The organism is Streptococcus australis, from assembly GCF_015553625.1.
Lineage (GTDB): Bacteria > Bacillota > Bacilli > Lactobacillales > Streptococcaceae > Streptococcus > Streptococcus australis_B.
In genome coordinates, this window is the sequence record NZ_JADNGY010000001.1 from 57672 (window position 1) to 173014 (window position 115343).

The window sequence follows — 115343 nt, forward strand, 5'->3', positions numbered from 1 at the left end:
TGACTATCGTTGTCGGATAGCCTTGCAGAAAAACGGAAACTTCCAACTGACGATTACGGAGCTAACAGACTTGCCAGCTAGCTATCTACAGGCTCAATTACGAGAACAAACTGCACCATTAAACCGACCTTTTACCTATTTTAAAACGAGCCAGAGAGACCATCTCATCCAGTCAGATCGGGAGCAGATCTACTATTTAGAAGACGGAACCTTACTAGAGACGACCATCGGCAACCTCATTCTAGAGATCGACGGCCAACTCTACACTCCTCCAGCTCATCTCCCTCTCCTCGAAGGGATCTACCGCCGCCATCTATTGGAAACTGGACAAGTAGAGGAAAAACGATTGACACTGAAGGATTTAGAAGTTGCTGACAGAGTCTATGCCTGCAATGCCCTTCGTGGACTTTATCCACTCGATTTTACAAGAAAGAACCCATAATGAAACTTGTTTTTTTACATGGCCTAGGCCAGGATGCTCATTCTTGGCAAAGTGTTCAAGATGCACTTTCCCCCTTGCCTTCTGACTCTTTCGCTATTTTCTCTTATCCAAGCGAAAGCTACCAGGAGGCCAAAGAAAGACTGACGGAGTGTCTCCAACAAGAAAGCGAGCCCTTTATTCTGGTTGGACTCTCACTGGGTGGCGTTCTCGCTCTTGAACTCTCCAGCCAAGACTTACCACACCTCAAGGGCTTGGTGCTCTCAGGGACACAATACAAACTCAAGACCAATCTCCTCTATCGGCTCCAGATCCTCCTCTTTCGTCTGCTTCCCAAACAGGTCTTTGAAAAGCAGGGGGCCAACAAACAGCACATGTTGCAAATCTTGACCGAGTTAAAAAGTCTTAATCTAACCAATACTGCTAAAACTTGTCAGCTCCCTAGCTTAGTGATTTGTGGCAGCAAAGATTGGGCCAATCAAGCTTCTTCGAAAAAGTTGGCAAATCTCCTGCCCAAAGGGCACTATCAAGAAATCGCAGATGGAGGCCATCTACTCAATACTCAGAAACCCAATGAACTGGCACAAGTCATCAAGGAGTTTGTTGGTGAATTTAAAAATGAAGAGGCTAGCTTAAAAAACAGTTCCTCTTAATGTAGATAAAGTATTTTTTCATGTTACATAACTTAAAAAATCAAGATATTTAAAGAAATGTTTATTTTCTAAAGTTACTCATGAATACCTTGAGGCTTTCCACCGTGAGAAAAGTCCTTGAAATAGTGATATTTCAAGGACTCGGGAGTTTTGAAACTTTAGGTTCAAAACTAAGTCATGGAACTTCTTCGAAGTTCGCTGACGTCCGTACTCACTTAAGAAAAGCCTCTAGAAAACTTAAACTACAAGTAACGACTAACTTTTAAAAGGTTAGTCGTTTTTTTAGAAATATTTTAGAATTACTTGATAGTTATTTGAAAAGCAAGCTGTATACTAAGAGTGTAAAGAAAATAACCAAGAAGGAGTTCTCTTATGAAAAAGAAACTAATGGTTGTCGCTATCGCCTCTATCATTGCTCTTAGCGTCTGGAGCCTCGTACATAACGATTTTAACTTTGAGGTCACATTCAACGATAGTCAAACAAATTTTATAGAGCATAGCTACGAGCATGAAGCCTACGGAATCGTTTTCGATTTGCTAGAAAATAAGCTGTACTAAGGAGAAGAAACCATGGAAAAAGTATTAGAAATTTCCCATTTGAGTAAAAAATTTGGTCAACAATACGCCTTAAACGATGTGAATCTGAGCATTCGCAAAGGTGATGTCTACGGCCTGATCGGTAAGAACGGAGCTGGGAAAACCACCCTCATCAAGGTCATCACCCAGCTGATTCAGGAAACCGACGGAAGCGTCTCCCTCTTTGCTTCTACAAATCGCTCCCAGTGGACCCAAGCCCTGAAACGTGTCGGATCCGTCATTGAGAGTCCCGTGGCACACAAACATATGACTGCCTATCAAAACTTAGTCTACTATTGCAAGGCTCGCCATATCCCAAACCCCGACCAGGTCATCAAAGAAACCCTGAACTATGTCGGCCTGAACAATACTGGTAAGAAGAAATTCCGTGATTTTTCACTGGGAATGAAACAACGGTTGGGAATTGCCATTGCGCTCATTGCCAAACCCGACTTCCTCATTCTGGACGAACCCATCAATGGTCTTGATCCGGTCGGAATCAAGGAATTTCGTCAGATGATCAAGCGCCTCAATGATGAACTCGGCATGACCATCCTCATTTCCAGTCATATCCTCTCTGAACTCTATCTGGTTGCTAATCGCTTTGGCATTGTCGACCAAGGACGCCTGATCAAAGAAATTAGCAAGGCCGAATTCGAGGAGCAAGGCGAAGACTATATCATCCTCAAGACCAATCAACTAGCCCTCGCGAGTCAACTGATCCAGGATCAACTCCATCATCGCATCAAGGTCATCGATAAGGATGGAGAAATCCATATCTTTGGCCAGACTCACGATATTAAAGTCATCGTCAAAGCCCTCGTTCAAGCGGATATTGACGTGGACGAAATCTACTATGCCCGCCAAGATCTAGAAAAATTCTTTACAGAATTGGTAGACTAGTCCAAATACCATCTTCCTGTATAACCTATCCACACATTTCATTTAGGAGATTTATCATGTTGCATACCATTCAAGCAGATTTTTATAGACTTTTTCGCTCCAAAGGTTTTTGGATTACAGAAGCCATTCTCGTTCTCAATATCCTGTCTGGAGTCATCTTCGGAGCTACCGGCCACGTCGGTGTCAATACGGAATCCAAATTACCCCAAGCGACAGAAATTTGGACAGGATTTAAAGCCTTGACCAACTACTCCTCCAGCATCAGTGTGACCATCCTCTTTACCATTATTGTCATCACCCTGGTCCTGGGAACAGATTTAACACAAAACTTATACAAGAATAGCCTGGCCTATGGCGTTTCTCGCACCAGCTACTACTTTGCCAAAAGTGCCGTTGTCTTGACCATTGCTCTTTTCCAATTCCTCGTTTCTTATGGTCTCGTCTTCTTGATTGCGACCCTCTACAATGGACTTGGCACCATGCCAGAGCACTTCTTCTCTCATTTTGGCTTGACCCTTCTGATTCAGTTCCTCTCCACCTTGGCTTGGGTCAGCATCATTTCCTTCCTCCTTTACGCCAGCCAATCCATCACCTTGGCTTTCGTTGGCTACTTCGTTGGAAATATCTTCTTAAGCCTTCCTGCGCTCTTCTTTAAAGACATCGACATTTTACACTATCTAAACTTGGAATTCCAATATTCCATGGTCCAAAGTACGACAGCAACCAACAATACCCTCTCTATCGCCCTTGGATTCATCCTTGTTTTCGGATTCCTAGGACTAGCTACCTTTAAACACAAAGATTTATAAAAACAAAGAGGCTGGGACAAAAGTCCTAGCCTCTCAATTGTCTTTGGATTGTCGAGCAAGACGCAGTGGTTGAGTGGGATCTACTACGCTGATTTCATCAGCTTTTACAGCCCTACTCAACTGTAAGGAGGTGGGACGACGAAATCGAATTCTAACGAATGACCGATTTCTGCCCCACTCTCATTTTTTTAATGTAATGGTTAAGATAAACCAGTCTGCCTCAGTTGCCAGTTGTAAGTCTCCTCCTAAGATCTCTACAAAATTTTGAATGATGTAGAGGCCCAAACCAGAAGACTCTTCTGTGTCCGATAGATTTTCCGAATAGAATCGACTAGCCAGTTGGTCTAAGTGTTGAATCGGCTGTTGCACAATATTTCGCAGTTCGACCTGAATCGTCTCCTCATCAGAAATCAAGGTCAAACGGGCCTGCTCCTTTCCATGCTTGAGGACATTGCTGAGCATATTTTGCAAGAGGCGCTCCCAAAGCTCAGGATCGGTGGCATAATGGAGATGCTCTTCTAGCTCCACCTCTAGTGCAATACCCGCCTCGGACAAGCTATCATAATACTGGAACAACTGCTGGGTTAGGACTTGGCTGAGATTAACGTCTGAAAGCCGAGGCTGAATGGCACCCTCCATCAAGCGTCTGTATTCCAAGAGTGATTCCAAGCGTTTTGAGACGACTTGAAGATTGGAAGCAATTTTTTTCAGTTTTTCCTCTTCTTGCGTCCCACCCTTGATGATTTGTTGGGTATAACCAGACGCAATGGTCAAAGGCGTCCGAATATCGTGAGCAATATTACTGATGGCCATATCCAAGGTTTTCTTCTCTTGAAAGGCAATCCGATTGGTCCGCTCGATCTGGTCAAAGAGCTCACTGACCTGTTTGGTCAAGGCGACCAATTCTTTATTTGAAACACGTGACGTCAACCGTACCCCACTCCCATTTTGGAGCTTCTTTTGAATCTGCTCCTGCAAATCTCTTAAGGCAGAAAGCAGGCGAACGTAGCCCAGTCCCAAGAGAAGGACAAGGAAGACTAGAACTAGAACGACTCCCCACATTACTTGTCTCCTTTCAAGCGAACACCCAAGCCCCAGACGGTTTCAATGTAATCCTCATTAGGATCGAGTTGGGCAATTTTCTTTCGGAGATTGCTCAATTGGGCATTGAGCGTATTGTCTCCAGGCAGATAGACTTCTTCCCAGACTGCCTCATACAATTCTTCTTTGGTGAAAATCTTCTTTGGATGCGCCAATAAAGTTTCAAAAATTTGAAATTCCTTTTTACCTAAGCGAAGCGTTTTTTCTCCAGACTCCAGTTCAAAGGTTTCTGGGTTCAGAACCAGATTTTTAAAAGTCAGCTTTTTCGATGATGGAGCTTCCTGTGCCGGAGTGAGGTTATTTCTCAGTTGCACCGTCACCCGAGCCGCCACCTCATCCAGATTAAAGGGCTTGACGATATAATCATTGGCACCTGCAAGGAGATACTGGCTAATGAGGTGTTTATCACCAAGAGCTGTCATCATGATGACCGGTACCTGACTCTGCAAACGGATTTCCTCAAGGACCTGATCCCCATTTTTCCCAGGGAGCATGATATCGAGAAGGACCAAATCAATGCTTTCTTGCTGGAAGAGTCGTAGCCCTTCTGTACCTGAAAAAGCCTGAAGCACCTCATGGTCTTCGCTTAAGAGACTATACAAAATTTCTTGGATATCATTATTATCTTCAATTAATAAGATGCGTGCCACTTGCCTCACTCCTCTTTTCTATGCTTACGAAATCATTTCTATTCCCCTAGCCTATCAAATAAAGGGACCTTCGTCAATGAAAATCTGATAAAATCCTATAGTCCCCAGGTAGAGCTGCATGGTAGGTCATCACAAGATGAACTTGACTATCCTTTCTTTCAAAGGGTATAATAGGACCAATGACACAATAGGGAGAATCATCTATGAAAAAAAATGCCAAAACTCAAATCAGCCTTGTATCCATTCTCGTCATCCTGGGCGTTGGTGCAAGAATGATGCGAATCATCCACCGCCAGCAAATCAGGGAGCAAAACAGACAAACCGTCCAAACGACTAAAAAGGTTGCAGAGTTTCAGAAAACACTAGACGAGGAAGAAACCAAGAAACGGAACGAAACCTTCAACAAGATTTTTAATGAATCCCTAGTTCAGAAAAATTTTGAAAATTGGCAAAAAGTCGATGAACTTCATGGTTTGGGACAAAGAACTGGGCAATTTTATATCTATAACTTTGAAAAAAAAGAAGAGATTCTCTTAGAGAATACAGATCAAGCATTTGTTCTGCCGATTCGAGACAAGAGTAATAACGTCACATTTCAGGCTATCTTTGCCCACAAGGACGGTCAGTGGCACATCATGAAACCAGACGGAAGTTCTCAGTTGCAACTAGGAGAAGCCAGCATTTCCGCTGAATCTAAGTTTGTCATCGAAAACAATGTCTTAGACTACGACCAGTAAATCAATAAGGACTTGCCTTAACGACATACAAAAAGCTTAGGACCCCAGCTTTGGTTGGGATTCTAAGCTTTTTAGTTTGCTGTCAGAGAGTCATCCAGAAGATGGTTTAGCTCTAGAGGAGACTTTTACTCAACAGAAGCCCCATTGGTCGCAATGACCTCTTTGTACCAATAGAAGGATTTCTTACGCGAACGGGCTAAGGTTCCCTTGCCTTCGTTGTCCCGGTCAACATAAATAAAGCCGTAGCGCTTCTTCATTTCTCCTGTCCCAGCAGAGACCAGGTCAATACAACCCCAAGTCGTATAGCCCCAGAGGACGACGCCGTCTTCATGGATGGCATCTCGCATAGCCTTGATGTGGGCAGCCAGGTAGGCAATCCGATAATCATCCTCGATTTCCCCCGCTTCATTAGGTGTATCAACTGCCCCTAATCCATTTTCCACGATAAACATAGGCTTTTGATAACGATCCCAGATGGTATTGAGGGTAATGCGGAGACCCAGAGGGTCAATCTGCCAACCCCATTCTGAACTTTCTAGGTAGGGATTCTTCAGAGAGGCAAAAATATTGCCCGCTGTTTTCTCCCTTTCAGCTGGATCGCCTGAAGCGACCCGACTGGCATAGTAGGAGAAGGAAATAAAGTCCACTGTATAGTCTTTTAATAATTGAAGGTCCTGCTCGGTCATCTCAACCGTGATTCCCTGACGTTCCCACTCTTTCTTAGCATAGTTAGGGTATTCCCCACGCGCCTGCACATCGATGAAGAAGTAGTTCTTGCGGTCTTCTTCTAGACCAGCCCAGACATCTCGCGGAGCACAGGTATGGGGATAGTTTTGCCCAGCTGCCAGCATACAGCCGACCTTGTTGTTCGGGTCAATTTCATGGGCAAGCTTGGTGGCAATGGCTGAAGCGACCAACTCATGGTGAGCCGCCTGGTATTTGACTTGATCCTCATTCTCCCCTTCTTCAAAGCAAAGGCCCGCTCCCATAAAAGGCGCATGAAGGATCATATTGATTTCATTGAAGGTCAGCCAGTAGTTGACCAAGCCCTTATAGCGAGTGAAGAGGGTTCGGCAGAGACGTTCATAACATTCCAACATCTTGCGACTACGCCAGCCTCCATACTCGGTAATCAAATGCATGGGACAGTCAAAGTGGGTAATGGTCACCAAGGGCTCAATGCCATACTTGTGGCACTCCTTAAAGAGGTCTTCATAAAATTGGAGACCTGCTTCGTTTGGCTCCAGTTCATCCCCTTGTGTGAAGATCCGTGACCAAGCAATAGAAAGTCGATAAGTTTTAAAGCCCATTTCCCCAAAAAGGGCAATGTCTTCCTTGTAGCGGTGGTACATATCAATGCCATCTTTAGCCGGATAAAAATAGCCCTCTTCAAAGTCGAACATCTTTTTCTGACCCGTAATAATCGCGTGACGATCAGGCCCAATCGGTACCACATCCACATTGGCCAAGCCACGGCCATCTTCATTATAAGCTCCTTCACACTGGTTGGCAGCCGTTGCCCCACCCCAAAGGAAACCATCTGGAAATTGTAGTTTGTCAGTCATATTCCTACCTCGCTTTCATCCTAATATCTATTATATCCCTGTCTAATCCGAAAGTCTTACAGCATCCTAGGAAAAAATGATACTATCCTAAGATTATTTCTATTCAAGCGCGACATAAAAAGACCGGATGACTCCGATCTTTCAATAGTTCATATTTTCACATTCTGTTTTAAGAATAATTAAGGTTGACTTCAAATGACTAAGCGTCCTATTTCATACGATAAAAATCAATGACTAGACCAGCAGGGCCTTTAACTAGCAAAGATTCTGTTCCCCAATCAGTTGCAGCTGGGCCATGTAATATTTCAGCGCCAAGCTCTTTCAACCGTTTGTAGTTCTGGTCTACATCCTCAACCTCAATGTGAAGAATGATTCCTGACTGAAAATCTTCCAAAGGAATCAGGTGATTTTGTGATAACATGAGACAATGACTGCCAATTGTAAACTGAGCAAAACCGTCATCAACATAATCAGCCTTTTTATCCAAAAGACGCTCCAAGTCAGAACAGACTTGGGGAACATTTGAAACGATAATATCTAATTGATTTAAATTCATTTGTTATCCTCCAGAAAAAGACCGGATAACTCCGATCTTTTCAATTTTCTCTCTAAGAAAATCAAAGAATAAACAAGGCACCGAACCGCAGGCAGTACTGAAGTACGGCAAGGTGAAGATAAGGCAGTTTACATTTGATTTTCGACGAGAGGAATTATTTGATTGCGCGTGATTGCAACCCTTCTTCTTCCAAGAAGAGGCGGAATGGTACGAGTTCTTCTGCTTCGTATTTTTCCTTGAAGGCTTTGATCGCTTCTTCTGAGTGAAGTTTTGGATCCAACTCAAGTACCTCTACTGGAAGTGGACGGTGTTGTGTGATGCGGGCATCAATGACAACAGTTTTACCTTCTTTGTTGAGTTTAACAGCTTCAGCAACCACAGCATCGATATCTTCAATACGGTTAACGGTAAATCCAACTGCACCTTGTGCTTCAGCAATTTTCGCGTAGTCAGCATTTGTAAAGTCTACACCAAACAAGTGTTTGTTTGTATCTTCGTATTTGTTCTTGATGAAGGCATACTCATCGTTTGTGAAGACAACGTTGATAACTGGAAGGTTGTATTGAACGTTCGTGATCACGTCTGGGTAAACCATGTTGAAGGCTCCGTCACCCATGATATTCCATACTTGGCGGTCTGGATTGTCTTTCTTAGCAGCGATACCACCAGGGATAGCGATACCCATTGTTGCAAAGAGTGGAGATGTACGCCACATATTCTTAGGTGTCATGTGAAGGTGACGAGTAGATGTTTGAGTTGAGTTACCGACATCGATTGAGTAGATCGCATCTTCATCAGCGTATTTGTTGATGGCATTGTAGACTTGGTACAATTGCAATTCACCCTCAGTTTTACCTTCGAGTTTGTTCATGTAATCACGCCAGTTTTGGTTGTTCTTCACATTTGCACGCCACCATGGAGTAGACTCAACTGGGTTTACTTTGTCAAGGATAGCTTTAGCTGCTTGACCTGCATCACCAAGGATAGAAGCGTCAAGGGCATGGCGTTTACCAAGTTTGTAAGGGTCGATATCCACTTGGATGAATTTTTCAGTGTTTTTGAATGCTTCGTATACTTCAGCAAATGGGAAGTTTGAACCAAGGAAAAGAACTGTGTCTGCTTCAAAGACCACTTCGTTGGCTGGTTTCCAACCAACACGGTAAGCAGAACCAGTTAAACCTTCGTAGTTCCATTCGAAAGCTTCAAAGTTTTTACCAGTTGTGATGATTGGTGCTTTGATTTTACGTGACAATTCAGTGATTACTTCACCAGCTTTCACACCACCGTAACCAGCGTAGATGACTGGGCGTTCAGCATTGTTCAAGATTTCAACAGCTTTGTCGATTTCAACTTCGTTCAAAGCAGGAGCGATGAATGAACGCTCGTAAGAACCTGAACCGTAGTATGAGTTTTCGTCGATTTCTTGGAAACCAAAGTTTACTGGAATTTCAACAACGGCTGGACCTTTTTTAGAAACGGCAGCACGGCAAGCTTCGTCAATAACTTTTGGCAATTGCTCTGCGTAAGCTACACGTTTGTTGTAAACAGCGATACCGTTGTACATTGGGTTTTGGTTAAGCTCTTGGAAGGCATCCATGTTGAGCTCGTTGTTTGGACGTGATCCAAGAATCGCGAGGAATGGAGTGTTATCCATAGCTGCATCGTAAACACCGTTGATCAAGTGAGTGGCACCAGGTCCACCTGAACCAACTGCAACACCGATTGAGCCGCCGAATTTAGCTTGCATAACCGCTGCAAGAGCTCCTGTTTCTTCGTGGCGAACTTGCAAGAAACGGATATCTTTGTCTTCAGCCAAAGCGTCCATAAGTGAGCTAAGTGTTCCTGATGGGATACCGTAGATAGTGTCTACGCCCCATGTTTTCAATACGTTGAGCATTGCTGCAGATGCAGTAATTTTCCCTTGAGTCATAATGATAACTCTCCTTCAATAAAAATAATTGTCAGTCTTTGAACTGAATTCGACAAAGAGTGAAAACGTTTCAAACAACTTTACTATATCAATTTATCACGTTTTATTGTCCTTGTATAAGAATATGCTCACTGAATACCTGGAACTATTACATAACACAACAGCGAAATCTGTTCTGTTTCTGCAAACTATTTTATAACAGAAGGGATAAACCGCACAACAACAAGGTTTCTAACTGTTATGAAATTAGTACAAAATGGAGCACTTTACCAAACTGTTCCATAAAAGATACTAAAAAAACCTAGCGGAAAATAGATTTTCCCTGCTAGGATGGGTTATAGTTCGTTTTGAAGAGCCTTACTAAAGACCCTGTATCCTTCAATTGTTAAATGAAGACCATCTGTTGTATAAGCTGGTTTTAGCTGACTATCTTCACCGAGCAAGCTCTCAAAAACATTGATAAATTCGACATTCATCATTTCTTGAGCCAGCTCACGATAAGCCTGATTCAAGGTCTGAATCTTTTGATTGGTCCGGATATAGACTGTCCCCTTGTAGGTCTCTCCCTCATTCACAGGGAGCACCGAAACAAGTTTGATTTGCGCCAAGGGCAAGAGTCGCACCATCTCCTGGAGGATTATGGACATGTTATCAATGGTTTCTGACAGGGGCATTTCCTTGCCAATGTCATTGGTTCCGATTAGTAAGAAAATCTTATCCACTGCTTGACCAAAAATATGGGCATCTAGATTCTCTCTTAAGAGGTCTGTCTTGTAGCCTCTGATTCCCCGATTCACCATATACTGATCCGTCAAAAGCAACTCTTGCAGAGGATAGTATTCGATGATAGAGTCTCCTATAAAAAGAATATCGGGTTCCTTCAAAGGATTTTGATTCAGCTCTCGGTAGTTCTGTTGTATTTTTGCCTGTTCTTTTAAGAGCCAGGTCTCCAATAATTGTACAGCCATAAAGACTCCTTTCGATTCGTATGGCAGAAACTATGTACGGTAGAATACTCGCCTAGTCGAAACTTAATCTTCCGTCCAAATAGGCTTCAATCATTTCATAAACCCCACCTTCTTGGTGAGATGGTGCTGTGTAGCGGGCTGCTTGTCGCGCATGGACGTCCGCATTTTCCATCGCATAGGAATAGGTCGCTAACTCCAGCATTTCCACATCGTTTTGGCTATCGCCAAATGCCATTAAATGCCCACCATCAACGCCCCAGTGTTCTTCCAAGAATTGAATGGCTGTAGCCTTATTGACCTCCGGTTGCAGAATATCGATGGCTCCATAGCCACTAGCTGCTGGAAGCAGTCGCTCCCCAAACTCTTCTCGCAACTCTTGCACAAAGACTTCGACTTTTTCAGTGTCAGTGACGACACTTATCTTCAGAACCTGCTCACCATGCTCTTGGACCAAATCATCCACAAAGCGCATCCGTCTGTAAAAAGCTGCAGCTAACTCAGGCGTCATCAATTGCTCTAAAAGAGGAAACTCTGTTCCTTTCTTGGCATAGGCTCCAGATAGGCTACTGACGACCAGATGAAGTTCTTCTTCTCGACCTTCTAGATAACGCAAGACCTCCTGCACCAGCTCTTCAGGCCAGCTACACTCTCGGATGAGCTTTCCCTTCTCTAATATCCGTGCACCATTGGCTAGAACCAAGGTGGCACGATCTTTCAGCTCTCCCAAGACATGAGCCATACGGCTATAGCCATTCCCCGTCGCAATAACAAAGGGAATCCCTCTTTGGTCTAGCTGATCCAAGATGCGGCTCAGACGCTCACGGTCAACCTCTCCTTGCGCATCCATCAGAGTACCGTCCATGTCTGTCGCAATCATTTGTATCATACCAGCCACCTCTTTCTATCTTGTCCCTATTATACACCATTTCCTAGTCATTTTGGGCCTTCTTTGCCACAAACGCTCCCTTCTCCCCATCCTTAAAATTTTAGAAATTCCACCGAATCCTCTTTAATTTTCGGTCCAATTTTATTATAATATAGATAATAGATTTTCCCTGTATGAAGTAACTAGCAGACCCTCTCTCACACCTAGCCAAAGCGTCTGCTACTCCCGAAAAAGATCTAAGAGGTAGGCATGAACACAAAGACCTTATACCGCCAAACATCCTTTACCAATAGCGATTTCCCTTTTTCAATCAAACAGATTCGCACCCAAAATGGCCAACCGGATATTTTATTTCATTGGCACACTGATATTGAGATTATTTATGTCAACGAAGGGACTGCTCAATTCCATATCGACTATGAATATTTTCATAGTCAACCAGGCGATATTATTTTGATCCGCCCGAATGCCCTTCACTCCATTCATCCCATCCAGAGTTCTTCCCATACCATGGATGTCCTCCATTTTAATCTGGACCTGATCGGAATCACGCATAAAAACATTGCCACTCTAAAATATTTACAACCCCTCTACAATGGCGATTTTGAATTTGTCCGACGTATCCAAGTCCAATCTCCGGGTTATGAAGAAATCAAACAGAGCCTTTTAAACTGTATGGCAAACGGAAGAGAACAAGGTCCTTTCTATGAACTTCGACTCAAATCCCAGCTCAATGAACTCCTCTATCTCCTCTTTTCTCACAACTATATTGTCGAGAAGAAGTTTTCAACGGATGCTTATCGAAGAGAAGAAAAAATTCGTTTGGTCCTCGACCATATTTCGAACCATTACCAAGAGGAGCTCATGATTGAGCAATTAGCAGAATTGTGTCATTTTAGCCCGACCCACTTTATGAATTTCTTTAAGAAACAATTAGGGATCTCTTGTATGGAGTACATCATCCAATATCGGCTAAAAAAAGCCGCCCATTTCCTCCAGCATTCTGATCTGGCAATTATTGATATCGCTAGCCAATCTGGCTTCAACAACCTCTCAAACTTTAATCGCCAATTCAAGAAATACTATCAGATCACTCCAAGTCAATACCGAAAAGCTTGTCTTTAATCAATGGATCAAATAATAAAAGCCCCCTGAACACAATTGAAACTTATGTTCCAGGGGCTTTTAGTTTTTTAACAGTAGAAATATCAGATAAAACGAAGCAACTTACATCTTTAGCTCTCAATCATTGTATTTAAAGACCATTTTCCTGTTTCTTCATATTGCCTTATTAATTCTTGAGAAGTTTGGGTGATTTCTGAAGGAAAATGGAGGCTTTTTAATGTATTGACCGCATTCTTCGTTACTGCCGCCCCCTGCTTTATCTGATAATCAAAGACAATTTCCCCGTCAACATAACGACTATCAAAATGATAATTATCATTGACTGCACCAGACGCCGCGACTAACTCAATATCATGACTCGAAATCATATACAAGCAATCGTGTCTAGATAGCCAGCGGACAATCCCCAAGCCAGATCCAATTCGCTCAATGGTATTGGTTCCCTTAAAGAGTTCATCAATAAAGAAATAATGAAAACCAGACTTTTCCAGACTCTCAATCATTCGGAGAATCGTTTTGCTCTCTGTAATAAAATAACTATCTCCAACCTCGATATCATCACTGACATCCATAGAGGTCATGACATGTCCATAAGAAAGCTCCAAACTTTCACCATAGGCGAAGCCCAAGCCCTGAGCTAGAATACAGTTAATAGCTACCATTTTCAGATAAGTAGATTTCCCTGAGGCATTATCTCCACTAATCACCATATTTTTTTCAAAACGAACATCGTTAGCAACCGGATCCGTTAGTAAAGGATGGTAGATTCCCTTGCCCTTAATTCCGCCTTCTTTTTTAAAATAAGGATGACAGACCAATTCAACATCACGCTTATGGCGTAGAAGGCTGATGGCTACTTCCAATTCTCCCAAAAGATTGATCGCTTCCTGAGCTTCTTTCTGATGAGTCCTCACTTGCTGATAGATATAAACTTGAGCAATCTGCGGAATTAAGAAAAGAAAATTAAGGTAAATCAGAATAATTTCCATATCTGAGCTTCCTGTTGGACTTTGTAAGATTCCGGAAATAACTTTCGTCTTCTTAAATGGTTTGACAGCCTGTTTGAGGGCTTCTTGTTTTGGAATCGCTAAATGGCTAAGCTTTTCCGTTGAGGCAAAGATACGAACCAAGTAACTAACTCGATCCAAGCGCATTTTATTCGACCAATTCCGAATGCTCGAAAAAATGATATTGAAGGTCGCACTCGCCACCAAGACCATCATCGCTTGAATTTTAAAAAATGGAAGGAAGAAAAGCGAGAAGACCGGCAAACAGGCTAAGAAAATATAGAGAGAAAGATAGATCTTCGAATCCTGTTTTCCTGGATTAGCCACAATACTTCTAGCCATATTGTGGTTCTTTTTTCCTAATTGGTTCATGACAACTTGAACCTTGAGACGAAGATCAGGGTGATGGTCAAAAAAATCCTCTAACTCCTGCAAGGATGCTTCTGGTTGAAATTTAATCAAACGCATCTTCTGATACAAGGCCTCAGCCCCTATACTAGACTGTGTATAATTCAACTGATCAAAGACTCTATAGAGGTCCAAATCATGCCAAGTCTGACCGTCTACTTGGCTATCTGTCGGTTGGAGTGCAGAAGCCAAGAGCATTGTTTCCGCTAAACTTTCTTCACTATCTTTTTTTATGAAAAAAGGTTTACCCTCCCAAGCCTTGGCTAATTTTTTTCTCAGAAGAATCGTTGATAGCTGATTTGTTAGAGTCATAACGATGATCAGTCCAACAAATCCAATTGGTAACCATCCAAGTTTGTCCATTCCTTCATTCGCCCCTTCCTATTGCCAATTCAAATTCACACGTTCTTTCACTTCCTGGTAGGCTGTATCGACACGCGCCTTTGTTTCGTCATCCAATTGATCCCGATACTTGCCTCCCTCAATCCAGTCCTCCAAGATATAGGTCTGGAAATGATAGAGTTCATAGCCTTCAGGAGAATAACTGTCCTTCGGCGTCCGGCTGACCCAAGTAGGATGAGCTGTTGCTGTTTTGATACGGGTCTTACGCCCTACTTTCTCAATTGTGATATCCATCAGAACACCCCGTTCGGTCCATTGAGCATTTTCTATCCCTTCCATGGTTTCCAGTCGCTGATTCGAAAGAAAATTCCCCATAGAATAAATGATCAATTTCTGTTGTCCATCCTTATCCACAATCTCGGCAGGTTGGACGACATGAGGATGGCCACCCAAGACAATATCAGCTCCCCAAGAAATCATCTTATGATATAGCTCCTTTTGTTCCTCTGTTGGCTCTAATTCATATTCAATCCCCATCTGAGGCATGACAATGGTAATGTCCGCTTCCATCTCAGCTTTTTGGATTTCTTGACGCATCCGCTCCTCATTGAGATCCGATAGACGATTGTCATAGTCCTCTTGTTCCAGATTATACTCCATCCCATTAAAGCCGTAGGAATAAGCCAAAATCGCGATCTTGATTCCATTTACTTCCTTGATCAGGATAGGGGCTTGACCTCGCGTCTCATGCGGATAGACACCAACCGTTTGGATCCCCGCATCTTCGAAGGCTTTCGCAGTCGAAAACAGCCCTTCCAAGCCAGAATCGAGGATATGGTTATGTCCCAGGTCCATCACCTGATAGCCCGCATCCTTGATCGAAGCAACTACCTCCCCAGGGGCATTGAAAATCGGATATCCAGAAAGGCCATAATCCGAATTGATAGTACCTTCAAAATCCCCCAAAACCAGATCCCCTTGCTTCAACCATTCCTGAGCATAGTGATAATTCTCAGAAAAATCATAGCTTCCATCTTCCTTGGCTGCACTCATATAAATCAAGTCATGGTAGAGTTGATCCCCATTTGCCATGATCCGAGCGGTATGCGGTAACTGATCCGGATGGATTTCCTCTTGCTTTTCAACAACTTCTGGCATCTCTAGTGCTGTAATGGGAAAGCCATTCCATTTTTGAACCCATAAGACCAAATTCGCGGCCGCAAATACTGTAATCAGCAAGCCATAGACAAACTGTTCGTTGGTCAAGCGAAATGCTGTCGCCTTTCCCAATCCAATATCAAGCCAGTCATTAAGCATCGTGAGGATATCTTTCCCGAGCTCACTCCATCTCTTTAGGAGATCCTTCCAATTCTTCATCTTCTTCTCTTTCTATCCAATTCTCTTGCACTTGTCAAAGACCTCTCCGTCATCTTTCAGGCCTTTTTTTCATTGTAACACAATTTTGACAAAAGAAAACAGACTGACCTAAACTTCCATGAATAGATAAACGGAGGGACTAAAGAAATTAAAAAAAGAGGGCTCAGAGCCCCCTTTCTCAATCATTCTTTTAGTGCATTTGCCTGAGTAGGTCCCCGTATCCCTCTGCCTCCATTTCCTCTTTAGGAATAAAGCGTAGAGAGGCCGAATTGATACAATAGCGAAGACCTCCTTGGTCTCTTGGCCCATCAGTAAAGACATGGCCGAGGTGGGCATTGCCTGAGCGGGAACGAACTTCAATTCGCTCCATTCCGTGACTATGATCCTGGTAATAGTGAACGACATCTTTCGCAATAGGACGAGAGAAGCTCGGCCATCCACAGCCAGACGCAAACTTATCCTTGGCAAAGAAGAGAGGTTCCCCGGTCGTAATATCCACATAAATGCCCTCTTCAAAGGTCTGGTCATAGGCATTGTGGAAAGGACGCTCCGTCGCACTTTCTTGGGTGACTTGGTACTGCTCCTCTGTCAATCGTACCTTTAATTCCTCCTGACTGGGCTTTGGATAGGCTGCCGGATCAATCAAGGGTTGGTCAGCATCTGTCACATCAATATGGCAATAGCCTCCAGGATTCTTCTTGAGGTAGTCTTGATGGTAGTCCTCAGCCAAGATATAGTGGCGTAAAGGTTCCAACTCAACTACGATCTTAGTTCCCAGTTGTTCTTCTTGCTCCGCAAACACTTGGGCGATCACCTCACGATCTACCTCGTCTAGGTAATAGACACCCGTCCGGTACTGGCGCCCTCGATCATTTCCCTGTTTGTTAATGGAGAAGGGATCAATTACACGGAAATAGTAGAGCAGAATCGCTCGGAGGGTGATCTTGTCTGGATCATAGACGACCTGAACGGTCTCTGCGTGATCCGTTTCCTTGATCAATTGGTAATTGGTCGTTTCCACCTGACCATTGGCATAACCCACTGTTGTCTTTTCTACACCAGGGATCCGTGAGAAATACTCCTCTAAGCCCCAAAAACAGCCACCTGCTAGATAAATCTCTGCCATCTTTTTTCCTCGCTTCCCGCATTCCCTACAAAGAACGCTTGACATCTATTAGCTCCATCATAATCCAATAGCCTCAGATTTTCAAGGATTCTGCATCAAAAATCCCTTCTACTGTACTAGTAAAAGGGATTCGGAGATGCTTATTTTTCAAATAAGAAAAAGAGCGAGTAACCAAGATTCCGTATAGATACTAAAAACTGATGAAAAAAATCATGCACGAGCGACATATCACACACCTCCTCAATATTTCTTAAGCAAACACTCATTTGCTTACAAGATCATGCTTGGTCCATATACCTGTAACTGAGATTTCACAGCTTCGTAATGCCAGTGATCATAAGACCGCCAGGCTTGAAAGGACTCTTTATTCAAACGCAGTCCACTTAAACCAATCAATAAACTCGCATTCTGATAAAACTTCTCCAACTCGATCAATAGGCGATTGTCTACCTGTCTTGCCCTCAATAAAACTTCCAAAATATGATTTAGATTTTCCTCAAATCGAAGGGCATCTGGACTGGGGATGAAGTCCCTAGAAAAGGCTGTTCGAAGAGTTTTGATCATCGTTCTTGCTTCTTGAATCACATCCCTTTCTCCCATATAAACCACCTTCCTTTTCACCTCCATTGTACACCTTTTTCTCTCTATAAAAATGAAAATTCTCTAAAACTAGGAACAGAATTTTTTCTTACTCGACCAGGAAACAGAAAAGAACTCCCCCAAGCATCCACTTGAGGAAGTTCTTTTCGAAAGATTAGTCAATGTAGTGTAATTTCCCACGGAAATCTTCTAGGCTTTGGTAGCCTTTTTCTTCCATGATGGCTTTAAGCTCAGCTGTAATGCGGTCAAAAGCCCCAACTCCTTCTTTATGAAGCGTGGTTCCGACTTGCACCATACTAGCGCCACAAAGGATATGCTCAAAGGCATCACGACCAGTCAAGACCCCACCGGTTCCCACAATCTGAATCTCTGGATTCAAACGTTGGTAAAAGGCATGAACATTAGCCAGAGCAGTCGGTTTGATGTATTCGCCACCAATTCCACCAAAACCGTTCTTAGGACGGATCACAACGGATTCATCCTCGATATAGAGGCCATTTCCGATCGAGTTGACGCAGTTGACAAACTTGAGCGGGTATTTGTTAAAAATCGCTGCTGCTTGATCGAAGTGGACAATATCAAAGTAAGGTGGTAACTTGATGCCAAGAGGTTTGGTGAAATAGCCAAATACCTCTGACAAGATTCGATCGGTCGTCTCAAAGTCATAGGCAATCTGAGGTTTACCAGGAACATTGGGACAAGAAAGGTTCAATTCCGTCAAGCCTTTAAAGTCACTGTCTTGCACTTTTTTCAGGATGGTATGGGTCTCTTCGGGAGACATGCCGACAAGAGATAGAAAGAAGGTCCGATCTGGATCGCTTTCTTGCAATTCTAACAAGTAATTCAAATAATAGTCCAAGCCTTGGTTGGGAAGGCCCATCGAGTTAATAGATCCTAGCGGCACATCTTGGTAGCGTGGCTCTGGGTTCCCTTGACGATACTCCAAGGTCGCAGTTTTCGTCACAAATGTTCCCGCAGTAGAATTCTTTACTTCTTCAAGTTCTGCAATTGTCATACAGGCTACACCCGCGGCATTCATCAGGCAGTTGTCAAACTCAAAACCTGCAATAGTTGTTTTTGTCGATACCATCTTCTACTCCTTGAAATAAATTCTTACAGTCATTATAGCATGAAAAAGAGGATGGATGGCTAAAAAAATAAAAAAGAGGAAGGATCGTCCGGAAATAACAAGACATTACTCGAAAAGGAGTAGATTTTCGCTCAAAAAAAGGCTAAAAATCGTATCATTATTTCAACCGGAGTAAGTCCAAGGTAGGTAGCTTTTTACCAGTCTTTATTAGCTGTGAAAATTTTCTGAAAATTCAACTTTTTCCTTTACAAGTCAAAAAAAGTCTGCTATAATTGTCCACGTAATAAAACATGACATTGCTTCTAGCAGTGCCTCCATATGCCAGTAATTTAGCCAATTTGCTGGAAGTCGTTTCAATCAAAAAGGAGAAACAAGATGACAACTGCAAAAGAATATATCCAAAGCACTTTCGAAACCGTAAAAGCTCGCAACGGCCATGAAGCAGAATTCCTTCAAGCTGTTGAAGAGTTCCTTAGCACTTTGGAACCTGTATTTGAAAAACATCCAGAATACATTGAAGAAAACATCTTGGCCCGTATCACTGAGCCAGAACGAGTGATTTCTTTCCGTGTTCCTTGGGTTGACCGTGATGGAAAGGTTCAAGTGAACCGTGGTTACCGTGTCCAATTTAACTCAGCTGTAGGCCCATACAAAGGCGGACTTCGTTTCCACCCAACTGTAAATCAAGGGATCTTGAAATTCCTCGGCTTCGAACAAATCTTTAAAAACGTCTTGACTGGACTTCCAATCGGTGGAGGTAAAGGTGGATCTGACTTCGATCCGAAAGGCAAAACTGATGCTGAAGTGATGCGTTTCTGCCAAAGCTTCATGACAGAATTGCAAAAATACATCGGACCATCTCTTGATGTCCCAGCTGGTGATATCGGGGTTGGTGGACGTGAGATCGGTTACCTTTACGGCCAATACAAACGCCTTAACCAATTCGATGCCGGTGTCTTGACAGGTAAACCTCTTGGTTTCGGTGGTAGCTTGATCCGTCCAGAAGCAACTGGTTACGGTTTGGTCTACTACACTGAAGAAATGCTGAAGGCTAACGGGGACAGCTTTGCTGGTAAGAAAGTCGTGATCTCAGGTTCTGGTAACGTAGCCCAATACGCTCTTCAAAAAGCAACTGAACTTGGTGCAAATGTCATCTCAGTATCTGACTCAAACGGCTATGTCATCGACGAAAACGGTATTGATTTTGACCTTCTTACAGACGTCAAAGAAAAACGCCGTGCTCGCTTGACAGAATACGCTGCAGAAAAGTCAACTGCTACCTACTACGAAGGTTCTGTATGGACTTATGCTGGCAACTATGACATCGCTCTTCCATGTGCGACTCAAAATGAGATTAACGGTGAAGCAGCTAAACGCCTAGTTGCTCAAGGTGTTAAAGTTGTTTCTGAAGGAGCTAATATGCCAAGCGACCTTGAAGCCATCAAAGTCTACAAAGAAAATGGCATCCTTTACGGACCTGCCAAAGCCGCCAATGCTGGTGGGGTTGCTGTATCTGCTCTTGAAATGAGCCAAAACAGCCTCCGTCTTTCATGGACACGAGAAGAAGTGGATGGTCGTTTGAAAGATATCATGACCAACATCTTCAACACTGCTAAAACAACTGCTGAAACCTACGGTCTTGGTAAAGATTATCTTGCTGGTGCCAATATCGCAGCCTTTGAAAATGTTGCAAATGCGATGATTGCCCAAGGTATTGTTTAATTTGATTCTTTTGCCACACCTCTGAAACTCCTAGTTTCGGAGGTGTTTTTCTTGATAAAAAAAGAGGCTGGGACAAAAGTCCTAGCCTCTCAATTGTCTTTGGATTGTCGAGCAAGACGCAGTGGTTGAGTGAGCTCTACTACGCTGATTTCATCAGCTTTTATAGCCCTACTCAACTGTGCGGAGGTGGGACGACGAAATCGAATTCTAACGAATTACCGATTTCTGTCCCACTCTCTTATTTTTATAAATCATCCAAGGCATCTTTCACCTTATCAAAGAAGCCTTTTTTCTTTGGACTTACCTTGATATCACCAGCTTCCGCAAATGCACGAAGGGCTTCTTTTTGCTTGTCATTTAGACCTGTTGGTGTCACCACATTAACAGTTACATATTGATCTCCCACAGATCCACCACGCAAGCTTGGTGCTCCTTTGCCACGGAGGCGGAATTTCTTACCAGTCTGGGTTCCTTCAGGGATGACTAAGTCGACATCGCCGTGAACCGTTGGTACATGAACCGTATCTCCAAGAGCAGCTTGAACAACGTTCAAGTTCAATTTATAGTAGATGGTTGATCCATCCCGTTCGAATTTGTCGCTTGGCTCAACATTGACGACTACATAAAGGTCTCCGTACGGCCCCCCATTAAAGCCAGCTTCTCCTTGTCCAGAGAGGCGGATTTGTTGACCTGTTTCGACCCCAGCAGGGATTTTCACGCTAACACTGTGGGCTTGTTTCTCATGCCCAGTCCCATGACAGGTAGTACAAGGATCCTTAACTTCCTTTCCTCGACCATGGCAGACATCACAGGTGACTTGGCGACGCATCATCCCAAGTGGGGTTTGCGTATCCACATTGATGACACCCGAACCATGACAGCGTCCACAAGTTACTGGACTTGTTCCTGGCTTAGCACCAGTTCCATCACATGTCCGACAGCTAGCTTCCCGATGGTACTTCACTTCCTTCTCAGTTCCAAAGATGGCTTCTTCAAACTTGAGATTTACGCGGTACTGAAGATCATCTCCCTGACGTGGAGCATTGGGATTGCGACTTCCACCTCCACCAAAGAAGCTTGAGAAAATGTCCTCAAAGCCACCAAAGCCAGCGCCATCAAAACCACCGAAACCACCAGCTCCGCCACCGAAACCGCCAAAACCACCGTTGGCTCCTGCAGCACCGTATTGGTCATAAGCCGCCCGCTTTTGTTCGTCACTTAAAGTCTCATAAGCTTCTTGAACTTCCTTGTACTTTTCCTCAGCGCCAGGCTCCTTGTTGATATCTGGGTGATATTTCTTAGATAATTTCCGATAGGCTTTCTTGATCTCATCTTGAGATGCATTTTTCGAAACGCCCAAACGGTCGTAAAATTCAGTATTGTTCATGCAAGATACTAAGAGCGAACAGAAAGCGACTGAAATTTAGGAAACCGACAAGAAATCCTGATTTCTTAGGAGGTTTATCTAATTTCCAAGCTTTCCGCTCGAGTTCAATTTCTCGAACACTCTTTATCCTTTCTATTGATATTGTGAATCAAACCACGATTTAGGTCGGGTTCAATTCTTTTCTTTTACATTGAGTAAGAAACTTCAGAGCTCAGCTACAATTTACCAAACACTCCTTGTTCCTTTCTATAATTTTCATGTAAATCTTTAGAGAGTGTTTTCTATACTCTGCTTCACTTGATCAAACTCTTCATCCGATAGAGTAAACATCAAATCCTCTTCAGCATACTCGTTCTGTTCTTTAAAATAGTTGTCCGTATTCTCTGCCAACCCTAGACTTAGAATCACTTTCCTTGCAAACTCTTGATGTGCAAAACCGATAGCCGTAATGATTTGTTTATCTTGGACAATAACTTTCGGTTGGAAATTCTCACGTGGAAGAAATTTAAAATAGTCAAAGAAGTTTTGCCAAATTCCACCTGTAAATTTCGTTTCGTTCAACAAGCCTGCTTTCGCCAATAAAAGGGGCGCTGAAGAAATGGCTGCAATTAGGATATCTTGCCCATCAAGACTTCTCAAAAACGAGATCAATTTCTCATCTTGTAGAGCAGGACCTATATTTACCATTCCTGGCAAAATCACACAAGAATAATCTTCTATACGGATTTGATCCAATGTTTTCGTCGGTTGACAGGGCAAACCATCCTCAGAGACAACTATTGAATTCTCAAAAGCTACATAATCAATCGTGATATCAAAAGACAGAGCTAAAGTACTCGTTAAAGTGGTTATCTCATAAAGAGAAAAATTAGGATAAATAATACAAAGTACTTTTTTCATACGCAACATCCTCTATTTTACCGAAAAACAGAGGCTGGGTTGCAACCTCTGGATTTCTTCTTATCATTACGACGTTCTAAACGAGTTAGGCCGAATTGAGCACGCCCTAACCTCTTGGTGAAAAAGATAAATCTTTCTAGAAACTAAAGTTTCTGCGTCAGATTTCCTATTTTCACTGTGAGGTTTTAACGGGCTTTGCATCTTACTTTTCAGTAAACTCTCCGTCTACGACGTCATCGCCTGCATTTCCTGTTGCTTGTGCGCCTTCTGCTCCTGCTTGAGCTTGTTGGGCTGCCGCAGCTTGTTCGTAGAGTTTCACAGCAAGTCCTTGAGCTTTTTCGTTCAATGCTTCAAGTTTTGCTTTCATTTCGTCCAAGTTGTTGTCTTCTTGGGCTTTCTTAAGCTCATCAAGGGCAGCTTGGGCAGCATCACGTTCTGCATCGAAGCCTTTACCTTCAGTTTCCTTGATTGTCTTCTCAGTCGCAAAGATAGCTTGGTCTACTTCGTTACGAAGGTCTACTTCTTCTTTACGTTTCTTATCTGCTTCAGCGTTTGCTTCTGCATCTTTCATCATGCGGTCGATTTCTTCGTCTGTCAAACCTGAGTTCGATTGGATAACAATGGTTTGTTCTTTTTGAGTTCCAAGATCTTTCGCCTTAACAGATACGATACCGTTCTTATCGATGTCAAATGTTACTTCGATTTGAGGGATACCACGAGGTGCAGCTGGGATATCAGTCAATTGGAAACGTCCAAGAGTCTTGTTATCTGCTGCCATTGGGCGTTCACCTTGAAGCACGTGGATATCAACGGCTGGTTGGTTATCTGCTGCAGTTGAGAAGACTTGTGATTTAGATGTAGGAATTGTTGTGTTGCGCTCGATGAGTTTTGTGAAGACACCACCCATTGTTTCGATACCAAGTGACAATGGTGTTACGTCAAGAAGAACAACGTCTTTGACATCACCAGTGATGACACCACCTTGGATAGCTGCACCCATAGCAACCACTTCATCAGGGTTTACTGATTTGTTTGGTTCTTTACCAGTTTCAGCCTTAACAGCTTCTACAACGGCTGGAATACGAGTTGAACCACCAACAAGGATTACTTCGTCGATTTCTGACAAGCTCAAACCTGCATCTGAAAGGGCTTGGCGAACTGGAACTTTTGTACGTTCTACAAGGTCACGAGTCAAATCATCGAATTTCGCACGAGTCAAGGTCATTTCCAAGTGAAGAGGTCCAGCTTCACCAGCAGTGATGAATGGCAAGCTGATTTGAGTTGAAGTGACACCAGAAAGGTCTTTCTTAGCTTTTTCAGCTGCGTCTTTCAAACGTTGAAGAGCCATCTTGTCTGTTGACAAGTCGATGCCGTTTTCTTTCTTGAATTCTGCAACCATGTGGTCGATGATTTTTTGGTCAAAGTCGTCACCACCGAGTTTGTTGTCTCCTGCAGTTGCCAATACATCGAAGACACCATCACCGAGTTCAAGGATAGATACGTCAAATGTACCACCACCAAGGTCAAATACCAAGATTTTTTCTTCTTTGTCAGTCTTATCCAAACCGTAAGCAAGAGCTGCTGCAGTTGGTTCGTTGACGATACGTTCTACTTCAAGACCAGCAATTTTACCAGCGTCTTTAGTTGCTTGACGTTGAGCATCGTTAAAGTAAGCTGGAACTGTGATAACAGCCTTGGTTACTTTTTCACCAAGATATTCTTCAGCGTAGCCTTTCAAGTATTGAAGGATCATAGCTGAGATTTCTTGTGGAGTATATTCTTTTCCGTTAGCAGAAACTTTTTCAGAAGTACCCATCTTAGATTTGATAGAGATAACTGTATCTGGGTTTGTTACTGCTTGACGTTTTGCAGCGTCACCAACGATGATTTCACCGTTTTTGAATGAAACTACAGATGGAGTTGTGCGGTTTCCTTCTGGGTTTGCGATGATTTTGCTTTCAGTTCCTTCAAGAACTGCAACTGCTGAGTTTGTTGTACCTAAGTCAATACCGATAATTTTAGACATGTGTTTTTCTCCTTAAATTTTATCTTCTTTTTTTCTTTTTGATACTCTTCTTAAGTGGCGACGCCGTCAGAGCTTGACTTCGTCAATCTCTTTGACTAAACTTTGAGCCTAAGGTCTCAAAGTTTGCGAAAATAGCGCCACGGCGAAGAGTATCGCCTTTGGTTCGCTTCGCTCACTATTGGCAAAGCTAAACCATTGTTTATCTTTCTTTCATAGTTTATTGTCGTTTCGGACAAGGTTTTTAAGTTCTCTAGCCTAGTTGTAGACAACGACCATGGCTGGGCGTAGGATGCGGTCATGGAGTTTGTAGCCTTTTTGGAAGACTTGTGCGATGGTATCAGCCGGATGCTCGTCATCCGCTGGGACTGTTTGGATGGCCATGTGGTAGTTATGGTCAAATTCTCCGTCCGCTACGATCTCCTCGATTCCTTCTTCTTTCAGAGCATGAATCAAGCTTTCTTGCACCATTTCCAAGCCCTTCTTCACATCATCTGTCAACCCTTCTACGGCAAGGGCACGTTCAAGGTTATCAAGTGATGGCAAGATTGCTTTGGCCAAATCTTGGCTGCGATAGCGTTGCAAGAGTTGGCGTTCTTCATTGGCACGACGTTGAATATTTTGCATTTCTGCGTGGGCACGAAGGTATTTGTTTTCAAATTCTTCAGCACGCGCTTGTGCTTCTTCTAATTCAGAAGGTTGGTTGGTTTCCTCTACAACTTCTTCAGTTGTCTCGACAACTTCCTCTTCTTTCACGTCTTCTTTTTTGATTTCTTCTGTCAAGGCATACACCCCTTTCATTTGGTCTTAATTTACTTCATAATGGTTGCTGTTGAGGTAACGGTAGTAGTCCGTTAACTTCATGACCAGCACTCGGCCGATAACATTGACGAGACTAATCACACGCCTGTAATCCATCTCTACGGGACCAATCACATGCATGAGGGCCATCCCACGATAAGGAACCAGGAATTTGTGACTAATCACGGTCACATTTTTCAAGGCCTTCTCTTGGGATTCAGCAACCAGGATCTGGGTCATTTGGTCCTCCGACATCCCCCCTCGCAACTCAAGAGCTACGTGTTGGGGGTTATCTAAGAACTGATAAGTCTGAAGATTGGCGTAGGTTAATGATGAAACCTTTCCTTCTACAAAGACCAGTTCTTGAAACAATTGCGAGAAGACGTAATCAAACAGATCCAATACATTGTCTGTCGTCTTAAAATAGCGCTGTACAATCTGTGGAATCTCCGTCCGCAAGCGGTAGTGGATATCCAAAACTGTATTTCCAATGAAACGTTCTTGAACCAACTGATGGAAAATTTCCAAGTCACTGGTTAAAAAATTCTTTGGAATCGCAAACTGGACGGTAACAGGCTTTGATTCATCCAAGGTCAGAACCGCTAAGGCATCGTGGTTGGACAATGGAACAATCTCAAAACCAGTCAAGCGCTGTCGTGTCGGTTCAACATCCTGAATGACTGCGGTGTAGCCCGTCATCTGGGCCAGCAACTTAGCCGTAGCATCCAAAATATCATCTAACTTAAAGGCCTCAAAATCAAAGGCTTTCACCACCTGGTAGACATCTTGTTCATCAATCAGCTCTAGATCAAGTGAGTTCTGAACAAAATATTGAAAACCAGCCCGGCTAGGCATTCGGCCACTCGAAGTATGGGCTTTTTCTAATAAGCCTTGCTTTTCGAGGGCAGCCATGTCGTTTCTGATAGTGGCACTACTAGATTGAATGACATCTTGCAGTGTTTTTGAACCGACTGGTTCGTGGGTCTTGGTAAAGATATCGACGACAAGATTTAGAATCTCATTTTGACGTTCTGTAACCATGACCTCACCTCTCTTTCGTATTTAGCACTCTAAGCGTTTAAGTGCTAAACCATGATTCTATTATACACCCTCTCAAGAGAAAGTCAAGAGAAAAATCCAAAAAATTAGCACTCTTTTTCAAAGAGTGCTAAAAATCATTCTTAAGACCGATACTTGTCTAAAAAAGCCTATAAACCTGCTTCTTTCAATTTTTGAATGTATTCTTCTAAAACCAGCTGATGCTTGACCATATACTGGGCATTTTCTACACCAACGTAGCGGAAATGCCAGTTTTCATAGTCCACACCTGTAATCGCATTTTTCCCTTCTGGATAGCGGAGAACAAAACCATACTGGGGAGCCAAAGCAATAATCTGCTGGGCTACCTCTTCAGACTGTCCATTTGGAGCACTCATATCAATCGCAAGACCCGTTTGGTGTTCACTAGCACCTGGAACCTGTACTTGAGCTTGTGCTTGAGCTTCTGCCTCCTCATGAGAAAGACCCGTAGCTTCTAACTGCGCTACCCGCTCATTATAGAGTTCTGTTTGCTCCTCCACACTTCGATAACCCGAAATCAAGGATTCTTCAGGCGCGACAGCTCTCGCCGCTGCTAGAAACTGTTTCGTTTGTTCTGCAATCCGACTATCCACCTTGATTTCTTCAACATCAACTAACTGAGGGTTCAGCTCGGCTAACTTGTTGTCCCGATTGACCAGGACTAGGTTCCAATCCTTGCTAGAAGCTTGAGGAAGGTCTGTTTTAGGTTTTTCTTCCTTTTTTTCAACTTTTTTTGGAGTGGTTGTTTCTACTTTTTTATCTTCAACAGCGCTCATATGAAGCCATTGAGGTTTCAAATAGAAAATACCCACTCCTGCTCCGATCAGACAGAGACCTAAACAGCAGAGCACGATCCAGCTAACTTTCTTTTCTCTTTTCTTGGCAAGTTTGTATTTAGTCATGATCTTCCTCTAACAATTTTGCTCCAACCTGTCGGTATGACATATCTCCAACTGCTTCTAGTTTAAATTGGCCATCCTCATACTCAATAACAGTCACACTACCATTGTCCAAGACCAATTCTTTAAAAGCCTTTGGATCAATCAGGTAAATCAAGGTGCTGATGGTCATCCCATGACTGACCACGATGGCATTGCCACCACCTTGAGACTCAACATCCTTGGCAATTGCCGTAAAGCCTTCCAAAATTCGATCGCGAAGAGTTTCCCAAGACTCTGCCCAGCCTGCTGTATCCACTTCGACAATTCCTTCAGCCAACTCCATCAAGCTCAAATGATGGAAATCATCGACCCGAAAGACACGTGGCAGAACCCCCATAAAGAGTTCTCCATCGTAGGCGCCATCAAAGCTTCCAAAACACCATTCGCGAATACGCTTATCATAGCGATAAGGAATTTTACCTGTTAACCCTAATTCTTCTAGCACAATCCCCATGGTTTGAATGGTTCGACCAGAGTCACTGGACACAGCTTGTTGGAACTGGATTCCTGCTTGACGCAGACCAATCCCTAATTCATGAATCCCTCGTTCGCCAGCTTCCGTCAAGGGACTATCGGACCACCCTTGGGCGCGACCGATCGTATTAAACATGGTTTTTCCGTGACGGGCAATATACAATTTTGTCTTTGCCATTTCTATCCTCCTGCAATTGTTTTCTTCTTATATAAGATATCTTATTTTTTCACATCAATTTCTTCTGAATGGGCCTCTAACCAGTTAGCACCTAGCTTGCGATAAGATTCATCTCCGATGGTCTGGATCGAGAAGTGTCCATTTTCATATTCTACCAGGGTAACACTGCCATTTTCAACCCTTGGATCTAGCACAATCTCTGGATTTAAAATACACACAAAGGAACCGATAGTCATGCTATGACTGACAACAAGAACATTTCCACCACCCTTAGCTTCAACTTCTTTAGCAATCTCTTCAAAACCATCTACAATCCGTTTTTTCAACACATCCCATGGTTCAGCCCAACCGGCTGTATCCACTTGGTAGATCCCATTCGCTAACTCTTCTAGTGTTAACTTCTTGTAGTCTTCTATATCCAGAACACGGGGAACGACTCCACGGAACAGCTCTCCTCCATAGGCACCATCAAAACTTCCAAAACACCATTCCCGGATCTTTTTGTTGAAAGTATAAGGAATCTGATCTGTGAGCCCAAGCTCGTCTAAAACAATCCCCATAGTTTGAATGGCGCGACCTGAATCACTGGAAACAGCACGGACAAAGTCCAAACCAGATTCTCTCAACCCAACTCCCAATTCACGGATACCTTCTTCTCCTTGAGCAGTTAAAGGCGTATCCGACCAACCTTGAGCACGACCTATCGTATTAAACATGGTTTTTCCATGCCGAATAATAAATAATCTTGTTTTCGCCATGTGATCTCCTTTTACGTTCTTCTATTATATCATTTTTTATAAGGAAACTGGCAGCGATGACCTCTAGATTCACTTTCACTAGCTTGGTCAACAGTAAAAGCCCTTAGCAAACATTATGCTCCAGGGCCATTTTTTAATTTTTAAAACTATGAACTGGGGCTGGAATTTGACCGCCACGGGCAATAAAGTCAGCTGACGAAGCTTTGTTGACCTTCATCACTGGGGCAGATCCAAGAAGTCCTCCAAGTTCTAACATATCGCCTTCTTTTCCATAAGGAATAATCCGAACTGCTGTGGTCTTTTGGTTGATCACTCCGATAGCTGCTTCATCGGCAATCATAGCCGCAATGGTCGTATCCGGAGTATCAGATGGGATAGCAATCATATCCAGACCAACTGAACAGATGGCAGTCATGGCTTCCAATTTTTCCAGGTTGATATGACCTGATTGGACCGCCGCAATCATCCCCTCATCTTCTGAGACCGGAATGAAGGCACCTGACAATCCACCGACTTGGTTACAAGCCATGATGCCGCCTTTTTTCACTTGGTCATTGAGCAGTGCCAGCGCTGCGGTTGTCCCGTGGGTTCCTACTACTTCAAGCCCCATCGCTTCGAGGACACGGGCAACCGAATCCCCAACAGCCGGCGTTGGCGCGAGAGACAAATCGACAATACCAAACTCAACACCGAGACGTTCACTAGCCATTTGACCAACCAGTTGCCCGACACGAGTAATCTTGAAGGCTGTCTTCTTGACGGTTTCAGCCAATACATCAAAGCTTGCACCAGGAACTTTTTCAATCGCCCGTTGGACAACACCAGGTCCTGAAACCCCAACGTTGATGACAACATCCGCTTCACCAACACCGTGGAAAGCCCCTGCCATAAAAGGATTATCTTCTACTGCATTAGCAAAGACCACCAGTTTCCCTGGCCCCATCGGATCTGCTTGGGAAGCTTCTTTAATGATACGGCCCATGTCTCGGACAGCAGTCATATTGATCCCTGTCTTAGTGGAACCAATGTTAACCGAAGAGCAGACAAAATCGGTCTCTGCTAGAGCGCGAGGAATGGAATTGATGAGGATTTCATCCCCTTTTTGGTAGCCTTTTTGAACCAGGGCTGAGAAGCCGCCGATAAAGTTGACCCCAACTTCTTTAGCAGCACGATCCAGCGCCTTGGCAAAGGGCACATAGTCTGTCGCATTGGTTGCTGCACCGATAATGGAAATCGGAGTGACCGAAACCCGCTTGTTCACAATCGGAATGCCGAGTTCTGCTGCAATCTCATCCCCGACAGCTACTAAGTCCTTGGCCTTTGTTACAATCTTCTGGTAGACTTTTTCAGCCGCCTTATCGATATCTGGATCAATACAATCTAGCAGTGAGATTCCCATGGTGATGGTCCGAACATCAAAGTTCTGCTCCTCAATCATGGCAATGGTTTCTGTTACCTGTTTAATGTCCATATTTCTACCACCTCACTCTTACAAATTGTGCATGGCATCAAAAATCGCAGCGCTCTGGATATTGATTTTTACATGAAGAGACTGACCGAATTCTTCTAATTCTGAACGAAGCTGTGTGAAATCTTTTTTCTCATCCGATGTCACGACCGCCATCATAGTGAAGTACTCATCCAATACGGTCTGGGAAATATCATCGATATTGAGTCCCAACTCTGCCACTTTAGTCGCAACACCTGCTACGATTCCTTTTTGGTCTTTTCCGACAACTGTAATAATTGCTTTCATTTCACTGCTCCATTCTATTTATTTGCTTCCATTGTAGCATATTCCCCTTAAAATCGCTTAAATGTTTTAGAAAAGGTTCGGTTTTACAAATAAAAATAAGACATTCAAGAGAATCTCTTGAATGTCTGTAAATCTTAATATCATGATCAATCAACGGATGGCTCAAGCGATGTTTCTTAAGGTAGCAGCTGAGGAAACACAGATGTTAAACAAGAAAATGCCAGTAGATATAATTAAAGATGAAAATCCAGATTGGTTTCCAAAATGTAAGAAAGTTGCTAAAGCCATGCAAGAAGATGGGCAATCGGATATCTTTATATTTCTTATAGACAGCAGCAAAGAAGAGCCCCGAACAGAAATAAAGAGCAAAGGTTATAGGATCCCGATATTGATGGATCAGATGAAAGGCTGCAAAGAGAAAGCCCGAAAGCAAAACATCTAAATGAAACTTGCTTTCTTTAAAGAAGGCATTCATCAGATATCCTCTGAAAATAAATTCCTCTATCATAGGAGATGTAATGGTTGCTAGGACAAAAAACAGAGTAGACGAAATACCGGGACCATTTAGATAAATAGAGGTTGGCAATTTGGTTTGACGAACAACAGGAACAAGCAAATCTTGAAAAGTTTGCAGCACCCATCTCTCAAAAAAGAACCACAGGATCACCAGAGCAAAATACCTCAGATAGGACCTCTTCCATTTCTGTTTGTTTGAACGGAAGTCTATTTTCTGCTTTTTTAACCAAAATAGAATGGCAATGAGAAGCAAAGAGTAGAGAATCAAATACATGAAATAAAGAAAACTTAAATCACCATTGAAAACTCCGGTTAAGTAGATACCAAGACCTTCGATCCCAAACATAAATAGAACTAACAGGAATAGGATAGCGACTCCACGTTTAGCATATTTCATATCATCTATTCTCCAATATCATTCTTTCGTACAATTATGTACAAATATAACACATGGAAAAACTTGTAGGCAAGGTGGCCCTCAATTGTCCCTTTTTGAACAGAAAGTGTCATCTTCTTTTGTTTTTTACTCCACTTTGCTAAGAAAAAACAGCCGTTTAGATTTTCTAGCCTGACGATTCTACAATCTATTATCCCTTCATCATCTGGACGATTTTGTTTTGAAATAGCTGAAGACTGATCTTTCTTCAATTAGAAAACAAGGCCGCTACTTATTCATCCCTCTTTTTCACGATATCGTAAGGACTCATTCCAACTTTCAGATTAGCGTAGCGAAAATTTGACTTTCCATTCCAGAAGGCATATACTTATATTAATCTGAGATAAATAGTTTTATTTTTTTAATTAAACTGTCTTGAATTCAGATTAAAAAAACTATTTACTTAACGGAGGTGGCGCTATGTCATTAGAAGATAAATTAAACCAAGTTAAAGGTTCTGTTAAAGAAGGTCTCGGTAAAGTAACCGGCGACACAAAAACAGAAGCTGAAGGCGTTGCTGAAAAAGTTGCATCAAAAGCAAAAGAAGTTGCTGAAGACGCAAAAGAAGCTGTCGAAGGAGCTATCAAGGGTGTGAAAAACATCCTTCACAAAGACGATAACTAATCGTTATCATTCTAAAACCACCCTATTTTCTGCAGTCACGTTTGACTGTGGAAGATAGGGTGGTTTTTTGTTTATCTTTGATTTAGTTTGGGTGTAGAAAAAAGCACCTCGAATAATACGAAATGCTTTGAATTAATAAGAATAAATTGTTAGATTTTGAAGCAACTCCATAATTTAGCACAAAAGTCAACATCACTCCTTCTTAAAGCTTCCATCACTATAGTTTATTTTATAACCATTTGCGGTATTATATACAACAACTACTTCATCTATTTCTCCATCGGACGATTTCATTGAAACTATTACATATTGAGGAATTAGTTCCTTTTTATGATAATAAGGAGTTGCTTGGTAATATAAGACTCCTCCTTCCTTATGAGCCTCTAACCATTGCTGGGCTTTTTTCTCTGGATAACGCATACCACCATCATTCTCGCCAACATTTTGAGTACGAGTTCCTGTGATTAAATTCTCTTTTTTGGCATTTCCACCAAGACTATTCGCAATTAAGTGACTACGATTCCAAAAGAAACCGTTATATATAGATCCATTTGAACTAATGATTTCGGCCTTTTCCTCATTCTTTTTCCAACCGCTTGGATCAGACGAACCATCAGTCGCAAAAGGTAGTCTATTCCCTCTAGAATTCTCAACATTTTGATAAATCAGACTACCTTTTACTTCAGTTGTCCTTCCAAGATCATCTAATCCTCCATATTCAATTTCACCATTTTTGGGAAACTTTTTTGGTTTGATTGAACTTTTGCCAACTGATACATAGTAATTAGAATACTCGTCTATTGACCATTTAGGAATCTTTATCTTTTCACCATTGATTTTTACTTTAGCCTCTGTATTTCCCCATGCAGCTACATTATTAACACCTACAAAAGAACCACTAATTAATAATATAAGAATGACATATATTACTTTTCTTAATTTTTTCATATTTTTCTCCCAAATTTTTCTACTCCAATTATATCAAAAAGAAAGCGTTTTTATTACTTTTTAAAAAATATTAATTCCATTTTTAGGGTTCGAACTGTTAAAGCAATTCTATTGCCGGCCATTATAAAAATAGTTTTCGATCCAATAATGTTTCACAACTTTACTACAAGGAAATTAAATTTTTTGCATTTACACAACTTATTTCAGCAGTGTTATCTTTTGTGTTTTCATTTTTTAAAGAATTCTTTCCCAAAAACGTCCCTAAGCCATGAACTAGTATAATCATACCTATCACCAAACCTTATAATAGTCAAATCTTGAACCTCAGTGGCAGCAACCGATATTTTTATTTCTCTTGGAAAATGTAACCGGCGCAGATTTAGTTTTGTTTTAAGATAAATATCCCCAAACATTTCATCACTGCCTCTCACTTCTCCATATTTTCTTGCAATTTTGAGACATTTAGAAAACACTTCTTTTTTTGTGCCGGTAACAGACAATAAATTTCTATTTATAAAAATGTACGGTATTAGTTTCATTCTTAAACTTCCTTATGTGATTTTTTTAAGACTGTTATAAACATCTAACAAGAATACGGGCAAAGAGGCAATAGGAGTTTTTCTAAGGTGTTTACAATCCTAATCGTTCCGAATCCCAGTTTCCATATTCGTCATACCCAAATCCATCAGGATCTATTGCATCAATTCCACATTGCTCTAGAAACCTAGAACAGTCATGACAATAATAAGACTCATAGCTTTCATCGCTACCTTCCCAATCAATTTCATGCTTGGTAAACAACTCACTACACTCACTACATTCGTATAATTTTGACATAATATAAACTCCTATTTCAAATTAGATATCTATATGTTCAACAAAGTCAATAATTTTTAATTTCATTGCTTTTGTAATTGGTTGTTTTCTAATATTTTTAATCATTTCAGACTTAGACGTAGTCTTTAATTGTTCTTTAACTACGCGCTTTGCTACTTCTTCATAACCGTATCCAGCAATTGAATCTGCAGCTAAACCTAAAAATCCTAATAAAGCAATTCCACCCAACATGCCAAATGGTCCAAGAGCAGCCAATGCTGCAGTTAATGCTGCAGCACCTGCTAGACCTGTTGTACTCATTGCTATTAACAAGACTACAGCCGGCAAACCAAAACCTGCTAATTTCCTAACAATTGCGTCCATAATAATTCTCTCCTTTATTAGTGTAGCTTACATTTCTCTTATACAATTCACGACAGAAAATGAATTAACTAACCCAATTTTATATTTTTTGTTAATCAATTTCACGCATTCAGAGAAACTCAATTTATTTTCCTTTATAAATTCAATTTCTTCCCCGCCATTCTTAATCATATAGTCTGCAAATTTTGAGGCAATAATATATCTTCTAACAACGAAATAAATCATTCCAAAAACCAACACAATATTAAGTATTACTTGTAAATCCATTCTGACTTTCCTCCTATAATGGCACGGCACGGTGTATACTACACCAAAAAACTTCTGGTCATGTTTCTGACATAGAATCTAGAACAAACATATGACTCACTTTATTTTTAATAAGCTAATCATAACTTTATTCCTCACTTTCTTAAGAATACCAATATTATAGTCCATTGTTTTTCTTTTGTCAAATATTTTTTACTCAAATTATATTTTTGACCAAAACAATGCTTTTTTATGTCCCAAATTTCTGTTATAATGTAAATACAGAATTGTAGGTGTCGTGAAATGAAAAAAGAAAAATATCCCTCAAATGAGAAAACAAGACAAATACTGCAAGACAATTTAAAGTCTATCAGAGAAATCTTAAATTGGACTAGTGAAGATTTAGGTAATCTTATTGGTGTCACTAAACAAACTATTAGTAATCTAGAAACAAAAAATAGCAAACTAACCAAACTACATTATATTGCAATACGAACAGTAGTTGATTTTGAAATTGAAAAACTAAAGTCAGCCGACTCTGATAGAGCTGAGCGTGCTGAAATGCTATTAGAAGTATTGTCTAAAGCCGAGGAAGAGAATCTAGATTTTGATGAAATCTCTCAGGCTTCGAAACTAATTGTCTCCTCAAAGTCTGCTGCTATTGCAGGTAAAATTATTGGTGCGTTAGTACCAATCCTTTTAATTGGTCTCAATAAAAAAAAATAGAAATTAGTAAATTGGAACACTGAACAAACTCTCTGAATAAAAGCTCCTCTTCTTGCTGTAAAAAATAGTTAATAGAGGAGCTTTTTTTCCTAGATTGTCAAATTAAGCTAGACAGAAAAAGCATCCCGTATTTTTGATACGAAATGCTTTCAATAAGTGTAAATAAGTTTTAACGTTTACTAAATTGTGATGCTTTACGAGCTTTTTTCAAGCCTGGTTTGGAAAGTATGAATTTCAGTTGGACTAAAAACAGCGTAATATCAAGACTTTTCTCCGCTTTTATAAAAGCGTTTTTCCAATCAAATTCAACTAATTTTATCTAAATGGTGTGGATTTTACCCCCAAAATTACAGAGAATGGAGCTGATAAACACTAAACGTTCACACCATTAGTTAAATGATTTTTTTCATCATTTTTCTTAGATGATAGAACTTCTAATTTATTTCTTATTCAAGCAAAAACAACCTGCTATAAGTAAGAAAGAGGAAGATACAAGAAAAACACGGCGTAAAAACCGATTCAGTTCATTGTCCTCAATCCTTGTCTGCTTCATTTTCTTTTACGAGATCGTTTTGTGAATCTTTTTCAGAGAGTTTTTGATCAATATACTTGTCAATGTTTTCATAAAATTCCTTGGTCGCTTCACTATCTAATGTTGGCGAGTTCTGAACTTGATTCACTTTCAATTGAACAGATTGAATACCGTAAGAGGCTTGTTTTTGGTGGAGTGTTTCTAATTCTTCTTCTGAAATCGGATCTCCAACAACCGTCAAGACCAATTCATTGTTACTTGACTTGTAGACTTGATTAATAACCGTATAATTGGCGAACTCTTTTCCTACAAACTGTTTGATCCCTTCTTTGCGCGCTTGTTCTATTGTCAGAGTAACTGCCGAATAGCTAGCTGGAAGAATCAACAATACAATCAAAGAAATCAAGCCAATTCTCATTTTAATGCTCAGCTCTTTAAATGAAGTTAAAGGAGATTTTCTCATCAAAATTCTTGTTCCAACAATGTTGGCTAGCATGATAAAGACACAGTTGATCAAGAAAAGATAGAGAGCCCCCAATAAAAATCGTACATTCCCATTAGCTAAACCATAGCCAGCAGTACAGATAGGCGGCATCAAAGCTGTAGCAATGGCTACTCCTGGCACGATATTGTTTGCTTCTTTTTTCCTTGAACCGATCACACCAGCAATCCCACCAGCAATAGCAATGAGAACATCCCAAATGGTTGGAGAGGTTCGTGCGATCAACTCGCTACTTGCATAAGACAAGGGAGAAATCCAGAAATACAGAGTCGAGACAAGCAAACTGACCAACACTTGAGTCAATAAAACCTCTAGAGATTGCTTGATTAAACGCGTATCAAAAATAGCTAAACCGAATCCCAGTCCAACAATCGGTGTCATGAGAGGTGAAATTAACATGGCTCCAATAATAACAGCTGTTGAATTCATATTTAGACCGATAGAGGCAATAAAAATTGCACACATCAAAATCGCTGTATCTCTCAATCGAACATGAAGGTCATCGTATAATTTCTCACGGTATTCCCGTGTTGAATAATTGGCAGTCATTTGTCCTCTCCTCTTTCCTTATTTAAATCGGTATAATAATTAATAATAACAGCTGATAAACAGCCAAAAAATATGAGCCCATAAATCGTCAAGAAGACACTGGTAATCCTTCCAATCAAGGTCACAGCTAGGAGATCCCCGTAGCCGACAGTCGTCGAAGTCACAAAAGCATACCAAAGACCGTCTCCGTAATTTGTGATAGCAGGTTCAACTAGGAAAAGCACGCCTCCTGACCCAAAAACAAAGGTCACAAAACTCAGAGCAAACCGAGTAAAACCCGTAACCTGTATAATATGCCATAACATTTTTAAACGTCTCATTTGTTCTCCTTATTCATACTAGCTCCTGACCGAGCCGTTTTTTCCAATAATCAAAGTGAAGATAGGACATGATCTCCATCAGAGAAAGATAGACAAACTGATAGATCTGATTTAAGCTGATTATCAACTGATATTGTTTGAAAAATGACTGGAAGAAAGACCAGATATGACTGTCTTGAATCAGTCCCTTCTTAATATCAGACAGGATATTAGCTAAAGCTCCCAAGGACTGAAACGGTAAATCCTTGACATTTATATAGATCCGGTCCACCACATCATTCAGACTGGTATCTTGGATGGCATGAAATTCTCCAAAGAGAACTCCTGCCGCTCCAAGAGTAGAAACAAATTCCACCAAATAATTTCTGAGGAAATTTTCTCAACCTTTTCCCATAATGTGTTTAGTGCCATCCATAACGATCCCAACCAGAAAAAGGAAAGAAAACAAGCAAAGAAATTTTGCCGTAAATCCCAAAAAGCTTCAAGACTTGGTGTTGTTGGTTTTTCTAACTCTAAAACCAAGATGGTCATAATAATTGCTAGAACAGCATCTGTCAATACAATTAATCTGTCTTTCTTCATCGGATTGCATCCCCTTTCTTTTTTGTAACATTCTATCTTATCGCATAATATTGGATATTCTTTCATAATCCGACTACAAACAAAAATAAACCAAAAAGTATGTCCCTATTATACTATATTTAACTCTAGAAGTATTCATCCATCTAATTAATAAATATATCATATTTCACAATAAGTGAATACTATCAAAGATTCATCCCCTTTCACTTCATCATGTAGTGTTGCTTAGATTTATCAAAAACAACCAAATTTGTATTAATTTCAAGTATCACCTAGTTACAAAAATTTGGGGTGAACAGAAAAAGCATCCCGTATTTTTGATACGAAATGCTTTCAATAAGTTTAAATAAGTTTTAACGTTTACTAAATTGTGATGCTTTACGAGCTTTTTTCAAGCCTGGTTTGGAAAGTATGGGTTTCAGATGGACTAAAAATAGCGTAATATCAGGGCTTTTCAGAACGATATCTACTAATTGATTTCATAAAATTTGAATCAATATTTTTTAAACGGGGAAATAGTTTAGGTCTCTAAGCATTAAAATAATACACCTAACTTTGGTCACCGTTTTTTAGTTATTCACTCTTTTTTCGGATAGTGTTTTTAAAGTTATGATGTAAAATGCCGCAATTAAAACACTATACATCATAATCAGAGGATAGACAATTAAGGATAGAATCAATCCCACTCCTTTAATTATTAGGTCAGGTATCAATAACTTCCTATATTGTGCGGTAGCTTCAAGTAATTCTTTCTGATCTATATTGGGTTTATCAATTACTTTATGTAAAAAACAGTTTGCTACCGTTGAAACAACAACGATTATAATCTCCCTATAATCATGGAAAAGTAGTAAAAATAGTTGTTATCCTAGTTGATTAAAAAAATCTCTGATTTCCTCATCTTTTATAAAATAATATATAATTTTCCCCTCTCTTCTAGTGTCCAAGATGTTTTGATTGGCTAGTTTACGAAGATGGTGGGAGGCAGATGCCATACTGAGATTTAATAAACAGGCTATATCGCAGACACAGAGTTCTTCGACGGCAAGGAGATAAAAGATGATATTTATCTGTTTATTATCGGTAAATTTTGATAAAATGCGAAGTGATTTTTGGACTTTTTCCTTTTCAAGGTAGTTCGTTGCGGTTGTAACATTTTGTTGATTTATAACATCCACTTGACAGATACTATCTTTTTTCATAATTTTTTCTCCTAGCCTAACACAGCCCATAGCATGTCAAAGCTGTTGTTTTCAATCAGGATATACATCCCCAATCCTAAATAGACAACGGCAATAAACCATCTGCTATATTTTTCCAAAGTTTCTCCAACAGAAGGGACTTGTGCTAATTTTTGGGCAGAAAAAACCAAGAGATAAATCATGACTAGAAAAGTAAGTAAAGTCACTATCAAATTCGCTAAATTTAAGGTGGTAAAATATGGGACAAAGACACCAATATTGTCAGCGCCACAACTTGCAAAAGTAATCATAGCGACTAGAAAAATCAGGTTTTTATTGTCTTTTCGCAAACCATCTTTTGCAATAGCTTCTCCATCAGAATCTCCTAAAAGCAAAACTTTGAGGCCTAGGAAAATTGGAATCAAACCGAGTAAACCTAAAATCTCTTTACTAGGAATATAATTTAAGACAAATGCAAAAAGCAAACTTAGGAATATTAGACTAACAGAGCCTAGAAATTGTCCTAAATAGATGTTAATGATGTCCTTTCTGCTTTTTCTTTTGGCAAAAAATAACATTAGGATAATAAGTAAGTCTACGGCTGTCCCAGAATACAGGATTATTGAAGTAACAATATTTTGAATCATAAAACACCTCATTCAAATATATTTTTGAATGTATTCTAACATTAACCTTTGTAGATGTCAACTTAAAATCCACCAATTAATAATTGCATGTCAATATTTGTATTGTGAAACTAGTTTCAGAAATATATAGTCTTAAAGTATGTCCACTGCCAATGGTTTTTTCAATATTTAAAAGGAGAGAACCAATTTGGTCCTCTCCAGGGTATAATTTTCCACCAACCCACTACAGTTGACAAAGAACCGTTATTCTCAAATGAGACAACTCCTTTTAGTTTTTATAACCTCAGCTTCTCGGTCTCTTACCTACTTTTAATAGAAAGACTACGAAGGACGATTCTTAAAGTAGTCAGATTGTGCAATATCGAAAGATTAGATGGGCTTAACCAATTTAACAACCCAAATCCAATTAAACTTCCATTTATTACAACTGTTTCTTGAATATTTCTTTGAATTAATTTCTGCAACGATTCAGATAAAGAATTCAATTCCTCGAAGAAATCTAAACGATTATCTAATAATAAAATATCACTCATCTGCTTAGAAATATCAGCACTTTCATTCATCACAACCCCAATATCTGCAAGCGTCAAGGCAGCAGAGTCGTTTAACCCGTCTCCAACCATCAAAATAGTTCGGCCAGCTTTCTGTAATTCCTGAACCAACTGAAACTTACCATCTGGTTTTAAATCAGTATAAACGTTGTCAAATGGCAGATCTTTAACCAACTCTTCTGTTCTAGCCAACGTATCACCAGTTGCCAGAATCAGTTTTTTCCCTTGGCGCTTTAGCTTTTTCAATGCAACTTTCGCCTCGCTTCTCAAGGGAGTGTGGATACAAAACATCCCAATTAATTCTTTCTTATAAGCCAAAAACAATAAATTGTAATGAGTCTTATATTGCTCAATCAAGGCCAGCTGCTCAGAACTAATTCTTACCTGTTCGTCTTGCATTAGTACATAATTTCCAATGACAACCGATTGACCATCAATTTGCGATTTAATCCCTTTGCTTGCAACATACTGAAGCTTGCCATGCATTTCTTCGTGTTCAATGCCTTCAATTTCAGCTTGTTTAACAATTGCATTGGCAATAGGATGATAGATATGTTCCTCCAAACATGCACTTATTCTTAAAATATCTTTCTCAGTATAATCTCCGAAAGGAAGAACCTTTTCAACCAAAGGATAACTCGTCGTGATGGTACCCGTTTTATCAAACAAGAAAGTATCCACTTCCAGATATTTTTCTAATACATCACCATCTTTAATAACCATTTCTCGATTTAGACCTTCCTTTATGGCCGTAAGGTAGGCTACAGGTGTGGATATTTTTAGAGCACATGAAAAATCCACCAATAAAAAGGAAATGGCTTTTGAAAACGAACCTGTTAACAGATAAGTCAAACCAGCACCTAAGAAGTTATATTTTACAACCTTGTCTGCCATCCTAATAAAATGACGTTGTTTTGTCTTCTTACTCTCTTCAGATTTTTTCATCAGATTGATGAGTTGCAAAATACGACTGTTTATCTGATTATCAGTCACACGAATTCTTAACTCTCCTGTTTCCAAAACAGTATTCGCACATACAGAATCTCCCTCTTTCTTTTCAACAGGGAAGCTCTCTCCAGTCAAGGAACTCTCATTGACCATGCCTAATCCTGAAACCACTTGGCCGTCAAACAAGATTTCATTACCTTGGGAGACAACTAATACATCACCTACTTGAACATCAGAACTCTTGATGCTGATGACCATGTCTCCCCGCACTAAGAAAACATCACTTTCTTTAGCAAGAAGGCTTTGTTCCAAATCTGTTGCTGTTTTTTTTAAAGACCACTGATCCAGATGATTACCCAAATCAAGCATAAACATGATGTTGCTAGCTGTCTTGGATTGGTTCATAAACAAGGACAACAAAATGGCCGAACAGTCCAAGACCTCCATGGTTAGTTCCTTGCGCGCTAAGGTTTGATAGGCTTCTTTGACATAACCCAAAGCCTGATAACAAGTCCAAATATAACGAATAGGGTAGGGTACAAAACTTCGAAACAGCAAACGCTTAATCGCTGCACCCGATACAATTGAATAAGCACTCTCTTCTCTACGAATGGGAAGAGTCATCAAGTCCGAAACTTTCCCCTTGTCAATTTTTTTTAAAAAGGCCTCTGCATTTTCTAATACAGAGAAGCCTTCTTTCATACGTAGAGTAAAGTGCTGCTGATCCATATAAAACTGAATAGAGTCGATCCCTTTTTCATCTTTAGCCAAGGAACGAAGATAATCTTGAATATCCAAGGTCAGTGAAAACGAGGACGATAATCGGATATGTTGATATCCTCTGTGTAGCACTTTAAAAGACATATTATTCACCTGTCAGGCTATCTAATTGTTCTTCTTTCTTTTCCTGTTCGTATAAATATTTAGCGTCTTGTAAAACATCATCACCGTGTTGTTTTACAACAGAAACAGATGCATCCAGTCCATCTTTCAATTTGTAAGCTTTAGCCAAGGCCTTAGAATAGCCTTTCTTAGCTTCTTTACTTGCTAAGACTTTCAAGCCAAGCGTCCCAAATGCTACCCCTCCTAAGAAGAGAGATGATTTTTTCGCAACTTTTGCGACGTTTAATACTTCTTTTAACATGTTTATTTCCTCCTTGTAACTATTGTAGCGAAAAATGACAGCAAAAGCAATTGCTGATATCTGATATATAGATAAAATTCTCTATACTGATATTTAATTATATTATGATGAAAACAATATACTTTATTTTTTGATACTGTCAATAATTATGTGTAAACACTTAAGTAGAGTTACGGAGTGTTAATTAAATAAGCTTTCAAGTGTATCAGAACATTGACCAAACCCTTTATGGATTCGTTGACTTTGCTTGAAATTATAATCTTCAAACAACGTAACTAAGTAACGTTCCAGAGCCTCCTCATTAGGAAAAAGAACCTTCTTTTTCGTTTGATGTTTGATTTCTTTGTTAAGAGACTCAATGAGGTTTGTCGAATACATGCTGTGCCAAATCTGGTAGGGAAACTGATAAAAAGTTAAAAGATTATCCGTCTTCTCCAGACTTTCCATGACTTTCCTATACTTTGGTTTCCATTCGGCGAGAAAGTCCTCTAAAGCTTGTCCTGCCATTTCTAAATTTTCAGCACGATAAATCATTATAAATTGCCCCAGAATAACCGCTCTATCTGCTCGTTTCACTTTACTAGCTAGATTTCGACTAATATGAATTAAGCAACATTGTTGTTTAGCTAATGGGTGAGCCTGACTGATAATCTGCTCAAGCCCCTTAAAGCCATCTGTAACTACAAGAGAAATCTGTTGGATTCCTTGGTTTTGAAGCTTGTCTAACAGGGTGGACCAAGAAGCATTGTTTTCTTGGGGCAACTGTGCATAGCATATCTCTATGCGACTAAAGTCGCTAGAGCTATCCTAATTGCGCACCGCCAGTTCTCATAGAAAAAAACACCTTGCAAGATGCAAAGTGTTTTCGTTTGTATTCTGCTGTCCAGCAACGAATTAACGTTTAGAGAACTGGCTAGCTTTACGAGCCTTTTTCAAGCCTGTTTTCTAGTATTTTTATATCTATTGGCAGATTATCCGACTTATCCCCATCAACATCTGACTCTAACTCAACCTCTGAAGAAATCCTAATATTGCGTACTTTGATATATTCGATATTATTGTTACCTACTAGATCCCCTTTTTAATAAATCTGGGATAGCCGATAATTTAGAAATGATGGATGAATCCTTTAAAATCAAGATATTTCCATATTCATCTGTATTTTCATCAAATAGTTTTTTGTCTGCATAGTAATTGGATAGAAGAACTAAGACCTGAGTAGCTTCACCTTCATAATTGCCATTTTTGCTTTCAAAAGGTAATAATTGCTTGTTCATAGCTTGGCGAATCAGTTGCACCAGCCAAATTAATTGTCTTGACCGACGAATAAAGCGACTTCTTTCAAGGATTCGACCATAAGGAAACAGTTGGCAGATTCTATAAAAGTGTCGATGTGATTCGGCACGCTCATCAGACTCGCTACACAGAGCTGGTACATAATATCTGCTATAATTTTCTGGAAGATTTGGTCAAGCGGTCTTTTAGCCGTGTGACAGGCATACAGGAAAAACACTATTTATTTACTTTTTGCACGGGAGGCTTTAAGATGTTGCTGGACGCCTTTCTTGATAATCACTCAGAGTCGCCAGAGTGTCTGGGCTGGGATATGGCAAAGATATACCGCTGCCTGAAACTGTTCTTTGACGCTGATAAACGCGACATATCAATTAAAATGTCGCACTAAAATGATTGAAAAGTGATTGAAACTGTGTTATAATGTATGTGTAATTTTTAGAAAAGAGGTACTAACTATGGAAAACCTAGTAGTTTCAATCTTTAACACTGAAAGCGAAGCTTATCAGTCCTTTGCGGATTTGAAGGCTTTCCGCCAAACTCAGACGACCAAGGTTGCTCAAATCGCCTTGGTCAAAAATGAAAACGGTCATATCGTTGAAAAAGAACGCTATGACTTTGAAGATTCAACGACGGATGCAGCCCTAAAAGGTGGCTTGCTCGGTGCAGTTATCGGGCTTTTGGGTGGTCCTATCGGCGTCTTGTTTGGTTATGGTATGGGTAGCCTCTATGGTTTGGCTGCTGGTGATACCATTGATACGGCAGAAAATGGCCTGATTGACGTTGTTTCTCAGAAATTGACTAACGGTGAAACAGCCGTTGTCGCCTTGGTGCAAGAAGACAACGAAGCAGTCATCGATGCTTACTTCACCAAGTACGACACCCAAATCGTGCGTTGGGATGTAGCAACCGTCGTAGCCGAAATCGAAGCAGCTCTGCAAGTCCAAGAAGACCTCTACAACCAGGCACGTGCACAAATGAAGGCTGAACGTAAAGCCGAACGCAAGGATAAACTTGAAGAATTCAAGGCAAATGTCAAAGCAAAATTTGACAAATTGAAAGCGTAACGTCTAAGCGTCTCATAAATTTAAATGTGACTGAGACGCCATTTAAAATTTATGTGCGTCGGATTCTCACAGTTAAATAATTGCGTTGACAAAGCCGTTACAGCCGTTCTTCCATTCTTTGAAAAGAATGTTTAATAGACAAGAAATCTGGACTAGTATTGGTCTGGATTTTTTTGTGAATATAGAGGTCATAGCTTTTTGACTATGCTTCGTTATAATTAGAAAAATTTTAAGTTTTATCAAGATGAAATCAGTCAGACGAAGACATCCCGAATTAGCACCAGCATCACCACACAAACTAAGACATACTGGTGCTACTCTTGCTAAACAAGCAGGTGTTTCTCTTGAAGCCTTCTCAGAAGCTCTTACTCATAGTGATAAAGAGATTACAAAAACTTACGTTAATATCAAAGATAAAGTCAATCAGACTGTAGGTGATATTGCTTTTCGTAGTTTAAAAAATTGATGGGGTGAATATGGGGTGAATTTTGGGGTGAACTTTGATTTTTTGAAACAAAAAAGACATCCAAGAAATAATTCTTGAATGTCTGTAAACGTTGATATAATCGTATTGATTAACGTTTTGAGAATTGTGATGCTTTACGAGCTTTCTTAAGACCTGGTTTCTTACGTTCAACTTTACGTGAGTCACGAGTAAGAAGTCCTGCGCGTTTCAATGAATCGCGGAAGTCTGGGTCTACTTGAAGAAGGGCACGAGCGATACCGTGACGGATAGCTCCTGATTGACCAGCGTATCCACCACCTACAACGTTAACGAAAACGTCGTATGAACCTACAGTTGAAGTAACTGCGAATGGTTGGTTGATAACAAGACGAAGGTCAGCGTGTGGGATGTACTCTTCAACATCTTTTTTGTTAACAGTGATTTTACCAGTTCCTGGAACAAGGCGAACGCGTGCAACAGCGTTTTTACGACGTCCAGTACCTGCATATTGTGCTTGTGACATACTTTATTGTTCCTTTCCTTAGATAAGTCCTGAAATATCAAGAACTTCTGGTTGTTGTGCAGCGTGAGTGTGCTCAGCTCCAACGAATACTTTCAATTTCATACCTTGAGCGCGGCCAAGAGTATTGTGTGGAAGCATACCTTTAACTGATTTCTCGATCAAACGTACTGCATTTTTAGAACGAAGTTCACCAGCAGAGATTGATTTCAATCCACCTGGGTGGTTTGAGTGAGTGTAGTAGATCTTATCAGATGCTTTTTTACCAGTCAATTTAACTTTTTCAGCATTGATAACGATTACGAAGTCACCTGTATCAGTGTGTGGTGTGAATGTTGGTTTGTTTTTTCCGCGAAGCACGCTAGCAACAACTGCTGAAAGGCGTCCAAGAGGTACATCAGTTGCGTCAACAACGTACCATTTGCGTTCTACTTGGCCTGGTTTAGCCATGAATGTAGTTTTGTTCATGATTTCTCCTATTATGAATATCGTTTTTGTTTACAGGGCGGATGTTCCGGTCCGCGAGTTATTTGAAAGGTTCCGGGGCCTTACAAATGGGGTAAACAATACCGCCTACTATTGTATCAAATTTTTCAAATAAAAGTCAACCGATTTTAAAAATTATTTGCGATTTTCTTTTCCTATGACAAAGCCGATGAGAGAATTAGGACCGACGTGGGCTGCAATGACTGGACCTAAAGGCATAATCAAAACTTGAGAGATGGCCGGATTCTCCAACAATTGAGCCTTGAGCTCTTCCGCTCCAGCAAGATCGTCCGTGTAAGAAACCAAAGCTGTGCTGTGGCCGATATCATCCTGGATGAGTGAAAGCATTTCTCGCATGGCTTTTTTACGCCCCCGAACTTTGGCTATAGGGGCTAACTTGCCTTCTGCATCAATCCAAAGAAGGGGTTTGATGTTGACCAAACTTCCCACGATGGCTGAACTCTTAGAGAGACGTCCTCCGCGCATCAGATGGTAGAGATCATCCACCAAGAAATAGGTCCGTAACTTAGGGGCAACTTCCATCAGCTCTTCCTTAACTTGATCCAAACTCTTTCCTGCATCACGCGCCTCAACTGCTAGCATAGACAAGTAGCCCTCTCCAATCCCTGCAGCTTTTGGATCGATGATTTCAATCACAGCTTCTGGGTAGTCTTCAAGGATTAAGTCTCTTGCCATGACCGCACTCTGGTAGGTCCCTGACAAGACTGAAGAGAAGGCGATATAAAGGAGGTCTTCCTTGCGCTGAGCATAACCCTTGAAAATCTCTTGGAATTGCCCAACATTGACCTGGCTGGTCGTTGGTTTAGCACCCTTTTGCATTTCTGCTAATAATTGGGGGCTAGTAAGTTTGTCTGGACCTACTGTCTCATAATGAGTCCCATCGACTTGGATCGACAAACCGACGATTTCTACATCATGCTCCTGTGCCCATCTTTCATCTAAATCTGCAGTTGAATCTGTTAAAATTTTAAAGGTCATTTACTTGCTCCCATCTCTTTTTGTAGTTGACGTAGGCCCTCTTGGTCAAAAGGCCGTATCGGTGGTTTTTGATCGTTGACGGCTCCTCGCGCCTGGTTCAAATCAGCTTTGACAACGGCGACTCTCTTCTCCAGCTCACGCGCCGAAACACGGAGCGCTCCTTGAGCAAAGACCGTCCATTGCTCATTCAAGTCACTCGTCGCGACTGATACTTGGTGAAGGGGGGTATTGAGCTCTGCTGCCAAGCGTTCAATGTAGTCATCGGCGGTTTCATCCTCCGCTGTGAAGACCACTTGGACTTGAAATTCCTCATAGGTCTGACGAATCCCTGGCATATATTGGGCATCAAACACACAAATCACGCGAATGCCTTCAAAGCTGGCATAGTGACTAAGCTTTTCTAGGAGGATCGTTCGTGCGGCATCTAGCTCACTCTTCTTAAAGAGCTGACGGGTTTCCTGCCAGAAGGCAATCATATTGTAGCCGTCCACTAACAAAATCTTTTCCTTCATCGACTCCCCCTTCCTACGATTTTCTTCTATTATAGTTTATTGCGAAAGACCTCATACATGAGGATTGCTGCTGCGACACTAGCATTCAGACTTTGGACATGCCCCTGCATCGGAATCGTAATCATTTCATCCACTTGCTTTTTAATATTGGACGAAATGCCCTTGCCTTCGTTTCCAATGATAAGGGCTAGCTTCCCACTGGTATTCCATTTGTGAGAAGGCGTTCCATTCATATCGGTTCCAAAAATCCAAAAACCTGCTTCTTTTAATTTATCCAAGGTTTGGCTAAGGTTGGTCACCCGAGCAATAGGGACATGCTCTACTGCTCCAGTTGAGGTCTTGGCAACAACAGGTGTCACCCCAACAGCACGGTGCTTGGGAATGATGACTCCAGCCACCTGGGTAGCGTCGGCTGTTCGGAGAATGGATCCTAAGTTATGGGGATCGGTCAAGCCATCCAAAATCAAGAGCAAGGGATTGTCTTGATCAGCTACCTGGGCCAAGATATCATTCAAGTCCGTATAGGCAAATTCTGAAACTCGCAAGACAAAACCTTGGTGGACAGCCCCTTCTGTCATTTCTTGTAAGGTCTTCTTAGGAGTCCAAGAAATGGACACCTTCTTATCTGCAGCCAGATCCTTGATTTTTTCTACATTCTTTCCTCGCAAATCGTCCTGGATATACAATTTATTTCCTGTATTTGCGATCAGTGCTTCTGTGACGGCATGAACGCCGTAAACAATATCGTTTTTTTCCATGAAACTAGTATAACACAATTGCCATATCAGGTGAAACATTTGAAGTAGCCCACTTTGCTTGTGGTATAATAAAACTAGTTTAGAAAAAGGAAAGAATCAGCATTATGCCACTTATTCACCGAACCATCAAGATGGTCCTCGCCACCTGTTTGGCTATCTTGCTTGCAGAGTTTTTAGGTCTGGCCTACGCCACCTCTGCGGGGATTATTGCCATCCTCAGCATTACCGATACCCGTCGCAGTACAGCTAGATTGGCCTACAACCGCTTTATGTCCATGCTTCTAGCCCTGTTCCTTGGAAGCTTAGCCTTTCAGATTCTCGGCTACAATCTCTGGGCTCTTGGTTTTTATCTGGCTACCTATGTCCCACTTGCTTTTCTACAAGGCTGGGAAATTGGCATCACACCAAGTTCTGTCCTGGTTACCCATCTCCTGCTAGAAAAATCCACTTCTCTAGCCCTATTAGGAAATGAAGTGGCTATTTTCCTAATTGGAACCAGCTTTGCTCTCCTTGCCAATCTCTATATGCCTTCTCGACAAGAAGAAATTGATCGCTATCACGAGATTGTTGAGGAACAACTCAAGAAGATTCTCTATCGGTTTGCAGAATTTTTAGGAAAAGGAGATGGAAGCAACGATGCCAGCTTGATTCGTGAGCTAGATTCTATCTTAAAAGAGGCTCTCGATTTGGTATATCTAGACCATTCCAACCACCTCTTCCATCAGACCAACTACCATATCCACTATTTTGAAATGCGCAAGCGCCAAAATAATATCCTGCGAGACATGGCCAACAACGTAAACAACTGCCAATTAGCCGCGAGCGAGAGTCTTATTTTGGCTCAACTCTTTGCTAAAACAGCCAGCCAACTCAGTCAGGAAAATCCAGCTCAATTCCTGCTTGATGAAATCAATCGCTATCTAGCAGTCTTTCGTGAACGACCTCTTCCTCGATCTCGTCAAGAATTTGAAACCCGAGCGACCCTTTTGCAACTCCTGCGAGATCTTGAAACCTTCATCTCCATCAAGGTCGAATTTTATCAAAATTATCAGAAGGAACTTCAAGCTTAGCTCTATCTTCAGACCTGTAAAAAGAGACTGGGAAGATTTTTCCAGCTCTTTTTTCTTTGTCATCAATTTATAACGAATTTTAAGAGAAAAACCTTCATATATATTGAAAGCGCTGTCATAAAGTGTTATGATAGGGGTGCATACATGTAAAGAACAAAGGAGGTCTCTTTATGCATTCTTCTTATAAGAAGCGTTTGTACACAAACGCACTCAGTCTCTCTACCGCTGTCCTCTTAGCCTTCCTCGCACAAGGCCAAGTTGCTGCGGACACTGTTGAACCAGCAAGTCCTGCTACACCTGTCGAAAGTGTTCTCAAACCAGAGGAAACCAGTACTAGTCCGGCAAGCAGCACAGAGGCAACAAATCCTGCCCCTGCAACAGAAGCGACTGCTAGTCCAGCTAGCACAGGAGAAAGCTCTCCTACCGCTTCAGACACAGCGAGTCCTACAGCCAAAGTAGAAGCCCCTGTAACAGAGCGGGTTGCAAACACAGAGCCTACTATCAGTCTTACTGATAGCCCTGTTTACATGTCTGAAAAAGGAACGCTGACGGATACTGTCAAGGATCAAGCTCAGGCTGCTGGAAAGATCAACTGGACCTTGGACGACAAACCACTGGAAGAATGGAAAACTTGGGATATGGAGACAGGAACTCTGTCCAAAGATCCCTTCATCACAGTTGAAGAGAACAAAAACGGAAATGATTTGGATCTAACCTTTACTGTCAAGGAACTCTTTGGTGAAGATTTAAGTCTTCGGAGCCCCAATAATATCCGTCGGACCTATCGAAACTATATCGGTGAACACACTTTGGTTGGAACCAGCGCAGATCTTGGACTAACTATTCGCAAGAATCTAACCTTCCGTCCATATAAAGATTTCCATACCCACGAGGAGATGCTAGCTTCCATTGAACAGACAAAGGCAGAAGCCAAAACAGACCGTCTGGTTCAGCTCGAAACTCTTGGCAAGAGCGCCCAAGGACGGGATATGAAGATGGGAATTGTGAGTAAGGACCAAGCAAGTATTGACCACTATCTCTCATCTACCAATCCAAAAACTTTGACCAAACCAAGTGAAATGCTGGCAGCTCTGAAGGACAAAACCTTAGATTACAAACTGCCTGTCCTAGTTCATAATACGCATGCGGATGAACAACCTGGTATTGATATCATCACCGGTCTCTTCCGTACCTTCGCCACAGAAGATCAAGTCACTTTTAAAACGACAGATGAAGCTGGTAATGTCAAGAATGTAACTCTGGACATCCCAACTCTCTTAAACAAATTTATCTTCTTGTTTGACTTTACCGAAAACCCAGATGGGGATGCTCTCAACCTGCGTGCTTTGGCCAATGGACTGGATCCAAACCGGGATGCTAGCTACCAAACCAACCCAGAAGTGCGTACCGTCATCCAAATGATCAACAAGTGGAATCCAATCGCTCTCTATGATATCCATGGATTTGTCAAAGAATTCTTGATCGAGCCTGCAACACCTCCACATGATCCGAACTTTGAATACGACCTCATGTCCAAGCTCATGTTGGAAAATGCCCGCCATATGGGACGGGCTGGAGTTGCCAATTCCAAATACGATAGCTACATCATTCCAAAACTAGACTGGGGAGATGGCTGGGATGATTCCTTCTCTGGATATACAGGTGTCTATGCTGTCTATCACGGTATCTTAGGCCATACGATTGAAATTCCAGAATCCAACCAGGAATCTTATTATGCTGGTCGTAATGCTGTCCTCGGAGGCATTGACTTCCTCAACCAAGATCCAGACAAACTCCTTGAGATGCGTCTCAACTTCTACTTACGTGGTCTCAACAAGATTGAAGATCCAAAAGCAGAAAACGAACTGGTCGGTCCAAATGGGGAAATCGTTGGACGTGTGAAAAATGGTCGTCCGAAATTCTTCCCAGACTACTATGTCATCCCAATGAGCCTCGACAAGGACAATGACGCCCAAGAAGCCTTCAATATGATCGACTACTTCAAACGAAACGGTGTCCTCGTTAAAGAACTCAAAGAAGATACAGGTAGCTACAAAAAAGGGGACTTAGTCATTGATATGGCCCAAGCCAAACGGGGCTATGCCAACCATATCCTCTATAAAGGTTCGAATGAATCCGCCTGGGCAGCCATGTATGCAGAACTTCTCGTTAACTTCCCTGATATGAAAGGCTTCAAGGCAGAACCTGTATTCAAGGACGGTCTCTTTGCTGGAAAACTTGGAGAAGTCACAACCACTCGCGCGACTAGAACCTCTGAGATTGATCCAAAAGCGCCTTACTACGTCATCGCCAATACATCAGCTAGCGCTGTTCAAGCGGTAAACAAGGTGATTTCCCAAGGCAAATCTGTTTACCTAACAGATGATGGTTACATCGTTGACCGCGATACCTTCGCATCGCTCCTTCCAAATTATGCTATTTACGGTGAAGCCCTCTACAAGGTTCCAAACGGTCCAACCTTAAAACCACTGAAAATCTACTCACCTAATTATCACTACGATTGGACTGGAGTAGATGCGCCTGCTCATACTAGTCTGGTTCTTGAAAAATTAGGTTTCCAAATCGTCGACACTCCTGATGAAGCAGATGTTATTGTTCTTGAAAACAATCGCTTCGATGCCTCCATCTTCGGCAAGAAACCAACTCTCGTCATCGGCGGGGAAGCCATGCAGAAACTAGAAAAATTGGGAGTTCTTGCAGGCTTTGATGCTGAAAAACTAAAAGGTGGCAGTGACTACGAAGGCTTGATGAAGGCCATCATCGATGACCAAGATCCACTGACCAGCGGTTACAAGAAGAACGCCCTCTTCTACTCCAACTCAGGAAACTGGATTGAAAAAGTTCCAAGCAACTTCAAAACCTTGATGAGCATCGCTTCAAGCGACTACTACATTGCTGGCTGGTGGCCAAAAAATGAAGTCCTAGCCAATAAGGTCATGGCCATTTCTGGAGAACTTCTCGGCCAACCACTCTTTGTCTATGCTGGAAATCCAACCAATCGCCAACACCCTGTCCACTTCTTCCGCTGGGTAACCAATGCGATCTTTGGTAGTAAGTTGGCTACCTTGACAGACTACGTTCCAGCTAAAGACCCAGATCAAGTGGTAGTTCCAATTCATAATCAAACAACCACTCAACAGCCAATCTTGGCCAAGAAGGACACTCCTACAGTTCTCCTTCCACAAAAAGAAACTGTAGCTGAAACTGGAGAAAGCGTGCAAGCCTTGACCTACCAGGTTGGACAAAGCTTCCAAGAAAATCCAGCCAAGGCACAATTGCCACAAACTGGAGATCACTCAAGTGGACACTTTATCCTTTCAAGCTTCTTGCTAGCCGTTAGCGGTGGATTCCTCCTCTTGAAAAAGAAAGAAGTTGAATAAGTTCCAGGTTTAGACTTGGACGACATGAAAAGAACCTTCGCAGACGCGAAGGTTCTTTTCTATTCTACTAATTCCAACACGATGGTTTGGTAAGGGGCCAATTCTAACACTTGGTCTCCTTCTTGGAATAGTCCCGTGACATTAGTTAAAATGACAGTTTCAATCGGAGCTGGCAAGTCCAAACTAGCTTGATGATTTTGAAAATTGCTGACAATTAAGAGACGCTTCTCCCCACGACGTTCGAAGGCGATGATGTTTTCACGATCCCGATAAGCTGGGATCATATCTCCAAACCGGATGGTATTTCCATAGAGAGGATGGCGATACAAGGCCGTCAGCTGACGATAATAATTCAAGATGGAGTCTGGGTCCTTTTCCTGGTCTTCCACATTGATGGAATAATCCGGTTTGGGACTGATCAACCAAGCTGGTCCATCGCTAAAGCCCAGACCTGGCTCTGCTGTCCACTGCATCGGCGTCCGCGCATTGTCTCGGCTGTAGTTGGCAATCGCCGCCAAGGCTTCTTCCTCGCTCAGACCGGCCTCTTTAGCCACATGGTAGCCATTGATCGTCGCGATATCATCAAAATCCTCCACTGATTCAAAGACTTGGTTTTCCATCCCAATTTCTTGACCTTGATAGATAAAAGGAATTCCCTTGCGCAACACTTGAATGGTTCCTAGGGCTTTTTTACTGGTATCGTTTACAGGACCTTCTGCGATATAGTGGGACACACCACGAGGCTCATCATGATTTTCAATGATGGTTGAGAGGACCCCAATGCTATCCGCGCGCTCATGCGCTTGAAAAATACTTTCCTTAAGTTCATCTGCTGTTGGAAGAGTATGGTCAAACCAGCCCTTTCCTTCCTGACCTAGCATGGTTTGCTTGAAGTCAAAAATCGAAGAAAAGACACCATCTTTTCCGATAAAGAAATGCAATTCTTCGTCGGTTTCATTGAAAACTTCCCCTACAGTGAAGGCATTGTACTTAGCAAAGGTTCGCTCCTTTAACTCTTGCAAGAAGGGTTCAATCGGTTGGGCATTCACCAATGATTCCGGTACTGGGACCAAGCCATTGGCACGATCTGATGGAAGCGAACGCCATTCCAGATCCTTTTTGATATTGATAATGGCATCGATCCGAAAGCCCGCAATCCCCTTGTCCAACCACCAATTGATCATGGTGTAAATTTCTTCGCGCAGGACAGGATTTTGCCAATTGAGGTCTGGCTGATCCTTATGGAAAGAATGGAGATAGTATTTGTTAGTGCCAGGTACCGGTTCCCAGACACTGCCTCCAAAATAACTTTCCCAGTTGTTGGGTTCCTTGTCACTTTCGATAAAATAAAAGTAATCCGCATAAGGGCCATCAGGATCCGCTAAAGCTTTTTGGAACCACTCGTGATGGCTGGAGCAGTGGTTGACCACCAAGTCCATAATAATGGAAATGCCACGCTTCTTGCCTTCCGCAATCAACTCTTCCATGTCTTCCATAGTCCCAAAGATGGGATCAATGGCATAGTAGTCTGAAATATCATAGCCCTGATCAATAAAAGGACTCTTGTAAATAGGGGATAGCCAGAGAATATCGATTCCAAGTTTTTCAAGATAATCTAGCTTTTGAGTAATTCCTTTCAGGTCCCCAATCCCGTCGCCATTGCTGTCCTTAAAGCTTTTCGGGTAGATCTGGTAAGCGACTTTTCCCTTCCACCAATCTTTTTCCATTTCTTGTCTCCTTTAATAAATAGAAGGCCAAGACATGCGTCTCAGCCTCTATATTATTCAAATTTTAGTATACTGTTTTTTCAGTTTCTTTATCGAAGAAGTGAGCTTTGTTCAAGTCAAATCCAAGTTCGATAGTTGCACCTGTTTCATGGTAGTCACGCGCATCCACTTTAGCGATGAATTCGTTGTCACCAACTTGGCAGTACAAGTGAGATTCAGAACCAAGCAACTCAGATACAGAGATGGTTGCTTTTACTACTGATTCTGGGAATGTTTCAAGGAAAGCAGCCTCTGTATTCACATCTTCTGGACGGATACCAAAGATCAATTCTTTGCCTTCATAGCCTTTTTCACGAAGAACTTTCAAAGCACCTTCTGGAACTTTCAAATTCAAACCGTTAGCAACGATGTAGCCATTTTCCAATTTCACGTTAATGAAGTTCATCGCTGGGCTTCCGATGAATCCAGCTACGAATTTGTTCACTGGGTTTTTGTACACTTCTTGCGGAGAACCAATTTGTTCAACACGTCCAATTGTACCAGTACCAGCAGGGTTCTTAGTTGCTGACATGATAACGATACGGTCTGCCAATGTCATCGCTTCTGTTTGGTCGTGAGTTACGTAGATAGTTGTAGCTCCGATACGACGGTGGATTTTAGCGATTTCAGCACGCATGGATACACGCAATTTGGCATCTAAGTTTGACAAAGGTTCGTCCATCAAGAACACTTTTGCATCACGGACAATGGCACGACCCATAGCCACACGTTGACGTTGACCACCAGAAAGGTCAGCTGGTTTACGATCCAAGAATTCTTTCAAGCCAAGGATTTCTGCTGCTTCTTGTACACGTTTGTCGATATCTTCCTTGCTGTATTTACGCAATTTCAAACCAAAGGCCATGTTGTCATAAACAGTCATGTGTGGGTAAAGAGCGTAGTTTTGGAATACCATGGCGATATCACGGTCTTTCGGTGCCACGTTGTTTACAACAGTACCATCGATCGAACATTCACCTTCTGTGATGTCTTCAAGACCAGCGATCATACGAAGAGTTGTTGATTTACCACATCCTGAAGGACCTACGAAAACGATAAACTCTTTGTCTTTGATGTCCAAGTTGAAGTCTTCAACTGAATAGTGTTCGCTGTTTGGATATTTTTTGTAAATATTTTTGAGATTTAATTCTACCATGATGGTACTCCTTTGATTTTTATAATTCTATTGTAAATGAAAACGTTTTACAAAGCTATGGCAAGTCTCACAAAAAAGAAAAAGAGTTTTGTGCAAGTTGCACAAAACCCACTATTTATTCCGTTACATCACATCCTGTAGAACCAAATGGTAACAAAGAGCTAGATCTGTCAGGTTTTTCAGTTGGAGACCTGTTAGCTCTTCCCATTTGTCCATCTTGTATTGAAGGGAATTCCGATGGAGATAGAGTTGCTGAGCCGCCTTGGTCACAACTGCCCCGTTGTCCCACAGTGCAACAATGATATCCTGCAACTGGTCTTGACTCCCGATCAACTGATGCAAGCGTTCTTTGATAGGATGGAGATCCAAATCTGCCTGCTCGATTCCCCACAGGTAGAGTTGAGAAAAGCGGTAGACGCCTTGGTGCCCTTCTCGGATCCAGGCTCTAAAGGCTGCCCATTCTGCTCGGATGACAGAAGACACTTTTCCATCTTTTGACTCTGTCCATACCTGCCCGACCATAATGGATAAGCGAATATTAAAGTCATACTCCATGGCAAAGACAGTATCTTTTAAGATATCAGCCACAGTTAGCGACTGCTCTTGATCCAGAATGAGTACATAATCTTGTCCACTCAGTTGCAAGGTTGCTCGAAAATTGGGCAAGAGCGTCTGCATCATCTCTAGCCAGGAAGAAATACCTTCTGCTGTCGAATGTGAGAGGTGACAATAGACGAGTTGCATCTTTTTGATGACTTGAGGGGCTTCCCCTTTCCCATCAATCAGGTATTGGTACCAAGGATTGGGAGTAAGATCTTCCTCACTAGCCAACCAGGCAATCAAATGTTTTTCTCTCTCGGTTAGCTCTTCTTCCTTCAATTGCAACCATTGCTGGGCCTGTAGGGGAATGGCCACAAAACCCTCTGGTGGATTGGGGTGATCCGTCACCTCTGCCTGAGGGAACCACTCTCTGATATCTTTCACTACTTTGTTCCTTCTTCCACTTTTTGAATACACCAAGCCACCAATTCCTCTAAGCGGTTGATTTCATCTGTCAAGTGCAAGTAACCCATGACCGCTTCAAAACCTGTCGACATACGATAGGTTACGACGTCGGCATTTTTTGCCTTGGTGTGACTATTGGTATTACGGCCTCGCTTATAGATTTCAACTTCTTTCTCTGTCAAAACATCTTCCTCAAGCATGGTCGCAATCAGATTAGCTTGCGCCTTGGCAGAGACATACCTAGTCGCAGTCTGGTGGAGTTTGTTAGGCTTGGTCATCCCTTGCAAAATCAAATGCTTACGGATATACATAGAATAAACCGCATCTCCCTCAAAGGCTAGGGCAATCCCATTAATCAGATTGACATCAATCACGTGTCCACCTTACACCTTCTTTTGTATCCAAAAGCTTGATCCCTTGCGCAGCCAATTCATCGCGAATTTCATCTGCTCGCGCAAAATCTTTCTTAGCCCGCGCTTCTTGGCGTTCAGCAATCAAGGCTTCAATATCCGCATCCAAGACTTCTTCGACAAAGACCACTCCAAAGACTTCTAACATCTTTGCCAAGGCCTCCTTGACATCTTGGTTGTAATGTCCTGAGTTGATCCATTTGGCCAATTCAAAGACGACGGTGATTCCGTTTGCCGCATTGATATCTTCATCCATAGCCGCTACAAACTTGTCCACAAAGCTTTGCAAGTCTGCTGGATCCACTTCTCCTGTGAAAGGTTGCTCGTAGGTATTTTTCAAATACTTGAGGTTGGTTTCCGCATCGCGCACAGCTTTTTCTGTGAAGTTGATGGGCTTGCGGTAGTGCTGGGTCGCAAAGAAGAAACGAAGCACTTGGCCATCGATGGTCTTGAGAGCATCATGCACAGTGATAAAGTTGCCCAAGGACTTGGACATCTTGACATTGTCAATATTGACAAAGCCATTGTGCATCCAGTAATTGGCAAAGGTCTTGCCTGTTTTAGCCTCTGACTGAGCGATTTCATTGGTATGGTGCGGGAATTCGAGATCGGCTCCACCCCCATGAATATCAATGGTATCGCCTAAAATCCCCGTTGACATGACCGAACATTCGATGTGCCATCCCGGACGACCAGGCCCCCAAGGGCTTTCCCAAGAAACTTCACCTGGCTTGGCAGCTTTCCAAAGGGCAAAGTCGACAGGATTTTCCTTGCGAGCCGTCTCTTCGTCTGTCCGACCTGAAGCACCTAGCTCCAAGTCTTCTAGAGTTTTATTAGCCAATTTGGCGTAGTTGTGGGATTTTTCCACACGGAAATAAACATCCCCTTGACTCTCGTAGGCATAGCCTTTTTCGATCAAGTCGGTGACAAAACGAATAATATCATCCATAAACTCAACCACACGAGGGTGACGGGTAGCAGGCTTGACCCCCAGAGCCGTCACATCCTCACGAAAAGCCGCTATGTACTTGTCTGCCACTTCCTGAGGCGTAATGCCTTCTTCCTTGGCACGGTTGATGATCTTATCATCCACATCTGTAAAGTTGGAAATGTAGGTAACTTCGTAGCCACGATACTCAAAGTAGCGACGAATGGTGTCAAAGGCTACCGTTGAACGGGCATTCCCCACGTGGATATAGTTGTAAACCGTTGGCCCACAAACATACATGCGGACCTTTCCTTCCTCGATGGGGACAAATTCTCGCAAGCTGCGGGTCATGGTGTCGTAAATTTTAATCATGCGGTCCACTCCCTTCTCTATTTCTGACTTTTTCGGCTGAAAACCAGCTCTGCAAAAGGACCAAATTGTCTGAGGCTATCCAGTTGGTAAAAGCGCTGCCCTTCCTCTTGGGTAAAGAGGGGAACCCCCTTTCCTAGGATAAGGGGCGCTATCTGAATAATGAGGTGGTCGAAAAGATCCGCATCCAAGAGCGGTCCTACCAAGGAATTACCACCAATCACAAAGACATTTTTGCCTTTGTCAATCTGGTGAACAAAGTCCACCACATCCCCAGCTACTGGCTGGTAATTGCTGACAGGCAGATGCCTATCATGCGTAAAGACATAGTTTTCCGTAGCTTGATAAAAACTTTCTACATCTTGCAAATCTTGGATTTCCTCAAAGGTCCGCTTGCCCATGATGGTGATATCCATTTGCCTGTAAAAGTCATCATAGCCTGTATCCTCTACAGAACCAAGCTGATGCAGCCAGTCTATCCTGTGCTGGCTGTCTGCCAAGTAGCCATCCATGGTGATACAGCCGTAAAAATATACTGCCATTCTTGTAGTTTCCTTTCCAGTTCTACACTTTTGGTTTCAGATAAACCACCTGGGTCTGTTTGACAAAGCCAATCTTTTCATACAAGCGTTTAGCACCTAGGTTGCTGTCTTCTACGGCAATCTGAAATGCCTTGTCATTTTGCTCAATCAGTTGGTTGATAAGGGATTTTGCTAGATAAGTTCCATAGCCTTTTCCACGTTCAAGCTCAGCTATTGCTAAACAATAGAGGTAATTCGTATTACTCGATAAATCAACTGTACAAGTCCCAATAACCTGACCGTTTTTTAACAAAATATACAGGCGACTTTCTGGATCCTTCAGAGCTTTAGCGACATATCTATCCACAACTTCTTTAGATTCATGTTCCTCTGAAAATGCCTGAAATTTTAACTGACTAATTTGATCCTGATGGGAACGATCTGCTAACAAAACGTCCAGATTGGAAACAGTTGCTAACGGATAAGATCTTCTATCCTTACCTAACCAGGTTTCTGTCTCTTCATCCTCGACCAGTCCCCAGTTGCTGGCAAACTCAGGATGCTTCTCTAGAAAAACACGCTCTGTCTGAAAAGTCACAGATTCAATTGGATAAGATGCCGTTTCTTTCTCAAAACTTCTATACAAAGCCCGCGCAATGCCTTGACGACGATGATTGGGGTGGACCAGGATCGCTACTTCCACATCTTGGTCATCTGCATAGACGGTTAAGAGGCCAACAAGTTCACCTTTTTCATAATAAAGGAAAAAGGCAGGCATATCGGGGTCAAAATTGAGCATATTGGAGAGATAGGGATCACGATAAGTTCCGTCATACTTCTGACAGACTGCAATAAGGGCCTTGACTTCCAATAGTTGGTGGTCAGTCAATGTATGGGTTGCTTGAATCACGTAGCTATCTCCTTACAAGCTCGAAGAACGATGACTGGCTTCCTTGGCGTGTTCCATCTTATTCACGTAGTATTCGCGCTTTTCTTCTTCTTGGTGAATGATTGGCTCATCCTTCTTACCGTGAACACGAACAATCTTGGCAGGGACTCCGACAACGGTCACATCGCTCGGTACATCCGATACAACGACGGCTCCAGCCCCTACTTTGGCCTTGGCCCCAATCTCAATCGGGCCGATGACCTGAGCATGAGCGGAGACCAAAGCTCCCTCACGAACCGTTGGATGGCGCTTCCCTGTATCCTTTCCAGTTCCACCGAGCGTCACCCCATGGTAGAGCATGACGCCTTTTTCAACAACGGCTGTCTCACCAATAACGAGACCTGCCCCGTGGTCGATAAAAACTCCCGAAGCAATGGTCGCACCTGGATGGATTTCAATCTGAGTCCAAAAACGCCAGAACTGGCTATGCATGCGAGCTAGGAGTTTAAAGCCATGGTTCCACAAAAAGTGAGAAACACGGTGAGCAGCCAATGCTTTAACCCCTGGATAGGTCAAGAGGACCTCCAACGAGGTACGTGCTGCTGGGTCATTTTCTTTTACAATATCAATGGTTTCACGCCACCATCCCATACCGTGCTCCTTTCTTTTGATTGCTTATTCTTTTGTTTCTTGACCTTCATCTTTGGCAAAGTCTTTTCTCGGTTTGTGGTGACGAGGACGATCGCCATGACGATGACCCTTATCCCCTTTTTCTTCTGCATGTTCCGGTTTTGGTGGACGAGGAAGAAGAGCTTTCATCGAAGCGTCTACACGACCTTTTTCATCAATCTTGATGACCTTGACATCGACTTCGTCTCCAATTTCCACTAAATCTTCGACGCGGTTGGTACGTGTCCAAGCCATTTCAGAGATGTGTACGAGGGCATCTGTCTTATCAAAGAGGTTAACAAAGGCACCAAATTTCTCGATACGCACCACTTTGGCATGGTAGACTTCGTCCACTTTGGCTTCACGAACCAAACCAGCAATGATTTCTTTAGCACGGTTGATGGCATCTTGGTCGCTAGAGTAGATAGATACATTTCCTTCTTCATCGATATCAATCTTAACGCCTGTTTCAGCGATGATCTTATCGATGGTTTCTCCACCTTTACCGATGACAATCTTAATCTTGTCCACATCAATCTTAATGGTATCAATTTTCGGAGCAGTTGGAGCCAATTCTGGACGAACTTCTGGAATGGTTGCTTCGATCACATCAAGGATTTCAAAACGCGCTTTTTTAGCTTGAGCAAGAGCTTCAGTCAAGATTTCTGCAGTAATCCCTTGAATCTTGATATCCATTTGAAGGGCTGTAATACCGTCACGCGTACCTGCAACCTTGAAGTCCATGTCTCCAAAGTGGTCTTCCAAACCTTGGATATCTGTCAATACGGTATAGTTATTTCCATCAGAAATGAGACCCATGGCAATTCCTGCTACTGGTGCCTTGATTGGCACACCACCCGCCATAAGGGCAAGCGTTCCCGCACAGATAGAGGCTTGAGATGAAGAGCCGTTTGATTCCAAAACTTCTGCCACCAAACGAATCGCATATGGGAATTCTTCCAAGCTTGGCAAGACTTGAGCAAGAGCACGCTCGCCAAGAGCACCGTGACCAATTTCACGACGACCAGGTGCACCGTAACGACCTGTTTCCCCTACAGAGTATTGTGGGAAGTTATAGTGGTGCATAAAGCGTTTCTTGTACTCTGGATCCAAACCATCGATGATTTGAGTTTCACCCATTGGCGCCAAAGTCAAGGTAGAAAGAGCCTGAGTTTGTCCACGAGTAAAGAGACCTGAACCGTGCACACGGGGAACGAAGTCAACAACCGCATCCAAAGGACGGATTTCATCGACCTTACGACCATCAGGACGAACCTTGTCTTCTGTGATCAAACGGCGCACTTCTGCGTGTTCCATTTGTTCCAAGATTTCAGCTACATCCCGCATGATCCGGTCGAATTCTTCGTGGTCTGCATATTTTTCTTCGTAAACAGCTGTTACTTGGTCTTTTACTGCTTGAGTTGCAGCTTCACGAGCTAATTTTTCTTCTACTTGAACCGCTTTTTGAAGGTCGCTGTTGTAGGCTGCGACGATTTCAGCTTGCAAGTCAGCATCTACATGAAGCAATTCTACTTCTGCTTTTTCTTTACCAACTGCTGCTACGATTTCTTCTTGGAAGGCAATCAATTCTTTAACAGCTTCGTGTCCTTTGAGAAGGGCTTCCAACATGATTTCTTCTGACAATTCTTTGGCACCAGACTCTACCATGTTGATAGCGTGCTTCGTACCAGCTACTGTCAATTCAAGAAGCGAGCGCTCTGCTTGTTCTTGCGTTGGGTTGATGATGATTTCCCCATCCACATAACCTACTTGTACCCCAGCGATCGGTCCGTCAAACGGAATATCTGAGATAGAAAGGGCCAAGGATGAACCAAACATTGCTGCCATTGGTGCAGATGCATTTTCATCGTACGAAAGGACTGTGTTAATCACCTGCACTTCGTTACGGAAACCTTCCGCAAACATTGGACGAATTGGACGGTCAATCAAACGCGCTGTCAAAGTCGCATCTGTTGAAGGACGTCCTTCCCGTTTCATAAAGCCACCAGGAAACTTCCCAGCTGCATACATTTTTTCTTCGTAGTTGATTTGAAGTGGGAAGAAATCCCCAGTTGCCATTTTCTTAGACATAACGGCAGCCGTCAAGACAGTTGACTCACCGTAACGTACGACAACAGAGCCATTTGCTTGCTTAGCAACCTGGCCAGTCTCTACGATTAACTCACGACCCGCAAAAGTCTTTTGAAACACTTGTTTTGTCATTGTAATCCCCTTTGGATTGATAAAATTATACGACTTGCCTACAAAAATCAGGATACAAAGGGCGTGAAGAATCCCGTATGAAAATAGGAGATTGACGCGGTGTGCCACGCACACTAGGAAATCTATCTTTTTCACTAGGGATTTAGCCCCTGTTCAACTATCAAGATACTAAGGCCGTCAAAAGCAAAGTAAAAATAGGAAACTGAAGAAGTCTTCAATGAAGACAAGACAGTTTATCTTTTTTACACGGCTTTTCGGCCGGGTTCAATTACACAAGATATTTTGGACGGTTCGGCTTGCCGAACATTTCTGTAGAAAAATAGGAAGGTGACGCCGCACTCGATGAGTGCTAGGAAGCTTATCTTTTTTCCTAAGAAATGAGGCCCAAATTCAATTAATCAAGATACTAAGGCCTTAAACCGCTTAACGAAATATGGATTTCAACAGCCTTTCTGTATGTTATATCCTCATCTTTGTATCCAAGCACGTATAACCTTTATTTTACCATATTCAAGCCCAAAAGAAAAAGGCTTTAAAAGCCTTTTTCGAGGAATATTTGATTTCCGCTTATTTTAAAATTCTAGAGCTAGATATAGGTACCGTCTATTTTCCATTCCACACATTTTCTTTACTAACGACATAGAATCGCGTTTTATGTTCTCCACCTGAATATTCTTTCTTACTCCGCTTCAACACATAGCGCTCAAAAGGTTGAGAAGATGTCTTAACTCTAGTTGTTACTGTAACAGTATCATTCTCAACGACCCACTCATCTGCTGAAGGAATAACAACCTCTGGGCCAGCACCTCCACGTCCACCTGGAATGAATTCAAAAAACTTCTTATCTTTCGAAGAGTATATCCAGCCTTGTTTTCTTTCTTTCGCAAGTTGAATTAATTGATCTGTCGTCATAGATTGAATGGATTCTGATGTTTCTTGAGCTTCCAATTTTTTAATGACATCTGCAAGTTGATAGGTACCTGGAGTATAAGTATTGAAATAATCTAAGAACATCCCCTCTGTATAAGAATAGATACCACTATGATCATTTGATAAGTCTAATATAAAGGTTGGTTTGACCAATCTAGAATACATTAGAGCATACCCGTTCTCTACTACCGAGTGGATATCCTCTTGATCTTCCGCACTCAATCCTTTAACAGTGGATACATTTTCCCCTTCCACTTTCGTCGTAAATTCAAGCGCGATCCAACCTTAGCCAGATTGGAGCTTGCCCCAGGTATAACCGTCAGCTGAAACTGTCTCTGTGATCGTATAAACACCTTGTGGGATCATTCCTACTTCCTCTCCCTTGATCGATGCTTCTTTACGAATCCGAAGATCTGAGACTCCTACACGGACTTGAAAACTACTTGTTTGCTGCTCTGAGTTACTTGCTTGACTCGTCGCCTTCTTACCGGTCTCTAGTTCTTTCCATTCAAATTTTGCTTGATCCAATTCTTTTGCTGTAATCCCTAAGGCTTGTTCTGGCTTCTGGCCGTCCCCATTTTTTATTTGGATCTGATTGACAGTCTCAACCTTTCCTTTTTGGAATTTGTAATGGATCAAATCTACCTCTGGTCGAAGAGACGAAAAGCTAGCATAAATGACCGAGCCATCCTCAAAAATTTGGAAACCTGAACGTGAGCCACCAGAGGAAGCCACAAAAGCTGTATGTAATAATTCTGGTTTCTGACCTTTTAGATAATAAATCGCTGAGACTGTTTGGCCGTTTCCAATCAAGAGCTCATCCCGTCCATCCTTATCCAAATCCATATAAAAATAGGAAAGGTTAGGTTTACTCCCCAGAGTTTGAAGATACATGGCATAGACATACTCATCAGATTGAGAATCTATTTCTTTTAGTTTAGTCGCTAGACCTGCACTATCACCTGCCTCGATAGCCCTAGAGTAAGCCTGATAACGTTCAAGAACTGTTTGATAGTACTCATGCCCAGACGATGTCTTCTTGGAACTTTTTCCATCTGCTACTTCACTCTGAACTGTAGAAGGTTGCGTCCTAGGACGTCGCTTAGGCCCACATGCCACAAGAGTTAACAAGGTCATCGCTGTCAAGCTAACTTTATAGATTTTTTTCATCATATACTCCCTAAAACTTTCTCCATTTTATTATACCAAAAGAAGGTAAAAATGCTAGAAAATCCTTGTTTTCTTATTGAATCAGTCAGGCTTTGATAAGATCCCCCATTCGCCTATCATTCTGCCCTCTTTTCTGCTATACTAAGTATAGCCAATTGATCAAAAGGAGAACACTATGGAATTAAAAAAACGTTCTGAATTTCCTGAGAACGAACTCTGGGACCTCACAGCCCTCTATCAAGACCAGGAAGACTTCTTGCGTGCCATCGAAAAGACTCGCGAGGAAATTAATGAATTCGTCCGTAACTACAAGGGCAAGCTCCACACTTTTGAAGACTTTGAAGCTGCCTTTGCCATCTTTGAACAAATTCAGATCCAACTCAGCCACATTGGTAACTACAGCTTTATGCCCCAAACGACGGACTTTGGCGATGAAGCTTTTGCAGAAATTGCCCAAGCGGGGATGGATTTCGAAACTTGGGCCAGCGTCGAACTCTCTTTTTTTGATGATGCCTTAGTCGAAGCGGATGAAGAAGTCCTTGAACGTCTCGGACAATTGCCTCACCTCACTTCTGCTATTCGCCAAGCCAAGATCAAAAAAGCTCACTACTTGGGAGCTGACGTGGAAAAGACTTTGACCAATCTCGGTGAAGTCTTCTACGGACCGCAAGACATCTATACCAAGATGCGGGCAGGTGACTTTGAAATGGCTGATTTTGAAGTAGATGGAAAAGTTTACAAGAATAGCTTTGTCACCTATGAAAACTTCTACCAAAACCATGAGAATGCAGAAGTCCGTGAAAAAGCCTTTCGTTCCTTCTCAGAAGGTCTCCGCAAGCACCAAAACACGGCTGCTGCTACCTATCTAGCCCAAGTCAAATCTGAAAAACTAATCGCAGATATGCGAGGCTACGACTCTGTCTTTGACTATCTCTTGGCTGAGCAGGAAGTGGATCGTGCCATGTTTGACCGTCAGATTGACCTGATCATGAAGGACTTCGCTCCAGTCGCTCAAAAATTCCTCAAACACGTGACCAAGGTCAACGGCCTTGAAAAAATGACCTTTGCTGATTGGAAGTTGGACTTGGACAGTGCGCTCAACCCTGATGTGACCATTGATGACGCTTATGACTTGGTCATGAAATCTGTGACACCTCTTGGCGAAGAATATTCTCGCGAAATTGCCCGCTACCAAACCGAACGTTGGGTCGACTTTGCGGCCAATGAAGGCAAGGATTCAGGTGGATATGCAGCTGACCCTTATCGCGTCCATCCTTATGTCCTGATGAGTTGGACAGGACGAATGAGCGATGTTTATACCCTGATCCACGAGATTGGACACTCTGGTCAATTCATCTTCTCAGATAACAACCAAAGCTACTTCAACGCCCACATGTCGACCTACTATGTAGAAGCTCCTTCTACCTTTAACGAGCTCCTCCTCAGCGACTATTTGGAACACCAGTTTGACGACCCTCGTCAAAAACGCTTTGCCCTAGCTCACCGCTTGACAGATACCTACTTCCACAACTTCATCACCCACTTGCTGGAAGCGGCTTTCCAACGCAAGGTCTACACCCTGATTGAAGAAGGTGGAACCTTCGGCGCTAGCAAGCTCAACAGCATCATGAAGGAAGTCTTGACCGAATTCTGGGGAGACGCTGTTGAAATCGATGACAATGCAGCTCTAACATGGATGCGCCAAAGCCACTACTACATGGGACTATACAGCTACACCTACTCAGCTGGCCTAGTTATCTCAACCGCTGGTTACCTGCATCTGAAGAACTCCGAAAACGGAGCCAAAGATTGGCTAGACCTTCTCAAATCAGGTGGTAGCAAGACACCACTGGAGTCAGCCATGATTATCGGAGCAGATATTTCAACAGACAAACCACTTCGGGATACGATTCAGTTCTTGTCTGATACGGTTGATCAGATTATCGCCTACAGTGCTGAGTTATGAGTATAAGCAAAAACAGATTGGAGTTTTCCAATCTGTTTTGCTTATCCCCAAAAGCTATCTTCTTCAGCTTGATCTGAAGAGAACAGCCAAACTTCTTTGATTTTCCCGTCTTCAATACGGAAGAGATCAATCCCGTTCATATTGAGTTCAGTACCATCAGCCCGTGTTCCAAGAAAAGTAACATTAGCTGCGACAAAATCCTTATTATCAGAAACCCAATTTGTTATCACCTTAAAGGTTCCATTAGTTTTCTCAGCAAATGTAGCTAGGTGAGATCCTAGTTGGTCCTTACCAACAACTGTACCAGATATACTATGAGTACCAGGTTGATGCCAGACAATATCGTCTGCCATCGTTTCAAAGACACCAGGAAAATCACCAGCAATTAAAGCTTGGTTATAAGTATTGAAAATTTCTAAGTTTGTTGACATATCTATTCTCCATTTCTTTTTTATGATATAATTTTAACAGTTACAATCGAAAAAACAAGTAGACACTTTTTCGATAGCTGGTATCAAAAGTAGTACTATTGTTGATACTAAAAGATAAATTTTTTTAAAAATAGAAAGAAGATATTTTATGCCAAATAAAGTGAGTGAGTATGGTATTTGTCCATTTGCGACAACGCAGAGGGTTTTAACAGGGAAATGGGCACTGGTAATCATTTATCAGTTGAGTACGGGTACTAAACGATTTAAAGAATTGCAAAGATTATTGCCTGGGATTACTCAAACTATTTTGACACGTCATCTCCGTCAATTAGAAAAGGATAAGATTATTCAACGAAAGGTCTATGCGGAAGTTCCCCCACGAGTTGAGTACAGCTTAACCGAAATAGGGCAGGAATTCAAAGTTGTCTTAGATGCTGTGGAGAACTGGGGTCTGGATTATATCAAGTTGCTAAAAATGTAGAGGTTTTGACCATGTATCAAGAATTACTTAGAAAAATAACAGAAGAAAAACCAAGCTATCGTCAAGAAGAAATCCAGTGGTTGCTAGAACATTTGGGAGATCCCTCGCCCGAAATTCGCGATGATCTCGTTTTTACCAGCTTGGCTAGAGGGATTCAAGAAGAACTGTTTACACAGGAACAATTTCATTTCATTGCTGAGACGATTTTGTCCGATAAAGGAGTAGAAAAAGAGATTGATAAGATTGGGTTATCAACACTTGAGCGTTCTTTTAGAGCACTTATCTATGCCAATCTCTTGACTGCAGATGCCAACCAACATTCGATTTTTCATAAGGGATTAAAAGCTGAAATTCGCAATGTCATTTTAAATCAAGGTTTACATTATCTTTTAAAAGAAAAGGATACAACAGGTTTTTCCAGCCAGTATGGCTGGGTTCACGCTGTTGCGCATGGAGCTGATCTTTTGACAGAAGTAGTTTGTCATCCAGACTTTCCTAATGACAAAGTTCATGAAGGATTGAACATACTTGGCCAAGTCTTTAGAAGAATTTCAATTCGTTTTACCGATGATGAGGATTGGCGTTTAGCTAGAGTGCTCTATGAACCTATTTTGCAAGGAAAAATCGAGCAAGAACAAGTAGCTTCTTGGATAAAGACGCTTGACTTTCCAATAGAAGAAAGGGAAGATTTTTATAAATTTTCCAACCTTAGATCCTGTCTGTTAGAAGTCTATATTCAACTTGACCAAAGAAACTTTTTACAAGATGAGTTAAAAGTGGCCATTCAATCTTTTCAATACTAACTGTTGATAGTGAAAGTTAAACTCTCCAAAATATTCTAAGTCACTTTTCGTGAAAAGATTATTGAAGATAAAAGAGCCTTGCTCCTCATATAAAAGGACAGGGCTCTTTCTTTGGATATAAAAAAGCACTCCTATTTTACCAATGGAAGTGCTTAGGATATTAACTCAATTCAGCCATAATAGCCTTGATTTGTTCTGCAGTGTGAACACCAGCAACCTGTTTAACCACTTGTCCATCTTTTTTGAAAAGAAGAGTAGGGATAGACATAATGCCGAAAGCACGCGCTGTATTTGGATTTTCGTCAACGTCCATTTTAACAATTTTCAAGACATCTTCTGAAAGTTCTTCAGACAATTTGTCCAAGATTGGACCTTGCATACGACATGGACCACACCAGGTCGCCCAGAAGTCTACCAAGACCAATCCTTCTTTCGTTTCTGCTTCAAATGTTGCGTCTGTAATTGCTTTTGCCATTGTTTTTCTCCTTTAGTTTTTGTATTGTTCCAGGTCTTGCTTCATCAAATAGAAGAAGACATCTCCGTAAGTTCCATGGTAATCGAGTTCGTGCCCATTATAGGTCAATTTTTGTACGGGATAGTAATCCGCTACACCTATCAAGCAGGTCTGTTGGGAGCGTTCAAATTCTTCATAGGAATCAAAATGCATGACTCTTTCTTGTTTTGCACCATCTAGATATGTAATATCAATCATATCGATAACCTCTATTTCTTAAGATGTATCCATTGTAACTCTGTTCGTTACATCTGTCAAACAAAACGACTTACTCAGAATAATGAATCTTGTCCGAAAAAAAGCAATAAAAAAGCCCTCTGAATTCAGAAGGCTCCATTCTTGCTGGATAAAACGTTTCTAGACAAGGCGCCGAGCCGAAGATTGTACTGATGGTACATCGAGGCGAAGTCAACGAAGTATAGAAACGTTTTAGACGCAAGATTAACGACGAAGTCCAAGAGAGTTGATCAACTCACGGTAACGGTTAACGTCGTTCTTACGAAGGTAAGCCAACAAGTTACGACGGCGACCGATTTTCTTCATCAAACCACGGTAAGTAGCGTGGTCTTTTTTGTGTTGTTTGATATGGTCGTTCAAGTGGTTGATTTCCCAAGTAAGGACAGCAACTTGAACCTCTACTGAACCAGTGTCACCTTCGTGACGTGCGTATTGTGCAATGATTTCATTTTTTTTCTCTTTTGAGATTGCCATGATAAGCTCCTTTTCTTTATGCTCTATCCGAGTGGCAGGTTTGGCATAGCCTGCTACCAAGAAAGAGTTAGTTGTCTATTCGACCTATTCATTCTACCAAGATTTCATCTTTCTGTCAAACACTTATGCTCCCTTAAAAAGACATTAATATGAATCTTTTGAATCATGTATTCTAGAAGTCCTTTAACAGAAAAAAGAAGCTGGGACAAAAGCCCTAGCCTCTCAATTGTCTCTGGATTATCGAGCAAGACGCAGTGGTTGAGTGGGCTCTACTACGCTGATTTCATCAGCTTTTACAGCCCTACTCAACTGTGCGGAGGTGGGACGACGAAATCGAATTCTAACGAATTACCGATTTCTGTCCCACTCTCAATTTATTTCCATTGTAGTTGTTAGTCAGCTTTCCGTTTACCACTTAAGAGCATCGCTGCACCAACAAGAGCTAACAGAGCACTTGCTCCGAACAAGCCATAAGAAGTAGCTTCACCAGTTGATGGAAGAATTTTTCTCTTTCCTTCTGTTGGTGTGGTTGGAGTTTCTGGTTTCTCTGATGTGCTTGGTGTGGTTGTCGATGGAGTCGTAGATGGTGTTGTTGATGGTGGTGGCGGTGTAGTCGTAGACGGTGGAGTTGGAGGCGTACCTGGTGGGGTTGTCGGTGGTGTATGACGGTTGGTTACCGTGAAACCATCGATAGTAGCGGTATACCCCGCTACTGGATCCTCTGTAATCGTGTAGGCAATCTTCTTGCCTTCCTTGTATACTGGTAGTTCCGTAAAGCTTGTCTGCCAATTGTCAGTAGCAGTGATTTCTTTTACGGCCACTTCTTGACCATCTGCAAGCAGACGGACTGTTACCTTCTCTGGTCGAAGGCCATCTTTATTTTCCTTATCATCCCAGACTTTCTTGACAACTACTTCTGTCACTTCTGGTGTACGGCTATTAATAATATTCGTTCCTTCAACAGCTGCTTCATATCCTGCAACTGGTTCTTCTGAAACTGTGTAGGCAATGAGATTACCAGCATCGTCAACAACATCAAGATTGTCAAACTGATAGAGCCAATTTCCTTCTGCATCTGGCTTCACTTCTTTAGAAGCTACTTTGACACCATTTGCTAAGAGATTAACGGTGATGGCTGATGGGCGTTTTCCATCTTTGTTGTCCTCGTCATTCCAGGTTTTTTGACCAGAAACGCTAGTTTTTTCTTTTTGGTTAATGACATCACGGGAAATTGCAATCTCATTTCCAAAATCTTCCAGACTGAGTTTGATAGGCTCTTGAGAAATCACATACCCTTTTGGAGCTTGAGTCTCTTGAATAGTATAAGCACGCTTGGTCAAACCAGTAATGGTTCCTGTGCCGTTCTCATCTGTGGTGAACGATCCGACTTGCTCACCAGTTTCATCTGCTGTCACAGTAAAGACAGCACCTGCAAGAGCTTGACCATTTTCTCCTTTTTTATGAATGGTGAATGAATATTTCTCACCATTGAAGTCTCCTTCAAGGAATTGATATAGAATATCTGCTTCTTTATGTTGCTCTTTGACTTCTGTGGCAGTCATCGTTGCATTGTTTTTATATTCTGTGTTGATGGCTGGAACCTTATCCAAATACACATCATAACGAATGGTCATCCCTTGCTCAGGAGCTAGATCCCCGATATGAACGGTTAGTGAACGACCGTCCTCACTGACAACCGGAGAATAATTCTTGGTCACATTTGTGGTATCCCGTAAATGATAGGCACCATCTTCGTCACTGATTTTCCAAGTTCCTGTATGAATGTTAACAGAATCTACCTTGATTTTTCCATCTGTAAAGGCCAATTGGTCCTTAATATCAATATTATGGAGGGCAGTGTGACCTTGGTTGATGTTCAAGGTATAAGTCAATTTCAATTTATCGCCTGAGTTGGTCCAGCCCCATTTGCTAAAGACCTCTGGAGTGGGAGGATACTCACCTGGATTGACTCCTTTATATTCAACCTTTCCACCTGAAATGACTGTTTTATCAACTGAAAGTGTAAAATCAAGTGTTGTATTTCCCTTAATCACGGAGTGGTCCACACGAGCAAAGAAACGCAATTTCCCTGTTACATTGGCCATTTTTTCAGGATAGTCTGTATAGGTCACCGTGATGATTTTTCGTTGATCATCTACTGTCGCAGTTGCAACTTTTTGACCACTTGGATCCAATAGGTCTATGGTATCTGTTTCAAAAACCTTAAAACCATCTCCAAGTTGGATAACTGTCTGATCGCCTGCTTTTACACGACCGTTCGGTAAAACAAAGTTTGCTTCAACATTAAAACTTTCCCAAACACCGAGTGGTTCTGTTAAGTCACCGCCAGTCGATTTAGAGATGTTCACTGAGCTTACAACATCATTAATCGTATCAGCATGTACTTTAGTAAGCCCATTGGGTTTAGCAAATCCTAAAGCTGCTAATAAAAACAAGGCAACTGTTGTCACAACAGCATAGAGCCACTTTTTCATAAACGATTTTTCTCCTTTTTTACGTTTACTAGATAAGTCCAAGCAGGAATGAAGACCATTACCTATTACAGATTTTTACAAAACCTATCTTTTCTCATTATAATTGATTTGCTTTGATAGTACAAGCAATTTTATATATTTTTTGTCCGTAACATCCATTTTTTTGACACAAATAAAAAACTAACTCCCTGTTTCCTCAGGTTGCTAGCTTTCCGTTTGTTTATAATGGAATTCCAAAGATCTCTAAAGATGCCAATTCAGAAGGCTGGAGCCTACGCCACTCCCCCAATTCGAGACTAGGATCCAAGCTCAATGGCCCCATGGAAATCCGCTCGAGATCGGTGACTTCTTTGCCACAAGCTGCGACCATGCGCTTGACCTGGTGGAATTTGCCTTCAGCGATGCGAATCTGAACCAAGCAACTATTAGCTTCTTGATAGACCTCCAACATTTCCAACTCCGCTGGCAATGTGGTGAAATCCTTCAATTCTATTCCTTCTTTGAAGCGGACGACATCTTCCTGGGTCATGATGCCAGCTACTTGGGCACGGTAGACCTTGTCCACATGTTTCTTAGGCGATAGCATGGCATGAGCCAACTTACCATTATTGGTCAAGAGGAGTAAGCCATGGGTATCGATATCTAGCCGTCCAACTGGAAAGACTTCCTTGTGTCTGGCCGTGTCATCTAACAAATCTAAGACTGTTTGATGGTGGTCATCTTCCGTTGCTGAAATGACCCCTTTGGGTTTATTGAGCAGATAGTAAACAAACTCTTCATGGAATAAACTTTCTCCCAGATAGGTCACTCGATCCTTATCTGGATCAATATGGACCTTGGCAGAGGTTTCCACCTTTCCATTGACCTGAATCTTTTTTTGCTTGAGGACTTGCTTGACTTCTGTCCGACTTCCCACTCCACAGTCCACTAAATATTTATCTAGACGCATGCTTGTCTCCTTCATTCTTCTTATCATTATACCATGAACCGGACTAGGATTCTTTCCTTTTCTAGTTTACAGTCCGTCTGGTCCATTAGCACCCATCAATCAATTGGCAAACTTTCATTCTAAAAGGATTTATGATATGATGGTTTCTAGAAAAAAGGAGTGAATGAGAACATGTCTGCAATCGAAACCATTACAAAAGCTGCCCATCTAATTGATATGAATGATATTATCCGCGAAGGCCACCCAACTTTACGTGCTATCGCTGAAGAGGTCACTTTCCCACTGTCAGATCAAGAGATCATCCTAGGGGAAAAAATGATGCAGTTCTTGCACCATTCGCAGGATCCTGTCATGGCAGAAAAATTAGGCCTTCGAGGTGGAGTTGGACTCGCTGCCCCTCAGTTGGACATTTCTAAGCGCATCATTGCCGTTCTCGTCCCAAATCCAGAGGACGAAGAAGGAAATCCTCCAAAAGAAGCCTACTCCATCCAAGAAGTCATGTACAATCCTAAAATTGTCTCCCACTCAGTCCAAGATGCGGCTCTAGGAGATGGCGAAGGGTGTCTCTCTGTAGACCGCAACGTTCCTGGTTATGTGGTTCGCCACGCGCGTGTAACGGTAGACTACTATGACAAGACCGGAGAAAAGCACCGTATCAAACTCAAAGGTTACAACTCCATTGTGGTCCAACACGAAATCGACCACATCAATGGCGTTATGTTCTACGATCGGATCAATCCGAAGGATCCTTTCGCTGTCAAAGATGGTATGCTCATTTTAGAATAAGAAAAAAGTATTTTTAAAAACTTTCCTTAGGTGAGTACGGACGCCAGCGAACTTCTACGAAGTTCCATGACTAATTATTGAGCCTAAGGTCTCAATAATTCCGAGTGCTTGAAATCACTGTATTTCAAGCACTTTTTTTCACGGCGGAAAGTTTCATATCTACTTAAAAGATTCAAAGTAATAGAAATTATTTTTTAAGCATTATCTAGCTATTTTAAGTTGAAAAGTTTGTCTACATTCTAAAAAAAGACCCATGGGTCTTTTTTTGTTAGGGTGTGACAGAGAAAGTGGTTGGAATCTCGATGCCATTTTGTAAGAGGGCATCATGATATAGTTTGTAATAAAGATGGTAAATGGCCACTTGGCTTCCCGATTGGACCATCATGGCGACGCGGAAGGAATAACGGCCTGTTCCCTTTTCGATTTGAGGGCCTAAAATCGTTGGACCATCTAAGATTTCTGGATGCTTCTGGGCTTGCTCATCGTTGACCTGCTGGAAGATTTGATAGATCTTGTCTAGGTCAGTTTGAGCTGAAATTGGCATATCGATGAGGACGCGCTGGTTCCCCCGAGAGAGATTGCTGACAACCATAATATTGCGATTGGGTACATAATGCAAGGTCCCATCTGCGTCTCGCACCTGGGTCGTCCGAATGCCCACACTAGAGACGGTTCCAGCGATGGTAATCGGACCATTGGTCAAACGAACGGTATCTCCGACGTCTATCTGACGTTCCAGAAGAATAAAGAACCCATTGACCAAGTCTGATAGGAAGCCCTGTGCTCCTAACCCAATGGCAACTCCGGCAATTCCTGCACCTGCTAAGAGACTGGAGACTGGTAAGCCCAAGATAGAAAGAATCCAGTAGATCAGGATAAAATAGAGGCAGTAATTCAACAAACTCTCTACCAATCGCAAGATGGTATTCTTACGCGCTTCATCTTGGCCTACATAATTCAGAGACGGCTTCAAGATGCGTTTCACCAAACTATGGAGCAGTTTTTTTGCAAGAAAAAATAAAACAAATAAAATAGCTAACGAAATCAATTTTAAAACCAATTCATCCATGATCTTGGTCCAATCAAACTGACTGACATAGCGGGAAAAAATATTCTTCATACCTTCTATCAATCTCCTTCTCTTTTTCTAATGGTTTGATTATATCAGATTTTAGCCTTTAGAACCACTAACCTCCTCTTATACTCACCTTGATTTTCAAACTTATCTATCGTATAATGGACGGTAAACTTTCAATAAAGGAGGTCCTTATGGTCAAACGACTCATTCAAACTTGGAACAAAACCAACCTGATGAAGCGGATTGCAATCGGAATCTTCGTTGGAGCCCTTTTAGCTCTGTTGCTTCCTAAAGCATCTGCAATTGGTCTGTTAGGGGAAATCTTTGTAGGAGGCTTGCGGGCTATTGCTCCTCTTCTAGTCTTCGCCCTTGTCGCTAACGCCCTCTCCCAGCACCAAAAGGGAACCCAAACCAATATGAAATCAGTCATTGTCCTCTACCTCCTGGGAACTTTTGCGGCAGCCTTGGTAGCGGTCCTGGTGAACTATCTCTTTCCTATTACCATTTCTTTAACAGGAACTAGTGCTGAAGGAACTTCTCCCGATGGATTAGGGGAAGTCATCAGCAACCTTCTCTTAAAAATCGTGGACAATCCCCTCAATGCCCTTATTCAGGCTAATTATATCGGGATTCTATCCTGGGCTGTCGTCTTTGGTGTTGCTATGAGAGAAGCTAGTGAGCACAGCAAGGACCTCCTTCAAACCCTGGCAGATATCACTTCCAAGATTGTCGAATGGATCATTAACCTTGCGCCATTTGGGATTCTTGGCTTGGTCTATACAACGATTGCAGGACAAGGATTTGATGGACTTAAAAGCTATGGCCTCCTCTTACTTCTCTTGGTTGGCACCATGTTCTTCGTCGCTCTAGTCATCAACCCGATTTTTGTCTACATCATGATTCGCAAAAATCCTTATCCGCTCGTCTTCAAATGTCTACGAGTCAGTGGATTGACCGCCTTCTTTACTAGAAGCTCTGCTGCTAACATCCCTGTCAATATGAAGCTCTGTAAGGAACTGGGTCTCAATCCTGATACTTACTCGGTCTCTATCCCTCTAGGATCTACTATTAATATGGCCGGAGCTGCCGTTACCATTAATACCTTGACCCTAGCTGCTGTCAACACCTTAGGCATCCAGGTCGATTTTGGGACTGCCCTGGTCCTCAGTGTCGTAGCAGCTGTTTCAGCCTGTGGGGCTTCTGGAGTAGCCGGTGGCTCCCTCCTCTTGATTCCTGTCGCCTGCAGCCTCTTTGGTATCGACAATGATATTGCTATGCAAGTAGTCAGCGTGGGCTTCATTATTGGTGTCATCCAAGATTCTTGTGAAACAGCTCTCAATTCATCAACAGATGTCCTCTTTACAGCTATTTCTGAAATGAAAGATTGGCCCAAAGAAAAACGCTATTAAGTCAGAAGAGAGTGGGACAGAAATCGGTAATTCGTTAGAATTCGATTTCGTCGTCCCACCTCCGCACAGTTGAGTAGGGTTGTAAAAGCTGATGAAATCAGCGTAGTAGAGCCCACTCAACCACTGCGTCTTGCTCGATAATCCAAAAACAATTGTGAGGCTAGGACTTTTGTCCCAGCCTCATTTCTTTTTCTTAAAATATCGTTTGCTTTCCTTTATAACAATAGGCGATAAGGCTAACAAGGCGATGAGATTCGGCAAGGCCATCAGTCCATTCACAATATCAGCAATGATCCAGACCAACTCTAACTGAAGAAAGCCTCCTACTCCCACCATCAGGATAAACAGAAGACGGTAATAGGGAATGAGTTTGACACCCGCCAAAAATTCGACACAGCGTTCACCATAATAAGACCAACCCAAAATGGTCGTCGTCGCAAACAAGACCAAACAAAGAGTCAGAATGATCCCACCGATGTGGCCAAAGGTCGAGATAAAGACCTGTTGGGTCAAATCACTCCCAACTTGCCCCACTGTTGTCCACTGGCCAGATACTAAAATAGCTAGACCAGTTAGGCTACAAATAATTATGGTATCGATGAAGGTCCCGGTCATGGAAATCAAACCTTGTTCCACTGGCTCTTCCGTCTTCGCTGCAGCTGCTGCAATCGGTGCCGATCCCAGTCCTGACTCATTAGAGAACACTCCACGCGCCACCCCTTTTTGAATCGCCTCTTTCACCAAGGCTCCAGAAAAACCACCTATAGCCGCAGTTCCTGTAAAAGCACCTTGGAAAACTTGAGATAGAACGGTCGGCACTTGGTCCATATTCAAGACAATAATATAAACTGTCGCGAAGATATAGGCTGCAGCCATAAAAGGAACCACCTTTTCGGAAACCTTGGAAATCCAATGAATTCCCCCAAATATGACAGCCGAAACGATTCCTGCAATGACCAGACTAGCGACTTGAGGGGAAAGTTGAAAACTAGTCTTCAAAGCGCCCGTAATGGCATTCACCTGGGTCATGGTTCCAATCCCAAAGAGAGCCACCAAGACACCTGCCAGGGCAAAGAAGATGGCAAGGGGACGCCATTTTTCACCCATCCCATGGAGAATATAGTACATGGGCCCTCCTGAAATATGACCATTGTCATCCTTGGTTCGGTAGCGAATGGCCAACAAACCTTCTGCATACTTGGTCGCCATCCCAAAGAAGGCTGCCATCCACATCCAAAAGAGGGCACCTGGACCTCCTGTCTGAATAGCTGTCGCTACTCCGACAATATTTCCTGTCCCAACTGTCGCTGCCAAGGCTGTTGCCAAGGCTCCGAAGCTAGAGATATCCCCTTCTCCTTGATCTTCTGTAAAAATGAGCCGAAAAGCTTGGGGTAAACGAAAAACTTGCAACAAGCCCAAGCGGAAGCTCAGATAAATCCCAGTCCCCACCAAGAGGATCAAAAGGGGAGCTCCCCAGACCACATTATCTACTTGTTTAAAAAACGCCAACCAATTTGTCATCCTTATCTATTTCTCCTTTTATTATTTGTCTAGCTTTAGAAAGGGATAGCCATCCACTTCCTCCACATCATCTATCCAATCATCCAAGGAGAAAAAGAAAGAGCACATGTCAAAACATGTACTCTGGTGCTCCAAATAAAAACCAAAAAGGCTTCTATCTTTTGCTCTGTCCTTTTACCTGAGAGTTTGAGTAGAATGCTCTACCTTGCCCCTTCGGTGCCTTTACGGTCTCTCCAGAGTTCCGTCCATTTCACAGTCATAGGAAGGCCCTACTTCTGAAAAACTTCATCCGGTATGATGTTCAATTTGTTCTATTTTAGCATAATTTGAAAAACAGGTCAATATTTTCAGAAACCATCATGAAATAGCACAACTTAGCCCAACTAATCACTCAAAGAAAAATGGTTGGTCATCAGGTTGCTAGCATCCAACAAGACCTTATCCAATAAGCGATCCGTCGCTTCTTGAATCTGATCACTCATTTCCTGATTTTCTCTTTCAAAATCAACGGTTTGTCCTGCTGCCAAGGCTTGATCCACTCGTCCAATCCGGGCATGGCCAAGGGCCATAGTGCTTTCTTGGTAATCTTCTAAATCTCCAACATGATGACTATAGTGGGCATCTGCCAGACCAGCAATAATCCGATTGGTCCAATAGAAGGAATCTGTCGTCACTTTTTCTGTCGTGTTGGCAAAATAATCCGGTGTCGTATCGACCTGGGTAAAGAATGGAACCGCCGTATTGAAGGGCATAGACCCATAGCAAAGCCATTGAATGCCGGTTGTTTCTTGTGGACGATTTGGTCGCAATTGGAGAATAGCCGTCTGGCTAGTCCGGTTGATACCAATGGTGCGGAAGGTCCGACGACTATGAGTATCTCCTTCTGAACCATAGGGATCATAAGCTGAATCCTGATAGTGACTGCTAAGGACATATTTGACATCTTCAATCGTAATCTTGCGATAAGGTTTTTGGCACCAAGGAAGGAAGAAGGAACGAGGATCTTGCTCCACTTCTGGGTTGAGGAAACGTTGAATATCCCAAGCACGTGGTGTGTTGTAATGACGGTCCTTGTCTCGTTGGCTACCAAAAGCATAACGAGGGTTAAAGGACGAACCATCGAAATCCAAGACCAAGTGGTGACGTTCCACGAAATCTTTCAAGTCTGGATCACATAAAAACTCTTCCGGACGATCAAACTCAAAGCGATCACTTCCCAATTGATTGGGATTGATCACATAGGCATCGTCAGGTACACGGCGGGCCATCCAGTGATGACCTCCAATGGTTTCCAACCACCAGATTTCATTGACATCGCTGATAGCCACTCCATTAGACTCATAAGTCCCGTATTCCTCTAGGAGTTTCCCCAAGCGTAGTACGCCCTCGCGAGCAGTCTGGACATAAGGAAGAACTAAGGTCAGCATATCTTCCTCCCCAATGCCACTTTCCACCAGAGGATCCGCCCCCAAGACTCGGCTATTGGTCGTAATGGTCTCTGTCTCACTCATGGCTACATTGTAACGATTAATCCCCGCTTCTCCCCAGATACCATCTTTTGGAATGGCATCCGGAACTGCTGTGTAACGAACAGGATTGTCGGGCAGGTCTATCTCAAAACGAGATAAGACTGACCGATAATGACGGGGTTGATCCTCCGGTTGAACGACGATAAATTTCTTCGGGGTAAACACTCCATTTTGAGAGTCTTCCGTGCGAGCTACAATTGTTGAACCATCATAACTGGCATCTTTTCCGACTAGAATGGTGGTGCAAGAATCTGACGAACGATTAGGGGTCATAAGCTTTCCTACTTTCCGTTTAAACTGACTGTATTATAGCAAAAAGCGTGCCTGATGGAAAGGCACGACTGACTCTTTGCTTATTTAAAGGTCACAATTGTTGCTCCGCTTCCTCCTGCATTTTGAGGAGCGTATTCAAAGCTTTTCACATGCTTATTGCGACGAAGGTACTTGGTGACCCCTTCCCGGATGACCCCCGTTCCAATTCCGTGGATGATATCGACTTGGGCCATATTGTTGAGAAGGGCTTGGTCGATAAAGCTGTCTAATTCTTCCATAGCTTCCTCATATCGTTTGCCACGAAGGTCCAAGCGAGCCCGAGGCCCATTGGTATTGGAACGTTTGACCACGTGGACCTGACGTTTTTTCGGTTGAGAACTGTCCTTTTCAGCTTTCAGGAGATTAAATTCTTTTTCTTCCAAGGTCATTTTGATTAGTCCCACTTGGGCTTCCCAACGACCATCTTTGAGTTGCTTGGTAAGACTTCCTCTTTGCCCATAGCTGATCACCAAGATCTCATCTCCTACTTTTGGAGCACGGGCTTTTTTAGCCTGTTTCAAGACCTTGTTTTTCGATAGGTCGACCGTTTCTGGAGCCAATTTCTTCAACTGAGACTTGGCTTCAATAATTTCATGGGGCTTCAGTTGCGATTTGGCATGGAGACCTTGTAAGATCTGGTCGCTTTCTGCTAGAGCAAGATCTACAATTTCTTGCGCTTCTTTACGAGCCTTGTTGAGCTCTGTCTCCCGCTCTCGGGTCAATTCATTGTACAATTTCTTGAGGACGCGGTTGAATTTCAGGTTTTCCTGTTCGACATCTCGAATGGACTCGAGACGTTTGCGACTTTCCAGGGTCTGGGCTTCCAATTTTTCAATGATGCGGTTGACATCCCGATCCTGATTGGTCATTCCTTGTGCCTGATTCACAATCACTTCTGACAAGCCTAGGCGACGCGCGATTTCAAAGGCATTGGATCGCCCCGGAACCCCCTGCATAAAGCGATAAGTTGGTCGTAAGGTATCAGTATCAAATTCCATGCTGGCATTTTGGACACCAAGGGTTTCAATCCCATAGGCCTTAAGTTCTGGATAGTGGGTGGTCGCCATGGTCTTGATCCCTCGTAAACGGAGATCTTCTAGAATAGCGATGGCTAGCGAAGCTCCTTCCTGAGGATCTGTTCCGGCCCCCAACTCATCTAGCAAGACCAAGGATTCCTCATCGACCTGCTCTAAAATAGAGACAATATTGGTCATGTGACTGGAGAAGGTGGAAAGGCTTTGCTCAATCGACTGTTCATCCCCGATATCCGAGAAGATTTGCGTGAAGACTGCCACCTTACTCCCAGGCTCCGCTAGGATAGGCAGGCCTGACTGGGCCATTAATTGGGCTAGTCCCAAGGTCTTCAGCATGATGGTCTTCCCACCCGTATTAGGTCCTGTAATCACAATCTCTGTGAGGTCTTTTCCAAAGTGGACATCATTGGGGACAGCCTTCTCAATCAAGGGATGGCGAACCTGCAAGAGCTGAATTTCACCTTGATCTGACAAGGCTGGAATAGTTCCTTTTCGGTCTTGTAAAAAGCGATGTTTAGCACGAACGAGGTCAATATGACCGATTAGCCAAGCATTATTCCGGATTTCCCCCGCATGAGGCCGAAGAAGGTTTGAAATTTCTTCCAATATCCGAAGCATCTCAAAGCGTTCATCCGCCCGATGGTTAGCAATCTCTTCATTGAGATTGACGACCGCTCGAGGTTCGATATAGACGGTATTTCCACTAGCTGAAATATCATGCACCACACCGGCAATCCGATTACGGTAAGTGTTTTTAACCGGCAAAACATTTCGCCCATTTCTGCTAGCAATGATCTGATCAGCCAACATTTCTGACTTGGTCTTCAGCAATTCTTGGAGAATGTCTCTTACTTGGTGTTCATTCTCTTGAATACGCCGACGAATTTTGGCCAAGGTTTCACTGGCAAAGTTTTCAATAAATCCAGCCTCATTAATGGCATGTAGACTTCCCTGCAACTGTGGAAGATCGACTAGATTTTCAAAAATTCGATCCAGTTTTTCCAAGCGGACATTTTCTAATTCATCATAAAAATTTCGCAATTCATGGGTCACACGCAAGACTTTCTTCACCGCTAATAATTCATCAATATTAAGCGATGTTTCTAGTTCTAAACGTTTGGTCACTGGACGAATTTCTTGGATGGTGGGCACGCTAAAGTGCGGATGCTCCACAAATATCTGAGCCATATCCGCCATCTCAAGAAAGGCGGTTTCAATTGCTTCTTTTTTTGTAAGCGGGGCTAATTCCTGCAACTCTACTTCACCCTGCTCCGTTTGCAAATAGGGCTCTACTAAGTTTTTGACTTTTTGAAACTCTAAGGTTTCGAGAATTTTTTGATTCATGTTTCTCCACAACAGAAAAGGAGGCTGATTTTGGTCTGAGCCTCCCCTTCCTTTCTATAATATCTCTCATGAACTTTACACATGATGAGAAGTGATTACGCACCTAAGATTTTTACAACCCAAAGTTGTTTCAAGAGGCCTGCTGTAAGGGGGCTATACTGCACCATAAAACGAATGAGGAAACTTCCATGGAGTCGATCTTGAATGGCTGCCATAGGGATTGTTGATAAAATCGTGAATCCCATTTGCAGAACAAAGTAGCTCACCAGGACAGCTAATACACCACTGGCGATCTGAAACGGAAACTCCTCCCATTTTTCAGGCGTTGGAATCAAGGGAATAAAGAGTCCAATCACTCGACCAATCGCATAGACCAAAACAAACAAGATGAAATAAGCTAAACCAGCGTAAAAAACTTTGTCTAAGTGAAAGAGTTGGTCTGCACCATAAAAATAGGATTTTGAAGCTTGTGTTGCACTCGAAAATGGAATCCATAGACTAATGGTTTTTGCCAAGGACTGATAGCCTGAGCCTGCGACCAACATGGCCACAATCATGGTTAAAAAATAATATCCTTGAAGCAAAAATCCTCGTGAATACCCAATATAAAAACTCCAAGCTAGGATGAATAAAATCAGGATTGAAAACATGCAACTCCCCTTAATTAGATGATCTACCGACCAGGCCATCTAGGGCCTTGCGACGAAAATCTTCCAATTCTTTTTCCTTATCGTCAAACTCAATCTCACGACTCAATTGTGTTGATAAACTATTGATTGCTAGTAAAATAGCCAGGGTCTCATCATCAGCAGCTGGCATTTGTTCTTTAATCGCTTCATATTTTTCCTTCGCGACCCGTTCAACTTCTTCCATGAAGAGATTATCATGATTGGTTGTGAGAGTCAGCGATTTATTACCGAAAGTAAATTTGTATCTATTTAAGCTGGACATAAAAATCACCTCACGATATTATATCAAAATCTAGCCCGCTTGTCAGTAGGAAAATCCCCTTCCCATAGGAAATACTGGACACTAGGGCCACGGTTTAACTTTTTTCGACTCAAGCGTGATACAATAGAGAAAGTAGGAAAGGACGTGTAAAATGATTATCTATGATTTCACCATAATGGCCCAAGATGGGAGCCCCTTCTCCCTCGAAGCATACCGAGGCCAAGTGCTCCTCATCGTCAATACAGCAACTGGTTGCGGTCTGACGCCTCAATACCAGGGATTGCAAGAGCTCTATGAGCGCTACCATGACCAAGGATTTGAAATCCTTGACTTTCCATGCAATCAATTTATGGGCCAAGCGCCGGGTAGTGCGGAGGAGATAAATCAATTTTGTAGCCTCCATTACCAAACCAGCTTCCCACGCTTCGCAAAAATAAAAGTCAATGGGAAAGAAGCCAGCCCCCTCTACCAATGGTTAAAAGAACAAGCTAGTGGTCCCTTGGGCTCCCGCATTGAATGGAATTTCGCCAAATTCTTGATTGATCGCCAAGGCCAAGTCATCCACCGCTTCTCTTCAAAAACTGATCCTCAAGCAATTGAAGCAAGCCTAAAAGAAGTTCTTTCAGACTAAATTCGGCTGGTCTTTTTCTGGCCTTTCATCTAGCTTTTATGATACAATAAGGGCTATGGAAACAATTACATTGTCCCCTCAAAACGAGGACATCCAAGCATTTGTTTGTCAGCACCAAGACCACCTGGCACCTTCAAAAAATCCTTATGTCCGTTATTTTTTCAAGGCACCTGGTGCAACCATTTCGATTTACACATCAGGAAAGGTTGTCCTACAAGGTAGTCAGGCGACGCGCTATGCTGCCTTCTTCGGTTACCAACAAGATCCGATAGACCAAGCACTTGCCGGACAAGACTTCCCCTTAATCGGAACGGATGAAGTCGGAAATGGCTCTTACTTTGGAGGGCTTGCCGTCGTGGCTTCACTGGTCAGCCCGGAGCAACATGCCCACTTAAAAAGTCTAGGAGTTGGGGATTCTAAGACCTTAGATGATCGAAAAATTCGAGCTCTCGCACCAATCCTCAAAAAAGAAATCCCGCATCAGGCCTTACTGCTGACACCTAAAAAATACAATCAGGTCATCACTTCTGGCTACAATGCAGTTTCTGTCAAGGTTGCTCTTCACAATCAAGCCATTTTTTTGCTCTTGCAACAAGGGGCAAAAGCTCAAAAGATTGTAGTCGATGCCTTTACGACCAAGAAAAACTATGATCGCTATGTTCAAGCAGAAGCGAATCAGGTCCCACAAGTCGTCACCCTAGAAGAGAAGGCCGAAGGAAAATACTTGGCAGTAGCTGTGAGTTCCATTATTGCCCGTGACCTCTTCCTCCAAAATCTGGAAGATTTGAGTCAAGAACTCGGCTATACCCTTCCTAGTGGAGCTGGTACGCCCTCAGATAAGGTAGCTGCTCAACTATTACAGGCCTATGGCATTCAAGCCCTTGACTACAGTGCCAAACTTCATTTTAAAAATACAGAAAAAGCAAAAAAATTGATAGAAAGATAAAGCATGAAACGTTCAAAAAAATCAACTAATCCAGTCCGTTCTTTCCTGAAAGAATGGGCGCTCTTCGGCCTCATTATCGGAGGCATTATTCTCTCTCGTATTTATCTGTGGACGCCTGTCCGTGTCGATGGCCATTCTATGGATCCGACCTTGGCAGATAGTGAATACCTTCTCGTTATCAATAAACTGCCTATCGACCGTTTTGATATCGTAGTTGCTAGTGAAACAGAGAATGGAAAGACCAAAGAAATTGTCAAGCGGGTTATCGGTCTTCCAGGTGACACCATTCAATACGAGAACGATACCCTCTATATCAACGGAAAGAAGACAGATGAACCTTACTTGAAGGAATACATCAAGAAGTTTAAAGAAGATAAATTACAGTCCACCTACACTGGAAAAGGGTTTGAAGAAAATGGAGAGCTCTTCCGCCAAATGGCACAGATAGCCGAAGCTTTCACCGTTGATAAAGATGGAAGTGCGACCTTCACGAAAAAGCTCTTGGATGATGAGTATCTACTCCTTGGTGATGATCGAATCGTTTCAAAAGATAGCCGCCAGGTGGGGGCTTTCAAAAAGGAACAAATCAAAGGGGAAGCTGTCCTTCGCCTCTGGCCGCTCCTTCCATTCCAGACGTATTAACCCATGATGAGGTTGGGACTCTTGTTCCAATCTCTTTCAATATCTTCATGAGAGATAAGCTCTCTCAGACTTTTACTTAAAAGGAAACTCTGCATGGAATACTATTTCTCAGGAACCATTGAGCGGGTCATTTTTGAAAATCAAAGTAGTTTTTTCCGTATCTTATTGTTGGATATCAATGATACAGATGCAGAGGACTATGATGACTTTGAAATTATCGTTACTGGAACGATGGCAGATATCGTCGAAGGGGAAGATTATACCTTCTGGGGAGAGCTGGTCCATCATCCGAAATATGGCCAACAGTTGCAAATGAATCGCTATGAACGAGCCAAACCCACTAGCAAAGGCTTGGTGAAATACTTTTCTAGCGATCATTTTAAAGGGATCGGACTCAAAACGGCCCAAAAAATCGTGGATCTCTATGGTGAGGATACCATTGATAAAATTCTGCAAGCACCTGAAAAGCTAGCCTCTATCTCCGGACTTTCTAAAAAGAATCGCGAGGCCTTTGTCGAAAAACTACAGCTCAACTATGGTACGGAACGAGTCCTCGCCCAACTTGCTAACTATGGCATCCCTAATAAACTAGCCTTCCAAATCCAAGATTTCTACAAGGAAGAAACCTTGCAAATCGTCGAATCGGCTCCGTATCAACTGGTCGAAGATATTCAAGGAATGGGCTTTAAGATTGCTGACCAATTAGCAGAAGAATTAGGGATAGCCAGTGATGCACCTGAACGCTTCCGAGCTGGTCTTGTCCATAGTCTTTTAACCCTCTCCTTAGAAACAGGGGACACCTACGCTGAAGCCAAAGAATTGCTCCAGGCCACCATCCAACTCTTAGAAGCATCTCGTCCAGTTGAGCTTGATCCAGCCAGTGTTGCCCAAGAATTGGCTAGTCTCATCGAAGAAGACAAGGTGCAAAACATTGACACCAAGATTTTCAACAACAGCCTCTTCTTTGCAGAAGAAGGAATCCGAAGCCATATCGGTCGCCTGCTAGAAAAAGGAAGGCAAGAATCTTTCGACCCAGAAAAAATCGAACAAACGATTGATGACATTGAAGATGAACTCCACATTCACTACGATCCCATCCAACGGAAGGCTATCCAAGAAGCCATTCAGCAAAAGGTTTTTGTGCTAACAGGTGGACCGGGAACAGGGAAAACAACCGTTATCAATGGAATTATCGGAACCTATGCCCGCCTGCACCAATTGGACCTTCGAAAGAAATCTCAATTACCAATCCTCTTAGCTGCTCCAACCGGTCGAGCAGCCCGTCGAATGAGTGAACTGACTGGCCTTCCGAGCGCCACCATTCATCGTCACTTAGGAATGACGGGAGACGACGACACGAGTCACTTGGACGATTATCTTGATGCGGATTTTGTCATTGTCGATGAATTCTCTATGGTGGATACTTGGCTGGCCAATCAGCTTCTCAGCAACATCTCCTCCAATACTAAACTCTTAATCGTTGGTGATGCCGATCAGCTTCCTTCTGTGAGTCCTGGACAAGTCTTGTCCGATCTCCTACAGATCCCAAGCATCCCTCAAGTCAAACTGGAACATATCTTCCGTCAAAGTGAGGATTCGACCATCGTCACTCTAGCCAGTCAGATTCGCAAAGGCCAACTGCCTCCTGATTTCACAGAGAAAAAACCTGATCGTTCCTACTTTGAAGCGCCAAGTGAGCTCATCGCTCCCATGATTGAAAAAATCACCAGCGCTGCCCTTCGCAACGGCATCCCAGCCCGAGACATCCAGGTCCTCGCTCCGATGTATCGAGGTTCTGCAGGCATTGACCAGATTAACAGTCTCATGCAAGAGCTTCTCAATCCATTAGAAACGAATGCTCTATTCTTTCAATCACTAGACTGCCAGTATCGAAATGGTGACAAGGTCATCCACCTGGTCAATGATGCCGAAAGCAATGTCTTTAACGGAGATATTGGCTACATTACCGACCTCTTGCCAGCTAAGTATACCGAATCCAAGCAAGATGAACTGACCATCCAGTTTGACGGCAATGAATTGGTCTACCCCCGCAATGAATGGTACAAGATTCGCCTGGCCTATGCCATGAGTATCCATAAGTCTCAAGGGAGTGAATTCCCTGTTGTCATCCTTCCCTTGACCAATCAGAGTCGACGCATGCTCCAACGCAATCTGATCTACACGGCCATCACCCGTTCCAAAAGCAAGCTCATTCTCCTAGGAGAATACACCGCATTTGACTTTGCGACAAAGAATACTGGAACTGCTCGCAAAACCTATCTGATTGAGCGTTTTTCGGATGGAACCCCTCAAGGTAGAGACTCTTCCTTACAGAGTCCTGTCCATCTGGAAGAGCCTATTAAAAAAACTGAGCCCCAAAGGGAGCTCCTCTCAGTTGAAAACCGCTCTGACTCACCTGCTTCCCAAACTCCTCAACAAGGCTATCGATTAACAGAGGACAATTACTTGACTATTGATCCTATGATTGGCCTCACAGAGGAAGAAATTCAACAGTTCTTCAAAAACTAGCTAAAAATTCCCCGTAGGTCAAGTATACCTACGGGGTTTCTTCTATTAGAAATCCTTCATATGATTCCTGAGACTCGGAAGAAAAATTAGTGAGGGTCACCCCTAAGAGGCGAATACCTGAGGAATTACTCTCTAGGCTCTGGTAGAGCTCCTGGGCTACTCTCTGAATGACTTCAGGGTCTCTGGTTGCTTCCTCTAAACTTCGTCTCTTGGTCAAGGTCGTAAAATCGGCATAACGAATCTTGAGCACCAAGGTCTTACCAATTTTCTGATGCTTGGCCAAACTGTTCGCTACCTTTTCAGATAGGTTGGCTAATTCTTTTAGCACATCATCCTCGGCCACCAGCAATTTTCGGTAGGTGCGTTCCTTCCCAATGGACTTGCGAATACGATTGCTCTTGACAGGACTGTTATGGATCCCCCGAGCCTTTCGATAAAGATCAAAACCAAAGCGACCGAAGTGATCGATGAGAGTCATTTCCGGCACTTCTAAGAGATCTGCACCTGTATAAATTCCCAAATCATGAAGCCGCTCCACTGTCCGTTTTCCCACACCATGAAACTTAGCTACATCTAGCTGACTTAAAAAATCTTGAGCTTGCTCGGGTAAAATAACGGTTAGTCCTCGAGGCTTCTGGTAATCACTGGCAATTTTTGCAAGAAACTTATTGTAGGAAACTCCGGCAGAAGCAGTCAAATGCAATTCATTCCAAATATCATGCTGAATCAAGCGAGCTACCTTGACAGCAGACTGAAGACCAAGCTTATTGTTGGTCACATCCAGATAGGCTTCATCAATGCTCATGGGCTCAATCAGATCGGTGTAGCGTTTAAATATTTCTCTGACTTGGAGACCAACAGCCTGGTACTTCTCGTAGTTGCCAGGGATGAACACTGCCTGAGGACACCGTTCATAGGCCTCTTTGGAACTCATAGCCGAATGGACCCCGTATTTTCTGGCTTCGTAATTGCAAGTCGATACCACTCCTCTTCCACCAGACAAACGGGGATCATGACCAATGATGACAGGCTTTCCCTTCAATTCTGGATGGTCGCGCTCTTCAACGGACGCAAAAAAGGCATCCATATCGATATGAATGATCTTACGACTCGTATCATTTACTAAAGGAAATATGAGCATGGGCAACCTCCTCTTTCATTATATCCCTATCACCGATTTTTTCCTACTAATTTTCACTTTCCTCAAGACAAAAATATAATACAGTTTATTCATCTGTGCTGTTCTGTATTATAAAAGAATCCAAAATCTTTTTGCTATTCCCTTTGTGAAACCGATTTCTATGTGGTATACTACTATTGTAAGTGCAACAGATTTGTTGCTAGAAAGATATAAGAGGATTTAAACATGGTTGTTAAAACAGTTGTTGAAGCACAAGACATTTTTGACAAAGCCTGGGAAGGCTTCCAAGGGGAAGACTGGAAAGAAAGAGCCAGCGTCTCACGCTTTGTACAAGCTAACTACACTCCTTATGATGGAGACGAAAGCTTCCTAGCTGGACCAACTGAACGTTCTCTTCACATCAAGAAGATTGTTGAAGAAACAAAAGCACACTACGAAGAAACTCGTTTCCCATACGATACTCGTCCAACTTCTATCGCTGATATCGCAGCTGGATACATCGACAAAGAAAACGAAGTGATCTTCGGTATCCAAAACGATGAATTGTTCAAATTGAACTTCATGCCTCGTGGTGGTATCCGTATGGCGGAAACTACTTTGAAAGAAAATGGATATGAGCCAGATCCAGCTGTGCATGAAATCTTCACTAAATATGTAACAACAGTTAACGACGGTATCTTCCGTGCTTATACTACAAACATCCGTCGTGCACGTCACGCTCACACAGTAACTGGTCTTCCAGATGCATACTCACGTGGACGTATCATCGGGGTTTATGCTCGTTTGGCCCTTTACGGAGCTGACTACTTGATGGCTGAAAAAGCAAACGACTGGAATGCGATCACTGAAATCGATGAAGAATCAATCCGTCTTCGTGAAGAAGTAAACCTTCAATACCAAGCACTTCAAGAAGTTGTTAAATTGGGTGACCTTTATGGTGTAGACGTACGTCGTCCTGCCTTCGATACAAAAGAAGCAATCCAATGGACAAACATCGCCTTCATGGCTGTCTGCCGTGTGATCAACGGTGCTGCTACTTCTCTTGGACGTGTGCCAATCGTTTTGGATATCTACGCTGAACGTGACTTGGCTCGTGGTACTTACACTGAGTCTGAAATCCAAGAATTCGTTGACGATTTCGTTATGAAATTGCGTACTGTTAAATTTGCTCGTACAAAAGCATACGACCAATTGTACTCAGGTGACCCAACCTTCATCACAACTTCTATGGCTGGTATGGGTAACGACGGACGTCACCGTGTTACTAAGATGGACTACCGTTTCTTGAACACTTTGGACAACATCGGTAACTCTCCAGAACCAAACTTGACAGTTCTTTGGACTGACAAATTGCCATACAGCTTCCGTCGCTACTGTATGCACATGAGCCACAAACACTCTTCTATCCAATACGAAGGTGTAACTACTATGGCTAAAGACGGATACGGTGAAATGAGCTGTATCTCATGTTGTGTATCTCCACTTGACCCAGAAAACGAAGAACAACGCCACAACATCCAGTACTTCGGTGCTCGTGTAAACGTACTTAAAGCTCTTCTTACTGGTTTGAACGGTGGTTACGACGACGTTCATAAAGACTACAAAGTATTTGACATCGATCCTATCCGTGACGAAGTTCTTGAATTCGAATCTGTTAAAGCAAACTTCGAAAAATCACTTGACTGGTTGACTGACACTTACGTAGATGCTTTGAACATCATCCACTACATGACTGATAAGTACAACTACGAAGCTGTTCAAATGGCCTTCTTGCCAACTCACCAACGCGCTAACATGGGATTCGGTATCTGTGGATTCGCTAACACTGTTGATACTTTGTCAGCAATCAAATACGCTACTGTTAAACCAATCCGTGACGAAGATGGCTACATCTACGATTACGAAACAATCGGTGAATACCCACGTTGGGGTGAAGATGACCCACGTTCTAACGAATTGGCAGAATGGTTGATCGAAGCTTACACTACTCGTCTTCGCAGCCACAAACTTTACAAGAATGCAGAAGCTACAGTTTCACTTTTGACTATCACTTCTAACGTTGCTTACTCTAAACAAACTGGTAACTCACCAGTCCACAAAGGGGTATTCCTCAACGAAGATGGTTCTGTGAACACAAGCAAATTGGAATTCTTCTCACCAGGTGCTAACCCATCTAACAAAGCGAAAGGTGGATGGTTGCAAAACTTGAACTCACTTGCTAGCCTTGACTTTGGTTACGCAGCTGACGGTATCTCATTGACAACTCAAGTATCACCACGTGCTCTTGGTAAAACTCGTGACGAACAAGTAGACAACTTGGTAACTATCCTTGATGGATACTTCGAAAACGGTGGACAACACGTTAACTTGAACGTTATGGACTTGTCAGACGTTTACGAAAAGATCATGAGCGGTGAAGATGTTATCGTACGTATCTCTGGATACTGTGTAAACACTAAATACCTCACTCCAGAACAAAAAACTGAATTGACACAACGTGTCTTCCACGAAGTTCTTTCTATGGACGATGCATTGAGCTAAGATTCAAATAGATTTTTCAAACCAGCCGGAAACGGCTGGTTTTTTCTTGTCCTGTCTTGACTAAATCCGTGGTAACACTAGTACAAATCAGTGAAATTTTGATATAATGGAGACAATCTATTAACAGAACAGGAAGAACAATGGAAGCGTCTAAAGATATGGACCGCGTGATTGACGTCCTCATGTTGGCAGGAACCCTCCTTTTAGAGAGTGGTTCTGAAATCCATCGGGTGGAGGATACCATGATCCGGATTGCTCATTCTCAAGGAATCGATGATTGCAATGCCTTAGCGATGCCAGTCGCTATTTTCTTTTCAATCGAAAATGCCAATATCACGCGGATGAAGCGGATCCTGCGGACCAATTACAATATCGAGAAGGTCTGTGATGTCAATCAGATTTCTCGCCAATTAGTCTCTGGGCACATCAATCTCGAAGAAGCCTACCAAGCCTTGATCCAATTGAAGCAGAAGGCAGTCCCTTATACCAATCTCCAGTTAACCATCGCGGCAACTCTTAGTGCCCCTTTTTTCTCCATTATGTTTGGCGGGAATTTTTATGATGCGATAGGAGCAGGTATTGCGACCGTCTTTGCCTTTGCTTTCTCTCTAGTAGTTGAGAAATACGTGCGCATCCCTTTTGCCACTGCTTTTGCAGCAGCCTTTGTCTTTGGCTTTTTGGCCCATATTTGGTCTCAATATAGTGGTTTTCCTTCCAATACTGATCTCATTATTGCCGGTTGTGTCATGCCTTTCGTTCCTGGGATTGCCATGACCAATGCCGTCAGGGATCTGATGAACAACCACCTCAACTCTGGGATGAGTAAACTCTTTGAGACCCTGCTCATTACTCTTGCCCTTGGTGCCGGAACGACCGTCGCTCTTGTCCTTATGAAATAGAATCATGAATCTAATCGAATTTTTAATCCAAGCGGTGGCTAGTTTGATTGCCATCATCACTTTTTTAATCGTCCTCAACGTGCAACGCTCGATGTTAGTCCCTGGAGGAGTTCTAGGAATGGCTATCTGGTTGCTCTACTATATCTTGAAAGGACCTACCAATGTTATTGTCGCGACGTTTATTGCAGCGATTGTGGGTTCTTGTATCAGTCAAATTTTAAGTATTATCTATAAGACACCTGTCGTTGTCTTTATGCTGGCTATTCTTGCTCCCTTGGTTCCTGGATATATTTCCTATCGGACCACCTCCTTCTTTGTTAGCGGCCAATATCGGCAAGCCATGACCAGCGTAACCTTGGTGGTTATTCTAGCCTTGGTCATCTCTATCGGGATGGCTAGCGGGTCTGTCGTCTTGAAACTCTACCATTCTTATCAACGCCATCAAAAAAGAAAAATAACCAATGCCAACTAGCATTGGTTTTTCAAAACTTATCTATGTAATCGCTTGCATTTTTATTTAAAAGGAGTACAATGATAGTGAAAAAACAAATCCTTTAAAGTATGCGAGGTGCTGTATGATGCTAAACAAGTATATCAAGTATCTTCCTTGGATGATCCTAGGAGCCCTCCCCTCCTATCAATCAGCGACTATCTATGCCCGTAATTCATTTGACTTGTTCTATCTGACCTTGAACTTTCTGATTGTATACATCGCTTTAATCGTCTTCTACGAAAATGTTCTAAGAGACAAATGCAAAGAACTCTTCATACGGGTTATGAGTAACCCTAAGAAAGATAAGCAAGCATAAGAGTTGAAGTGAGTGGGACAGAAATCGGTAATTCGTTAGAATTCGATTTCGTTGTCCCACCTCCGCACAGCTTCAACAGTCTGGGAGACTGTTGAAGGTTGCAGATAAAGGAAACATAGTTTCCGTCAACATAGGGCATCTTTGAAGCTTAAAAAGCGAACAAAGACTTAGGATACTTGATTCGCAAGTTCTATCCGCCACCTCAAAGCAGTGCTTTGAGCACTCGACCACTGCGTCTTGCTCGACAATCCAAAGACAATTGAGAGGCTAGGACTTTTGTCCCAGCCTTTTTTGTTTTTCGTCCTCTTTTTTTCAAAAAATCCCCTTGCCCAACTCGGTCCTAAGAATGATTTCCAGACTGTTCTGGCTTTTTCAAGGGAGTTTTGCTCTCAAATATGGTAAAATAGTAACGAAATATACTAGTAGATATCAAATTAAAAGAGGTTATTTATGACAATCGGTATTGATAAGATTGGATTTGCGACCAGCCAGTATGTCTTGCGCTTAAGTGAGCTAGCGGCTGCTCGAAATACTGATCCAGAAAAACTCAGTAAAGGGCTCTTATTGAAAGAACTGAGTATTGCCCCTATTACAGAGGATATCGTCACACTTGGAGCAAGTGCCAGCCATAGTATTTTAACCGAAGAAGAAAAAGAAGAAATTGATATGGTCATCCTGGCGACCGAGTCAGGAATTGACCAGAGTAAGGCTGCTGCTGTTTTCGTTCACGGTCTCCTAGGAATCCAACCCTTTGCTCGGAGCTTTGAAATGAAGGAAGCCTGCTATGCTGCAACGGCCGCTTTGGACTATGCTAAACTTCATGTTGAAAAGTTCCCACAGAGCAAGGTCTTGGTCATTGCCAGCGATATTGCAAAATATGGGATCGACACCCCTGGAGAACCGACTCAAGGAGCTGGATCTGTCGCTATGCTAGTGACGCAGAACCCACGTATCCTAGCCTTTAATGATGATAATGTAGCTCAGACCCGTGACGTCATGGATTTCTGGCGTCCTAACTATTCCAGCACTCCCTTTGTCAATGGGATTTATTCGACCCAACAGTACTTGGATTGCCTGAAAACAACTTGGACAGAGTATCAAAAACGAACTGGCTTAACCTTGGATGATTTTGCGGCGGTCTGCTTCCACCTTCCTTATCCCAAGCTCGCCCTCAAGGGCTTAAAAAAGATTCTTGACAAGAGTCTTTCTCCTGAGAAACAAGCCCAATTGCAATACAATTTTGAACAATCCATTCTCTACAGCCAAAAGGTTGGGAATATCTATACAGGTTCCCTCTTCCTAGGTTTGCTTTCTCTCTTAGAGAATCAGCCTCAACTAGTGGCTGGCGACCGCATCGCCCTCTATGGATATGGAAGTGGTGCAGTCGCTGAGATTTTTAGTGCTCACTTGGTCGAAGGATATGAGCAAATGCTCCATCCAAATCGTATGGCAGAATTGGATCAGCGAAAAGCTCTTACGATTGCCGAATATGAGAAGATCTTCTTCGAAGAGGCACAATTAGATGCTGAAGGCAATCAAACCTTCCAAGGTTACCAAGATCAAACCTATGCCTTATCAGAAATCAACGAACACCAACGAACCTATGTAAAGGTAGAACAACATGGTTAAATTAACTGGTTTTTCAAAAGCAAGTCCAGCAGAGCGCATCGAGAAACTAGCTCAGGCCGGACTCCTTTCAGAAGAAGGTCTACAAACAGTAAGGGACAATGACACATTGCCCCTTTCTCTTGCCAATGAAATGGTCGAAAATGTCCTCGGCACCTTGGCTTTACCCTTTGCTCTAGCTCCTGGCTTCCAGGTAGATGGTCAGGAAATCCAAGTCCCAATGGTGACGGAAGAACCCTCTGTCATCGCTGCTGCTTCTTACGCTGCTGGACTAATCAAGCGCTCAGGTGGGTTTCAGACCCAGGTTCACAAGCGTCAAATGATCGGTCAAGTAGCTCTTTATGACGTTAGCCATAAAGAAAAGGCCAGTCAGGCGATTGCAGAAGCTAAAGAAGAACTGCTCCAACTGGCCAATCAAGCCTATCCTTCCATCGTTAAACGGGGAGGTGGGGCACGAGATCTCTGGACAGAGGTGAAAGGGGACTTTCTCATTTGCTACCTATCTGTCGATCCAAAAGAGGCCATGGGGGCTAATATGCTCAACACTATGTTGGAAGCCCTGGTCGACCCTTTAGAAGATTTATCCGAGGGGCAAGGATTAATGGCTATTCTATCCAACTTAGCTACAGATGCCCTGGTCACGGCAAGCTGTCACATAGACTACCGCTTCCTCAGTCGCGATCCCAAAGAAGCTGCCGAAATCGCTCAGAAAATAGCTCTGGCCAGTCAATTAGCGGCTGTTGATCCTTATAGAGCAGCGACTCACAACAAGGGAATTTTCAATGGCATCGATGCTGTCGTCTTGGCAACTGGGAATGATTGGCGGGCGATTGAAGCAGGTGGCCATACCTATGCTAGTCGATCTGGACAAGCTCAAGGACTATCTAATTGGATAGCTCATCCAGATCAGCAAGTCCTAGAAGGCCAGCTGACCCTTCCCATGCCCATTGCTACCAAGGGAGGCTCCATCGGACTCAATCCAAGTGTCCAAGTGGCTCATGACCTGCTTGGAAATCCCGACGCCCAAACTCTTGCACGGATCATTGTAGCTGTCGGCCTGGCTCAAAACTTTGCAGCGCTTAAGGCCTTGGTCAGCACCGGTATTCAGCATGGGCATATGAAACTCCAAGCTAAGTCCCTTGCCCTACTTGCTGGCGCTAGTCCATCAGAGGTAGCTCCGGTGGTCCAAGCCCTGTTAGAAGACAAACCCTTTAACCTGGAAAAAGCTCAAGCTATTTTAGAGAACATTCGTCAAAGCAATTAAAAAATCCTTCCGTGCAAACGGAGGGATTTTTGTTAGTTTCTTCAAGTTAATCATGGATGGAGAGGATTTGTTCATATCCTTCTTTTACACGACCATAAAGAAGATAGGGAACCTTTCTCAAATCGGCAAGTGTCTGACAAGAAAGAGCACACATAATCAGGCGTAAATCCTCTTTCCAAGCATTGACTTGGGCGATGACCTCTTCAATCGGCTTTGTCTCTACCAATTCTAAAATGGTCCGAGAAAGACCGACCCCCTTGGCTCCTAGAACCAGTGCCTTGATCATATCCAAAGGATGACGAACGCCACCAGAGGCGAGAACCTCGACCTGATCCATCAGTGGTTGAGCCCCAAGCAGGGCTTGGACTGTTGTTTGTCCCCAGTCATTGAGATAGGAACGATTGCCTCCCCGACGGTTTTCGATATAGGCAAAACTGGTTCCACCTCTACCAGAAATATCAACGGTCCTGACACCTAGTTCGATGGCTCTTTGGATAGTTCCGGCATCCATACCAAAACCGACCTCTTTTAGCACCAACGGCACTGGTAATTGCTTTGCATAGTCTGCTAAATGGTCTTGCCAGTTTCTAAAGCTTCGTTCCCCTTCGGGCATGAGAAGCTCCTGCATGAGGTTGACATGGAGTTGGAGAAAGAGAGGCTGGGTCTCCTCAATCGTCTGTAAGCCCAGTTCAAGCGGTTTGTCAATCCCGATATTGGTCGCAAAGAGAAGGTCCGGATAAAGGTCCTTAACTCGATAGGAGCTGTCCTGGGGATCTTTTAAAGCTGCACTATAGGAACCCGTCACAAAGAGAATGCCACAGGCTTCTGCCACCTGGGCTAATTTTCGATTGATTTCTCCTGCCTTGGCACTACCACCTGTCATGGCATTGATATAAAAAGGGTAGTCCCAATCACGACCCGCAAAATGGGTCTTCAAATCCACCTCATCTAAATCGATAGTTGGTAAAGAGGAATGAATCAACTCAACCTCATCAAAGCTATTGTAACCTGGAGTTTGCTCCAAGGCCAAACGAATATGTTCATCCTTTCGGTTGGTCGTCATACTCTCCCATCCTTTCTGCATATAATAAATCAATCCCTGCTTCTTGCCAGCGTCTGACGATTTCTTGGGCAGCAGCCTCCTCAAATGCGAGGGCGATCCCACAATCTCCTCCTCCAGCGCCACTAGATTTTGCAATGGCCTCCAGTCCCTCTTCTGCCCTCTTTAATTGGGCCAATTTTTTGGTATAAATCACCTCATTGAGAGATCCAAGTAAGTCACTCGCCCGACTGATAGAAGACCAGGCCAAGTCTCGGTCTGCCTCTTGAAAGGCCACTAAGAGGTCTTGTACAGCCTGCTCCGTCCTCTCTAAGAAGACCGAATCAATAGCTGAACGAACCTGGTTAATCAAGTCTCTTGAAATAGCGGGTTCCTGGGTCCAGCCTACTAAAAAAGTATAGGACAACTGAGGGGCCAGAGGCTGGATTTCATATCTCCAATCCAGGGCTAAGATCTGGTCCAGACCCTGATCTTGTAATTGCTCAGCCAGTTCCCGTCTATCAAAAGAGCGGTAGCTAACCAAGCCTTCATAGGCAATACAAGCTAGGTCTCCCATAGAGCCATTGTCTCCACGTCGAATCAAAACCAAACAGGCCAAACGAAAGAGCAAGTCTGCTGACAGGGGAAAATCATAAAGAGCTGCCATGGCTTTGAGGGTCAACAAGACCACACTGCCACTAGAGCCAATCCCGAATTTCTTGCCCTCTCGCTCAAATTTCCCCTCAATACTTAAATCAAAGGGAGCAAGTGCCACTCCTTGTAACTGGAGGTAGGCGTTCATCAGATGCACGGTTTCTTGGATCAGGGCATAGTCCGCCTGCGGAGTCAAATCAACTGCAAAGGAAAACATGTCTGACTGAATCCTATAAGTAGATGACGGTTGGATATCTGCCTGCATGTAAATGGGAATAAACTGAATAATGGCTGTTTGTCCTGGGGTTAGGATAGAATATTCCCCAGCGATATACAGCTTCCCACCTGCTCGAACTTGTTTCTTATTCTTCATGGGATAGATCCTTGGTCTTGGAAACAATAATACGGTAGTCTTGTTCAAAAAGTGGAACCAACTCTTCCAGATCCTCTTCTAGACAGAGGACTTTTACATTCGGACCTGCATCCATGGTGAAGTAGCACCGTTTCCCTTCCTCTCGAAGAGAGCGCACGAAATCCATGGCCTCGTAGCTTTTTTCCGTCAAATAGGAGAAGGCTGGGCTAGCAGTCTTGGTTGTAGAATGCATGAGAAGAGCATTTCGTTCGGTCAATTCCCCTACTTTTTCAAAGTCATTGTCCTTTAGGTAAGTCAGCATATCTTGGTAATCCTGGGCTGACTGGCGAATCCATTCTTGGAAATTGCTAGAGGTTTCAGTGCACCGCTTCATCCCTTCCCGACTAGAAAGAATTTTTTGTTGGTCGTTTAACACTAGCATGATCATAGCCAGTTTGAGGTCCGTTTCCACCTGGTAAATTTCCCCAGTATCCTTGTCCCAAGCAGCTAAGGGGCCAAAGAAGGAACGAGAAGACGAACCGGAGGCAAACTTAGCCGCTTGAGCTTGTTCTGCCTGCGTCATTCCCAGTTGGTAATAGCGATTGCAGGCTTTTACCAAGGCAGATAAGCCACTGGAACTAGAAGAAAGTCCTGCAGCTGTCGGCATATTGTTGCTGGTATCAACCCGCACAAAGCCTGTCTCCCCTTCTGGTTTAAAACGGTCGATGACTGCTCCAATCTTGGCCTGCTCCGCTTCATTCTGGAAGACCCCATCAATAAAGAAGGCATGGGACTTGGCTTCAGGCCCCAAAGGACTAAGTCGAGTCTCCGTATACATATTTTCCAAGGTCAAGGAAATGGAACTAGTTGATGGCACCATTGCTTCACTGTTTTCCTTGCCCCAATACTTAATAATGGCGATATTGGCATACGATTTCACGCTTACAGGTTTTCGATCCATAACTCCTCCACTCCTTTATTTCTTAGTTCTTTTGCGATCATCTCTGCTTGTTCCTGGTCTGCAGCAAGGGCAATGATACAGCCACCGAGCCCACCACCACTCATCTTGGCTCCCAAGGCTCCACTCCCTAAGGCTAGTTCCACCAATTGATCCGCTTCTGGACAACTCACTCCCACTGCTTGCAAATGATGATGGCAGTCTGTTAAGATGCGTCCCAAGGTGAAAGCATCTTTTTGAGCAAGAGCTTTTTCTGCGTACTCAGTTAGAAGTCCAATTTCATGGAAACTAGCGAGGGCTGCTGTTCCCAACTCCTTGACCTTCTGAATGGCTTCTTTGGTATGGCCATGGATACCTGTATCTGCAATGACCAGCTTGGCACCCAAATTAACCTCTAATTCACTGAAGCCGACATTTCGAATGAATTTAATCGGCTGATCGCTGAGACAGGTCTTGGCATCCAGCCCACTTGGATTCACATGGGCAATCATTTCCGCTCGATTAACCAAGATTTCCAAAGTCTCTTGACTCAAATCTCGCCCAAAGTAATCAAAGACTGCTCGAATTGCCGCAATACTGACAGCAGCCGAGGACCCCATCCCCCGCTGGGACGGAATCATGGAGTCAATCCGGCAAGCGATAGCCGCCTCCTCAATCCCCAAATGCTCTAAAGAAGCGTAAACGGCCATAGATAAGCTATCATTCTCAAAAAGGACCCACGGACGCTCCGCAGGTACAATCTGACAAGTGACCTGAATGTTAAGGAGGGGCAAGGCAATGGCTGGATAGCCATAAACAACCGCATGCTCTCCTATTAAAATAATCTTGCTATGTGCTTGTCCGACACCTATCGATCTAGTCATATGTCTCTCAGTTATCTTCGTTCTTTCTGCTATAGATTGCTTAATACAATCCTCTCTCCTTCCATTTTAATATAAAAAAAGAAAAAAAGCGATGGCTAAACCACGCTTCTTTCTCCGTCTTAGGAAGGATTTTTTCCGGTTCCTTCCATTTCTCTTTTGATGAGCTCCATGAGTTGATTCCGATCCAGGATCCATTGGGCCCGCTCATCTTTTTCATAGGTCCGATTGGATAGGAAAATAGCTGCCAATTGGAGCTTGCGATTATAGAGAAGGAAGGTTCCTGTATAACCTGTATGGTCCAACCAGTCTCCTTCCAGATTCCAGGCCAGAGAGCGCATCTTCCCTTTTTCTAAAGCATAGTTCTGCGATAAAATCTCTGCAAAAGGATCCTGTAAGTAATGCTCCAGGAAAATTTCCATATCTCTAATGGTCGAAAACAGACCTGCACTTCCGGCATGGACTCCCAGTACACGCGCTTTCGGATCATGGACGACACCAGCTGGAACGCCACGAAGGGTTGGCACCGCTTGAGAAACCGGGCCAAAAGTAGTCTCCTTCATTTGCCAAGGTGCAAAGACTTGCTCCTGAAAAATCTGGGCCAAATCCTGACCATACCACTTCTCCAGAAGAAAGCCCAACAAAAGAAAATTGACATCTGTATAGTGGAACTGGCGATTGTCCTTGAGCTTCAAACGGTGCAGGGCTTCTTTTAAGCCCTCAGCATCCAAGTCATCTCGTCTAGGGATGAAAGGATCCAGCCCAGAAGTATGGGTTAAAAGCTGACGGATGGTCACCTCTGCCTGCTCCATATCCGGATAGTGAGAAGCTAAGGGACGATCGATATCAATTTGCCCTTGTCGGACCAGAAAAGCAAGAACCGTTCCAACTCCGACGACCTTACTCACACTGGCTAAATCATAGGTCAAGCCAGGAATAACTGGCTCTTGCTTGTCTGGATCAGCTAGTCCCAAGTAATACTCCTGCCAGCTTCCTTTCTGATAGAGCGCAAGAGAGGCACCTGGGTAGATGCCTGCTCCTATTTGCTCTTGAATTTTTTGGATGATTTTTTCCATTTTTCTTCACTCATTTCAATCAGCCAAAGACTTGCTTAGGCTTCGAACCACCATTCAATCTTGCTTGGATCCTCAACCAAGACAAATTGTTGCCTTTTTGGTACAAAAGTCACCTGATCTCCAAAGCAAGAGGCCACTTCACTTGCTACAAATGGCTCTAGAATGACCTTGACCTGACAAAGGTCCCAAGTCTGTCCATTAGCTAGTGTGAGGTCCGGACCATCTGATGCTTCTAAGTCTAAATACTCTTCTAAGCCAGGTAGTTGTTGATAGAAAGCTGTAGAAGTCTCTACATTAGGTACACGAAGAACTATCTTTTCTACGAAAAACTCCGTCAAGGTTGTAAACTCTTCATTCGCTTGAAAATCTGGAACTTCCTCAATTTCAGTTAAACTGTCCACTTGCTCTTCCGCATGGAGCAAGATACGATCTCCTTCTGGCGAAAGAGCTTCAAAGGCATAGCCATTTTCCCCTCTGAAGAGGCGATCAACTTGATGACCACGAGCCAGAAGCCACTCAATTTCTTGCGGGTTGGTCACGCGAATCTTTAAGCAAGCCAAGCGTTTTGGTCCCTCAACCTTACGGGTTCTCATACTAGGGGATTCCTCTAAATAGAGGCGGTCTGTCTTCGATTGATCTCCAAGGGATAATAAAGCCCCATCTTCCAACAGGGTTTTCATTCCTAAGACCTTTTCAAAAAATTCTTGATTGACATTTCGATTGTTTGTTTTTAATACGGGTGAAATACTACTAATCTTATTTATGCACATAATTCCTCCAAGTCTTTTATATTTTAAAAGATTTTCTTTTTTTTTACAAGAAATCTTGTGCAAAAAAGACAGATTTCTCAAAATTTTGAATCTGTCTTTCTTTACTTAATATACTGTTCGTGTATGGACCCGCCCGTTTGGAGCTTCAAATTCGTATTCTAAGTAATCCTGATAGGTCCCTGGTGCAATCACTCCACGCACATCTAATACAGCCGTTCCCGCCTGTCCCACAATGGAATCTGCTAACAGGCAGCAATTCGTAGACAGAACAAAGTAAGATTTAAAACGCGAAGAAGTAAATTTATATAGCTCAGCCCCTAAATCATATTTCAATTTGTAAGCGTAGGTCGGCTGACCGTCTTCCAGTAACCTACTAGGTGGATCCCAAGGTTCTAACAACTGATCAATTTCAGCTAGACGCTTCTCTACTGCCTGATTCTCTTCTTCGGTAAGGGATAGGCTGTAGCCAAACAGCGTCTTTTGACTCTCTTTTTTACATAGTTCGATGTATGGTTCCTTATCCACTTTAAACAGTACGCCATCCCCAATCGTCCCAAATAGACGCTCTGAAAAGGGATCGTAACTTCCGTAAGAAATGACCTTCCCCTGATAACAAATATCTACATGCCCAATCGCTCCAAATAAGTTGCTGTCAGAAGTATGAACCAAAATTTCTAATTCCCTTGCCTCTTCTTCTTTTTTCACCAATCGATAAGGGCCTGTGTGTCCCGCCGAGCTCCCTTTTTGAAGAAACTGGTTAAACCGTTTTAACTCCTTAGCAGGGATAAAGGCTGCAAAGATAACCGGTAGGCTAATACGAAAGCGACGTTTTAACTCTTGGCCTTGTTGGTCTTTGTCAAATAAAATACCATCTCGAATATTAGAAATCCCCAACAAGACCAGATAAGCCCCCAAGAGGATAAATTGGAAGTGCCCATCTGAACCAGGTTCCAAGACAGTTGCTAGACCAATCCCACCGTTTAAAAGCGCATCCCATAAATAGAGCCAGCCTCCTTTTACCCGATTGGCCTTATAAAGCCAAAATGTGATCCCATAGACAATGGCACTCCCCAACTGATATGCCCCTAAACAAATCACAACTAAGTTTACGGGCAGACTACTCAGTCGATTCAACCAGATCAACGCAAGTGAAAGAAAAATAAACCAAATAGAGTGGCTATAGGAAATAGACTTGCTACGTAACAAAAAGCGAAGAAGAAAGCTTCCTAGTCCATCAACTAAAAAGTAAATGGCTAATAGATCCAAGGAAAATTTTGTGAAACCAACACCGTTTCGAAAAATGAGGATCCCAAAAATGACGGCAAGAACCCCAAACAATAAAGTCCGTCTTCTTGCAACTTCTTCAACAGATAATTTTCTCACCATGACACCCTCCTTCAGAGATCAAAGGTCTTTAGACAAATACTATTTTATCACGTATAATATAAGAAGTAAAGAAACAGTGAAGCTGATAAAAGGAGCATCCTATGAAATTCAATCAATATAGCTATCTACCAGTCGACCAAGCAGACATTCTAAAGGAACTGAAAGAAATCGGGTTTGACCTTCCCCTTCATCTTACAGAGAAAGAACTGTTTGAATGGTTTGTTCGCAAGGTTTATTTCACCTACAAAAATACAGATTATCCTCTCTCTAACCTAGTGGCGGATGCTGAAACAGATCTCCTGAGCTATTTCCAATCTGACCGCGAATGGTCTCCAAATATTTTCTACACAGTGGCCCTCCAATTGCTCGGTTTCCGCTATTTTATTGACTTTGAAAATACGGACAGCTTCTTAAAAGAAGTCCAAATTCCGATTGAGTATGGAAACTTGGTTGAGAACCTCTATCACCTCCTCAATACTCGAACAGTCAAAGGGAATTTACTCATTGAACAGTTGGTCAGTGATGGCTTGATCCCTGAAGACAATCGCTACCACTTTTTCAACGGAAAAAGTCTAGCTACCTTTAACTGCCATGATGTGATTCGTGAGGTGGTCTATGTGGAAAGTCGGATTGATAGCGACCAAGATGGCCTTCCAGATTTGATCAAGGTCAATATTATTCGCCCTCGCTATGAAGGAAAAATTCCAGCCGTCATGACTGCCAGCCCTTATCACCAAGGAACCAATGACAAGGCCAGTGACAAGGCTCTCTATAATATGAATGTGGACCTGGAGAAAAAAGAAGCAAGAAGCATCCAAGTCAGTCAACCCACGCTCGAAACCGTTGACCCAGTTGGAGAAGCCCGACTGGTCTCTGAGGCTGAAGAAACCCTCACTCATATCAACAGCAGTTATACTCTCAATGACTACCTTCTCGCCCGTGGCTTCGCCAATCTCTACGTCTCCGGTCTAGGGACCAAGGACTCTCAAGGCTTGATGACCAATGGAGATTACCGTCAAATCGAGGCCTATAAAAATGTTATCGACTGGCTCAACGGCCGTTGCCGGGCCTTTACAGACCACAGTCGCCAACGCCAAGTCAAGGCCGATTGGTCTAACGGCAAAGTTGCTACGACGGGCTTGTCCTACCTAGGGACCATGTCCAATGGACTGGCTACCACCGGTGTCGATGGCCTAGAAGTTATCATCGCAGAAGCCGGTATCTCTTCTTGGTACAACTACTATCGGGAAAACGGACTCGTGACGAGTCCTGGCGGCTATCCTGGAGAGGATTTTGATTCACTCGCTGAGTTGACCTATTCACGCGCCCTTCGGGCTGGAGACTATCTCCGCCACCATGCAGCCCATCTAGCGGATTTGGAACGGCTTAAAGAGCAAATAGATCGCAAAACAGGGGACTACAACCAATTCTGGCATGACCGCAACTATCTCCTTCAGGCAGACAAAGTCAAGGCAGAGGTCGTCTTCACCCATGGTTCCCAAGACTGGAACGTGAAGCCCCTCCATGTATACCAAATGTTCCAAGCCCTTCCAGCCAACATCAAGAAACACCTCTTCTATCACAATGGGGCCCATGTCTATCTCAACAACTGGCAGTCCATTGACTTCCGTGAGAGTATGAATGCCCTCCTCTCTAAAAAATTACTGGGCTATGATTCAAGCTATGAATTGCCAACCGTCATCTGGCAGGACAATACAGGAGAGCAAAGTTGGACTTCCTTGGAAGACTTTGGCAATCAAACAGCCCAGCGGACCTTCCCACTGGGAGATGGTGAGAAAGTCATCCAAAACCGCTATGCGACAGAAGATTATGAGCGCTATGGTAGGACCTATCCAACTTTCTTAACCGACCTCTACCAGGATAAGGCCCAACAAGTGACCATCGATCTTCCGATCGAAGAAGACCTACACCTCAACGGAAAAGCTCACCTTCACCTGCGGCTCCAATCTAGCACAAACAAAGGCTTGCTCTCAGCCCAACTCATGGAGCTAGGAAGCAAGAAATACCTCCAACCCTATCCAGCTGTCTTATCCGTCCGCACCCTTGATAACGGTCGCTACCATATGCTAGACAATTTGACCGAGTTGCCCTTCAAGGAAGCTAGCCAACGGGTGATTACAAAGGGTTATCTCAACCTTCAAAACCGTCTTGATCTCTTACAAGTCGAATCTGTAAACCCTGGGGAATGGATGGAATTCGACTTTGAACTCCAACCAACCATCTACAAACTGGAGAAAGGGACCACTCTTCGTCTCGTCCTTTATACAACCGACTTCGAGATCACTGTCCGCGACCAAACGGACTACCAACTCACCATTGATCTAGCCAACTCCAGCTTAACCCTTCCTGAGATGGATTAAGGAATTTCATGCTTTTTCCTTGTCGTCCCTTCCCTTGCTTGATTTGACAGCCTTGCCTACTTATGATAATATCTAAGAGAGTATTTCATAGAAAAAGAGTTTAGAGGATATTATGGCTATCGAAAAAACAGTCAGTGAAATTGCTGAAATTCTAGGAGTTAGTCGCCAAGCGGTCAATAACCGTGTCAAGGCCCTAGATCCTGAAGATACAGAAAAAAATGATAAGGGAGTTACCGTCGTAACCCGTAGTGGCTTGATTAAGCTAGAAGAAATCTACAAAAAGACCATCTTTGAAGACGAGCCCGTCAGCGATGATGTGAAACAGCGTGAATTGATGGAAATTTTGGTAGATGAAAAAAATGCCGAAATCGTCCGTCTCTACGAACAACTAAAAGCAAAAGACGACCAGCTAAAATCCAAAGATGAGCAATTAGCTAAAAAGGATGAGCAGTTGCGTGTCAAAGATGTTCAGATCGCTGAAAAAGATAAACAGCTCGACCAACAACAACAGCTAACCCTTCAGGCTATGAATGACCGCGAAACATTGAAATTGGAATTAGATCAAGCCAATGAAAAGGTTCAAGAACAAGAGAGTAAAGGCTTCTGGAGACGCGTCTTTGGTCGCTAAAAACTGACTTCGGTCAGTTTTTTCTATGCCTTTGCCTCCCCTCAATAATTAGAAAATCCAAAAACACCCATTAGATGAAGGAGTTCCCTTGAAAGAATTAAGCCACTATGTCTCCTTTGATTTAGAATTTAATCAATTTGAAGGAAAGTACCACATTATCCAAGTTTCTGCTGTCCGCTTTGCAGATGGCCAAGAAGTTGCCCACTATGATTCCTATGCCTATACGGATAAACCACTGAAGAGCTTTATCAATGGCCTCACCGGGATAACATCTGATAAAATCCTCCAAGCTCCCCCACTCGAGCAAGTCCTAGCGGAGTTCCAAGATTTTGTTGCAGATAGTCCCCTCATTGGATACAATGCCATCAAGAGTGACCTCCCTATCCTAGCGGAAAATGGGCTAGAGTTCACAGACCAATATGCTGTTGATGTCTTTGAAGAAGCTTCTAAACGCCGCCCTTCTGACCTCCATGGGATCAAAAACTTGCAGCTCCATACAGTTGCTCAGTTTTTAGGGGTAGCTGGAAAATCGCATGATAGTTTAGAAGATGCCCGGATGACTGCCCTTGTCTATGAAGCCTTTCTCGAATCAGACCGGGCCCGGCAACTCCTAACCGAACAAGAATCCTTTTCTACCTCTCCTTTTGGTGGATTGGACCTCTCCAATTTTTTTAACGACTAAAAAAACCTCTATCATCTGATAGAGGTTTTCTCTGTATGCTTAGAATGGTAATTTACCAGCAAAAGCTCCCAATTTTTTCTTGGTTGCTGCATCAATTTCTTCGATGGCTGCATTGATAGCTTGAACAGTCATATCAGAAAGAGTTTCTGTATCTTCTGGGTCCACGACTGCCGGGTTAAATTCGATGGATACCACCTTCTTATCACCTGTCAAGGTAGCGACGACCAAGTCCTGAGCAGACTTACCAACAAATTGAGAAGCCGCCAATTCTGCCTGACTTTGTTCCATTTGTTTCTGAAGCTTTTGTGCTTGCTTCATCATATTTTGCATATTCATCATAAGATTTTCGATATTCCTTTCGTATCAAGGGGTTAGGCCCTCTTGTTTAGTTTTTACTGCCCACTTCTGCCCATTTTCTAGCTAGATGGGAACTTCCCTTCTATTATAGCATGTTTTCCTCTTCCGACAAAGCTGATTTTTTATTTAAAGAGCGTCGTCACAATGAGTTGGACGTTTAACAGAGTCAGAAGAGTAGCGACTCCGTAAGCTAAGTAGGTATTCCATTTTGCATTGACAAATTCTCCCATGATTTTTTTATTGGAGGTAAAGTAAACCAAGGGAAAAATTGAAAATGGTAGAGCCAGAGACAAGAAGACTTGAGAATAGACCAGCAAATCATCTAGAACACTTTCCTGGTCTCCAAAGAGAAAGGCGACAATCAGGACAGGAGTGAGGGCCAGCATCCGTGTAAAGAGACGGACAAGCCATTGAGGAAGGCGGAATTTAAGAAAACCTTCCATGACAATTTGACCTGTTAGAGTTCCTGTAATTGTTGAATTCTGACCACTTGCTAACAAAGCAACAGCAAAGAGGGTGGACAGAAAAGGACTTGCAATAGCTCCTGCAATGGCATTGTTTTGCAAGGCATCATACATGCTAGAGAAGGCTCCAATTTCTTCTGCGTGTCCAAAAAAGAGGGCCGCTCCGAGAATCAGCAAGAGAGAGTTGACAACAAAAGCCAGGGTTAATTCAATATTGGAGTCCCAGGTCATGAAACGCACAGCCCGACGAACATCTGCAGGATCCTCATAATCGACCTTGCGTGTCTGTGAAATGGAGGAATGCAAATAGAGATTATGGGGCATGACGGTTGCACCAATAATTCCCAAGGCCAGCGTCAAGACTTGTGATCCCTTAGGAAGACCGATACCTACAATTTCTTTCTGAGGAAGAAAGCCAGCAAAAATGCCACCTATATCTGGTTTTGATAGGACCACAAGGTAGATAAAAATCCCCAGAATGGTCAAAATCAAGGTGGAGACAATAGCCTCAATCTTACGAAAACCTAAGTGCATGAGTCCAAGGAGGAGGAAGACATCCAGGATGGTGACCAAAATAGAAAAGAGCAAGGGCCATCCGAACAGCAAATGGAGTGCAATCCCGGAACCAATGACTTCTGCTAAATCTGTCGCCATCAAGGCTAATTCAATCACTATCCAAAGAATATAGCGGAGCCACTTGGGCAAATGTGTCGCAGTTGTCTGGGCCAAATCTTTCCGATGGACAATCCCTAGTTTCCCAGCCATCTGTTGCAATTGCATGGCAATCAAGGAAGACAAGAGAACCACCGACAAGAGCAAGTAGCGATAGTGAGCCCCTCCAACAACGCTGGTGATCCAGTTCCCAGGATCCATGTAGCCCACTGCTACTAGGCTCCCCGGACCTGAAAACAATAACAAGGTCTTCCAAAAAGAAGTTCCCTTGGGAACCTTGACGGATTGATTGATTTCTTGGAGCGATTTCCGCTCTAACTGTTCTAAACTCATGATACCCTTCTTTCCATGACGTCACTTCCCCTTGATTATAGCACAAATAAAAGGTTTCGGTATATTTTCTTTGTATTTTCAAAAAATAATGCCCTTCTTGGTCCCCACTTCCCCATTTTCTTCGTATTCCTTTAGCGATTTTTTCTCCTTTGCTCCTCCAAAAGGAACCGAATAGCTTCAAAAATCAACCAAATAGATTTTTCCCCCTATTTGACTTCAAAAGCTTGTATACTAATCGTAACTGAAAGATAGCTCAGTTATTTACTCAATAGCAAAGGAAAGAATCTATGATCTATGTCATTGAATACAATTATCCCTCTAAGATGTTAGTCGAACATATTAACAACTATCTAGAGAAAAAACGGGTTCGTAATCTACCAGTCAAGCTGGTCTATAATGGAAATATCTCCTATATCGACTATGACTTGAAAAACATTTACTTCTTCTCCTGTCAAGGAAATTCTGGAATCAACGCCTACAAAGAGCTGGAACGCATCCGAAGAAATGATCCCTTCGGACGCATTATCGTTCACTCTAACAAGGTAGACGGACGTAGACTCATGGACCATAAGCTACAAGTCTATGGTTTGATGGAACTAAGCCTTAGTGACTACGGAAAGCCAGACCTCTATTATCAAGAGCTCGACTTCTTGCTCGGTGATCTCTACGAAGAGCTCTGGGAAATGGCAGCAGAAGCCAAGTACGCTGCTGGGAAGAAAACCAATCAGCTCTTCCCACGCTGGGGTCCTGAAATCGGCATTTACCCACCTAAGCGTTATTCCATCCACCTCCGTCAAAATCCAGACGAAGACAATTAACTCATAAAAAGTGGAGCCTGGGGACAGGGTCCATTTTTTATGTTACAATGAACTGGAAATAAAACGAGACGAGAAAAAGGAGACCTTATGAACCACTACGATACCATTGTCATCGGAGGAGGGCCTGCTGGCATGATGGCCACCATCTCCAGTTCCTTCTACGGGCAAGCAACCCTCCTCTTGGAAAAAAACCGCAAACTAGGGAAAAAACTAGCTGGGACTGGTGGAGGTCGGTGCAATGTGACCAACAATGGAAGCCTGGACGATCTCCTAGCAGGCATTCCAGGAAATGGACGTTTCCTCTACAGTGTCTTTTCTCAATTTGACAACCATGATATCATCCGCTTCTTCACAGAAAACGGGGTCAAGCTCAAGGTCGAAGACCATGGTCGTGTCTTTCCAGCTTCAGATCGTTCCCAAACGATTATTCAAGCTCTGACAGATAAGATTGCCGAGCTCGGCGGTCAAGTTCGCTGCCAAGTAGAGGTAACCTCTGTGAAGAAAATCGATGGACAATTCGTCATCAAATCCAAAGATGAGACCTGGATGGCAGACCGCTTGATTGTGACAACTGGTGGAAAGTCCTACCCTTCGACGGGTTCCACCGGCTTTGGCCACGATATCGCCCGTCACTTTAAGCACACTATCACGGAACTAGAAGCTGCTGAAAGCCCCCTCCTGACAGATTTCCCCCACAAGGCCCTTCAAGGGATTTCCTTAGACGATGTGACCCTCCACTATGGCAAACACCACATTACCCACGACCTCCTCTTTACCCACTTTGGCCTATCTGGTCCGGCCGCCCTTCGCATGTCAAGCTTTGTCAAAGGAGGAGAAATCTTGACACTAGACAGTCTCCCTCACTATTCTAAGGAAGAACTCTCAGCAATCCTAGAGGAAAATCGTGAGAAGTCCTTAAAGAATGTTCTGAAGGCCCACCTGCCAGAACGCCTGGCGGAATTCTTTGCTCAGGATCTTCCGGAAAAGGTGAAACAACTCTCTCCTAAAGAAATCAATGCCGTACTAGCGAAAGTAAAGGAACTCCCAATCCCTGTAACAGGGAAGATGTCCTTGGCCAAATCTTTTGTAACCAAAGGCGGCGTCAGCCTCAAAGAAATCAATCCCAAGACCTTAGAAAGTAAGTTGGTCCCCGGTCTTCATTTTGCTGGGGAGGTCCTGGATATCAATGCCCATACAGGAGGATTTAACATTACTTCTGCCCTCTGTACCGGTTGGGTGGCCGGAAGTCTCCACTATTGACAGCTTTTTCAAAAGATGTTAGGATTATTTTTAGAACAAATCCAGCAACAAACATAAGAGTCGTCTTCTTAGAGATGTCACTTTGAGTTTCATGGCTATTTAGTTCGTACTAAATAGCCTTTTTCTTTTGTCTATGAAAGAGCCTTTGCTGGTCTTTGCTTTCTTCCTATATTTGAATTAGAAATGGAGAATCCATATGGAAAAATCTCAATGGGGTTCCAAAATTGGCTTTATCCTAGCCTCTGCAGGTTCTGCAATTGGTCTTGGGGCTGTTTGGAAGTTTCCCTATATGACCGCCGCTAACGGGGGCGGAAGTTTCCTTCTTGTTTTTTTGATAGCAACTCTACTTATCGGCTTCCCCCTCTTACTGGCTGAATTTACTCTAGGACGTGCAGCTGGTGTCTCTGCCATTAAGACCTTTGGAAAACTCGGTGGCCTTCGCCTCTATGATGGGATCGGTTGGATCGGTGCCTTTGCCCTGTTTATCCTCCTCTCCTTCTACAGTGTCATCGGTGGTTGGATCCTGATTTATCTAGGTGTTGCCTTGGGAGAGTTATTCCAACTTCTCTCAGTTAGTGACTATACCCAGCTCTTTGGAGAGATTATTTCAAATCCCTGGTTGGCTCTTGGGGCCCAGGCCATCTTCATCCTCCTCAATGTCTTGATTGTTTCCAAGGGGGTGGAACAAGGGATTGAAAAGGCCTCAAAATTCATGATGCCACTTCTCTTCATTATCTTCTTAGTCATGATTGGTCGTTCCTTGACCTTACCTGGCGCTTGGGAGGGAGTTAGCTATTTCCTCAAGCCAGACTTCTCCAAGATGACTAGCCAAGGTCTGCTCTATGCTTTGGGCCAATCGTTTTTCGCCCTCTCCCTAGGGGTGACAGCCATGTTGACCTATGCTTCCTATTTGGACAAGGACACTGACCTGGTCCAATCCGGGATTTCCGTCGTCTTCATGAATATCGCCGTTTCCATCATGGCGGGCTTGGCGATCTTCCCAGCTATGTCAGCCTTTCAAATCCCTTCTACTAGTGGACCTGGACTCCTCTTTGTAGTCCTTCCACAAGTCTTTGATAAGATGCCTTTTGGAACTCTCTTCTACCTGCTTTTCCTTCTTCTCTTCCTCTTTGCAACTATTACCTCATCCGTCGTCATGTTAGAGATTAATGTCGGGAACGTCACCAACCAAAACAACAAACAGCGGGCTAAATGGAGCCAAATCATCGGCCTTCTGACCTTTGTCTTTGGGATTCCATCTGCCCTTTCCTATGGAGTACTCTCCAAGTGGACCCTTTTTGGAAAATCCTTCTTTGATTGTATGGACTTTTTGGTTTCCAACCTCCTCATGCCTTTTGGAGCTCTCTGCCTCTCCCTATTTACAGGCTATATCTTTGATCAAGTCCTAGCCCAAGAAGAACTCAAGGTGGGAGAAAAGAAAACCAAGCGCTTCTTCTTCAAACTCTGGGTTTTCTTGCTTCGCTTTGTGATTCCAATCGTCATCCTCATTGTCTTTATTACACAATTTATCTAAAACAAAATCCACGACTCCTTAGGGATTCGTGGATTTTTGAATGCAGACAAACTATTTTTTTTTATAAAACAGCTGGATAATTTTTAAAAAATGACTTTCATTTTTTAGTCATTTAAGAAGATGAAAAACTTTACGGCGTGAGAAAAGTGCCTGAAACAACTGTGTTTCAGGCACTCGGGAATTTTGAGACCTTAGGCTCAAAATTAAGTCATGGAACTTCGTAGAAGTTCGCTGACGTCCGTACTCACCTAAGGAAAGTTTCTAAAATTACTTTATCTTCAATCTGAAATCCACGACTCCTTAGGGATTCGTGGATTATTCTTTATTTTGTAAGGGAAACACGGAAATCATTGTATTTGTTATAATCAAAGTCTTCATTAAGCCCTGTTACAAATACAATCGGTGTATAATGGCCCTCTTCTAAGATGAAGCCGGGTTTTACCTTCATATTGGCTCCCCCAAGTCCAGCAATCCCTGGAAGAAGGGCATCAAAAGCGCCAGGTTCGTCTGTTTCCCAGTAATAGACATTACCAGATGCTTGAACTGCCTTGGCTTTCGTTGTTGCAGTACGAACAGGATTCAAATCAGCTTGATAAAAGTTCGCTGTTGTAGTGACCGTACCGTCTGCAGCCACGGTCATTTGAACATCTTTGGCAATTTCAGTTGTTCCTGTCCAAGTCCCTACCAGCTCTTCTGGCACCATTTGAGACGAATCTGTGGCCTTGTTAGTGCTTGCTGCACCAGATCCTGCATTGGTTTGACCTGAGTTTCCTGCATCTTGAGAAGCAGCTTGTGCCCCTTCTTGCGCATCCGTTTCAGTAGCTTTTGTCTCTTTCTTACCAGAAGCTGCCTTTGCTTTTTTCTGACTAGACTTCACCGTCGTTTGTGCTTCTTTGGCAGAAGATTTGTTCTCTTCTTTTTTTGAACCACAGGCTACGAGTAGGCTTGCAGAAGTTAATCCTAAAAGTGCTAAACTTGTCCATTTTTTCATCATGATGATCCCTCACTTCATTTGATAAAAACTATTATATTACAATATTACTCAATGTCAAGTATTTTTGAAATATTTTTGTAATATTCGTAACAAATAGTAATCTATCTAAAAATTCAGGAGATTCAGGCGACAAGCAAACGTAAGAGGGCAACCAAGACAATCCCGAATAGAACCGTACCCATTAGGTTTTTGTAGCGAAAGGCTACTATCATGGTCGGAATGGTTGCGACCAGATCCACCCACCGAACTTGAGGAAGCTGGCCTACTTTCCCCTCTACCAGACTGGAAAGGATTAGGGCAAAAATGATGGCAATGGGAAGGTACTTTAGAAAACGCAGAACCGGATCTGGCAGACCCCGGTATTTGACCAAAACGAAGGGCAGAATGCGTGGAATCCAGGTGACCACTGCGGACGTCAAAATAACCAAGAAAATCCAACTATTCACGCGCATCGCACATCACCCCCACGAAACAGCCTGTTAAAGTAGCCACTAAAACGGCCAAGGATTGGGTCAAAAAGAAGGTCAAGAGGAAAAAGCTAAGGGCCACAGCACCTAAAACAAGGAGCATGGTAGCCATCTTCTCCGTCAAACGCATGCCTTGAAACTGACCTGCAAAAATCCCAATAAACATAGCAACTAAGGCGAAGTCCAGGCCGAAGGCACTAGGATTGGGTAAGAGGGAACCCAGCGCTGTCCCCAAAATAGTTGAGGAGCCCCAGGCTAGATAACCGACCACATTATTGCCATGCATCCAGGGAACAGTAATCCGGTCACTTTTCAATTTTTCACTCAAATAAACCCCGTAACTCTCATCTGTCAACAAACTACCAATTCCAATATTATGGACCAGGCTAGCCTCCTTAAAATCAGGGGAGGTATGCAGACTCATGAGCATATTACGCAAATTGATGAAAAAGACGGTTAAGGCAATATTCATGAGGGACGAATGAACCGCAATCAAAGAGATCATAGCAAACTGAGAAGCCCCTGCGTAAACCAAGAGACTCATCAAGCCCATTTCTAAAGGGGAGAGATAGGGAGACGCCACCACACCACAGGCTAAGCCAATACTGATATAACCCAAGGCCGTCGGAAGGGCATCCCTGACCCCCTGCTGAAAATTCTTTTCCACTCTTTCTTCCTTTCTTTTTTGATGCTATCTATTATAACAAAAAAAGGGAGGGGAAACGTCCTCACGTCATTTATGTTCGTTTTTTAACTAATCTAAGTTCTCTTCTATCGGATCAAAAGCGAGACTTGGCTTGGCATTTAAGTCTAAGCTAGCAAAATTTCCCTTATTCCATTCGCTGACACTGGCATAGGCAATCATCCCCGCATTGTCCCCGCAGAGGCGTAGAGGAGGAATGATGACCTTAACATCTGTGATCTCAGAAGCCAGGCGTTCACGTAATCCTTGGTTGGCCGCGACTCCTCCCGCCACCACCAGGGTCTTAACCGGGTATCTTTCTAGGGCTTTTTTGGTCTTGGCCATCAAGATATCCATCACCGCTGCTTGGAAGGAAGCCGATAGGTCTTCCTTGGACAGACTCTCGCCTTTTTGCTCGGCATTGTGGTGGAGATTGATAAAGGCTGATTTGAGCCCTGAGAATGAGAACTCCAGATTGTCTTCCTTGATCATGGCGCGTGGGAAATCGTAGATATCCTGACCCTTAT

At 42.9% G+C, this 115343-nt stretch carries 113 protein-coding genes, 4 pseudogenes and 1 riboswitch (2 of these 118 cut by a window edge); of the genes and pseudogenes, 36 read left to right on the forward strand and 81 right to left on the reverse strand.

Going from position 1 to position 115343, the window contains the following annotated elements; translation table 11 throughout:
- The 5 genes from pabB to I2D56_RS00255 form a co-directional block, all read left to right on the forward strand.
- Positions 1–442 carry the final stretch of an aminodeoxychorismate synthase component I gene (gene pabB, locus I2D56_RS00235; RefSeq protein WP_123160589.1) on the forward strand. 1286 nt of this gene lie to the left of the window's left edge, so the window shows 442 of its 1728 coding nt (coding positions 1287–1728); its start codon lies beyond the left edge, outside the window; its stop codon occupies positions 440–442.
- Positions 442–1092 carry an alpha/beta fold hydrolase gene (locus I2D56_RS00240; RefSeq protein ID WP_123160590.1) on the forward strand — a complete coding sequence of 217 codons (651 nt, stop codon included), beginning with the start codon at positions 442–444 and terminating at the stop codon, positions 1090–1092. The genes pabB and I2D56_RS00240 overlap by 1 nt, the downstream gene beginning before the upstream one ends.
- 372 nt (positions 1093–1464) lie before the next feature.
- Entirely contained in the window at positions 1465–1650 is a 186-nt protein-coding gene (locus I2D56_RS00245; protein WP_195347711.1) for a hypothetical protein, read from the forward strand.
- Between the two features lie 12 nt (positions 1651–1662).
- Positions 1663–2571 carry an ABC transporter ATP-binding protein gene (locus tag I2D56_RS00250; RefSeq protein WP_195347712.1) on the forward strand — a complete coding sequence of 303 codons (909 nt, stop codon included), beginning with the start codon at positions 1663–1665 and terminating at the stop codon, positions 2569–2571.
- Positions 2572–2627: 56 nt separating this feature from the next.
- Positions 2628–3380: an ABC transporter permease gene (locus I2D56_RS00255; RefSeq protein WP_195347713.1), complete on the forward strand. Its 753-nt coding sequence runs from the start codon at positions 2628–2630 to the stop codon at positions 3378–3380.
- A 180-nt stretch (positions 3381–3560) separates the two neighbouring features.
- Here I2D56_RS00255 and I2D56_RS00260 read toward each other — a convergent pair whose 3' ends face one another.
- Together I2D56_RS00260 and I2D56_RS00265 are read right to left on the reverse strand one after the other, a co-directional pair.
- Positions 3561–4442 carry a sensor histidine kinase gene (locus tag I2D56_RS00260; RefSeq protein WP_195347714.1) on the reverse strand — a complete coding sequence of 294 codons (882 nt, stop codon included), beginning with the start codon at positions 4440–4442 and terminating at the stop codon, positions 3561–3563.
- Entirely contained in the window at positions 4442–5131 is a 690-nt protein-coding gene (locus I2D56_RS00265; RefSeq protein ID WP_023024311.1) for a response regulator transcription factor, read from the reverse strand. Before I2D56_RS00265 ends, I2D56_RS00260 begins: the two co-directional genes overlap by 1 nt.
- 203 nt (positions 5132–5334) lie before the next feature.
- Between I2D56_RS00265 and I2D56_RS00270 the strand changes: the two genes are divergently transcribed.
- The gene (locus I2D56_RS00270; protein ID WP_195347715.1) at positions 5335–5868 is read left to right on the forward strand and encodes a hypothetical protein; all 534 of its coding nucleotides are present in this window, start codon (positions 5335–5337) and stop codon (positions 5866–5868) included.
- A gap of 125 nt (positions 5869–5993) precedes the next feature.
- Here the strand turns inward: I2D56_RS00270 and I2D56_RS00275 are convergent, their stop codons facing one another.
- The 5 genes from I2D56_RS00275 to I2D56_RS00295 all read right to left on the reverse strand — a co-directional run bounded on the left by I2D56_RS00275 (position 5994) and on the right by I2D56_RS00295 (position 11773).
- The gene (locus I2D56_RS00275) at positions 5994–7433 is read right to left on the reverse strand and encodes a 6-phospho-beta-glucosidase (protein ID WP_195347716.1); all 1440 of its coding nucleotides are present in this window, start codon (positions 7431–7433) and stop codon (positions 5994–5996) included.
- Between the two features lie 208 nt (positions 7434–7641).
- Positions 7642–7989, reverse strand: a complete 348-nt coding sequence (locus I2D56_RS00280) for a VOC family protein (protein ID WP_117744664.1) — start codon at positions 7987–7989, stop codon at positions 7642–7644.
- A gap of 154 nt (positions 7990–8143) precedes the next feature.
- On the reverse strand, positions 8144–9919 hold the full coding sequence (gene spxB, locus I2D56_RS00285; RefSeq protein ID WP_023024318.1) for a pyruvate oxidase: 1776 nt from the start codon (positions 9917–9919) through the stop codon (positions 8144–8146).
- A gap of 335 nt (positions 9920–10254) precedes the next feature.
- Complete coding sequence (locus I2D56_RS00290; protein WP_195347717.1) at positions 10255–10887, reverse strand: SGNH/GDSL hydrolase family protein; 633 nt, start codon at positions 10885–10887, stop codon at positions 10255–10257.
- A 52-nt stretch (positions 10888–10939) separates the two neighbouring features.
- Positions 10940–11773, reverse strand: a complete 834-nt coding sequence (locus tag I2D56_RS00295) for an HAD family hydrolase (protein ID WP_195347718.1) — start codon at positions 11771–11773, stop codon at positions 10940–10942.
- A gap of 249 nt (positions 11774–12022) precedes the next feature.
- On the opposite strand from I2D56_RS00295, the gene I2D56_RS00300 reads away from it, so the two are divergent.
- Complete coding sequence (locus I2D56_RS00300) at positions 12023–12898, forward strand: AraC family transcriptional regulator (protein ID WP_023027230.1); 876 nt, start codon at positions 12023–12025, stop codon at positions 12896–12898.
- Positions 12899–13008: 110 nt separating this feature from the next.
- On the opposite strand, the gene I2D56_RS00305 is transcribed toward I2D56_RS00300, so the two are convergent.
- From I2D56_RS00305 to I2D56_RS00325, 5 genes are all read right to left on the reverse strand, one after another.
- On the reverse strand, positions 13009–14676 hold the full coding sequence (locus I2D56_RS00305; RefSeq protein WP_195347719.1) for a MutS-related protein: 1668 nt from the start codon (positions 14674–14676) through the stop codon (positions 13009–13011).
- An 18-nt stretch (positions 14677–14694) separates the two neighbouring features.
- Positions 14695–15972, reverse strand: coding sequence for a CapA family protein (locus tag I2D56_RS00310; RefSeq protein ID WP_229038974.1), 1278 nt, complete (start codon positions 15970–15972; stop codon positions 14695–14697).
- Between the two features lie 250 nt (positions 15973–16222).
- Entirely contained in the window at positions 16223–17158 is a 936-nt protein-coding gene (msrB, locus tag I2D56_RS00315) for a peptide-methionine (R)-S-oxide reductase MsrB (protein WP_023027235.1), read from the reverse strand.
- 270 nt (positions 17159–17428) lie between these two features.
- Positions 17429–17758, reverse strand: coding sequence for a hypothetical protein (locus tag I2D56_RS00320; RefSeq protein ID WP_023027236.1), 330 nt, complete (start codon positions 17756–17758; stop codon positions 17429–17431).
- A 154-nt stretch (positions 17759–17912) separates the two neighbouring features.
- Entirely contained in the window at positions 17913–18848 is a 936-nt protein-coding gene (locus I2D56_RS00325) for a dihydroorotate oxidase (RefSeq protein ID WP_023027237.1), read from the reverse strand.
- A gap of 375 nt (positions 18849–19223) precedes the next feature.
- Here I2D56_RS00325 and gdhA point away from each other — a divergent pair, with 375 nt between their 5' ends.
- Entirely contained in the window at positions 19224–20570 is a 1347-nt protein-coding gene (gene gdhA, locus I2D56_RS00330; protein WP_195347720.1) for an NADP-specific glutamate dehydrogenase, read from the forward strand.
- Positions 20571–20814: 244 nt separating this feature from the next.
- Here gdhA and dnaJ read toward each other — a convergent pair whose 3' ends face one another.
- The 11 genes from dnaJ to I2D56_RS09870 all read right to left on the reverse strand — a co-directional run bounded on the left by dnaJ (position 20815) and on the right by I2D56_RS09870 (position 31781).
- Positions 20815–21957 (reverse strand): molecular chaperone DnaJ, encoded by a 1143-nt coding sequence (gene dnaJ / locus I2D56_RS00335; protein ID WP_023027240.1) that lies wholly within the window; start codon positions 21955–21957, stop codon positions 20815–20817.
- 267 nt (positions 21958–22224) lie between these two features.
- Positions 22225–22857 (reverse strand): DJ-1/PfpI family protein, encoded by a 633-nt coding sequence (locus I2D56_RS00340; RefSeq protein ID WP_195347721.1) that lies wholly within the window; start codon positions 22855–22857, stop codon positions 22225–22227.
- Positions 22858–23059: 202 nt separating this feature from the next.
- Positions 23060–24883, reverse strand: a complete 1824-nt coding sequence (gene dnaK, locus I2D56_RS00345; RefSeq protein WP_125374522.1) for a molecular chaperone DnaK — start codon at positions 24881–24883, stop codon at positions 23060–23062.
- A 255-nt stretch (positions 24884–25138) separates the two neighbouring features.
- Positions 25139–25681 carry a nucleotide exchange factor GrpE gene (grpE, locus tag I2D56_RS00350; RefSeq protein WP_195347722.1) on the reverse strand — a complete coding sequence of 181 codons (543 nt, stop codon included), beginning with the start codon at positions 25679–25681 and terminating at the stop codon, positions 25139–25141.
- A gap of 6 nt (positions 25682–25687) precedes the next feature.
- On the reverse strand, positions 25688–26722 hold the full coding sequence (hrcA, locus tag I2D56_RS00355) for a heat-inducible transcriptional repressor HrcA (protein ID WP_195347723.1): 1035 nt from the start codon (positions 26720–26722) through the stop codon (positions 25688–25690).
- Positions 26723–26889: 167 nt separating this feature from the next.
- A complete protein-coding gene (locus I2D56_RS00360; protein WP_006595631.1) occupies positions 26890–27663 on the reverse strand; it encodes a M15 family metallopeptidase in 774 nt (257 codons plus the stop codon).
- A complete protein-coding gene (locus I2D56_RS00365) occupies positions 27656–28354 on the reverse strand; it encodes a histidine phosphatase family protein (RefSeq protein WP_006595630.1) in 699 nt (232 codons plus the stop codon). The genes I2D56_RS00360 and I2D56_RS00365 overlap by 8 nt, the downstream gene beginning before the upstream one ends.
- A 41-nt stretch (positions 28355–28395) precedes the next feature.
- A complete protein-coding gene (locus tag I2D56_RS00370) occupies positions 28396–29112 on the reverse strand; it encodes a histidine phosphatase family protein (protein ID WP_195347724.1) in 717 nt (238 codons plus the stop codon).
- A 133-nt stretch (positions 29113–29245) separates the two neighbouring features.
- Positions 29246–30583, reverse strand: a complete 1338-nt coding sequence (locus I2D56_RS00375; protein WP_195347725.1) for a PFL family protein — start codon at positions 30581–30583, stop codon at positions 29246–29248.
- Positions 30584–30601: 18 nt separating this feature from the next.
- Positions 30602–30868 (reverse strand): ACT domain-containing protein, encoded by a 267-nt coding sequence (locus I2D56_RS00380; RefSeq protein WP_006595627.1) that lies wholly within the window; start codon positions 30866–30868, stop codon positions 30602–30604.
- A 205-nt stretch (positions 30869–31073) separates the two neighbouring features.
- Entirely contained in the window at positions 31074–31781 is a 708-nt protein-coding gene (locus I2D56_RS09870; protein WP_195347726.1) for a CPBP family intramembrane glutamic endopeptidase, read from the reverse strand.
- A 459-nt stretch (positions 31782–32240) separates the two neighbouring features.
- Between I2D56_RS09870 and I2D56_RS00390 the strand changes: the two genes are divergently transcribed.
- On the forward strand, positions 32241–32444 hold the full coding sequence (locus I2D56_RS00390) for a CsbD family protein (RefSeq protein WP_061564347.1): 204 nt from the start codon (positions 32241–32243) through the stop codon (positions 32442–32444).
- A gap of 192 nt (positions 32445–32636) precedes the next feature.
- On the opposite strand, the gene I2D56_RS00395 is transcribed toward I2D56_RS00390, so the two are convergent.
- The 5 genes from I2D56_RS00395 to I2D56_RS00415 form a co-directional block, all read right to left on the reverse strand.
- Positions 32637–33392 carry a DNA/RNA non-specific endonuclease gene (locus I2D56_RS00395; protein ID WP_195347727.1) on the reverse strand — a complete coding sequence of 252 codons (756 nt, stop codon included), beginning with the start codon at positions 33390–33392 and terminating at the stop codon, positions 32637–32639.
- Between the two features lie 227 nt (positions 33393–33619).
- Positions 33620–33931 (reverse strand): hypothetical protein, encoded by a 312-nt coding sequence (locus I2D56_RS00400; RefSeq protein WP_195347728.1) that lies wholly within the window; start codon positions 33929–33931, stop codon positions 33620–33622.
- 91 nt (positions 33932–34022) lie between these two features.
- Positions 34023–34229: a hypothetical protein gene (locus I2D56_RS00405; RefSeq protein WP_195347729.1), complete on the reverse strand. Its 207-nt coding sequence runs from the start codon at positions 34227–34229 to the stop codon at positions 34023–34025.
- A gap of 21 nt (positions 34230–34250) precedes the next feature.
- On the reverse strand, positions 34251–34592 hold the full coding sequence (locus I2D56_RS00410) for a hypothetical protein (RefSeq protein ID WP_195347730.1): 342 nt from the start codon (positions 34590–34592) through the stop codon (positions 34251–34253).
- 27 nt (positions 34593–34619) lie between these two features.
- Complete coding sequence (locus I2D56_RS00415; protein WP_195347731.1) at positions 34620–34859, reverse strand: hypothetical protein; 240 nt, start codon at positions 34857–34859, stop codon at positions 34620–34622.
- A gap of 282 nt (positions 34860–35141) precedes the next feature.
- Between I2D56_RS00415 and I2D56_RS09875 the strand changes: the two genes are divergently transcribed.
- Positions 35142–35564 (forward strand): helix-turn-helix transcriptional regulator, encoded by a 423-nt coding sequence (locus I2D56_RS09875; protein ID WP_195347732.1) that lies wholly within the window; start codon positions 35142–35144, stop codon positions 35562–35564.
- A 533-nt stretch (positions 35565–36097) separates the two neighbouring features.
- Here the strand turns inward: I2D56_RS09875 and I2D56_RS00425 are convergent.
- The 11 genes and pseudogenes from I2D56_RS00425 to I2D56_RS00480 all read right to left on the reverse strand — a co-directional run.
- The gene (locus I2D56_RS00425; RefSeq protein ID WP_000126416.1) at positions 36098–37147 is read right to left on the reverse strand and encodes a DUF389 domain-containing protein; all 1050 of its coding nucleotides are present in this window, start codon (positions 37145–37147) and stop codon (positions 36098–36100) included.
- Positions 37144–37467 carry a potassium channel family protein gene (locus I2D56_RS00430; protein WP_001253404.1) on the reverse strand — a complete coding sequence of 108 codons (324 nt, stop codon included), beginning with the start codon at positions 37465–37467 and terminating at the stop codon, positions 37144–37146. Before I2D56_RS00430 ends, I2D56_RS00425 begins: the two co-directional genes overlap by 4 nt.
- A 13-nt stretch (positions 37468–37480) precedes the next feature.
- Positions 37481–37822, reverse strand: coding sequence for a hypothetical protein (locus I2D56_RS00435; protein ID WP_195183559.1), 342 nt, complete (start codon positions 37820–37822; stop codon positions 37481–37483).
- Complete coding sequence (locus I2D56_RS00440) at positions 37747–38049, reverse strand: TMEM175 family protein (protein WP_006151097.1); 303 nt, start codon at positions 38047–38049, stop codon at positions 37747–37749. Before I2D56_RS00440 ends, I2D56_RS00435 begins: the two co-directional genes overlap by 76 nt.
- An 863-nt stretch (positions 38050–38912) precedes the next feature.
- Positions 38913–39251, reverse strand: a complete 339-nt coding sequence (gene cadX / locus I2D56_RS00450; RefSeq protein WP_000711078.1) for a Cd(II)/Zn(II)-sensing metalloregulatory transcriptional regulator CadX — start codon at positions 39249–39251, stop codon at positions 38913–38915.
- Positions 39252–39262: 11 nt separating this feature from the next.
- Entirely contained in the window at positions 39263–39877 is a 615-nt protein-coding gene (locus I2D56_RS00455) for a CadD family cadmium resistance transporter (RefSeq protein WP_002911684.1), read from the reverse strand.
- Positions 39878–40176: 299 nt separating this feature from the next.
- Positions 40177–42240, reverse strand: a complete 2064-nt coding sequence (locus I2D56_RS00460) for a heavy metal translocating P-type ATPase (RefSeq protein WP_002893754.1) — start codon at positions 42238–42240, stop codon at positions 40177–40179.
- A gap of 1 nt (position 42241) precedes the next feature.
- Positions 42242–42520, reverse strand: a complete 279-nt coding sequence (locus I2D56_RS00465) for a DUF6110 family protein (RefSeq protein WP_002893755.1) — start codon at positions 42518–42520, stop codon at positions 42242–42244.
- Positions 42521–42700: 180 nt separating this feature from the next.
- A pseudogene (locus I2D56_RS00470) lies at positions 42701–43291 on the reverse strand (IS256 family transposase); the annotation flags it as partial.
- Positions 43292–43439: 148 nt separating this feature from the next.
- Positions 43440–43773, reverse strand: a pseudogene (locus I2D56_RS09740) (diacylglycerol kinase family lipid kinase); the annotation flags it as partial.
- A 3-nt stretch (positions 43774–43776) separates the two neighbouring features.
- Positions 43777–43920, reverse strand: a pseudogene (locus tag I2D56_RS00480) (IS982 family transposase); the annotation flags it as partial.
- Between the two features lie 351 nt (positions 43921–44271).
- On the opposite strand from I2D56_RS00480, the gene I2D56_RS00485 reads away from it, so the two are divergent.
- A complete protein-coding gene (locus tag I2D56_RS00485; RefSeq protein ID WP_195347733.1) occupies positions 44272–44880 on the forward strand; it encodes a DUF1269 domain-containing protein in 609 nt (202 codons plus the stop codon).
- Positions 44881–45124: 244 nt separating this feature from the next.
- Positions 45125–45346 carry a tyrosine-type recombinase/integrase gene (locus I2D56_RS00490; RefSeq protein ID WP_002893762.1) on the forward strand — a complete coding sequence of 74 codons (222 nt, stop codon included), beginning with the start codon at positions 45125–45127 and terminating at the stop codon, positions 45344–45346.
- A gap of 109 nt (positions 45347–45455) precedes the next feature.
- On the opposite strand, the gene rpsI is transcribed toward I2D56_RS00490, so the two are convergent.
- From rpsI to rlmB, 5 genes are all read right to left on the reverse strand, one after another.
- Positions 45456–45848, reverse strand: coding sequence for a 30S ribosomal protein S9 (gene rpsI / locus I2D56_RS00495; RefSeq protein ID WP_000075973.1), 393 nt, complete (start codon positions 45846–45848; stop codon positions 45456–45458).
- An 18-nt stretch (positions 45849–45866) separates the two neighbouring features.
- Complete coding sequence (rplM, locus tag I2D56_RS00500; RefSeq protein WP_001044622.1) at positions 45867–46313, reverse strand: 50S ribosomal protein L13; 447 nt, start codon at positions 46311–46313, stop codon at positions 45867–45869.
- A gap of 153 nt (positions 46314–46466) precedes the next feature.
- Positions 46467–47330, reverse strand: a complete 864-nt coding sequence (locus I2D56_RS00505) for a DegV family protein (protein ID WP_023024369.1) — start codon at positions 47328–47330, stop codon at positions 46467–46469.
- The gene (locus tag I2D56_RS00510) at positions 47327–47842 is read right to left on the reverse strand and encodes an NYN domain-containing protein (protein WP_023024371.1); all 516 of its coding nucleotides are present in this window, start codon (positions 47840–47842) and stop codon (positions 47327–47329) included. The genes I2D56_RS00505 and I2D56_RS00510 overlap by 4 nt, the downstream gene beginning before the upstream one ends.
- A 29-nt stretch (positions 47843–47871) precedes the next feature.
- The gene (gene rlmB / locus I2D56_RS00515; protein ID WP_117744897.1) at positions 47872–48600 is read right to left on the reverse strand and encodes a 23S rRNA (guanosine(2251)-2'-O)-methyltransferase RlmB; all 729 of its coding nucleotides are present in this window, start codon (positions 48598–48600) and stop codon (positions 47872–47874) included.
- 104 nt (positions 48601–48704) lie between these two features.
- Here rlmB and I2D56_RS00520 point away from each other — a divergent pair, with 104 nt between their 5' ends.
- From I2D56_RS00520 to I2D56_RS09905, 3 genes and pseudogenes are all read left to right on the forward strand, one after another.
- Entirely contained in the window at positions 48705–49670 is a 966-nt protein-coding gene (locus tag I2D56_RS00520; protein WP_023024374.1) for an aromatic acid exporter family protein, read from the forward strand.
- Positions 49671–49840: 170 nt separating this feature from the next.
- A pseudogene (locus I2D56_RS00525) lies at positions 49841–52804 on the forward strand (zinc carboxypeptidase); the annotation flags it as partial.
- Positions 52805–52906: 102 nt separating this feature from the next.
- Entirely contained in the window at positions 52907–53071 is a 165-nt protein-coding gene (locus I2D56_RS09905; protein ID WP_398575130.1) for an LPXTG cell wall anchor domain-containing protein, read from the forward strand.
- Between the two features lie 59 nt (positions 53072–53130).
- Here I2D56_RS09905 and I2D56_RS00530 read toward each other — a convergent pair whose 3' ends face one another.
- The 11 genes from I2D56_RS00530 to I2D56_RS00575 form a co-directional block, all read right to left on the reverse strand.
- Complete coding sequence (locus I2D56_RS00530; RefSeq protein WP_123160611.1) at positions 53131–54798, reverse strand: glycoside hydrolase family 13 protein; 1668 nt, start codon at positions 54796–54798, stop codon at positions 53131–53133.
- Between the two features lie 64 nt (positions 54799–54862).
- Entirely contained in the window at positions 54863–55993 is a 1131-nt protein-coding gene (locus I2D56_RS00535) for an ABC transporter ATP-binding protein (protein WP_023024380.1), read from the reverse strand.
- 123 nt (positions 55994–56116) lie between these two features.
- Complete coding sequence (locus tag I2D56_RS00540; protein ID WP_195347735.1) at positions 56117–56977, reverse strand: helix-turn-helix domain-containing protein; 861 nt, start codon at positions 56975–56977, stop codon at positions 56117–56119.
- Positions 56977–57372 (reverse strand): Mini-ribonuclease 3, encoded by a 396-nt coding sequence (locus I2D56_RS00545; protein WP_023024384.1) that lies wholly within the window; start codon positions 57370–57372, stop codon positions 56977–56979. Before I2D56_RS00545 ends, I2D56_RS00540 begins: the two co-directional genes overlap by 1 nt.
- The gene (cysS, locus tag I2D56_RS00550) at positions 57365–58708 is read right to left on the reverse strand and encodes a cysteine--tRNA ligase (protein WP_195347736.1); all 1344 of its coding nucleotides are present in this window, start codon (positions 58706–58708) and stop codon (positions 57365–57367) included. Before cysS ends, I2D56_RS00545 begins: the two co-directional genes overlap by 8 nt.
- A gap of 17 nt (positions 58709–58725) precedes the next feature.
- Complete coding sequence (locus tag I2D56_RS00555; protein WP_000301974.1) at positions 58726–59247, reverse strand: dihydrofolate reductase family protein; 522 nt, start codon at positions 59245–59247, stop codon at positions 58726–58728.
- A gap of 22 nt (positions 59248–59269) precedes the next feature.
- Entirely contained in the window at positions 59270–60136 is an 867-nt protein-coding gene (locus tag I2D56_RS00560; protein ID WP_195347737.1) for a GNAT family N-acetyltransferase, read from the reverse strand.
- 12 nt (positions 60137–60148) lie between these two features.
- A complete protein-coding gene (gene cysE, locus I2D56_RS00565; RefSeq protein WP_195347738.1) occupies positions 60149–60766 on the reverse strand; it encodes a serine O-acetyltransferase in 618 nt (205 codons plus the stop codon).
- A 24-nt stretch (positions 60767–60790) separates the two neighbouring features.
- Positions 60791–63007: a polyribonucleotide nucleotidyltransferase gene (gene pnp, locus I2D56_RS00570; RefSeq protein WP_229050145.1), complete on the reverse strand. Its 2217-nt coding sequence runs from the start codon at positions 63005–63007 to the stop codon at positions 60791–60793.
- 603 nt (positions 63008–63610) lie between these two features.
- The gene (locus I2D56_RS09745; RefSeq protein ID WP_229050146.1) at positions 63611–64192 is read right to left on the reverse strand and encodes a hypothetical protein; all 582 of its coding nucleotides are present in this window, start codon (positions 64190–64192) and stop codon (positions 63611–63613) included.
- A gap of 30 nt (positions 64193–64222) precedes the next feature.
- Positions 64223–65107 carry a hypothetical protein gene (locus I2D56_RS00575; protein ID WP_229050147.1) on the reverse strand — a complete coding sequence of 295 codons (885 nt, stop codon included), beginning with the start codon at positions 65105–65107 and terminating at the stop codon, positions 64223–64225.
- 175 nt (positions 65108–65282) lie between these two features.
- Here I2D56_RS00575 and pepF point away from each other — a divergent pair, with 175 nt between their 5' ends.
- Complete coding sequence (pepF, locus tag I2D56_RS00580) at positions 65283–67073, forward strand: oligoendopeptidase F (RefSeq protein WP_195347739.1); 1791 nt, start codon at positions 65283–65285, stop codon at positions 67071–67073.
- A gap of 41 nt (positions 67074–67114) precedes the next feature.
- Here the strand turns inward: pepF and I2D56_RS00585 are convergent, their stop codons facing one another.
- Positions 67115–67504, reverse strand: coding sequence for a nuclear transport factor 2 family protein (locus tag I2D56_RS00585; RefSeq protein WP_070465139.1), 390 nt, complete (start codon positions 67502–67504; stop codon positions 67115–67117).
- A gap of 148 nt (positions 67505–67652) precedes the next feature.
- Between I2D56_RS00585 and I2D56_RS00590 the strand changes: the two genes are divergently transcribed.
- Entirely contained in the window at positions 67653–67985 is a 333-nt protein-coding gene (locus I2D56_RS00590) for a winged helix-turn-helix transcriptional regulator (RefSeq protein ID WP_006595586.1), read from the forward strand.
- An 11-nt stretch (positions 67986–67996) separates the two neighbouring features.
- On the forward strand, positions 67997–68788 hold the full coding sequence (locus I2D56_RS00595; RefSeq protein WP_195347740.1) for a DUF2785 domain-containing protein: 792 nt from the start codon (positions 67997–67999) through the stop codon (positions 68786–68788).
- 160 nt (positions 68789–68948) lie between these two features.
- Here I2D56_RS00595 and trxA read toward each other — a convergent pair whose 3' ends face one another.
- The 5 genes from trxA to I2D56_RS00620 all read right to left on the reverse strand — a co-directional run bounded on the left by trxA (position 68949) and on the right by I2D56_RS00620 (position 73457).
- On the reverse strand, positions 68949–69263 hold the full coding sequence (gene trxA / locus I2D56_RS00600; RefSeq protein ID WP_195347741.1) for a thioredoxin: 315 nt from the start codon (positions 69261–69263) through the stop codon (positions 68949–68951).
- A 12-nt stretch (positions 69264–69275) separates the two neighbouring features.
- The gene (locus tag I2D56_RS00605; protein WP_195347742.1) at positions 69276–69500 is read right to left on the reverse strand and encodes a DUF4649 family protein; all 225 of its coding nucleotides are present in this window, start codon (positions 69498–69500) and stop codon (positions 69276–69278) included.
- Positions 69501–69743: 243 nt separating this feature from the next.
- Positions 69744–70013, reverse strand: a complete 270-nt coding sequence (gene rpsO, locus I2D56_RS00610) for a 30S ribosomal protein S15 (protein ID WP_004193424.1) — start codon at positions 70011–70013, stop codon at positions 69744–69746.
- 392 nt (positions 70014–70405) lie between these two features.
- Positions 70406–72508: a Cna B-type domain-containing protein gene (locus I2D56_RS00615; RefSeq protein WP_195347743.1), complete on the reverse strand. Its 2103-nt coding sequence runs from the start codon at positions 72506–72508 to the stop codon at positions 70406–70408.
- Positions 72509–72728: 220 nt separating this feature from the next.
- Entirely contained in the window at positions 72729–73457 is a 729-nt protein-coding gene (locus tag I2D56_RS00620; protein WP_195347744.1) for a pseudouridine synthase, read from the reverse strand.
- Positions 73458–73628: 171 nt separating this feature from the next.
- On the opposite strand from I2D56_RS00620, the gene def reads away from it, so the two are divergent.
- A complete protein-coding gene (gene def, locus I2D56_RS00625; protein WP_006595579.1) occupies positions 73629–74243 on the forward strand; it encodes a peptide deformylase in 615 nt (204 codons plus the stop codon).
- A gap of 268 nt (positions 74244–74511) precedes the next feature.
- Here def and I2D56_RS00630 read toward each other — a convergent pair whose 3' ends face one another.
- Positions 74512–75363 carry a mechanosensitive ion channel family protein gene (locus I2D56_RS00630; protein WP_195347745.1) on the reverse strand — a complete coding sequence of 284 codons (852 nt, stop codon included), beginning with the start codon at positions 75361–75363 and terminating at the stop codon, positions 74512–74514.
- A 149-nt stretch (positions 75364–75512) separates the two neighbouring features.
- Between I2D56_RS00630 and sstT the strand changes: the two genes are divergently transcribed.
- Positions 75513–76730 (forward strand): serine/threonine transporter SstT, encoded by a 1218-nt coding sequence (sstT, locus tag I2D56_RS00635; protein ID WP_195347746.1) that lies wholly within the window; start codon positions 75513–75515, stop codon positions 76728–76730.
- Between the two features lie 180 nt (positions 76731–76910).
- Here sstT and I2D56_RS00640 read toward each other — a convergent pair whose 3' ends face one another.
- The 5 genes from I2D56_RS00640 to zapA all read right to left on the reverse strand — a co-directional run bounded on the left by I2D56_RS00640 (position 76911) and on the right by zapA (position 83421).
- Positions 76911–78251, reverse strand: a complete 1341-nt coding sequence (locus I2D56_RS00640; protein ID WP_061564401.1) for an alanine/glycine:cation symporter family protein — start codon at positions 78249–78251, stop codon at positions 76911–76913.
- A gap of 156 nt (positions 78252–78407) precedes the next feature.
- Positions 78408–78498, reverse strand: a riboswitch (glycine riboswitch).
- Positions 78499–78634: 136 nt separating this feature from the next.
- Positions 78635–80053 (reverse strand): C69 family dipeptidase, encoded by a 1419-nt coding sequence (locus tag I2D56_RS00645; RefSeq protein ID WP_195347747.1) that lies wholly within the window; start codon positions 80051–80053, stop codon positions 78635–78637.
- Positions 80054–80133: 80 nt separating this feature from the next.
- Positions 80134–82470: an endonuclease MutS2 gene (locus I2D56_RS00650; RefSeq protein WP_195347748.1), complete on the reverse strand. Its 2337-nt coding sequence runs from the start codon at positions 82468–82470 to the stop codon at positions 80134–80136.
- A gap of 95 nt (positions 82471–82565) precedes the next feature.
- Entirely contained in the window at positions 82566–83120 is a 555-nt protein-coding gene (locus I2D56_RS00655; RefSeq protein WP_023024428.1) for a CvpA family protein, read from the reverse strand.
- A gap of 10 nt (positions 83121–83130) precedes the next feature.
- Positions 83131–83421 carry a cell division protein ZapA gene (gene zapA / locus I2D56_RS00660; protein WP_023024429.1) on the reverse strand — a complete coding sequence of 97 codons (291 nt, stop codon included), beginning with the start codon at positions 83419–83421 and terminating at the stop codon, positions 83131–83133.
- Between the two features lie 151 nt (positions 83422–83572).
- Here zapA and I2D56_RS00665 point away from each other — a divergent pair, with 151 nt between their 5' ends.
- The 4 genes from I2D56_RS00665 to I2D56_RS00680 all read left to right on the forward strand — a co-directional run bounded on the left by I2D56_RS00665 (position 83573) and on the right by I2D56_RS00680 (position 88169).
- The gene (locus tag I2D56_RS00665) at positions 83573–84052 is read left to right on the forward strand and encodes a glutathione peroxidase (protein WP_195347749.1); all 480 of its coding nucleotides are present in this window, start codon (positions 83573–83575) and stop codon (positions 84050–84052) included.
- Positions 84053–84107: 55 nt separating this feature from the next.
- A complete protein-coding gene (rnhC, locus tag I2D56_RS00670; protein ID WP_195347750.1) occupies positions 84108–84998 on the forward strand; it encodes a ribonuclease HIII in 891 nt (296 codons plus the stop codon).
- A 3-nt stretch (positions 84999–85001) separates the two neighbouring features.
- Positions 85002–85640: a signal peptidase I gene (gene lepB / locus I2D56_RS00675; protein ID WP_195347751.1), complete on the forward strand. Its 639-nt coding sequence runs from the start codon at positions 85002–85004 to the stop codon at positions 85638–85640.
- Between the two features lie 93 nt (positions 85641–85733).
- A complete protein-coding gene (locus I2D56_RS00680) occupies positions 85734–88169 on the forward strand; it encodes an ATP-dependent RecD-like DNA helicase (RefSeq protein WP_195347752.1) in 2436 nt (811 codons plus the stop codon).
- Between the two features lie 28 nt (positions 88170–88197).
- On the opposite strand, the gene dinB is transcribed toward I2D56_RS00680, so the two are convergent.
- Positions 88198–89310, reverse strand: coding sequence for a DNA polymerase IV (gene dinB, locus I2D56_RS00685; RefSeq protein ID WP_195347753.1), 1113 nt, complete (start codon positions 89308–89310; stop codon positions 88198–88200).
- 225 nt (positions 89311–89535) lie between these two features.
- Here dinB and pflB point away from each other — a divergent pair, with 225 nt between their 5' ends.
- The 6 genes from pflB (at position 89536) to I2D56_RS00715 (ending at position 96449) form a co-directional block, all read left to right on the forward strand.
- Positions 89536–91851, forward strand: a complete 2316-nt coding sequence (pflB, locus tag I2D56_RS00690) for a formate C-acetyltransferase (protein ID WP_195347754.1) — start codon at positions 89536–89538, stop codon at positions 91849–91851.
- A gap of 140 nt (positions 91852–91991) precedes the next feature.
- Positions 91992–92750: a threonine/serine exporter family protein gene (locus I2D56_RS00695; RefSeq protein ID WP_023024440.1), complete on the forward strand. Its 759-nt coding sequence runs from the start codon at positions 91992–91994 to the stop codon at positions 92748–92750.
- 4 nt (positions 92751–92754) lie between these two features.
- Positions 92755–93222, forward strand: coding sequence for a threonine/serine exporter family protein (locus I2D56_RS00700; protein ID WP_195347755.1), 468 nt, complete (start codon positions 92755–92757; stop codon positions 93220–93222).
- Between the two features lie 106 nt (positions 93223–93328).
- Positions 93329–93559: a hypothetical protein gene (locus I2D56_RS00705; protein WP_023027278.1), complete on the forward strand. Its 231-nt coding sequence runs from the start codon at positions 93329–93331 to the stop codon at positions 93557–93559.
- Positions 93560–94009: 450 nt separating this feature from the next.
- On the forward strand, positions 94010–95188 hold the full coding sequence (locus I2D56_RS00710; protein ID WP_154854480.1) for a hydroxymethylglutaryl-CoA synthase: 1179 nt from the start codon (positions 94010–94012) through the stop codon (positions 95186–95188).
- On the forward strand, positions 95181–96449 hold the full coding sequence (locus tag I2D56_RS00715; RefSeq protein WP_154854477.1) for a hydroxymethylglutaryl-CoA reductase, degradative: 1269 nt from the start codon (positions 95181–95183) through the stop codon (positions 96447–96449). Before I2D56_RS00710 ends, I2D56_RS00715 begins: the two co-directional genes overlap by 8 nt.
- Before the next feature lie 46 nt (positions 96450–96495).
- Here the strand turns inward: I2D56_RS00715 and fni are convergent, their stop codons facing one another.
- The 7 genes from fni to I2D56_RS00750 all read right to left on the reverse strand — a co-directional run bounded on the left by fni (position 96496) and on the right by I2D56_RS00750 (position 103544).
- Entirely contained in the window at positions 96496–97512 is a 1017-nt protein-coding gene (gene fni / locus I2D56_RS00720; RefSeq protein WP_154854474.1) for a type 2 isopentenyl-diphosphate Delta-isomerase, read from the reverse strand.
- Positions 97490–98515, reverse strand: a complete 1026-nt coding sequence (locus I2D56_RS00725) for a phosphomevalonate kinase (protein WP_048715762.1) — start codon at positions 98513–98515, stop codon at positions 97490–97492. The genes fni and I2D56_RS00725 overlap by 23 nt, the downstream gene beginning before the upstream one ends.
- Positions 98505–99455, reverse strand: a complete 951-nt coding sequence (gene mvaD, locus I2D56_RS00730) for a diphosphomevalonate decarboxylase (RefSeq protein ID WP_195347756.1) — start codon at positions 99453–99455, stop codon at positions 98505–98507. Before mvaD ends, I2D56_RS00725 begins: the two co-directional genes overlap by 11 nt.
- Positions 99437–100315: a mevalonate kinase gene (mvk, locus tag I2D56_RS00735; protein WP_125334968.1), complete on the reverse strand. Its 879-nt coding sequence runs from the start codon at positions 100313–100315 to the stop codon at positions 99437–99439. The genes mvaD and mvk overlap by 19 nt, the downstream gene beginning before the upstream one ends.
- A 119-nt stretch (positions 100316–100434) precedes the next feature.
- Entirely contained in the window at positions 100435–101388 is a 954-nt protein-coding gene (locus tag I2D56_RS00740) for a serine hydrolase domain-containing protein (RefSeq protein ID WP_023027285.1), read from the reverse strand.
- 35 nt (positions 101389–101423) lie between these two features.
- Entirely contained in the window at positions 101424–102158 is a 735-nt protein-coding gene (locus tag I2D56_RS00745; RefSeq protein WP_023024457.1) for a CppA N-terminal domain-containing protein, read from the reverse strand.
- A 105-nt stretch (positions 102159–102263) separates the two neighbouring features.
- Positions 102264–103544 carry a DUF308 domain-containing protein gene (locus tag I2D56_RS00750; protein ID WP_023024458.1) on the reverse strand — a complete coding sequence of 427 codons (1281 nt, stop codon included), beginning with the start codon at positions 103542–103544 and terminating at the stop codon, positions 102264–102266.
- A 101-nt stretch (positions 103545–103645) separates the two neighbouring features.
- On the opposite strand from I2D56_RS00750, the gene I2D56_RS00755 reads away from it, so the two are divergent.
- The 3 genes from I2D56_RS00755 (at position 103646) to I2D56_RS00765 (ending at position 107235) form a co-directional block, all read left to right on the forward strand.
- A complete protein-coding gene (locus I2D56_RS00755) occupies positions 103646–105925 on the forward strand; it encodes a Xaa-Pro dipeptidyl-peptidase (protein ID WP_195347757.1) in 2280 nt (759 codons plus the stop codon).
- A 112-nt stretch (positions 105926–106037) separates the two neighbouring features.
- On the forward strand, positions 106038–106553 hold the full coding sequence (locus I2D56_RS00760; protein WP_048690819.1) for a DUF536 domain-containing protein: 516 nt from the start codon (positions 106038–106040) through the stop codon (positions 106551–106553).
- Positions 106554–106641: 88 nt separating this feature from the next.
- Entirely contained in the window at positions 106642–107235 is a 594-nt protein-coding gene (locus I2D56_RS00765; protein WP_129822500.1) for a 3'-5' exonuclease, read from the forward strand.
- 39 nt (positions 107236–107274) lie between these two features.
- On the opposite strand, the gene I2D56_RS00770 is transcribed toward I2D56_RS00765, so the two are convergent.
- The gene (locus I2D56_RS00770; protein ID WP_048690824.1) at positions 107275–107574 is read right to left on the reverse strand and encodes a YbaB/EbfC family nucleoid-associated protein; all 300 of its coding nucleotides are present in this window, start codon (positions 107572–107574) and stop codon (positions 107275–107277) included.
- 140 nt (positions 107575–107714) lie between these two features.
- Positions 107715–109061 carry an Nramp family divalent metal transporter gene (locus I2D56_RS00775; protein ID WP_195347758.1) on the reverse strand — a complete coding sequence of 449 codons (1347 nt, stop codon included), beginning with the start codon at positions 109059–109061 and terminating at the stop codon, positions 107715–107717.
- Positions 109062–109348: 287 nt separating this feature from the next.
- Between I2D56_RS00775 and I2D56_RS00780 the strand changes: the two genes are divergently transcribed.
- The 3 genes from I2D56_RS00780 to I2D56_RS00790 all read left to right on the forward strand — a co-directional run bounded on the left by I2D56_RS00780 (position 109349) and on the right by I2D56_RS00790 (position 112673).
- The gene (locus I2D56_RS00780; RefSeq protein WP_006595548.1) at positions 109349–109879 is read left to right on the forward strand and encodes a hypothetical protein; all 531 of its coding nucleotides are present in this window, start codon (positions 109349–109351) and stop codon (positions 109877–109879) included.
- An 87-nt stretch (positions 109880–109966) separates the two neighbouring features.
- Positions 109967–111139, forward strand: a complete 1173-nt coding sequence (locus I2D56_RS00785; protein WP_195347759.1) for an NAD(P)/FAD-dependent oxidoreductase — start codon at positions 109967–109969, stop codon at positions 111137–111139.
- A 196-nt stretch (positions 111140–111335) separates the two neighbouring features.
- A complete protein-coding gene (locus I2D56_RS00790) occupies positions 111336–112673 on the forward strand; it encodes a sodium-dependent transporter (protein WP_195347760.1) in 1338 nt (445 codons plus the stop codon).
- A gap of 322 nt (positions 112674–112995) precedes the next feature.
- Here the strand turns inward: I2D56_RS00790 and I2D56_RS00795 are convergent, their stop codons facing one another.
- From I2D56_RS00795 to tsaD, 4 genes are all read right to left on the reverse strand, one after another.
- Positions 112996–113664, reverse strand: coding sequence for a hypothetical protein (locus I2D56_RS00795; RefSeq protein ID WP_048715770.1), 669 nt, complete (start codon positions 113662–113664; stop codon positions 112996–112998).
- A gap of 125 nt (positions 113665–113789) precedes the next feature.
- Positions 113790–114119 carry an AzlD domain-containing protein gene (locus tag I2D56_RS00800; RefSeq protein WP_006595542.1) on the reverse strand — a complete coding sequence of 110 codons (330 nt, stop codon included), beginning with the start codon at positions 114117–114119 and terminating at the stop codon, positions 113790–113792.
- The gene (locus I2D56_RS00805) at positions 114106–114801 is read right to left on the reverse strand and encodes an AzlC family ABC transporter permease (RefSeq protein WP_006595541.1); all 696 of its coding nucleotides are present in this window, start codon (positions 114799–114801) and stop codon (positions 114106–114108) included. The genes I2D56_RS00800 and I2D56_RS00805 overlap by 14 nt, the downstream gene beginning before the upstream one ends.
- Positions 114802–114888: 87 nt before the next feature.
- Positions 114889–115343: the end of a tRNA (adenosine(37)-N6)-threonylcarbamoyltransferase complex transferase subunit TsaD gene (gene tsaD / locus I2D56_RS00810; protein WP_195347761.1), read on the reverse strand. Its footprint extends 568 nt past the window's final position; only the last 455 of its 1023 coding nucleotides appear in the window; its start codon lies off the right edge, out of view; it ends in the stop codon at positions 114889–114891.

Bases quoted from the DNA above. Each gene is read 5' to 3' on its own strand.
- gdhA (WP_195347720.1), top strand. From the start codon at position 19,224: ATGACAACTGCAAAAGAATATATCCAAAGCACTTTCGAAACCGTAAAA.
- cysS (WP_195347736.1), bottom strand. From the start codon at position 58,708: ATGATTAAAATTTACGACACCATGACCCGCAGCTTGCGAGAATTTGTC.
- I2D56_RS00405 (WP_195347729.1), bottom strand. From the start codon at position 34,229: ATGTCAAAATTATACGAATGTAGTGAGTGTAGTGAGTTGTTTACCAAG.
- I2D56_RS00650 (WP_195347748.1), bottom strand. From the start codon at position 82,470: ATGAATCAAAAAATTCTCGAAACCTTAGAGTTTCAAAAAGTCAAAAAC.
- I2D56_RS00505 (WP_023024369.1), bottom strand. From the start codon at position 47,330: ATGACCTTTAAAATTTTAACAGATTCAACTGCAGATTTAGATGAAAGA.
- I2D56_RS00415 (WP_195347731.1), bottom strand. From the start codon at position 34,859: ATGGATTTACAAGTAATACTTAATATTGTGTTGGTTTTTGGAATGATT.
- dnaJ (WP_023027240.1), bottom strand. From the start codon at position 21,957: ATGAACAATACTGAATTTTACGACCGTTTGGGCGTTTCGAAAAATGCA.
- dnaK (WP_125374522.1), bottom strand. From the start codon at position 24,883: ATGTCTAAAATTATCGGTATTGACTTAGGTACAACAAACTCAGCAGTT.
- I2D56_RS00245 (WP_195347711.1), top strand. From the start codon at position 1,465: ATGAAAAAGAAACTAATGGTTGTCGCTATCGCCTCTATCATTGCTCTT.
- I2D56_RS00785 (WP_195347759.1), top strand. From the start codon at position 109,967: ATGAACCACTACGATACCATTGTCATCGGAGGAGGGCCTGCTGGCATG.
- I2D56_RS00340 (WP_195347721.1), bottom strand. From the start codon at position 22,857: ATGAAAAAAGTACTTTGTATTATTTATCCTAATTTTTCTCTTTATGAG.
- I2D56_RS00795 (WP_048715770.1), bottom strand. From the start codon at position 113,664: ATGAAAAAATGGACAAGTTTAGCACTTTTAGGATTAACTTCTGCAAGC.
- msrB (WP_023027235.1), bottom strand. From the start codon at position 17,158: ATGGCAGAGATTTATCTAGCAGGTGGCTGTTTTTGGGGCTTAGAGGAG.
- cadX (WP_000711078.1), bottom strand. From the start codon at position 39,251: ATGAAAAAAGATAGTATCTGTCAAGTGGATGTTATAAATCAACAAAAT.
- I2D56_RS00630 (WP_195347745.1), bottom strand. From the start codon at position 75,363: ATGAAGAATATTTTTTCCCGCTATGTCAGTCAGTTTGATTGGACCAAG.
- I2D56_RS00585 (WP_070465139.1), bottom strand. From the start codon at position 67,504: ATGTCAACAAACTTAGAAATTTTCAATACTTATAACCAAGCTTTAATT.
- I2D56_RS00705 (WP_023027278.1), top strand. From the start codon at position 93,329: ATGCTAAACAAGTATATCAAGTATCTTCCTTGGATGATCCTAGGAGCC.
- I2D56_RS00750 (WP_023024458.1), bottom strand. From the start codon at position 103,544: ATGGTGAGAAAATTATCTGTTGAAGAAGTTGCAAGAAGACGGACTTTA.
- I2D56_RS00260 (WP_195347714.1), bottom strand. From the start codon at position 4,442: ATGTGGGGAGTCGTTCTAGTTCTAGTCTTCCTTGTCCTTCTCTTGGGA.
- I2D56_RS00620 (WP_195347744.1), bottom strand. From the start codon at position 73,457: ATGCGTCTAGATAAATATTTAGTGGACTGTGGAGTGGGAAGTCGGACA.
- I2D56_RS00360 (WP_006595631.1), bottom strand. From the start codon at position 27,663: ATGACTAAATACAAACTTGCCAAGAAAAGAGAAAAGAAAGTTAGCTGG.
- sstT (WP_195347746.1), top strand. From the start codon at position 75,513: ATGGTCAAACGACTCATTCAAACTTGGAACAAAACCAACCTGATGAAG.
- I2D56_RS00535 (WP_023024380.1), bottom strand. From the start codon at position 55,993: ATGGTAGAATTAAATCTCAAAAATATTTACAAAAAATATCCAAACAGC.
- I2D56_RS00590 (WP_006595586.1), top strand. From the start codon at position 67,653: ATGCCAAATAAAGTGAGTGAGTATGGTATTTGTCCATTTGCGACAACG.
- I2D56_RS00755 (WP_195347757.1), top strand. From the start codon at position 103,646: ATGAAATTCAATCAATATAGCTATCTACCAGTCGACCAAGCAGACATT.
- I2D56_RS00645 (WP_195347747.1), bottom strand. From the start codon at position 80,053: ATGACCCCTAATCGTTCGTCAGATTCTTGCACCACCATTCTAGTCGGA.
- dinB (WP_195347753.1), bottom strand. From the start codon at position 89,310: ATGCTCATATTTCCTTTAGTAAATGATACGAGTCGTAAGATCATTCAT.
- I2D56_RS00725 (WP_048715762.1), bottom strand. From the start codon at position 98,515: ATGAAGAATAAGAAACAAGTTCGAGCAGGTGGGAAGCTGTATATCGCT.
- I2D56_RS09875 (WP_195347732.1), top strand. From the start codon at position 35,142: ATGAAAAAAGAAAAATATCCCTCAAATGAGAAAACAAGACAAATACTG.
- lepB (WP_195347751.1), top strand. From the start codon at position 85,002: ATGAAACGTTCAAAAAAATCAACTAATCCAGTCCGTTCTTTCCTGAAA.
- I2D56_RS00760 (WP_048690819.1), top strand. From the start codon at position 106,038: ATGGCTATCGAAAAAACAGTCAGTGAAATTGCTGAAATTCTAGGAGTT.
- I2D56_RS00275 (WP_195347716.1), bottom strand. From the start codon at position 7,433: ATGACTGACAAACTACAATTTCCAGATGGTTTCCTTTGGGGTGGGGCA.
- I2D56_RS00320 (WP_023027236.1), bottom strand. From the start codon at position 17,758: ATGGGAGAAAGGGATGTGATTCAAGAAGCAAGAACGATGATCAAAACT.
- I2D56_RS00310 (WP_229038974.1), bottom strand. From the start codon at position 15,972: ATGCTTAATGACTGGCTTGATATTGGATTGGGAAAGGCGACAGCATTT.
- I2D56_RS00305 (WP_195347719.1), bottom strand. From the start codon at position 14,676: ATGGACAAACTTGGATGGTTACCAATTGGATTTGTTGGACTGATCATC.
- mvaD (WP_195347756.1), bottom strand. From the start codon at position 99,455: ATGGATCGAAAACCTGTAAGCGTGAAATCGTATGCCAATATCGCCATT.
- pepF (WP_195347739.1), top strand. From the start codon at position 65,283: ATGGAATTAAAAAAACGTTCTGAATTTCCTGAGAACGAACTCTGGGAC.
- pflB (WP_195347754.1), top strand. From the start codon at position 89,536: ATGGTTGTTAAAACAGTTGTTGAAGCACAAGACATTTTTGACAAAGCC.
- rpsO (WP_004193424.1), bottom strand. From the start codon at position 70,013: ATGGCAATCTCAAAAGAGAAAAAAAATGAAATCATTGCACAATACGCA.
- I2D56_RS00605 (WP_195347742.1), bottom strand. From the start codon at position 69,500: ATGATTGATATTACATATCTAGATGGTGCAAAACAAGAAAGAGTCATG.
- I2D56_RS00430 (WP_001253404.1), bottom strand. From the start codon at position 37,467: ATGAGACGTTTAAAAATGTTATGGCATATTATACAGGTTACGGGTTTT.
- I2D56_RS00700 (WP_195347755.1), top strand. From the start codon at position 92,755: ATGAATCTAATCGAATTTTTAATCCAAGCGGTGGCTAGTTTGATTGCC.
- I2D56_RS00740 (WP_023027285.1), bottom strand. From the start codon at position 101,388: ATGGAAAAAATCATCCAAAAAATTCAAGAGCAAATAGGAGCAGGCATC.
- I2D56_RS00410 (WP_195347730.1), bottom strand. From the start codon at position 34,592: ATGGACGCAATTGTTAGGAAATTAGCAGGTTTTGGTTTGCCGGCTGTA.
- I2D56_RS00365 (WP_006595630.1), bottom strand. From the start codon at position 28,354: ATGGCAAAGACAAAATTGTATATTGCCCGTCACGGAAAAACCATGTTT.
- I2D56_RS00390 (WP_061564347.1), top strand. From the start codon at position 32,241: ATGTCATTAGAAGATAAATTAAACCAAGTTAAAGGTTCTGTTAAAGAA.
- I2D56_RS00695 (WP_023024440.1), top strand. From the start codon at position 91,992: ATGGAAGCGTCTAAAGATATGGACCGCGTGATTGACGTCCTCATGTTG.
- fni (WP_154854474.1), bottom strand. From the start codon at position 97,512: ATGACGACCAACCGAAAGGATGAACATATTCGTTTGGCCTTGGAGCAA.
- I2D56_RS00555 (WP_000301974.1), bottom strand. From the start codon at position 59,247: ATGGCAGTATATTTTTACGGCTGTATCACCATGGATGGCTACTTGGCA.
- cysE (WP_195347738.1), bottom strand. From the start codon at position 60,766: ATGGGATGGTGGCGTGAAACCATTGATATTGTAAAAGAAAATGACCCA.
- I2D56_RS00790 (WP_195347760.1), top strand. From the start codon at position 111,336: ATGGAAAAATCTCAATGGGGTTCCAAAATTGGCTTTATCCTAGCCTCT.
- I2D56_RS00715 (WP_154854477.1), top strand. From the start codon at position 95,181: ATGGTTAAATTAACTGGTTTTTCAAAAGCAAGTCCAGCAGAGCGCATC.
- hrcA (WP_195347723.1), bottom strand. From the start codon at position 26,722: ATGGTTACAGAACGTCAAAATGAGATTCTAAATCTTGTCGTCGATATC.
- I2D56_RS00485 (WP_195347733.1), top strand. From the start codon at position 44,272: ATGGAAAACCTAGTAGTTTCAATCTTTAACACTGAAAGCGAAGCTTAT.
- I2D56_RS00290 (WP_195347717.1), bottom strand. From the start codon at position 10,887: ATGGCTGTACAATTATTGGAGACCTGGCTCTTAAAAGAACAGGCAAAA.
- I2D56_RS00575 (WP_229050147.1), bottom strand. From the start codon at position 65,107: ATGAAAAAAATCTATAAAGTTAGCTTGACAGCGATGACCTTGTTAACT.
- zapA (WP_023024429.1), bottom strand. From the start codon at position 83,421: ATGTCCAGCTTAAATAGATACAAATTTACTTTCGGTAATAAATCGCTG.
- I2D56_RS00770 (WP_048690824.1), bottom strand. From the start codon at position 107,574: ATGATGAATATGCAAAATATGATGAAGCAAGCACAAAAGCTTCAGAAA.
- grpE (WP_195347722.1), bottom strand. From the start codon at position 25,681: ATGAAAGGGGTGTATGCCTTGACAGAAGAAATCAAAAAAGAAGACGTG.
- I2D56_RS00395 (WP_195347727.1), bottom strand. From the start codon at position 33,392: ATGAAAAAATTAAGAAAAGTAATATATGTCATTCTTATATTATTAATT.
- I2D56_RS00255 (WP_195347713.1), top strand. From the start codon at position 2,628: ATGTTGCATACCATTCAAGCAGATTTTTATAGACTTTTTCGCTCCAAA.
- I2D56_RS00665 (WP_195347749.1), top strand. From the start codon at position 83,573: ATGATTATCTATGATTTCACCATAATGGCCCAAGATGGGAGCCCCTTC.
- I2D56_RS00680 (WP_195347752.1), top strand. From the start codon at position 85,734: ATGGAATACTATTTCTCAGGAACCATTGAGCGGGTCATTTTTGAAAAT.
- spxB (WP_023024318.1), bottom strand. From the start codon at position 9,919: ATGACTCAAGGGAAAATTACTGCATCTGCAGCAATGCTCAACGTATTG.
- I2D56_RS00440 (WP_006151097.1), bottom strand. From the start codon at position 38,049: ATGAAGAAAGACAGATTAATTGTATTGACAGATGCTGTTCTAGCAATT.
- def (WP_006595579.1), top strand. From the start codon at position 73,629: ATGTCTGCAATCGAAACCATTACAAAAGCTGCCCATCTAATTGATATG.
- I2D56_RS00800 (WP_006595542.1), bottom strand. From the start codon at position 114,119: ATGCGCGTGAATAGTTGGATTTTCTTGGTTATTTTGACGTCCGCAGTG.
- rlmB (WP_117744897.1), bottom strand. From the start codon at position 48,600: ATGGAAAAAAACGATATTGTTTACGGCGTTCATGCCGTCACAGAAGCA.
- I2D56_RS00375 (WP_195347725.1), bottom strand. From the start codon at position 30,583: ATGGACATTAAACAGGTAACAGAAACCATTGCCATGATTGAGGAGCAG.
- I2D56_RS00380 (WP_006595627.1), bottom strand. From the start codon at position 30,868: ATGAAAGCAATTATTACAGTTGTCGGAAAAGACCAAAAAGGAATCGTA.
- pnp (WP_229050145.1), bottom strand. From the start codon at position 63,007: ATGACAAAACAAGTGTTTCAAAAGACTTTTGCGGGTCGTGAGTTAATC.
- I2D56_RS00370 (WP_195347724.1), bottom strand. From the start codon at position 29,112: ATGGCGAAAACAAGATTATTTATTATTCGGCATGGAAAAACCATGTTT.
- I2D56_RS00325 (WP_023027237.1), bottom strand. From the start codon at position 18,848: ATGGTATCGACAAAAACAACTATTGCAGGTTTTGAGTTTGACAACTGC.
- I2D56_RS00400 (WP_195347728.1), bottom strand. From the start codon at position 33,931: ATGAAACTAATACCGTACATTTTTATAAATAGAAATTTATTGTCTGTT.
- I2D56_RS00510 (WP_023024371.1), bottom strand. From the start codon at position 47,842: ATGAAGGAAAAGATTTTGTTAGTGGACGGCTACAATATGATTGCCTTC.
- I2D56_RS00780 (WP_006595548.1), top strand. From the start codon at position 109,349: ATGATCTATGTCATTGAATACAATTATCCCTCTAAGATGTTAGTCGAA.
- I2D56_RS00240 (WP_123160590.1), top strand. From the start codon at position 442: ATGAAACTTGTTTTTTTACATGGCCTAGGCCAGGATGCTCATTCTTGG.
- I2D56_RS00250 (WP_195347712.1), top strand. From the start codon at position 1,663: ATGGAAAAAGTATTAGAAATTTCCCATTTGAGTAAAAAATTTGGTCAA.
- I2D56_RS09870 (WP_195347726.1), bottom strand. From the start codon at position 31,781: ATGAAATATGCTAAACGTGGAGTCGCTATCCTATTCCTGTTAGTTCTA.
- I2D56_RS00300 (WP_023027230.1), top strand. From the start codon at position 12,023: ATGAACACAAAGACCTTATACCGCCAAACATCCTTTACCAATAGCGAT.
- I2D56_RS00270 (WP_195347715.1), top strand. From the start codon at position 5,335: ATGAAAAAAAATGCCAAAACTCAAATCAGCCTTGTATCCATTCTCGTC.
- I2D56_RS00640 (WP_061564401.1), bottom strand. From the start codon at position 78,251: ATGACAAATTGGTTGGCGTTTTTTAAACAAGTAGATAATGTGGTCTGG.
- I2D56_RS00295 (WP_195347718.1), bottom strand. From the start codon at position 11,773: ATGATACAAATGATTGCGACAGACATGGACGGTACTCTGATGGATGCG.
- I2D56_RS00710 (WP_154854480.1), top strand. From the start codon at position 94,010: ATGACAATCGGTATTGATAAGATTGGATTTGCGACCAGCCAGTATGTC.
- I2D56_RS00455 (WP_002911684.1), bottom strand. From the start codon at position 39,877: ATGATTCAAAATATTGTTACTTCAATAATCCTGTATTCTGGGACAGCC.
- I2D56_RS00530 (WP_123160611.1), bottom strand. From the start codon at position 54,798: ATGGAAAAAGATTGGTGGAAGGGAAAAGTCGCTTACCAGATCTACCCG.
- rplM (WP_001044622.1), bottom strand. From the start codon at position 46,313: ATGAACAAAACTACATTCATGGCTAAACCAGGCCAAGTAGAACGCAAA.
- mvk (WP_125334968.1), bottom strand. From the start codon at position 100,315: ATGACTAGATCGATAGGTGTCGGACAAGCACATAGCAAGATTATTTTA.
- I2D56_RS00775 (WP_195347758.1), bottom strand. From the start codon at position 109,061: ATGAGTTTAGAACAGTTAGAGCGGAAATCGCTCCAAGAAATCAATCAA.
- rpsI (WP_000075973.1), bottom strand. From the start codon at position 45,848: ATGTCACAAGCACAATATGCAGGTACTGGACGTCGTAAAAACGCTGTT.
- I2D56_RS00615 (WP_195347743.1), bottom strand. From the start codon at position 72,508: ATGAAAAAGTGGCTCTATGCTGTTGTGACAACAGTTGCCTTGTTTTTA.
- I2D56_RS00655 (WP_023024428.1), bottom strand. From the start codon at position 83,120: ATGTTTTCAATCCTGATTTTATTCATCCTAGCTTGGAGTTTTTATATT.
- I2D56_RS00745 (WP_023024457.1), bottom strand. From the start codon at position 102,158: ATGTGCATAAATAAGATTAGTAGTATTTCACCCGTATTAAAAACAAAC.
- rnhC (WP_195347750.1), top strand. From the start codon at position 84,108: ATGGAAACAATTACATTGTCCCCTCAAAACGAGGACATCCAAGCATTT.
- I2D56_RS00460 (WP_002893754.1), bottom strand. From the start codon at position 42,240: ATGTCTTTTAAAGTGCTACACAGAGGATATCAACATATCCGATTATCG.
- I2D56_RS00280 (WP_117744664.1), bottom strand. From the start codon at position 7,989: ATGAATTTAAATCAATTAGATATTATCGTTTCAAATGTTCCCCAAGTC.
- I2D56_RS00520 (WP_023024374.1), top strand. From the start codon at position 48,705: ATGCCACTTATTCACCGAACCATCAAGATGGTCCTCGCCACCTGTTTG.
- I2D56_RS00595 (WP_195347740.1), top strand. From the start codon at position 67,997: ATGTATCAAGAATTACTTAGAAAAATAACAGAAGAAAAACCAAGCTAT.
- I2D56_RS00465 (WP_002893755.1), bottom strand. From the start codon at position 42,520: ATGTTAAAAGAAGTATTAAACGTCGCAAAAGTTGCGAAAAAATCATCT.
- trxA (WP_195347741.1), bottom strand. From the start codon at position 69,263: ATGGCAAAAGCAATTACAGACGCAACATTTGAAGCAGAAACGAAAGAA.
- I2D56_RS00490 (WP_002893762.1), top strand. From the start codon at position 45,125: ATGAAATCAGTCAGACGAAGACATCCCGAATTAGCACCAGCATCACCA.
- I2D56_RS00425 (WP_000126416.1), bottom strand. From the start codon at position 37,147: ATGACTGCCAATTATTCAACACGGGAATACCGTGAGAAATTATACGAT.